This window comes from Hydrogenophaga sp. GW456-12-10-14-TSB4 (assembly GCF_059424305.1).
Genome location: NZ_JBWKZH010000001.1, coordinates 168,233 through 279,947, shown reverse-complemented (window position 1 = coordinate 279,947; position 111,715 = coordinate 168,233). Strand labels below are relative to the sequence as shown.

The following is a 111,715-nucleotide window of genomic DNA, read 5'->3' as shown; positions in this document are numbered from 1 at the left end:
GGTAGGGGCTTTTTTGCGAAAGAACGAGAACATTTTTCCAACTCTAGAATCCATTGCATTCTATGAAACGCCTTATGCGACCGACCCGCCTGCGCTGTTTTGCACTTCTGACGGCTCTGGCGATGGCGGGTGGCACCGCGCAGGCCCAGTCGCCCTCCACCCCGCCCAGCGCCGCCCAGGCCCCGGTGGCGCAGCAGTTCACGCTGGCCAATGGCCTGACGCTGATCGTGCGGCCCGACCGCCGCGCGCCCACCGTGGTGCAGATGCTGTGGGTGCGCGTGGGCGCGATGGACGAGGTGGACGGCACCACCGGTGTGGCGCATGCGCTGGAGCACATGATGTTCAAGGGCACGCCCGACATCAAGGCGGGCGAGTTTTCGCGCCGCGTGGCGGCCATGGGGGGCATGGACAACGCGTTCACCACCCGCGATGCCACGGCTTACCACATGCAGATCCCGGCCCGCCGCCTGGAGACGGCCATGCAGCTGGAGGCCGACCGTTTTGCGCGCAACCAGTGGGACGACGACGAGTTCAAACGCGAGATCGAAGTCATCAAGGAAGAGCGGCGCCAGCGCACCGAAGAGTCACCGCGCGCCCGCATGTTCGAGGCGCTCAGCGCCATGGTCTACCAGGCCAGCCCGTACCGCCGCCCGGTGATCGGCTGGATGAGCGACATCGACGCGATGACGCCCGACGACGCGAGGGCGTTCTACCGGCGCTGGTATGTGCCGGCCAACGCGGCCCTGGTGATCGCGGGCGACGTGGACGTGGCGCAGGTGCGCGCGCTGGCCGAGAAGCATTTCGGGGCGATTCCCGCTGCGACCGTGCCCGCGCGCAAGCCACGCGAGGAGCCCGCGCAGGCGGGGCCGCGCCGGCTGGAGTACCGCGCCGTGGCCGATCAGGCCCTGGTGGCGCTGGCGTACAAGGTGCCCCAATGGCGCGGCGCCGAGACGGACAACGAGACCGACCGCGATGCCCTCGCGCTCACCGTGCTCTCGGCCGTGCTCGACGGCTACGACGGCGCACGCCTGGACCGCGCGCTGGTGCAGGGCGTGGGCACGGGGGGCAAGCGGCTGGCCGACAGCGCGGGCTCGTCCTACGGCCTCATGGGCCGGGGCCCGCAGCTCTTCATGCTGACGGCGGTGCCGTCCAAGGGCGTGACGACCGAGATGGCCGCGGCCGCCCTCAAGGCCGAGGTGGCCCGCATCGCCCGCGAGGGCATTCAGGAGACCGAGCTGCAGCGCGTGAAGACGCAGTGGACCGCCGGCGAGATCTACAAGCTGGATTCCGTGGCGAACCAGGCGCGCGAGCTGGGCGGCTACTGGATCAACGGCATGGGCCTGGACGCCGGTGAGCGCCTCATGGCTCGCCTGCGCGGTGTCACGGCGGCCCAGGTGCAGTCGGTGGCCCAGCGCTACTTCTCCGACGAACAGCTCACCACCGGCGTGCTGGTGCCCGATCCTTCGCGCCGTGAAGCGGCGCCGTCGGCCCCGACCGGTCCGCGCCCTGCGCTGACGCGCCACTGAAGCGAGCCGCGAGACGCCATGACCCTGTTCACCCTGATCCGTCGCACCCTGCTGGCCTTGCCGCTGCTGAGCGCCCTGGGCACCGCCCAGGCCACGATTCCCATCGAACAATGGGCCCATGCCAGCGGCGCGCGCGTGCACCTGATCGCCAGCCCCACGATCCCCATGCTGGACGTGCAGATCGATTTCGACGGCGGCCGGCGCCGCGATCCTGCGGCCCAGGCGGGTCTGGCGAGCGCGACCGCCGGGCTGCTGTCGGGCGGCGTGGCCGCGCAAGCCGGCCTGCCGGCGCTCGACGAGAACCAGCTCAGCGAAGCCTGGGCGGACCTCGGGGCCCAGTTCGGTGCGCAGATCACCCTGGACCGCTTCAGCGTGTCGCTGCGCACCCTGACCGAACCCGATCTGCTCGACCGCGCCGTGGCGCTCGCCGCGCGCCAGCTGGCTGCGCCGGCCTGGCCCGAGCGTGTCTGGCAGCGCGACCGCGAGCGCATGCTCGCTGCCCTGGTGGAAGCGGAGAACCGCCCGGCCACGCAGGCGGGCCGCGCGTTCGGCCGCGCCGTGTATGGCGGGCATCCTTATGGTTATCGCGCCGAGGCCGATACCCTGAAGGCGATCCGGGTGGCCGACATGCGCGCGTTCTACCGCCGCCATGTGGCCAGTTGCCGCGCCCAGGTGTCGATGGTGGGCGCGGTCGACCGCGCCACCGCCGACCGCATCGTGGACCGCCTCATGGCGGCGGTGCAGCCGCACGGCTGCACGGCGCTGCCCGAGCTGCCGCCGGTGCAGCCGCTGGCGAAGGCCGTGGACGAGCGCCTGCCCTTTGCCGCCGCGCAGGCGCAGGTGATCATCGGCCAGCCCGGCGTGGCCCGGGCCGACCCGGATTTCTTCGCGCTCTACGTGGGCAACTACGTGCTGGGCGGTGGCGGCTTCGTCTCGCGCCTGATGACCGAGGTTCGCGAGAAGCGCGGGCTGACCTACGGCGTGTCCAGCTACTTCCTGACCGCGCGCCAGGCCGGGGCCTTCCAGATCGCCCTGACCACGCGGCCCGACCAGGCGGCGCAGGCCGTGGACGTGGTGCGCGAGGTGGTGCGCGAGTTCGTCGCCAAGGGCCCGACCGAGGCCGAGCTGCAGGCGGCCAAGGACTACCTGATCAACGGCGAAGCCCTGCGGCTCGACAGCAACCGCAAGCTGCTGGACAACGTGGCCAACATCGCCTGGAACGACCTGCCGCTGGACTACCTGGAGACCTGGACCGGGCAGATCGAGCGCCTGAGCGTGGCCGACATCCAGCGCGCCTTTTCCCGCGTGCTGCAACCCGAGCGCATGGTCACCGTGGTGGTGGGTGCGCGGCCCTGAGGTCGCGTAAGCTCGCTGCCATGAAAAAGCCTGCATCCAGCGCTGCGCGCGCTGCCGCCAGCGCACCCCACGAGGTGCGCATCATCGGCGGCCAGTGGAAACGCACCAAACTGCCCGTGGCCGACCGACCGGGGTTGCGGCCCACACCCTCGCGCGTGAGGGAAACCCTCTTCAACTGGCTCGGGCAAGACCTGAGCGGCTGGCGCTGCATCGACGCCTTCGCCGGCACCGGTGCCCTGGGCCTGGAGGCCGCTTCGCGCGGCGCGGTGGAGGTGGTGCTGGTGGAGCAGGACAGCGCCTTGCTCGCCAACCTGGGCCGCATCACCACCCAGCTCAAGGCCACCGGAGTGCGCGTGGAGCGGGGCGACGGCGTGGCCGCGCTGCGCCAGCGCGCCGGGCAGGGGCTGGATGCGGTATTTCTCGATCCGCCCTTCGGCGATGGCCAGAACGAGGCCTTGTACGCCGCCGCGCTGGCCGCGGCGCGCCAGGCGGTGCGCGGGGACGGGCTGATCTACCTGGAGGCGCCACGGGTGTGGAGCGAGGACGAACTGGCGCAGATCGGCCTGCAGGTGCACCGCCAGGGCAAGGCCGGTGCGGTGGCCTTTCACCTGTTGCGGCCATTGCCGGCCCAGTGAGGCGCGGCGCGGAGGCCCTCGCGCATAATCTTCGGCATGAGTTCAGCCCTTGCATCAACCGGCGGCAGTGGCCGCGTGGCGGTCTACAGCGGTACCTTCGACCCCATCACCCTGGGCCATGAGGACGTGGCGCGCCGTGCCGCGCTGCTGTTCGACGACGTCATCATTGCGGTCGCCATTGCGCACCACAAGAAGACCCGCTTCACGCTGCAGGAGCGGCTGGACATGGCGGCCGAAGTCGCCTCGCGCATGCCCGGGCGGGTGCGCGTGCTGCCGTTCGAGGGCCTGATCATGGACTTCTGCCGGCAGCATGGCGCGACCGCCGTGGTGCGCGGCATCCGCAACCTCACCGACTTCGACTACGAAGCCCAGATGGCGGCGATGAACCGCAAGCTGCATGCGGCGGTGGAGACGGTGTTCCTGCTGCCGCAGGCCGAGTTGCAGTGCATTTCGAGCACGCTGGTGCGCGAGATCTCGCAGCTGGGCGGCGATGTGTCGCAGATGGTGAGCGGGGCGGTGGCCGCGCGGCTCGCGCCCAAGCCGCTGCAGGCTTAGGAGCCACCGCCATGGCCTTGCTGATCACCGACGAATGCATCAACTGCGATGTGTGCGAGCCCGAGTGCCCGAACCAGGCCATTTCGATGGGCGAGGACTTCTACGAAATCGACCCGGCGCGCTGCACCGAGTGCGTGGGGCATTTCGACGAGCCGCAGTGCGTGCAGGTCTGCCCGGTGAACTGCATTCCGGTCAACCCGGACCACGTCGAGTCGCGCGAGACGCTGTGGGAGAAGTACCAGCGCCTGCAGAAAGCCGGTCAGCCTTTGTCGGCTGCCGGTGACGAAGCGCCGCCGCCGGCCTCGTCCTGAGGTGGCGGTGCGGCCGGCCGGGGTGGCTTGGGCCTTGGTGGCTTGCTGGTGTGGATCAAGGCCGTGGCCTTGTCCATTTCGCCCGCGATCAACTGAGGCAGGGCCTTGAGTGAGCGGTCCAGCGCTTGCGCGATCGCGATGCGGTCGTCCGGCGAGGGCTTCTTCAAGACCCAGTTCGCCACCTCGTTCTTGTTGCCCGGGTGGCCGATGCCCACGCGCAGGCGCCAGTAGTCGGCGCTGCCGAGCTGTGCATGGATGTCGCGCAGGCCGTTGTGGCCCGCATGCCCGCCACCCTTCTTGAGTTTGACCTCGCCGGGGGCGAGGTCCAGTTCGTCGTGGACCACCAGCACTTCCTCCGGGGCGATCTTGAAGAAGCGCGCAACCGAAGCCACCGACTTGCCCGAGAGGTTCATGAAGGTCTGCGGCTCCACCAGCCAGACGCTTTGCCCGCCCACATTGGCCCGCGCCACCAGGCCGAAATGCCCGCGCTCCATCTGCAGGGACACCTTGAGCAGGCGCGCGGCCTCGTCCACCCACCAGAAGCCGGCGTTGTGGCGCGTGTGTTCGTATTCCGGTCCCGGGTTGCCCAGGCCGGCAATGAGTTTGATCATGGGACCGGATTATCGAGGTGGAAAACAAAAAGGCCCGCCGAGGCGGGCCTTTCTGACAGCAGGGGCTGGAATTACTTCTTGCCCTTGCCCTTGGCGGCCTTCTTGTCGTCGGCGGCAGCGGCCACGGGGGCGGCGACCACTTCTTCCACCGGCTCGACCACGGTGGCCACGGTGATGTTCTTGCGACCGTGGGTCACGAGCTTGATGCCCTTGGCCAGCTTGATGTCGCCGGTGTGCACGGTGGCGCCCTTGGTGACTTCACCCAGGTCCACTTCGATGAACTCGGGCAGCTGGGTGGCCAGGCACTCGATTTCGATGTCGTTCAGCACGTGGCTGATCACGCACTTGTCGGTCTTGACGGCCGGCGAGTTGTCGGCGTTCACGAAGTGCAGCGGCACCTTCTTGCGCAGGCGGGTCTTGTCGTCCACGCGCTGGAAGTCCACGTGCAGCACTTGCGGCTTGTACGGGTGGTATTGCACGTCGCGCAGCAGAACCTTGTGGACCGTACCGGCGAGTTCCATGTCGAGGATGGACGAGTGGAACGCTTCCTTCTTCAGGGCGTGCCACAGGGCGTTGTGATCGAGTTCGATCGTGGCGGCCGGCGTGTCACCGCCGAAAACGATACCGGGCGCGCGACCGGTGTTGCGCAGACGGCGGCTCGCACCCGTACCCTGCTTGGCGCGCTCAAAAGCGACGAATTGCATGACTGACTCCTGTGGAGGGGTTCCGCGACCAGAACGCCTCTGTTTCAAAAGAGCCGCCCCCACCATGGAGACGACCCGCTTTTTGCTGCCTTCAGCCTCTTAGAAGAGGTTGTCCTGATCGGCAAACAAACTCATGACCGACTCACCCGAGGCGATGCGCGCGATGGTCTCGGCCATCAGCGGCGCCACGGAGAGCTGGCGAATCTTGGAGCAGGCCTGCGCGGCCTGCGAGAGAGGAATGGTGTTCGTCACCACCACCTCGTCCAGGGCATTGCCCTTGGCGATGCGTTCGATGGCCGGGCCCGAGAAGATCGGGTGCGTGCAGTACGCGTACACGTTCTTGGCGCCGCGCTCCTTGAGCACCTCGGCGGCTTTGACCAGCGTGCCGGCGGTGTCGATCATGTCGTCCATGATCACGCAGTTGCGGCCTTCGATGTCACCGATCACGTGCATCACTTCCGACACGTTGGCCTTGGGGCGGCGCTTGTCGATGATGGCCATGTCGCAGTTGAGCTGCTTGGCCAGCGCGCGGGCGCGCACCACACCGCCCACGTCGGGCGAGACGATCAGCACGTCGGGGTAGTTCTTCTGGCGCAGGTCGCCCAGCAGTACGGGCGAGGCGTAGATGTTGTCGACCGGAATGTCGAAGAAGCCCTGGATCTGGTCGGCGTGCAGGTCCATGGTCAGCACGCGGCTCACGCCCACGGTCTGCAACAGGTTGGCCACGACCTTGGCCGAGATCGGCACGCGGGCCGAACGCGGGCGGCGGTCCTGGCGGGCATAGCCGAAGTAGGGGATGACGGCGGAGATGCGCTCGGCCGAGGCGCGCTTGAGCGCGTCGACCATGATGAGCAGCTCCATCAGGTTCTCGTTGGTCGGCGCACAGGTGGACTGGATCACGAACACGTGGCGTGCACGCACGTTTTGCGTGATCTCGACCGTGACTTCACCGTCGGAGAAGCGACCCACATTGGCCGCGCCGAGCTGCGTGCCCAGGTGTTGGGCAATCTCGGAGGCCAGCACCGGGTTGGCGTTGCCGGTGAAGATCATGAAATCCGGGGGTTGAACTTGCATGGTGTTCCCAGCTGTCTGAACGACGGACCCAGAAGATCGCCGTCAAAAAAGGCCACCCGGGGGTGGCCGTTCCGGTGCTTGATGTGTTGAAACAGGGTGGCAGGGGAGGAAGGACTCGAACCCTCGCATGCTGGAATCAAAATCCAGTGCCTTTACCAACTTGGCGACTCCCCTACGCAGGTCGATGGTTCGGCGCGATGCCGGACAACCAACCAAAAACGTCGCAGGTTGCGCAACCACTGCCTGGGCTGTGCGCTGCCGATTCTAATCGGTGCACCAGTCGAGCAATGGATGTGCATCCATGTTGCTGCATTCTCGAACCGTCCAGTCGCCAGGGGCGCCCGCCAGGTTCGTCGTCTGCGGCAGATGTGCAAACACCGCGGTTCCCGATCCGGTCATGCGCCCTTGCAAACCGTGGCTGTGAAGCCACTGGATGCAATGCCCGATATCGGGGCAGAGCGCTTGCGCCACGGGTTGAAGATCGTTGTGTCCGACGGCCAGAACCTTCTGGATGTCGATCACGCTGCCTTCACACGAGTCGTTTGCAGCAAAGCCTTGGATTGTAGCAGTTTTTGTGTCCCGTTTGAGATCTGGCGAGCCAAAGATGCGTTGGGTGGAGGCCCCCGTGGGCGGCTTGACCACGGCGAAGCGCGCCGAAGGCAGGGACACGGGGGTGAGTCGCTCGCCCACGCCTTCCACCCAGGCGCTGCGTCCACCGATGAAAAAAGGCACGTCCGCGCCCAGTTGCAGGCCGATGGCCGCGAGTTGAGGGCGCTTGAGCCCCAGGCCCCAGAGGCGGTTCAGGGCCAGCAGGGTCGTGGCCGCATCCGAGGAGCCGCCGCCCATGCCGGCCTCGGCAGGCAGGCGTTTTTCCAGCCCGATGTGCACGCCATGAGGGCAGCCGGTGGCCTGCTGCAAGGCGCGCGCGGCCCGCACTGACAGGTCTTCGGCTGGCAACGCCCCCGGCGTGAGGTCTTCGCGGCTGATCGCACCATCGTCACGGCGCTCGAAATGCAGGTGGTCGCACCAGTCGACCAGCATGAAGAGGGACTGCAGCAGGTGGTAGCCGTCGGCCCGTCGGCCGGTGATGTGCAGAAAGAGGTTCAGTTTCGCGGGCGCGGGCACGTCCAGCAGGCGCCGCAAGGGGGCTTGGAGGCTCATGGCTGGAAGACGACGCGCAATTCGGCGGTGGGCAGAGGCTCGGAGCGGCGCGCCGTGATGCGGCCCTCGGCCTGGCGCGACAGGTCGGCCTGCCACCCGGGCACCTGGCCCTGTTCACCCCGCAGCCAGCCGAACAGCGCGGCGACGGGCATCGCCGTGCCGCTGAGCTCGGTCGTGAGTTCGTCCAGGTTGCCGCGCCGGGTGACCTGGCCGCCCTGGCGCAACTCGGCATGCTGGGGTGTCCACATCACGGTGGCCAGGGTGGTGCCCAGGGGCGACGTGAGTTGCAGTTCGCCCTCGCCGGGTGTGCCGCGCAGGTCGAACGCGGCGGAAAACGACTGGGGTGGCGCGCTCTCCACCTGCAGGGACAGGCGGCCGCTCCACACCGCTTCGCCGGGCTGTGCCGGCCGGGGCGGGGTGGCGCAGGCCGACAGCAAGGCGGCCAGGGCCAGCACGGCCACGCGGGCCTGCTGCCGAGGCCGGAAAGCCGTTCGCACGCTCATGGCTTGACTTGCAGGCGCTTGAGGGTGGACTGCAGGGTTTCGTTGTCGGCCGCGAGCAGCAGGCCTTCGCGCCAGATCTTCAGCGCCTGATCGCGCTGGCCTTGCGCCCAGAGCACCTCGCCCAGGTGCGCCGCGATTTCGGGGTCGGGCCGCTTGCCGTAGGCCGCTTGCAGGATGGCCAGGGCGCGTGCGGTGTTGCCCAGGCGGAACTCGACCCAGCCCAGGCTGTCCTGGATGTAGGCGTCCCCCGGCGCGAGGGAGACGGCTTTCTCGATCAGCTGCTTGGCCTCCGGCAGGCGCAGATTGCGTTCGGCCAGCGAGTAGCCCAGGGCGTTGTAGGCGTGGTGGTAGTCGGGCTTGGCGGCGATGAGCTTGCGCAGCAGGCGCTCCATGTCGGCCAGCTTCCCGGCCTTCTCGGCCATCATGGCCTGCTCGTACAGCAGGTCGGTGTCCTCGGGGAAGCGGGTGGATGCCTCGCCGTAGACCTCATAGGACTGCTGGTAGGCCTTGAAGTCGCGCAGCAGCTGGGCTTCGGCGACCAGCTTGAGGCGCGCATCTTCGGGGCGGCGCTCGGGCTGGCCGCGCAGCAGCGCGCGGGCCTGGGGCATCTGCCCCTGGCGGGCCAGCAGGGAGGCGCGCCGCATCTGGGCCGCCATGATGTCGTCGGCATTCTCGATGCGATCCAGCCAGGCGTTGGCGGCGGGAAAGTCGTTTTGTTTCTCGGCGATCTGCGCCATCAGCAGGTAGGCCTGGGTGAGGCCGCGGGCGGTGCGCTCGTCACCCGACTGGCGGGCGAGCGCCATGTATTTCTGCAGCGACGCGGTGGCCGCGGGCAGGGCGTTGTCCTGCGCCTGCAACGACGCCAGCAGCAGCCAGGGTTCCGCCTGATCCGGTCGCTGCACGGTGAGCGCTTCGAGGTGGGCGCGTGCCTCGCCGTTGCGTTGCAGGTCCAGCAGGATGCGGGCGTAGGCCAGCGCCACGGCGGTGTCGCCCGGGGTCGTGGCATTGCCGGCTTTCAACTGTTGCCGCACCACGGCCTCGGCCTCGGACTGGCCGCGCTCCATCAACTCCAGCGCGAGCAGGGCCGGGTAGGGCGATGCCGGATCGATCGCGTGGCCTTCGCGCGCCGCCGCCAGGGCCTGCGGCAATTGATCCTGCGCCAGTTCCATGCGGCCCACGGTGGTCCAGGCCGCTGCGGCATGGAAGGGCTGCTTGAGCGAGGGCGCCAGGGCTTCGCGCACCACGCTGGCGGCCACGGCCTTGTCGGCAATGCGGCCGAAGGTCTGCGGAATGGCGTTGATGGTGTCGTTGCGCTCGGTCACCGGCGTGGCTTGCAGGATGGCTTGCAGGACCGGGCCGGTTTCCGCCACGCGGTTGAGCGCCAGCAGGATCTGCAGCACGAAGCGGTTGGCTTCCGAGCTGCCCGGGATTTCCTGGGCCCAGGCACGTGCGGCGGTCAGTGCCGCCTCGCCAGAGCGGGCCTGCAGGGCCACGTCCACCGCGCGCCGGTACAGCTCCGGGTCTTTCTGGCGGCGCGCCGCGTCCAGGATGAGCGAATAACCCGTGCCCGGTTCGCCCGCGCTCACATTGAGCTCACCCAGCAGCAGCTGGTAGAACAGGGGGGCGTTGAGGGCGGAGTTGACCACGGTCTGCTCGCTCGCCGGCGGGGAGACGGTGGCCCTGGGCGGCGTGGCCGGTGGGGCGGGCTGCGCGGCCACGCCAAAGGCCAGGCCCAGGAGAACCAGGGTCGCGGTGCGGTGCATGGTGTTCATCGGGTCATGATAATGGGAAGGGTTCGGGAGCACGGGGGTGTGACCCCAAGACCGCACCGGCGTTCCAACCACCGCAGAAAAACCGCCCAGCCATGCCCGAATTGCCCGAAGTCGAAGTCACGCGCCGCAGCTTTGCCGATCGCATCGCGGGCGCGCAGGTGCATGCGCTGTCTCTGGGCAAACCGCTGCGCTGGCCGCTGGGCTGCGAGCCCACCGCGCTGGTGGGGCGCCGGGTGCGGTCGGTGGCCCGGCGCGGCAAGTACCTGCTGGTGCACCTGGACGAGGGGGTGCTGCTGTTGCACCTGGGCATGTCGGGCAGCCTCCAGTTCGCCCACAACCTGCCGCCGCGCGGTGTGCACGACCACTTCGAGCTGTTGACCAGCCATGGGGTGCTTCGTTTGCACGACCCGCGGCGCTTTGGCGCGGTGGTCTATGCCCCGTCCCTGGACGACGCGCGGGTGCTCAAGCTGCTGGGGGGGCTGGGCGTGGAACCGTTGGAAGTCGGCTTCGACCCGGCGGGCTTCCACCGGGCCCTGAAACTGCGGCGGGCGGCCGTCAAGCAGGTGCTGCTGGCGGGCGACATCGTCGTGGGCGTCGGCAACATCTACGCCTCGGAAGCGCTGTTCATGTCGGGCATCCACCCCGCGCTGCGCGCCGATCGCCTGAGCAAACCCCGCGCGGCGCGGCTGCACGCGGCCATCGTGTCGGTGCTGCAGCGCGCCGTGGCCCTGGGGGGCAGCACCTTGCGCGATTTCTCCAGTGCCGAGGGGCAGAGCGGCTACTTCCAGCTCGACGCCATGGTCTACGGTCGCGAGGGCCAGCCGTGTCGGGTCTGTGGCACACCGGTCAAGGCCATGCGGCAAGGTCAGCGGTCCACTTTCTTCTGTCCCGTGTGTCAGAAGAAGTGATGCATCCCGGGGGCGGCTGCCCGGCTGTCGGGCTTTCCGACCGGTCAGATTTCCCCTCGGTGCCGATGCTATATTGACCCATTGACAAAGATCCAAGGCCCATGAGCTTCAACCAGGAATTCGACCAGCACGGTGTGTGGCGCAAGCAGTTTGCCTTGCGCCTGAAGCTACTGTCCGAATGGTTGACCGACCATGACCTGATGGAGTCCGGCGTGCGCGAGCGCCTTGACCAGCTGCATGCGCAGGTCAAGAACGACAAGATCATGGTGGCCTTCGTGGCCGAGTTCTCGCGCGGCAAGTCCGAGCTGATCAACGCGGTGTTCTTCGCTGGTTACGGCCGCCGGATCATGCCCGCCAGCGCCGGGCGCACGACCATGTGCCCCACCGAACTGGGGTACGACGCCGAAGTGGCGCCGTGCCTGCGCCTGCTGCCGATCGAAACGCGCCTGCAGCCGCAATCGCTGCTGGACTGGCGCAACGCGCTGGAGAAGTGGGAGCGGGTCGACCTGGACGTGAACGACCCCAAGCAGCTGGCGCGCGCCATCCAGAAGGTGGCCGAGGTGCGCCGCGTGACGCAGGCGGAAGCCGCCGCACTCGGCTTCTGGCACGACGAGGTGCCCGAAGACAACCCCTTGCCCGGCCCGGACGGCCTGATCGAGGTGCCGAAATGGCGGCATGCCCTGATCAACATGGCGCACCCCCTGCTCAAGCAAGGCCTGGTGATCCTCGACACCCCGGGCCTCAATGCCATCGGCGCCGAACCCGAACTCACGGTGAGCCTGCTGCCGCAGGCCCACGCGGTGGTGTTCATCCTCGCGGCCGACACCGGCGTGACCAAATCCGACCTGACCATCTGGCGCCAGCACCTTGCGGTGCTGGGCGAGGGGCGGGAATCCCGGCTGGTGGTGCTCAACAAGATCGACACCATGTGGGATGCGCTGAGCTCGCCCGAGCAGGTGCAGTTGCAGATCGCTTCGCAGCGCACCGACTCGGCCGAGATCCTCGGTCTGTCGCCGCGCCAGGTGCTGGCGGTGTCGGCCCAGAAGGGCCTGCTGGCCAAGGTGCACCGCGACAAGAAACTGCTGGCGGCCAGCAACCTGATGGAGCTGGAGACCGCCCTGGGCGTGGACCTGCTGGGCCAGCGCCGCAAGATCCTGGGTGCGGCGGTGGCCAATGGCATCCAGTCCCTGCGCGCGGAAACCGGCCGCATGGTGCACACCCGCGCGCGCGACCTGGTCGAGCAGATCCAGGAACTCGAAGGCTTGCGCGGCAAGAACACCGGCGTGATCAAGCAGATGCGGCTGCGCATCGAGCAGGAGCAAGCCGATTTCGATGCCAGCGGCGCCAAGATCCAGGCCGTGCGCTCGGTGCACCTGCGCCTGCTCAAGGACCTGTTCGCCATGCTCAGCTCCTCCCACCTCAAGGCCGAGGTGGCCACTTTGGGCAAAGCCCTGAAGCAACCGGGCATCAAGCTGGGCGTGCGCCGAGCCTATGACCAGACCTTCGACCGCCTGCGCGCCGACATGGCCAAGTCCGACCGCATGGCGGGCGAGATCCAGTCCATGCTGGAGGGCAGCTTCAAGAACCTCAACGCCGAGTACGGCTTCTCCTTGCAGGCACCCACGCCGCCGCGCCTGGGGCAGTACGTGAAGGACCTCGACCTGATCGAGAAGAGCCATCTTCAATACCTCAGCCTGGGCAATGCGCTGCGCCTGGCCCAGCCCGAGTTTGCCGAACGCCTGGCGCGCGCGCTCATGAGCCGGCTTCGCGTGGTCTACGACACCGCGGTCAACGAGGTGGAGCTGTGGAACAAGTCCGCCGCCGCCCAGCTGGACGCGCAACTGCGCGAGCGCCGCCGCAACTTCAGCCGCCGCATCGAGGCCGTGTCGCGCATCCAGCAGGCCGCGGGCGGCCTGGACGAGCGCATCCGGGAATTGCAGGCGCACCAGGCCGAACTCAACCAGCTCGACGTCAAACTGGCCGAGCTCACCGAGCACCTGCTGGCCGCCCCTGAAGAAGAACCGTCTTCCGAAGAAGCACTGGTGGCATGAGCGCCGAGGCCGTTTCGGTGCACCCCTTGGGGGAGGTTCTGCCCATCACGTTCGCGCCCCGGCTCATTGAATGGCAGCGCCATTCGGGCCGCAGCGGCCTGCCCTGGCAGAACACCCGCGATCCGTACCGGGTGTGGCTGTCGGAAGTGATGCTGCAGCAGACCCAGGTCAGCACCGTGCTGTCCTACTACCCCCGCTTCCTGGAACGCTTCCCCGATGTGCGCGCGCTGGCCGCTGCGCCTCCGGACGACGTGATGGCGCTGTGGAGCGGTCTGGGTTACTACAGCCGGGCGCGCAACCTGCACCGCTGCGCGCAAGCGGTGGTGAACGACCACGGTGGCGTGTTCCCGGGCACGGCCGAGCAACTCGAAACCCTGCCGGGCATCGGCGCATCCACCGCCGCAGCGATCGCGGCGTTCTGCCACGGTGAGCGCATCTCCATCCTGGATGGCAATGTGCGCCGCGTGTTGTCGCGCCTGCTGGCCTTCGAGGGCGATCTGGCGCAGGCCGGGCCGCAGCGCGAACTCTGGTCGCTGGCCCAGGCGCTGCTGCCGGACGCTCCCACGGGCGACGACATGACGGCCTACACGCAGGGCTTGATGGACCTCGGTGCGACGGTGTGCCAGCGCACCAAGCCGTTGTGTGGGCGCTGCCCGGTGCAGACGGTGTGCCGCGCTCACGGGACCGACCAGACGACCCGCTTCCCGGTCAAGACCCGCCGTGTGGCGCGCCGTTTCGAGAGCTGGTGGCTGTTGCTGGTGCGCGGCAGCGGTGCCGATGGGCAGCCTGGCTTCTGGCTGGAGCGCCGGCCGGCGCCCGGCATCTGGGCGGGGCTGTATTGCCCGCCCGTGTTCGCCGATGAAGCCGCTGTGCAGGCGGCACTGCCATCCGGGTTCGCCCAGCGGCTGCAGCCGCTCGAGCCGGTGTCGCACAGCCTCACCCACCGGGAGTTGCGTCTGCACCCCCTGCTGTTGGACCTGCCAGGTGACCAGACCATGGACAGCTTGCCGGGCCAGTGGGTGCCCGCCGCTGCCTTGATCGACCACGGCCTGCCGACACCGGTGCGCCAGCTGCTGTCCGCTCTGAGTTAGGTCAGTTCGGCCGCCTGGCTGGCTGGCCCCGGCCAGTTGTCGTCTTCGCGATGGCGCACGCGCGTGAACCAGTCGGGTGCGAAGGTGTCGGCCAGCCGCTCCACCAGGTAGACCGAACGGTGCTGGCCGCCGGTGCAGCCGATCGCCACGGTGACGTAGCTGCGGTGGTCGCGCAGCATCTGGGGCAGCCAGTGGCGCAGGAAGGCGGTGATCTGCTCTTCCATCTGCACCACTTCAGGCTGCGCCGCGAGGTAGGTCGCCACCGGGGCATCCAGCCCGCTCAGCGGCTTGAGTTCGGGTTCGTAGTGGGGGTTGGGCAGCATGCGCACGTCGAACACGAAGTCGGCGTCCATCGGAATGCCGCGCTTGAACGCGAAGGACTCGAACACCAGCGTCAACGGCGCCTGCGTGGTTCCGAGCAGGTCCTTGATCTGGCTGCGCAGGCGCGTGGGGCGGATCAGGCTGGTGTCGAGCACCAGCGCCTGCTCGCGCAACTCGGCCAGCAACTCGCGTTCGTGCTCGATCGCATCGGTCAAGGCCCGGTGCTGGTCTTGAGACCGCTTGAGCGAGAGCGGATGCAGGCGGCGCGTTTCGGAGAAGCGCCGCACCAGCGTGTCTGTGGTCGCGTCCAGGAACACGGTGGTGAGGTGCACCGGCCGGTGGGCACGCCGCTGCAACTGAGCCAGGCGCCTGGGCAGACCGGGCAGGGCGGCCGCGCTGCGCACGTCCATCGCGATCGCCACGCGGGCTGCGCGGTTGCTCTGCTCAAGATCGATGAAGGATTCGAGCAGCTCGGGCGGCAGGTTGTCCACGCAGTAGAAGCCCACGTCTTCCAGCGCCGTGAGCGCCACCGTCTTGCCCGAGCCGGACATGCCGGTGATCAGGACGAGGTGGATCGGGGTGTCATCAATCGGGTTCATGGCAACGGCCGCGGTTCACGCGGCCAGCATTTCGCGGGCATGCGCCAGCGAGATTTCGGACTGTTCGCCGCCGCCCAGCATGCGCGCGAGTTCGCGCACGCGCGCATCGGTGGCAATGGGCTCGACGGTGCTCTGGGTCTGACGGCCCACGGCCTGCTTGCTCACCAGCAGGTGGTGGTCGGCGCAGGCGGCCACTTGCGGCAGGTGGGTCACCGCGAGCACCTGGCGGTCCTTGCCGAGTTGGCGCAGCAGCTGGCCCACGGTGTGGGCCACGGCGCCACCGATGCCCGAGTCCACCTCGTCGAAGATCAGCGTGGGGGCCTGGCCCAGGCGGCTGGTGACCACCGAGATGGCCAACGCGATGCGAGACAGCTCGCCGCCCGAGGCCACTTTGCCGACCGGTTTGGGTGTGGCGCCCGCGTGGCCGGCGACGCGGAACTCGACCTGCTCCGCACCGTGGGCCTGGGGTTCTTCCAGCGGCAGCAAGGCCACCTCGAACACCCCGCCTTGCATGCCGAGGGTCTGCATGGTGGCGGTGACGGCCTTGGACAGCTTGGGCGCGGCCTTCTGCCGTTCCTTGCTGATGGCCTGCAAGGCGGTGGCAAAGGTCTTCCAGTCGGCGCGTTCCGCGCGTTGCAGCGCCTCAAGGTCCAGCGCCTGATCGATCTGGGCGAGTTCGGTCTTCCACTGCGCATGCACCTCGGCCAGCTCTTCCGGCGTGCGGCGGTAGCGCCGGGCCAGCGAAACCCAGAGGGACAGGCGCTGGTCCAGGGCTTCCAGACTGCCCGGGTCGCGCTCGGTGTGGCGGCTGTACTGGTGCAGGCTGTGCACCGTGTCCTGCACCTGGGCGAGCGCGGCCTCCAGTGCTTCGATGGCGCTGGCGAACTGCGGTTCGATGTGGGCCTGGGCTTGCAGGGCCGACAGCGCGCGGTGGATCAGGGCGGCGGCATTGGTGTCGTCTTCGTCCAGCGCGTTCGCAGCGATCTGGGCCGCGTCCAGCAGGCCCTGGGCGTTGGCCAGCCGGCTGTGCTGGGTGTTGAGCTCTTCCCACTCACCGGCCTGGGGGCTGAGTTTGTCGAGCTCCGCGATCTGCCAGGCGAGGCGTTCGCTCTCCTGCTGCAGGCTGTTCTGTTTTTCGGTGGCGCTGTCCAGCGCCTTGCGGCGTTGGCGCCATTGAGCCCAGGCCCGGGCCGCCGGCGCGGTGTCGATGCCGGCATAGGCGTCGAGCAGGTCGCGCACAGCCTCGGCGCGCGTGAGGCTTTGCCAGGCATGTTGGCCGTGGATGTCCACCAGCCCGTCGGCCAGGGCCTTGAGCTGGGTCACGGTGGCCGCGCTGCCGTTGATCCAGGCGCGGCTGCGGCCTTCGGTGTCCACGGTGCGGCGCAGCAGCAGGCCGTCTTCGACGGGAAATCCCTGTTCTTCCAGCCACGGAGTGAGCGAAGCGGGGGCATCGAACTCGGCCGCAATGTCGCAGCGCGCCGCGCCTTCGCGCACCACGCCGCTGTCCGAGCGCGAGCCCAGGGCCAGCTGCAGGGCGTCGATCAGGATGGACTTGCCGGCCCCCGTTTCCCCGGTGAGCACACCAAAGCCGGAGCCCAGCTCCAGTTCGAGGGACTGCACGATGACGAAGTCGCGCAAAACGATGCGTCTGAGGCTCATGGATGTGCGGGGCGCGGCGTTGAAGGGATGGACAGGCCGCTATTTTGACCGGGCTTTCAGGCCCCTTCGTTCCAGTGCAGCTTTTTGCGCAAGGTGTCGAAGTAGGTCCAGCCGACCGGGTGCAACAGGCGCAGCGCGTGCTCGGAGCGGCGGACCACGATGCGGTCGCCGTGCAGCAGGCTGGTGAGCGATTGCATGTCGAAGTTGGCGCTGGCGTCGCGGCCCGAGACGATCTCCACCGCGATCTCGCTGTGCGACGGAATCACCACCGGCCGGTTGGACAGGGTGTGGGGCGCGATGGGCACCATCACCCAGCCGCCGATGCCGGGGTGGAGCAGGGGGCCGCCGGCCGAGAGTGCGTAGGCGGTCGAGCCGGTGGGGGACGCGATGATGAGGCCGTCGGCGCGCTGGTTGGCCACGAAATGACCGTCCACTTCCACGCGCAGCTCGATCATGCTGGCCACGCCGCCCCGGTTGACCACCACGTCGTTGAGCGCCGTGGCCTCGAACACGCAACGGCCGTCGCGCCAGACCGTGGCCGCCATCAGTGCGCGCGCGTCTTCCTCGAACTCGCCGCGCAGGATGGGGCGCAGCTTTTCCTGGTAGCCGTCGAACGGGATGTCGGTGATGAAACCCAGGCGCCCCTGATTGATGCCCACCAGCGGCACGCCATAGCGCGCGAGCTGGCGCCCGATGCCGAGCATGGTGCCGTCGCCGCCGACCACCAGGGCCAGATCGCAGGCCTTGCCCATCGCGGGCACGTCCAGCGCCGGGTACTGCAGCAGACCCGTGTTGGAGGCGGTTTCCTTTTCCAGTGAGACGTCGCAACCTTCGTCGTGCAGGAAGTGCGCGATCTCGTCAACCGCGTTGCGCGCCCCGGGTGCGTGGTACTTGCCCACGATGACGACATGCGCGAAGCGCAAGGGCCGGTTCCATCGGACGGTCGTGGACCGGGTGTCGGTTGACATGCTCATAAGGAAATTACAACACAGCTTCTCTGTGGCGGAATGGCATAAAACCCTGTGTCCCGGCGGTACTGCCGGGGGCATCCGTCCTTAGAATGAAGCCATGTTGGATGACCGCGCCAAGTTGCTGCTCAAAGCCCTCGTCGAGCGTTACATCGCCGACGGCCAGCCCGTCGGTTCGCGCACGCTTGCCAGGGCCGCCGGCATGGAGCTGTCCCCGGCCACCATCCGCAACGTGATGAGCGACCTCGAGGAGCTCGGCCTGATCGCCAGCCCGCACACCTCGGCCGGGCGCATTCCCACGGCGCGTGGCTACCGCTTGTTCGTGGACACCATGCTCACGGTGCGCCGTGAAAGCCTGCCCGCGGTGAGCGACATGGCGTCACCCGGCCTTGAGGCAGGGCAGCCCCACCGCGTGATCAGCAACGCCGCCCAGATGCTGTCCAACCTGTCCCAGTTTGTGGGCGTGGTCATGGCGCCGCGGCGGGCCTCGGTGTTCCGCCACATTGAGTTCCTCAGCCTGTCCGAACGGCGCGTGCTCGTGATCATCGTGTCGCCCGAGGGCGACGTGCAGAACCGCATCATCCACACGCAGGTCAACTTCACCCAGCCCCAGCTGCTGGAAGCGGCCAACTTCCTCAACGCCCACTACTCGGGGCTCACCATGGAGGCGGTGCGCGAACGCCTCAAGACCGAGCTGGACGCCTTGCGCGGCGAAATCGCCGATCTCATGAAAGCCGCGGTGGACATCGGGGCCGAGGCCAGTGAGGCGCAGGACGAGGTGGTGGTGTCGGGTGAGCGCAACCTGCTGTCGGTCAGCGAGTTCTCCAGCGACATGGGCAACCTGCGCCGCATGTTCGATCTATTCGAGCAGAAGACCCAGCTGATCCGCCTGCTCGATGTGTCGGCCCAGGCCGACGGGGTGCGCATCTACATTGGCGGCGAGAGCCAGGTCGTGCCCTACGAGGATCTTTCCGTGGTCACCGCGCCGTATGAGGTGGACGGCCAGGTGGTGGGCACCTTGGGCGTGATCGGTCCTCAGCGCATGTCGTACGAGCGCATGATCCAGATTGTTGATGTCACGGCCAAGCTGGTTGGTAACGCGCTCAGCCACCACAAATAAGGGCCCCTACAATCCTCGTGGCGGGCCGTTAGCTCAGTTGGTTAGAGCAGAGGACTCATAATCCTTTGGTCGTTGGTTCAAGTCCAACACGGCCTACCAAAAAAATGCTGCTATAATTCGAGGCTTCGCGGCTGTAGCTCAGTTGGATAGAGTACTTGGCTACGAACCAAGGGGTCGTGGGTTCAATTCCTGCCAGCCGCACCAGAACATCGTTCTAGAACAACGGGTTAGCTCCAAAAGAGCTAGCCCGTTTTTCTTTGCTGCGGGACTTTTGCGGGACTCGGAATTGATCATCAGCATCCGAGGCTCAAGTCCGTGTGCCGGCTTTCCGCAGCGCATGCTCCGCTTTCAGCGTCTGGAGGCTCTTGTTCCAGCCGTTGGTCGGCTTTGTGATCTTCTCCAGAGCTTCGTGAATCTCTCGGATCTGGGCCATGGAGTAGTGGTCCGTGACGGAGCGATTGCTGTGCCACAGGACGTCCCGCCGGGTCGACTCAATGACGCCAGCCTCACGCAGTCGCATGCCAACCGTATGGCGAAGGTCGTGGACATGCAGATCGCCCAGACCCGCCCTTGAGCGCGCTGCTTGCCACGCGCTGTTGTTCATGGCCTTGATTGGTCCAAGTTCACGGTGGCGCCAAGACATCGCGAAAACGTGGGTCGGGTGGTGCCCCCGCGCTTCCTCAATCACGGCCTGGGAAATGCTGTTGCACACCACCAGCTTTGAAGTGCGGCGCCCCTTGACGTTTTCTGGCGGGGTCTCGAAAACGGAGATGTTGAGCTCCGGCACTGGGATCTCCCAAGCCCATTGGAGATTGCAAACCACATCATCTCGCACGCCACTGTGCAGAGTAAACAGCGCCATGTCGTGAAGATGCTTCGGCAACTCCTTCAGCAAAAGCGCTTGCTCGTCCCAAGTGATCGGCCGTGGAGGACGCTGATGACCTGTCAAAGGCAACATGGTGATCAGGGGGGCAGAGACCAGCCAAGGTTTGCCCGACTCGGGATCGCGCCAAGTTCCCGCTGCCAGATTGAGGACTCGACGCACCGCGCCCAGGCTCAAATTGATCGATTTGTGTGAGATCTTTGCCTCGCGTCGAGCATCAATGAAAGGCTGCAGTGTTCCTGAATGAACTTGCTCAAGCAGAAGGTCGCCAATGTAGGGCATCACGGCCTTCAGGTGATAGCCAGATGACTCCACTGACGCCATATGCGCATTCTCTTCAATGAAGCGCCCAGCAGCTTGGTCAAAGGTAATCTGGGGGGTGGCACCATGGACGCGCGTCTGCCGTAGTGCCTCTAGTTCCCGGGTGAGCCACGCTTCTGCGTCTTCATACGATCCAAAGCTTTGGTAAACCCGAACTCCTTCGACGAACTTATCGACGACCCAGCTGCCGTTTTGCCGTTTGTAGATACCGGTTGATTTTTTTCCCATGGTGTTGCACTCGTTTTTTCTGGTTTTGTCTGCATGTCGTCGGCGCGAGCGATCTCAGTGCCGGGTGCATTGAACATTTCGTATGCGATCGCCTTCACTTCTTCGCAAAGGAACAGGAGAGAAGTGCCTTGCTTTGTTGTTCTCAGGCGCGGCCTGATGTGCGTGTCGAAGTAGTTTGGCTTGACGCAAAGTGCTTGAATGGCGTGTTGGCGGTTCATGCAATACCTAGGGAGCTCATCGTCGAAGTCGGGCCGTGGTTTTTCTTTCATGTGTAGTTCTCTCTGATCAAGATTGCATAGGTCAGTCACTTGTCAAGAGCACGGCAGTACGCAAGCGCCCCAGTGAGGCAAAGCCGAGCCTGGGCACAGACAACTTGCCCAAATGATGAAAAGGAAAAAAATGAAGAGCCCGCTTTGCGAAGAGCGGAACGGAAAATGCCTGTGTGGCCTGCGCAGAAGGCGGCCGGTGCGAAGCTGGCGCGTGAATGGCTGCTAGCTCGCGGTGATTGAAGGATTTCGCCTTCACGCACTTGCGTGCGCCGACCCGGGTATCTAGGTCAGATCAGAATCAACCAGACGACCATGACCAGTCTTTTCATTCGAGACTTGTCACAACGCTGATCTGGGCGGAGTTCACTCATAAACATCAGTGAACTCAAGTTGAAGGAAGGCATGTGCCTTCACGTACTGTCGTACGGTGACTAGAAATGTATTGTGCTGACCGAACCTGGTCAATCGATCACGACCAGTCCTGCGCGCTGGCCCTTGTCAGTGCTCGCACGCCTGCCCCAACTGTCCATCGCGTTTCACGCTGGCCCGCGTCTCATGGTCTCGGCGACGACGCCATTGCGTGTGGCCCAGGCAAGCGACAGGACGTGTTTTGCCATGAAACGGCTGGCGTGAGTCATCCGAGGAGTGCCGTCCGCAATATTCAAAACGACGATCCGCGCTGGATGGGTTGCTGCCGCGCTTGCATGCCAGAGTTCCAGAAAGGGTTTCAAGTCATCTCGGGGCCAATGTTGATAAGAAACTTCAAGTTGTGCTGGTCGCTCGTGCTCATCAGCGCTGTTACCGGGAGCTGGAGCAGATGGGTCCATCGCGATCACCTCGACTTTGCAGGTTGGGCTCCGGAACTTGACTGTGTTTGCCAGCGTGCTCGGGAGCATGGCGATGCACTCCGAAGTAGCCGGTACCGGATGTCCCAAGGTCGCAGTCGCCATGTTCACGACCAATCCGATCCTGTGGCGCGTCACTGCCGTACGAAGTTCCTGTAGCACGACCTGCCGGTCTGTGAACTGATTCACTTCGAAGTCCCGCTGAGGTGTGAACACCAACAGGATCGGATCATGCTGCTGGTTGACCAGGGCGAGCTTGCCGAGCAGCGCCTCAAGCCGCAGGGATTTTTCACGCTGCACGTCGGGGCTATGCAGCACCCCATGAGATCGATTGGTCGAAACGACCGCGACAGGACCTAAATGGCTCGGCGCAGCCGTCTGGTCAAAGGTTCCGTCTAGAACTACAGTGGCGCAGATGGCCAATGCGAGCGATCGCCCAGATACCACGCTCATCGGTGCGCGTCGCTCGCGTTCTCTGCGAATAGCGGTGACCAGAAACGCGGTCAAAACACCGGTAATCACAAATGTCAGCGGGCCCATTCCGCCTTTGCCGATGAATAGCCAACCCAAGCTCGGATGTGCCAAACCCCATCCACCCATGGGTGTGACAAGTGTGACGACCCACACGCCCAGCATGGTGATGAACCGCCTAAATGCAGTTGGGTGGTGGCCACCAGTGAGCGCCCATGCCGATGCGGAGAAAGCCAAAACCAGGCAAGCGGTCATCAGCCTTTCCCATCCATCGGTGCCCTGTGTGACTAGGAGTTCACCGATAACGTACGGTCCGAGCGCGCCAAGGTAATGGCCAGCGGAGATTGCCAAAGCTCGCATACGCGTTGGCTGAAGTCCGCACATGAAAGGCAGCACGATGCTGAGGGCGCCTCCCCATGCGGTCCCCGGCCAGGCCACATAGCCAAGTGTCAGTCCACAGACGCCAAGCGCAAGCAGATACATCTCAAGACTGCGCTTCACTGCCGTACCCCTGGGTGGCGTGGGGCTAGTAGGCCCATGTGGGAGGCGATTCGTGACAGGCCCGTCGAACCAATCAGATGGGACCGGAGGGGGACGCGAAGCTGGGACGCTGGCTCGCCAGCTCGCGCGAGATGGATCCACCTGCGATCCGCATCGTATCGGTCGAGATGAAGATCCCAGGTGTCATGGCCTGAGAGCGCGATCTCCAGCGTCAACCAGTCGCAGATTCCCTGTGTCAGTGCTTCAGATGCGGGTAACACCGCACCCACTTTCGCGACACATGCCCCTTCGATTTCGAGCACAAATTTCAGGACAGCCATGAGACGCGCGCGCTCCTGCTCACGGCGGAGCCATCGCGTTGGCCAGCCTCGTTCACTGCATGCCACCAGCAGGATGAAGCCGAGGCTCGATGCTGGGCTGTGTGCGGGTTGATGGGCTGGTAGTGCCAGCTCATGCTGAAACGTCGCACCTCCAGGCAGCGCGTGTTCCAGCAAGAAGCGGGTGGTCTCAGGTTCCCAGTGCTCAAGCTCGGCTATCCACGGTAGCCGGCGCAGGACATTTGTGCGTAAGCCTTCGGGCGCCCAATTTTGCAGGGCATCCTGAACCATGTCCCAATGTGCTGAGCGCGGCCGCAGAGCTGGGCCGTTATTGACGTCCACATGGTCCATCTCGCAGAACAGCACGGGAATCGCCAGGAGTTCATTGAAAGTTACTTTTTGGCGGTGCCGGTAGGCCAGCCGGGTCGCCGTCACGGCCAGTTGGTCCAGATCCTCTGCGGTTTGTGCGCCAGGATCCATCGCGCTCTCGCCTGTTTGAGGGGAAATGCTCCCGGTAGCCCTGGTCTGCCTTCCCTGTTGTATCTCGCTCAAACACTCCACGAGCAGTGATTGCCGTTCTTCTTTCATGGCATCCCTCCGGTCTGGACGGAGGACTGTTTCGCAGGAACCAAGTTAGATGTCTCCTGGCTTATGCTGATGCGTGATGGTTTTGTCATGGCTGCATCAGTAGTCGCTGTCCTGCCAGAGGCGGTAAAGGTGGTCTTCCTCCATCTGATCTTGAATCTGCTTGTAGGGATCGTCATCGTCGTCATCGGAGTTTGATGATCGGCCTCTCGTGCTGCTGTTGCCTTGAAACGCGATTACGACAACAAAAATCATGAATCCGAGCACCAGCCAGGTTGTGGAGTTCATACCCGAGCTCCTGTGAGGAAGGAACCTCGGCCAAGCGAGCGCCGTGGTTCCCTCGCGATGATTCGTGCAAGGGCCCAACGCAGAAAGCAAATCTGCTCTTGCAGGTTGCTAGGTTCAGGCATCGTGCGCAGCCCAAGCTCGTCGACCATGGCCTCGAGCAGGGGATCCAAAGCACTACTGGTCGCCCAGAACGAGAATGCCAGGCCGGGCCGCAATTGACGCAGCTTCTGCACGAGCAGGTTGCGTCCGCACACTGACTTTAAGAGCCAGTGGGGCGCCCTGGTCATAGATCGATTCAGCGCGGCAACGTCGAAGTGCTGTCTCAGGCTGCGGCGCCACGCCGTGGCGCGAATCGCTTCTTGGTGAGTGGGAGTCATTCGTTCCTCTTGCGTGTGATTGGTTAGACCAAGTTCGCACAAGAGGACCTGATGTCAAGGCCGGGCGCTCATTTTTTGTCGACTGCAGCTCGCCTAGCAGGCCGCTGGCAAACTGAGTACATCCGATGAATGAAATTCCTTGTGAGTGCCCCTGTCAGTCCTCACCAAACCAAGTTGCGATGCCCTTCGCAGATGCACGCTTTTCCGCAGCGCTCAGCTTGCTTTCTGAGCATGGGCGCCTAGAATATTTTGGAATGATTGCGTTCAACGAGGAGTTCAAATGACGGCGCCAGACTTGCTCAAAATATTCATGGCTGTGGGAATCTTGGTGGCCATATGTGGAATCCGTTGGCTGAACGGAGCGAGCGCCGAGCTCAAAGAGGAAATGCGGCGTGAGCGAGAGCAGATGGCTCGTGATGAAGAGTCCCTCTGAAATGTTCACATCATCTAGAACTCTTGCTGATTGAGCTGGTGGGTGATCGCGTTGCCTCTTCTTCCCACTCATGGCCCTAGTCAGGCTACAGCCTTTCTATTCTTTGTGCGTTCGTACGCTGGCGCAAACATGGTCTTAAAACTTGCAGCAAAAGGGCTGGCAACTTGTGCACCTTCGTCCGAAGGCTCGGCAGCATTGACCTGGATGTTCTCTAGGGCGCCGAGGGGAATCGATGGAGCCCGAGGAGTCAATGGGACTTCCACTGCAGCTGGCGTGGGGTGTTGTCCGAAGAGTGGTAAGCCCCCACGGTTCATGACTATTCGGAACTGGTAGCCCAGATGAACCAACTGTAGGATCTCCATGTTGAGTCCTGCTGGGCTGATCCCCTTGAGATAGTCCAGGACCCCGACCCCATCGGGGGGAATGGTTAGCCGGACCCGCAGAACTTCGCCAGGATTTTTTGATCGTTTTCGCTGCGTCATTGTGTGCTCCGTTTGATCAACGGTTTGCGGAGGCTTCGTTCGCAGAGTAGTCGGCCACTACTTGGAAACCGCGCACGTTGGAGAAGGTTGAGCCACCATCCATCTTCAGGCGACGGCGCAGCTCAGGCGCATGTGCGCGGAGAAACTCAAAGAACACCGCGCCACCGCCGCCACAGACCAAAACGTTGTCGAAGTCGTTCAAGGCGCCTGCCGTGTTGAGCATCGCCTCATATCCACGTCGAAGGACCTCGTTGATGGCACCCTTGTAGCGGGCCATTTCGTAGTCCTCGCCACCAATGCGAACGGTTTCACGGTTGTCGCGGATGGCCATGTCAATCGCCTGAATGACACCGTACTGGTTCTTCAGGTCCGGATGGATCGCTTTGGCCACCTCGTACGCACACGCCAGCATCGACTCTGGATGAGCACCCGAGCGTTCGTAGTTGGGTACCTTGTCGTAGGCCGCCAGAAAGTCAATCGTTCCGCCGCCCACGTCGACCACGAGATTCCACCCGCTCATCTCGAAGTCCTTGTGTGTGAGGCCGTAGTAGTAGAGGGCTCCGAGGGGTTGCACCATGACGGAGGCGTTCAGCACCGTTACGTGCCTTGCACCCACTTCAATATCTGGGCTGGTCACGGCGTGCCGACCGATGACCAGCTCGCGCAGGTGGTTCTCGTATTCGTCAAAGGTGTTGAGGGGGAGTCCTACGGTCAGGTGCTGAATCGTCATCTCTTTCGGATTGCCTTCATCGACCAGCATGTAGTGCATAGCCCCCCGCATGAGCGCGAGGTAGGAGGGAGAGGTGCAGTAGTCCTTCATGACGTGGCGTGGCTGGAGCCCCTTGAGGTGCATCTCGACCCCACGACCGGCAAAGTGTGGCACCCCATCGATTTCGCTGATGCATCCGTCGGCCCCAAGGGTGCCGGGTGCATGTCGGAAAGTGGCGCCCGCCCGCAAGGTGGCGGTGATCGACGGAAACAGGTCCGCATGGATGATCGGGACACCTCGTGCCACCTTGTGGCCACAGGTGAACTTGGTATTGGCGTAGCCCACGTCGATGGCTCGTGCGGGAACAGTGATCAGATGTGCGTCGCGTTTCATAGGTCTCTCCAGGTTTCTTGCCTGCACAAAATTGTGCTGCTGGGAATTCTGTTGGGGCCTTCGCACCTCTGCAAGCGATGCGGACCAGTTGTTGGCCACGGGAGGCCAAGTCGGGCCAGTGCAGGCCACAAACTGCAACTCTTGCGAGGCGACCCTTATCCACGCTGTTGTATTGGCCAGGGTGGGCCACCCGAGGCCATTGGCGACCACAAAGTGTTCGCGTGGGAGGCGGGTCCCTACAACAAGTCACAGTAGGGGCCGCAGGAGGCCATGGCAGGCCAGTGGCGGCTTCGACGCACATTGCGCGCGCGGGGCTGAAGCTGGTTTCTTCGAAGGTGAGGCCACGGGTGGCCATGGACGGTCACAACGTGTGGGTCAGCCAAAGAATCGCACCTCACTGCGGCGTGAACCATCTTGTCGAAACGCGCAATCAGGTGGCTCCATTTATGTAGGGAGCTAGGAGCAGGGCTGCCATTTCTTGTTTCCTCAATCGACGGATCGTTTTGCGCGTTCAAGTGTCGTGTTGACGGCGAGATATCAACAGGGCACTTTCAAACAACCCACTTGGGGTGTCTGCAGGAGTGGTGGCAACCAGAGTGATATGAAGGCTTCTGATCTGAAAGGACTTTTTTGCCCGTTGGCATGAGTGACACGCTGCGGGAGAGTGTTTTGCCATCTGTGGACAAGGGCTCGGGCAGACTGCGTTGAGCGGTACCTATCCCCAACTGGTCCGCATCACAAGACAAGACTGCAAACAGCATCTACTATTCGCTCACCTGTACCTCTGGTACTTAGACATCCCAGTGATGTCCCACTCCCTACACAGGGAAAACCGCTAACCGACGCTTCACCATGAGTGTCCTAAGGCAACAAGCCGACTTCCCACGTTGGAAGTCGCAAACCAAGACGGTGCTCTGTATGGAGCGCCGCAAAACAGGTCGAATAACGACCAGCTGCTGAGCCCGCGACGCGGTTCAGAAGTGGCGACCCCGAATGGGGACTGCCCACAGCAAGCCAACCAGGCCTTCCTTCTTGGAAGCCGCCAGCCAACGCTCTGAGCTACGGAGCGGGTGCGGACGCGTAAGCGTATAGATCAACTCACGTTTTGACTTTGCACTGACGACTACCTGCGGGTGGTTCGTCACAAGTACCTCCCGCCTGGCGCGTTTGCCGGGAGCCCTCAGGGCCTAAAAAGGGGCAGGTTGGACAAGCTGCAAAGGACAACGCCGCCAAATCAGTCTGGCGGTGAAGTGAGTTCACCTGGGTAGTGAATAACTGCTCTGGTCTAGCCTACCCACAAGGCTCTGTCTGAACAAGACAGTACCCCCCCGACGATGTCCATGCGTCGGGGTGCCCATCAAAAAAGGATGGGGGTCACACGGGGATTCCACCTGTGCCGACAGGACAGCTTGCTAACGAAAAACGGAAACCACCGAAGACTGACGTGCCTTGCCCAGGGGCCTTGTACCGGGCGACCAGTAGCAAAAAGACAAACGAAAAGCCAGAGCGATCTGGCGGTTTGGGCCTGCCTGAAGGTTTAGACATGCGGGTGCGTAGGGCGCCCGCAGGTGTTAGCCCTCATCACGACGCAAGTCACAACAGGAGAAAGAGAAATGGCGAAAAAATCTGGCAATGGTCGCGGAAAACGTCGCGAATCCCGAGCGAAGTCGCGTGCCGAAACACTCACCACGGGAGGGCCGGGAAGCGAAAATCCACGCGCGCTAGAAGCGATCAAGGCACATCCCAACGACCCGTTGCGGCAGATGGTGTGTTTCCTGCGGAACCTGGCCCTCAAGTCTTCAACCGGCCGCAAGCGCAACGTCGGGGAGAAGACGCTAACAGCGTTCGGAAGCACCATGAAGAATCTGATCCAGGATTTGAGAACGCTGAACATGCCCATTCAGCGCATTGACGAAATCGGACAGCGTCACGCTGTGGCGCTCACTGCATACTGGGCCAACGAACTGGGTCATACGGCAAAAACGATCACCAACAAGCTGAGCGTGATTCGTAAGTTCTGTGAGCTCATCGGCAAGATTGGTGCAATTCCGAAGCGGGAAGAGCTTTACGAAGCACTTGCCGCGAAAGGCGTGGACAAGGCCGCCGTCACTTGTGCGCAGGTGACCCATGGCAGCAAGAGCTGGAAGGCTGCCGGGGTGGATGCCCAAGCGATCATCGAAGTTGTCGCGATCGAAAACCCTCAGGAGGCCATCCTGTTTGAGCTCGAACTGAACTTCGGCTTGCGTGTCAAAGAAGCGCTGAGCTTTCGCCCGCGTGAGGCCGAGCGCCGTGATGGCATTGCAATCAAACTTGGCACGAAGGGTGGCGCGGGCCGCTTTGTGCCCTTCATGAAGGATCCTGTGAAGCAAGCCAAACAGCGCGATGTTCTTGAGCGCGCGCGCGCCTGGGCTGATGAGCACAACAACAAAGGTGAGATGGGCTACGAGCGCATGACGATGGAAGAGGCGCGGACCAAGTACTACCACGTGCTGCGCAAGTACGGCATCAACCAGAAGGCTATGGGGGTCTCGAGTCACGGCCTGCGTCACCAGTTCGCAGCAGACATGTTCGAAGACATCACCGGCCACCGCCCGCCAGCTGAGGGTGAGGAGACGCCAGCGTGGTTCAAACAGAACCGTGAACTGGTTGACCACGCGTACAAGAAGGTGTCAGAGGCTCTGGGCCACTGGCGCAAGGACATCTCCACGGCCTATCTCAGCTCGGTCTCCATGATGAGCAAGCAGCAAAAGCTGCGCATCGAAAAGCGGATCGAGATGTTTCAGAACACGCCCGGCGTCGCCACGGGTTTGCTGATGCTTGGTGTGGAGCGTGCGTGGCTGACTGGGCGTGCCGCATTGGGTATCGACATGCCCCACAGCGAGCGCATCGTTCTCACCGTTAACCTTGACGAGGGCGTCAAGTTGGACGTGCTCAAAGATGTCCACGCGCTGCTTCAGAAGTTGCTTCCTGGCCGCGTTCTCGTAGCCCCGCTCTTGGGCGGCGGCGTTCAGCCTGAGAACGGTGTTGAGGTGTCTCTGCGCTGATGAAGAAGGTGGGCAGGTGCAATCCTGCCCACCGTATGGTGATGCACGATGCCTAGTTCTCAGAGCGCATTTATTCGACCTAAAGCGGGTTCTTTAGGCCGCGTGCTGTTCAATGAGCGACAAGACTTCACGCTTGCCCATTGCAATCTTCCCCAGAATTTCAGGAACACGTGCAGCTCTTGGCGCGGCGCCGCCTGACTCCCATTTCCAGATTGACAAGGCTGAGACTCCCAGCAGTTGCCCCATTTGTTCCTGGGTGAAGCCGAGTCGGGAGCGTTGGGCTTTCAGACGCTCCGCAGTGAACGTCACTTTACGGCCTGGTTTCCCCCGGGGTGTATCGGGAGATGGTTTGGTCGTCCGTGAAGGTTTGGCCAAGGAGGCTGAGGAGGAGGGCGCCACGCGCAACTTCTCCAGTTTTTTCAGACTCGACTGAAGCGACTTGACCTCTTTCTTCAAGGCCGAGAGGTCGGAACGCTGGGTCGTGCTGAGCTTACGCAGCGATGTGATCTCCTCGCGCAGTTCCTTGCGGGCCACGCGGGCGATCTCTTTTTTGAGGGTTTCGGCAAAGGTGGTCATGCCCGCATCGTACGACAGAGCCCGCGCTGCATCCCATACTTGTATGAAAGCCGGCGCATTTTTCTCGCCGGCTAGTCGGTATTGATAATGGGTGTTTTCAACACCAATTCGTTTGGGCGCCCTGAATCTGCACCTTGGTCGTATCTGCGTTGTGTGCCGCTATCGATCGACTCGACTTAGGTCCGAGCGGCAGCGTTGGCCCGAGCCTGCACCTGGGCGCAGGCCTGCATCAGTTGATCGAAGGGCAGGGCATCACCCACCATGACCTCGTCCTCCAGCATCTTGGCGTAGTCAGCGGCCAGCGCGTCTCGTGCGCCCCCCTCGGGCACGATCCGCAACGCGCCCAGGACGGCGAAGGTGTAGTTGATGGTCTTGTTGTCGGCGGCCTTCTCGCTGAAGAACCAGGACTTGTGTTCCGCTACCTCCCGAGCCACGGCGCGATCAGCAATCACAGCATCAAAGTGTTCACTGCGCATGATGGCCGCCAGGTCGTGCCAATGGCGCGCGTACCGCTCACCTCGGATTCGTCCCTGCGCGCAGTAGACGTGTGTCGCTGTCGCCTTCTCCCAAAAGGTCCGTGCCACACCCATCACCTGCGGCAGTGCCTGGGGGAACGACACGCCATCGACATGACCGGCCATGTCGCAGGTGATGGGGAGCACGCCATGCGGCTCCCCAGTGGCGCGGCCACCAAACTCCAGCGTGATGACGGGTGAAACATACCCAGTGCCCTGCTTGATTGCCGGGTAGTGCAGTTGGAGTGTGTCGTGCTCCGCGCCTGCGATTTCCAGCGTTGCCTCAAGTCGCTCGCGCTCAAGCGCTGCCTGCAGATGGGGCTGTACGGTCGATCCGATCCAGTCGGGGAGCCGATCCCTGACGGCCTTGCTCCATTTGCTGGCCTGGCTGCGGCTTGCCGGGAGAAAGTACCCGTCACCGGTGAGATCCGGGATCAGTTTGCGGATGTCCTAGGTGAGGTCGATGTCCTCGGAGAACCGCTCGATGATCTTGTACGCCTTGGACAGCGATGTGCCACCCTTGAAGGTGAGGTCGGCTGCAAACGGCGATTCAAACAAGACGCCGAGCGTCCAGACGACCCACAGGTCCTTCTCCAGCAGATGGGCAGGTCTGCCCGTCCTCGCCCGGGCCTGCTCCAGAACTTCGTTCTGGTCCTCCTTGTTCAAGTCGAAGTAGCGCTCAGCCACGCAGCGTCTCTTCGCCGATGGCCCTGGCCATCCAGGAGGGCAACGCCGCTCGGGCCGCAGTCAGTGCCTGCCACTCGGCGGGCGGCAGCGTGCGATGCAGGGTGCTCAGCGATTCGCTCACGTGGGAGGGCCCCATCCAGGCCAAAGCGCGCACGGCGGAGCCGGCTGGACCTGGGCCAAGCGCCAGCATCCAGCGAGGTGCGTGTTTCACCATGACCTCGGAGCGGCCGAGCTTGAGATGGTGGGTGCGTCCCGAGGTCAGGTACACCTCGCGAATCGGCACCTGTTGGGTCAGCCCCAGTGCATTGGCCGCATTGGCTCCGTGAGGCGACACGACCTCGCCATGTTGGGCGGCCAGGGCCTGGACCACTTTTTCTGGTGAGGGCGCACGCGTTCCGAACCGGCTGGACACAGGCATGACGTACGTGCCCCGCGCCACACGCAACAGCTTGCCCTCTTTGGTGAGGCGAGACAAAGCCTGGTCGACCGCATCGCGGCTTCCCATGTGCAGAAACTCCTTGGGCGACAACACGCCTCCCTCGGGCAGGGACTCTGCGTGAAGCAGGATGAACTCAGGGAGCGTGACCATAGTGAAACCAGTTTATCAGAAAGGAGTTTCAGTTTCTGACACCAAGAATATCGTTTCGTTGTCCTGAAAGCTGCTTGCGTTTCGGTGGGCCGTGCAGCGACGGGGGTGCTTTGGATGCTGGCCATCCCACGTTTGGCGGCTTTGATCGGGCTGCGCAGCCGCCCCAGTGCCAGCCCAGTCACTGCGGCAGAGACCTGCTCATCAAGCGCCTCCGACCATTTCCCTCGCCCACGATGGAGATGATGTGCACGACTTCGTTGCCTCAATGGCTGCAAGCAAGTGTCTGATCGGGCAATGGGATACTTTGGCAATATTCGCAGCCCAAGGTTGGACCCCATCGAAATTGCGACCATGACACCTGTTGAAGGATTGAGCCCGTGAGTGGACCGCTGTGAACCACGCCACCCTCGTCACGCTCCGGGACCGCCACCCCGCCTGGAGGTTGCTGGCCTCGCCGCATGCGCCGCTGGTTGCCAACTTCCTGCACCGGGTCTTCGTGGCGCCGAACGAGCGCGTCATCAGCGAGGCCGACCTGGCCGAGGCACTGGAGGACGAACTTTTTGTCTTGCGCGAGCAACTCGGATCCGAGACCTATCCCAAAGGTGCTTCGGAGTACCTCAACGACTGGGCTGCTGCCGACAAGGGCTGGCTGAGAAAGTTCTACAAGCCCGGTACCGACGAGGCGCAATTCGACCTGACACCGGCCACCGAGAAAGCCATTGCATGGTTGGGGTCGCTCACCGAACGGGCGTTTGTGGGAACCGAGTCACGCCTGCTGACGCTGTTTGCACTGCTGGAGCAGATCAGCGCTGGCACCGAGATTGATCCGATCAAACGCGTCGACGACCTGCGCAAGAAGCGGGATGAGCTCGATGTGGAAATCGCTCGCGTTCTGGCGGGCGATGCGCCCGTGCTGGACGACACTGCGGTCAAGGACCGCTTCCAGCAGTTTCAACAGATCGCCCGAGAACTGCTCTCCGATTTCCGCGAGGTGGAGCACAACTTTCGCCTGCTCGATCGCAAGGTGCGCGAGAAGATTGCTCTCTGGGAAGGCTCCAAAGGAGCGCTGCTCGACGAGATCATGGGCGAGCGCGATGCGATTGGCGACTCGGACCAAGGCCGCAGTTTCCGCGCTTTCTGGGACTTTCTCATGTCCAGCAGCCGTCAGGAGGAACTCTCAGCGCGGTTGGATCAGATACTGGCGCTACCCGTGGTGGCTGCGTTGAAACCCGAGCCGCGCACCCGCCGCGTGCACCACGACTGGCTTGAAGCCGGCGAACACACGCAGCGCACCGTGGCTCAGTTGTCGCAACAGCTGCGCCGTTTTCTGGACGACCGGGCCTTTCTGGAGAATCGGCGCATCCTCGACTTGCTGCACGGCATTGAGAGCAAGGTGCTGGCACTGCGGACTGCTCCCCCCACCGTTGGCTTGATGACGATCGATGCGATGGGGGCAGACGTTGAGCTGCCACTGGAACGACCCATGTTCACGCTGAGTGTGAAGCCGCGTCTCGCTGATCTCGCGCTGGAGGTGGACCCAGCAGAAGGCGACATCGACACCGCTCGATTGTTCGACCAGATCGTTGTGGACAAGGCGCGCCTGCGTGCAACGGTCCAGCAAGCGCTTCGAGTGCGGGCGCAGATCACGTTGCGTGAGTTGATCAACGACGAGCCACTACAACAAGGACTGGCCGAATTGGTTGCCTATCTGGAGTTGGCCCACGACGGTGACGTCGTTGGCGGTGGCGCAGCATCAGTGGATGGCTTGCGTGCTGTTGTTGACGACACTGTTGAAGAGCCCATCCGGTGGATGGCGAGCAATCCAATGGGTGAACCGGTGACGCGCGAGGCGCGTCTGCCCCGTGTGATCTTCACGCGATGACGTCCGTCGTCGTGGCTTGGAAGGGAGAGGAACATGACTGAATCGCTGCACGAGAGCCCGTCGGAGGGTGCTCCACTGGCCACTTTGCCGGCTGTGCCCGAGTTGACGCAACTGATGGTGCACCTGCTCAAGGGAGTGCTTTACCGTGAGGATGATGAGCGGTTGTGGGCGAGCTTCTTTCGTTTGCAGGCGCGGGTGCGAGAACAAGCAGCGGTGCTCCTGCTCGACCTGGTTCTTGATGAAGCCGAGGGTTACGCATTTCTCAAGAGCCGCCCCGACCCAGACGAGTCGGAGGGCGTACCTCGGTTGCCCCGGCTCGTCGCGCGGCGCCCCCTGTCCTACCCGGTGAGCTTGATGCTGGCGTTGCTGCGAAAGCGCATGGCAGAGTTCGACGCCGGAGGAGGCGACACCCGCCTGGTTCTATCGCGCGACGAGATGTCCGAGCTGATGCGGGTGTTCTTGCCTGATGGGACGAACGAAGCTCGGCTTATCGATCAAGTGGACGCAACCATCACGAAGGTGGTCGATCTGGGCTTTCTGCGTCGGCTCAAACCCGCAGCCGGCAGCGGGCTGGACAGGGGGAACTACGAAGTGCGGCGCATTCTGAAAGCCTTTGTCGACGCGCAGTGGCTGGCCGACTTCGACGCGCGGTTGGAGGTTTACCGCACGGCGCTGGCCGGCGCTGTCCCTGGCAAGCCCCAGACCGAAAGGGCGGCCGATGCTTGAGTCGCCTTCGCTGTCACTGGATTTTGTGGACGACAACACCCGGGTAGGATTTCGCTTGCATCAACTGGAGGTGCTCAACTGGGGCACCTTCGACAAGCGGGTCTGGCGATACAACCTCGAAGGTCGCAACGGCCTGCTCACTGGCGATATTGGTTCGGGCAAGTCCACATTGGTCGATGCCATCACCACGTTGCTGGTGCCTGCGCACCGCGTGGCTTACAACAAGGCTGCAGGAGCGGATGCTCGCGAGCGCAGCCTGCGCTCCTACGTGCTTGGTCACTACAAGAGCGAGCGCAACGAGGTCACCGGTAGCGCCCGACCCGTGGCGCTGCGCGATGCGTCAAGCTATTCGGTCATCCTGGGCGTCTTCCGCAACGAGGGTTATGACCAGGCGGTGACCCTGGCCCAAGTGTTCTGGTTGAAGGATCCTCAAGGCCAACCCGCTCGCTTGTTCGTGGCAACCGAGCGAGCGATGAACATCGCTGAGGACTTCGCCCACTTCGGCAGCGACATCTCCGCCTTGCGCAAAAAACTGCGCGCTTCGGGCTGTGAGTTGTTCGACAGTTTTCCGCCTTACTGCGCCTGGTTCCGTCGCCGTTTTGGTATTGAGCACGAGCAGGCATTGGAGTTGTTTCACCAGACAGTCTCGATGAAATCGGTGGGCAACCTCACCGACTTCGTGCGCAGCCACATGCTGGAGCCGTTTGATGTCGGCAGCCGCATCGAGGCCTTGATCCGCCACTTTGACGACCTGGACCGCGCCCATCAAGCGGTGCTCAAGACCAAACGACAGGTTGAGCTGCTGACACCCCTGGTCGAGGACGGGCGTCGCCACAGTGCCTTGGACTCGGAAATCCAGGGCTGGCGCGATGGGCGAGACGCCCTGCACCCGTATTTCGCAGGACTCAAGGTGGAGCTGTTGGATCGGCGGCTGGAGCTGCTTGAAGAGGACGCCTCCCGGTTTGATGTCCAGCTCGAACGTTTGGGCGCCCAGCGCGATACCGAGCGATCGGAAATCGCGAAGCTGGAGCGAGCCTTGCGTGAGAACGGTGGCAACCGCCTGGAGGAGCTGGCCGCCGACATTCGCCGCTTGGAGCAAGAAAAAGCTCAGCGCCAGCAGAAGGCCGATCGCCACATCACATTGCTGGCTCGCATTGACGAGATATCGCCAACCGACGAGGCAATGTTTCTCGATCAGCAACAAGCCATCGCTTCTCGCGCGGAAGGCTTGCGCGAACGCATCGCAGACTTGGACAACCGCGAGCGCGAGGAGGATTTTGCGTTTCGCAAGGGACGTGAAGAGCACACAGCCTTGTCCGAGGAGATCGACAGCCTTCAGCGGCGCAGGAGCAATATTGATGCTGCCCAGGTTCGCATCCGTGATGCGTTGTGCGCCGCACTCTCGATTGACGAAGGCGACCTGTCTTTCGCGGGTGAGCTGATCCAGGTGCGCGAGGACGAGCGCGAGTGGGAGGGTGCCGCGGAGCGGCTGTTGCGAGGCTTCGGCGTCGCGTTGCTGGTGCCGGACGCGCACTACAAGGCTGTTGCGGAATGGGTGGACAGGCAGCACCTGGGCGCGCGCCTGGTGTATTTCCATGTGCGACCGAAGAAGCCTGGACAGGGTGCCAGCCTTCATCCGCAGTCGCTGGTGAGAAAGCTCGTCGTTAAACCCGATTCGCCGCACTACGAGTGGCTGGAGCAGGAACTTCGCAATCGTTTTGATGTGGCCTGTTGCGATTCGGGGGAGCAGTTTCGCCGCGAGACACGCGCCATCACACGCTCGGGGCAGATCAAGGATCCGTCAGGCCGCCACGAGAAGGACGATCGCAGCCGCATCGACGACCGCAGCCGCTACGTGCTGGGCTGGAGCAACGCTGACAAGTTGCGGGCCTTGCGTGACCAGCGCGAGCGCCTGGAAGACAAGCTTGCCACACTGGGCCAGCGCATGGGTGAGATTGGCGATGCACGCTCGGAGCTGAATGGCCGACTGGAGACGCTGGCCCGCCTGGAGGAGTTCTCGCGATTCGCAGACATCGACTGGATGAGCCTGGCGCGACAGATCGCGACCCTCGCAGAGGAGCACGTGCGACTTGAAGCTGCGTCGGACACCCTGCAGGAGCTGGGCCGCCAGTTGAAAGAGGTTCAGGTCAGACTGAGCGAAACAGAGACCAAGCATGGCGATGCGTTGGGCAAGCGCGGCGAAGTAAGAGCCAAGCACACGGCGGCCGAAGATTTGCGGAATCTGGCCAGTGCTGTCTGTGATGCCGTGCCGCTCGATGGCTCCCGGGTTGATCGATTGAACGACTGGCGAGTTCAGGCACTCGGCGAGCATCAGCTCTCCGTGGAGTCCTGCGACAACCGCGAGCAGGACATGCGTCGATGGCTGCAGGAGCGCATCGACGCGGAGGACAAGCGCCTGGCACGTTTGACCGAGCGCATCGTGAACGCCATGCGTGGCTTCAAGGAGGAGTTCAAGGCAGAAACGGTCGAGATGGATGTGAGCCTGGCAGCGCTGCTCGAGTACGAACGGATGCTTGATGGTTTGAAGAGCGATGACCTGCCGCGGTTTGAAGCCCGCTTCAAGGAGCTCCTCAATGTCAACACCATCAATGAAATCGCCAACTTCAACGCTCAGCTTGCCCGCGAGCGGGAGACGATCAGGGAGCGCGTTGACCTGATCAATCGATCACTTCAGGTCATCGACTACAACCCCGGTCGCTTCATCGTACTGGTGGCGCAGCCCAGTCCTGATGCGGAGATCCGTGACTTCCAGCAGGATCTGCGTGCCTGTACCGAGGGTGCGCTCACGGGCTCATCTGATGAGCAGTATTCGGAGGCCAAGTTCTTGCAGGTCAAAGGGATCATTGACCGATTTCGTGGACGAGAGGGACTGTCGGATGCCGACCGGCGCTGGACCGCCAAGGTGACCGACGTGCGCAACGGATTCTTGTTTTCTGCAAGTGAGCGTTGGCGTGCTGACGGTGTGGAGCACGAACACTATTCCGACTCGGGTGGAAAGTCCGGTGGGCAGAAGGAGAAGCTCGCCTACACCGTGCTGGCCGCGAGCCTGGCCTACCAGTTCGGGCTGGAGTGGGGCGCCGTGCGTTCGCGGTCGTTTCGCTTCGTCGTCATTGACGAGGCGTTTGGGCGCGGCTCGGACGAGTCGGCGCAGTACGGACTTCGCTTGTTCCAGCAACTCAATCTGCAACTGCTGATCGTGACACCACTGCAAAAGATCCACATCATCGAACCTTTCGTGGCCAGCGTTGGCTTCGTCCACAACGAAGGAGGGCGGGATTCCAAGTTGCGCTGCCTGTCGATCGAAGAGTATCGCGCGCAGAAAGCGGAAATTCAGGGAGAAAGCCAGATAGCAGGAAGCGCCGAGATCAGAGCTGCTGGAGGCGCGGTGAAATGAACTGGACGAACACGGCAGACCTTCGCGCCCAGGTTCAGCGCTTGTGGGATCGAGGGGACTTGCTGCGATCTTCGGTTTCGAGTTCTGTGATCTGGCCCGTACGTCTGTCGCTGAAGGTGCCCAGCGCAGGCGATCTCTCTGATCGCTTCGAGGCCGTGCGGGACTGGTTGAGTGCCTTCGCCGCCACTCCTCATGTGCGGATTGAGTGGCGAGATTGGAACCATCGGGTACAGGGAAGCCAGCGTCTGCCGTCTGCCGTTTGGATCGACACACTTCAGTCGGCGTTGGCTTTGATCGGCAAAACCAGTCAGGCACAACGCTTCGAGGCGATGTGGCAACGGACCGCGATCGCGCAACCCCGGCTGCTGGATTGGATGTCCCGGCGTCCGCTGCAGGCTCTGGATCTGATCGATCGGTGGGATCGCCTCTTGGCGGTTGTTGATTGGCTGCAGGCCTATCCACGTCCCGGCGTCTACCTGCGGCAGGTGGACGCGCCCGGGGTGGACAGCAAATTCATCGAGGCCCACCGGGGGGTGTTGACCGAGCTGTTGGACTTGGCGCTGCCGCCCGAGGTGATCGACAACAGTGCGAGCGGGACATCGCAGTTCGCCCGCCGTTTTGGCTTCCTGGACAAGCCGGTGCGGATCCGGTTCCGATTGCTCGATCCAACCCTGCCCAGCTTGTCGGGTTGCCAGGGGTTGCCGGACATCACGCTGGACGCTTCGAGCTTCGCTGCGCTCGCGCTGCCTGTTGATCACGTATTCATCACGGAAAACGAGACCAATTTTCTCGCCTTCCCGCCGGTGGCGAGAGCCATCGTTGTGTTTGGTGCGGGCTACGGCTGGGAACCGTTGGCGCGCGCTGCATGGCTGCACCGAAGCCACTTGTACTACTGGGGTGACATCGATACCCATGGCTTTGCCATCCTTCATCAGCTGCGTGGCCACTTTCCCCACGCATTGTCTTTCCTCATGGACCGCGAGACGCTGCTCGCACATCCTTTGCAATGGGGCGAGGAGACTGAGCCTGCACGCCACGAGCTGTCGAGCCTGACGGTGGAGGAGGCTGCGGTTTATGACGAGCTGCGCTTCGATCGCATCCAACCCAGGTTGAGATTGGAGCAGGAGAGGATCGGATTTGGGTGGTTCTCAGTTCACCTCAACCGTATGTCCTCGGAGTTGCAGAGAACGACGTCACAGTTCTCGTGAGGTTGGTGCTGATCTCGATGACCCGGCCTTCTCAGCCGATTTGGGGTGGCAGGGTCTTGGCCTTGACGTCCATGGCCCACCGATGAAGCGAGTGGGTTGGCCAGCGATGACCGACAAGAAAATCTGTCCTGGGTCTCTTGACTCCGATGCTTTGTTTGAGATTCTGAAGAGAGGCAGCCGAGTGCGCCTCTGTTCATAAACCAACCAAAGCAATTGACCACCATGAGAATCATTTCCTCCTGCCGCTCGAGCCTGACCACATTGGGCGTCGCAGCTGTGCTGAGCGCATGTGGCGCTGGATCGAACGGTTACCCCTCCTCAGAAGACGTTAAGGCGTGGCACTCCAGGACGGCTAGCAATGGCTACGTCAAGCTGCGCACAGTTGAAATCACGGACCTCGACTGCACAACCCCATCCAGCAAGGAGATGGAGCAACTGACCCGTGCGGCTGCCTTCATGGGCTCAAAGGCTGAAGAGGCGATCAAAGGGGCCGTCAAATGCAGCTACACAGTCAACGCCTCGTTCAGCGGAGTTGACAAGCCGTTTCTCAAGACCGAAGGCTACGAGGTGAATGGTCTCAAGCTCAAGAACCAAGGGTTCATGCGTGTGCCCAAGGGCGACGGCCTCGAGTGGCAGGGCAGTACACGTCGGCTTCCAAAGACGGCGGGGTGACCGGGTGCTTTGATGCAAGAGTCGTCCTCGCTTTCCATCCGCAGCCTCGAAGAGCGGCCGGCATCATGGCCGTGCTACAGGTCAGTGATAGTCGTCTTCAAGTTGATCACACACTGCCGTGACGACCGCATCTGAAGCCGTCTCGCGCCAACTCACGCTCAGGTACGAAGTCGAAGAGACGCTCGAGATCTGCCTCAACCCCGCGAGTGAATCGAACCCGAAAGCTCACTCCTGGGTTTTCGCGGTGCGGTTGCGCGCTTCATCGAGCTTGCGCTGCAACTGCTCAATCACGGTATCGGCATTGACATACTCGCCGGTGCGGTGGGCTTCGTCTCGGGAACGCATGCCTCGCGCGATGAATTCCGCCTGGACACGACGGTGCTGGACACCCGCGCGCACCGATGCTTCCACGAGTTCTGACAGGGTTTCGCCCCGGCCGAGCACCGACTCCACCTCGGCGCGAAACTCAGGATCAACGCGAACAAACGGGATGGTTGCGGTCTTCATGATGGCAATGTATTGCAATTGCGCTTCAACTTGGTGGGTGTTCCGACGGCCAGCCTTGGAACAACCCTGCACCGCGCTAGCCACAACCAATGCCTGTTTGGGGTGCACTGGAGCGCGGTTTTATGTTCTTGAAACTGCAATTCGGCGACATGTCCTGGCGTTCATGTCGCCGAAAACGACATGAATCCGTACACGTGTCGCAAGTTTCAGAAAAGGAGAACATGTTTTGCTAAAACAACTTCATCAGGTGCCGGGTGGTGCGCGCCGGTTTTGTCGGCATTTTTTGATGACATGCTTCCCGATCTTTTTGTGTCGTCGGTTTGGGGTAACTGCTGTGCACTGGCGGGCTACTCGGTGCCTTGCAGCAGATTGCCTTGCCTGCTCAGCGGTGGCCAGGTCCTGGCCATCGCTCGGGTTTCGTACCAGCGGTGCATGGCCGCGTCTTCCACGGCGTATTCCCCTCGGGCCGATTTCCACACCAGCGCCGGCATGCGCTGGCGCAGGGACTCCAGCGCGTTTTGCGCCTGCTGCGGTGTCACCGCCTTGTCGCGCCCGGTCTTCTCGCGGTAGAAGCGCAGCGCTTCGGCGTCATACGGCCTGAACCGAGGGCCTTGCTCCAGCATGCGCCACAGCACCGCCTGCTCCAGCGGCTTCAGGCCCAGGTAATCTGATTCCATCTGGCCTTCATCGTCCTGCTGGCGCTGCGCAGCGGCCTGCAGCATGGCGGGCTCAAAGCGGCCCGTCAGCGCCGCCAGCGGGCTGAGCACCTGGCCCAGCGCTTCCATGAAGAACTGCGGCCTGCTGCCAAAGCCTTCAAATGCCGCCTGCAGCGTGGCCTGGTCCACCGGTGCCAACTCCGGGCGCTGCGCTTCGATCAGCTGCACGATGTGTGCAATGAAGTCTTGCCCCAGTGCCGGCATGGTCTTGATCTGCGAGCCATAGAACGGCGAGCCGTTGGTGTTCACCAGGCGCAGCAGCTTGTCGCGGTCCGAGCCCGACATCACCAGCATCAGGTTCACCACGCCTGGCCGGTTCAATTGGTCGCGGGCCGACTTCAGCGCTGTCATGGCCGCCTCGCCTGCCTCGCTGGTCAACGCGTGCTGGGCTTCGTCAATCACCAGCGCTACTTGTTTGTTTGCGGTTTCGTGCAAGGCGCGCAAGGCGTCCACCAACGTCAGTCCGTCCAGCTTGCCGATGCGGCTGGTGTCTACGTCTAGCCAGCCGGCCAGGCTCACTTTGTTCAGCCCGGCCTTCTTGGCGGTGCGTGCGACCATACCCAGATGGGGTTGCAGGGCGCGGCCAATGGCATCGGCAATCAACACCCCGGGGTCGCGCGTGGCATCGGCCCAGAGGTCCACGTACACCACCACCACGCCCGCTTTCTCGAGCGCCGGACACAGGTCTCCACGCAAGAAGGTGGTTTTTCCGGTGCGCCGGGGCGCGGCCAGAAACAGGCCGTTCTGGGCGTCGCCAAAGGCGGTCTTGCCCTGGAGTTGGTGCACCAGTTCGTCGGCCAGGGCGGTGCGGGGGTAAGCGATCATGTTTATCCCGTTTTATTTTGATTTGGATAATTTATCAAAATCAAAATAAAAGTCAATAAAAGAGTGACGCTACGTCGAACCAGCCAAGTACAGCCGGTCGGTGGGGTTTTCCTCGATGGCGCACGTCATGCTGTCATCAACTCTGACAGCGAGGGTGGTTGAAAATCCTGATGGAGCGTTCTCGAGAGTTGCTTGGCCAGCATCATGTGGCGTGGTTAGCCTAAAATCTGTCCTAAGGACAGATTTTAGGCTAACCACGTAAGCATCACAAACAAGCAATATTGCGATCGAAGCACAATGTATGTAAAATTAACGTCCTCAGGACGTTAATTTTACATACATTGACAGGTAACAAGAAAATTTCAAAAGCCGTCATCGCTCCTGCAGAGGGCATTGCAGACCGATTGGCGACGTGGGAGCGGCCGGTCGTCACCGACTATGAGCTGGGCGCTCTGCTGTGTGCAGCGCTGCCAGCTGCGGATGCAGCCATCGAGCCTGGCGTGTACAAGGCCATTGTTGACCGTTTGAGTTCCTTTCACCTGATCTCGCCGGCCAAGGAGTTCAAGCCTGGGGCGGTGTTCCAGTTGTTTGGCCGCCCCAAGCCCTCCGCCATGGAGGTCGCGTGTGCGGTGGATCCATTTGCCTGTGTAACCCACCTCAGTGCGATGGAGTTTCACGGTCTCACGGATCGCTTCTCCAAGATCCTTTACCTGACGACCCCCCCAGACAAGGAGTGGAGAGAGCAGGCTCAAGAGAGGATGGCCAGGGATCTCGGCCAACACATGGCGGTGCACCGCGCAGCCAGGCTGCCGATGTTGCGGTACTTGGGCTTCGAGCGTGTTGAGGGTGTGCGTGTCGAGTTGATGCGGCGCTCCAGCCGCGGGGCATTCAAGGCCATCAAGTCTCCGTCCATCCGAGTCGCCATGGTCGGCAGGGTGTTTCTGGACATGGTGCGTGAGCCCGACAACTGCGGGGGCATGCAGCACGTGGTGGATGCCTACCGCGAGTACGGCTCACAGTACCTGTCCCTCATCCTGGATGAGATCGATCGTCACGGCAAGCCCATCGAGAAGGTGCGAGCTGGCTACCTGCTGGAGGCGGTTTGCAGAATCCAACATCCGCGCATCGACGGCTGGAAGGACTTTGCACAGCGGGGCGGCTCGCGCATGCTGGATCCCCAGGGCGAATACGCCCCGACGTTTTCTGAGACTTGGAAACTGTCGATCAATGTGCCTTCGTTGTTGACTGATGGCCGCGACGGGGAAGGGCAGGCTGGAGAAGACCTGGCCGGGGAGGGCACTTGAGGCCGTTGAACGAGGTGGATATGGAAGCCTGGGTGCAGCAGGCCCCCGACAAACCCCAGAGAGGTTTTCGGGAGGCGGTGCACATCATCCTGGAGAGCATCGGGCGCTCCCAGCACCTGCACGCCAGGATGGTGATGAAAGGCGGACTGTTGATGGCCATCCGCTACGACAGTTCGCGCTACACCCGTGACATCGACTTCTCCACGACCGCGCCCTATGTCGCCCTGGAGGCGCAAGAGCTGATCGCCGACCTGGAGCAGCACCTGGCGGCGGCTGCAGACCGCTTGCCCTATGCGACAGCGTGTCGTGTGCAGTCCAACAAGATCGAGCCCAGGGGCGAGAACAAGACCCACCAGACACTGGCGCTGAAGATCGGCTACGCCGACATGGGCAGCGAGAGTGCGATGAAACGCCTTCTTGCTCGCAACTCCGCTCAGGTGGTGGAAATCGACTACAGCTACAACGAGGTTGTCTTCGGGGTGGAGGTGCTGCAGCTCGATGGCGGCACCACCATCCAGAGCTACAGCCTGCACAACATCGTCGCCGAGAAGCTGCGCTCCTTGCTGCAGCAGCCGGTTCGAAGGCGCAACCGTCGCCAGGATGTTTACGACGTGTGTCTGCTGTTGGACTCGCCCGACTTGGTCGATGCGTTGGGAGCGCCGGAGCTGGCAAGCATTCACCACATGCTGGTGGACTCGTGCCGATCCAAGGGAATCGAACCCGGTCCGCTGTCGATGGACGACGAGGCGGTCGTGCGCATGGCACGGCAAGGTTACGAGGGGCTCAAGGACGATGTCGCGGGCGATCTCCCGAACTTTGACGAAGCCATGGCCCGGGTGCAGGGACTGTACCGCTCACTGCCGTGGCAGTAGGAAATCCGGCGAACGTTTGCCTGTTGTTTGGTCGATGGTGTTGAAAACACCGATTATCGAAACTGGACCCCCCAAAACCTCCTAGAGCGGAAATCCTGCTTCTTTCGCAAAGAAGCGCGCCATTCCTGTGTACTGCCGATCAGATCGGCACATTCTTTCGACTTGGAGTTTGGCGATGTTCTTCGCTTCTCGTGTCCCCTGTTGCCACACGTACAGCGCGAACTGAAGCTCGTTGTAGACAACAAATCTGCTCCGAGTAAGTGTCTCGCGGTTCAGGCCGAGATACTCGACCGCAGCGTTGACCGCGCGCTTGGCACGGGGCTTGGCGTTGGTAGGGGCAACCAGATGTACTTCTTCGTTGACTTCTGACACTGCCCAAGCAAACAGCTTCTCCGGATCCTCCAAATACGGGTTGGGCAGGTCTGAGTCCTCAGTGAACCACTTCTTCAGTAGCTCGCTGTCGGTGACAGTAGCGGGATCAGGGCAGATGCGCGCAATCAACCTCTTGAGCGCAGCGTCTTTTGGAAGTGCCTTGGGAAGCTTGGGTGCCTTCAGCATCCTGGCGCTCACTGGAAACTTGTCGCTCTTGTAGGTCTGGTTGCACAGCTGACAAGAGAAGTTGTAGTTGTCGACACAGAGGGCCAGCCACCAGTAGATTGATTTCGGCCGGAAATGCTCTACATCGCCGTGTGCGACCTTCTCCGTGTCTGATTCGCAGTAGGCGCACTTGCCGAAACTTTCGGTTTTAAGAACTTTCTTGGTCTTGGACCAATCGCCAAGGGCCCCCTTGAATTCAAGGGAATCTCCGTCCCGGATGCGGGCCGCCACCAAGTTGACGAGTTTGGAGAAAAGTTTCTCTCCAGTGAAGTCCGGGTGAATCTGGTCCCTGGTACGGGTGAGCTTAATCATGAGATCTCACCTCATCTCAAGGCGCTGCGCGCTTGGTTGCAGACTTGACTGCAGCCTTTGTGGCCACAGATTTCTTGGTAGTTGACTCTGTCGATCGCGGCTTCGCTTTACTTGCTGGTGCAGGCGAGCGCATCGGTGTCGCGCGCAGCCTGGGTTGCGCCGCGTGGCTTGCAGGCAGGAGGCGACTGAGGGTTCTCTGCACCGCCATGGCAGAGGCAAGCGCCGGCACTTCTGCAGAGGGCAGGGGGGTCGTGCCTTTGAGCTCCTGTGCAATTTCGTCGAGACGTTTGATGACGGATGACGACCGCTTGCTTCGAGCGAGCTCAATGGTGCGCGCCTCTTGGCGCAAGGCCGCAACCTTTGGCGAGTCCAGCGTCTCCAGGCCGATCAGCGGCGAGAGGAAAAGTTCGGACAGTCGCAGTTTGCTCGGGTCACCTTTGAACTCGATGAGAGTGGGCGGACTTGCCCCTTCGCGCTTGATGACGAATAGCTCACCCTCTCCACATTGCTGGATCGACAAAGGTGAATGAGTGGTTGCGATTATCTGGAGATTCGGGAAAGCTCGGTTGAGGAAGTCGACGAAGCTTCTTTTCCAGACAGGGTGTAGATGCAAGTCCATCTCATCAATGATGAGCACACCGCGAGAGTGCAATGGCGATTTCCAGTCGCTGAAAGTCTCGGTCATTCGATACAAGATGTCGCCCGCCCAGGCCGCCATCGCTTGATAACCTTCAGAAAGATTGCGTAGCCTGACCTCTCCATCCTGCGTGTTCATCCAGATGGCGAACTCCTTCTTGTCGATGCGGCTGAAGGACATCCCGGGCAGTAGTGAGCCCAACGCTTCGGCAATTACCTTGCGGCCCTCTTTCCCCTCTCGGTAGTCGAGTTCGAACGCCCATTGTTCGACGCTCATCAGTTCGGAGGCAGCTGAGAAAAGGGTGCCAATGTTGTCGGCCCGACTGATGCGCGCACGGCGCCCGGATTTTGATGAATTTAGAGGGTCGGGTGGTCGCCTGAACGCCCCGTATCCAGCGACGAAATAGTTGCGGTCTGCCTTGTCGATTGCTGCATCCAGCAAAGCCAAACCCTTTTGATTGCGGCGTATGACGGAGTCGCGGCGGTCACCGCGATGTATCTCAAGCAGAAGTTTGCGTGTCTCTCCCTGGGCAGTCGTTATCTCCGCTCGCACTCGTGCGATCTTGGCGCCGTTGCGCACCCAAGCGTCCGGGTCCTCCAGTAGCTCTGCCAAAGCATCAGATCCGGCGAGTACCAGGCCGATAGCCTTGAGGACTGTGGACTTACCACAGCCGTTCTCCCCGAGTAGGACGGTCCAGCGGCGAGTTTGCGTTTTCGTGCCGAAGTCGAGCGTGAGCTCTCGAATGGCGCGCAGATTCTCAATTTCTATTCGTCTCAGGTACATGGCGGCTCCAAAATGGAAAGAGACCTTGAGGTTGAGCTACTGTGACTCGTGGTGGGCGCCCAAGCAGACTTGAACGGTAGTGGCGCCGTAAGTCGTCTTGTGCACGCGCAGGTCCTCGGCATCGGCTGGCTGTTTCATTTAGTCTTCAACGGAACCGAGAGATCCGGGCGCATCACCGAAAAGGCCCGGGCTCATAATGGACCGGAGAATGTCGCGGTGTGGAAAGAAGCCTGGCCGTCCCAACCCCGGCACGCCCGAAAACTCGATTGGCTTCAATATCTCGGCTGTTGCATCGGCCACCTCTTCGTTCTCCAAGACGATGATTTGGCCGTTGCCCGACCAGTTCGAAAGCCAGGCGTAGAACTTGTCGGTCACCCTCGCCAGAGGAACATCTGTGCTCTCTTGAAATCTTGGGTCCGCGTAGGCTTTTAGTGGCGAGTCAATAACGACCACTCCTAAGTGGGGATGGCCTTCCTGCAGTGCATGCTCCATCAGCGCGATGACAAGTGAGGACAAGTAGAGCGCTCTGCGGCCAGCGCCGTAGCTGAGGCGAGGGCGATCATTTATGACAAGGTCGCACTCCTCTGCGTCAAGCGCGATGTTCTCAATGTCCGCGAAGCCCCACGACTCAAGAAGTGCCTTGGAGCGATCTGCGACTGCACGTCCGTGCGTTCCACCGTCTCGGTTGACGACCAGCCTTTTTCGCACACTCGACGCCTTTAGCCTGGCGATTTCAGCGGTCACTCGCTCCACCTCATCGAAGATCGCCAATTGAGCTGTGAGATCGCTCCGACGGAAAGCCAGTGTCTTCGGGTCAGCATCGAATTCGATTCGCGAGCCTTCTATCGCGAGGGCCTCTTGTCTCTGAAGGCCGTTCAGGAGCTGGGCCACACGCTCTGCTTCAACCCTCAGAGTGTCATACCTTTGCGTTTCGCGAAGCAAGGCCGAAAGCAAGCCAGAGCGCAAGCTGCGAATCTTGTCGGCCTCTGCGGCTATTGCCACTCGGTATTTGGCCGGCGCGGCTGGCGTGAGATCTTGCGGGTCCACCTGCATTTCCGTCGGCGTTCCGCAAAGAGGACACGGCACGCTTGGCAACTCCTGGAAGAAAGCTACGCCCTCGTTCGTGGCCCCCAATCTCGCCAAGTCATTCGAGTACTTCTGCTCCAGCAGCTCAAAGCGAGCGACCATCGACTTGGCATGATTGCGTGCGTTGGCAATGCGCGTCAAGACGTCGGAGGTGTCCGCGATGTCTCGCCTCATCTGCTTTAGCAGCGTGGAGCGGGCCTCGTACTGAGTCGTCATTGCCGCCAGCGTTCGGTCTACCCGTTCAAGTGCATCCGTGACATCCTCGCGCTTTACGTCATCGGGCAAGCCCGCCTTTGTTCGCTCCAGCGCAGCTTCAGCGGAGGTCAATTGCCCCTTGATGCGGTCGACCTCAGCCTTGGTTTTATTGACTTGTATCGCGGCGTCGTCAGTGCCACTCAAAAAGAGATTGAACGATGAGATGCGCTTGGTGGTCGCGTATCCCTGTCCACTTGTTGGGTCCTCACCAGGAATTTCTGTTTGGGACCAAAGGGACCAATGACGCAGGTCGTCTCCAGTGACGGGACCGCGGTCACTTTGGTTGCGCAGAATCTGTTTTCCTGCGGCCTTGGAGAGCTTGACGAGAAGATCTCCGAGATCGTCTTCAAGCGGTTCGAAAGCGGATGCATCAGGATTGTTGAGGGGCCGGTGGTAGATGGCCTCGCCTCCTCCAGAGAGCCCTCTGCGAACCTCATACTGGTTTCCATCGGCAGCTAGTCGAAGTTGCAGCTGTTGATAGCCTTCCGCCAAGGGGATGCCTTTGGGTGGTTTCTCCCCGCCCAACATGTACCAGAGGCAGTCGCGGATATAGGACTTGCCCGTTTCGCTCGGGCCTCGGATGACCTGTCGCTTAGCGTCGAAAGGAATCTCGGCATCCTCGCGGTCGACGCCAACAGCTTTGAGAGTGGTCAGGATGATGGCCATGTTTCCTCAATCGCGAACGACGGCCTCTAGCTCGGCGCCCCAAAGATGGCCGCTCGCGGCAAACTCAGTGGTGAGTTCCTGAGACTCTGAATGTGAAAATCGCTCTGCCACCCAGAAGCAGCGGCTCTCGAGATCTCGCAAGTAGCGAGAGGTGAGCGTGGTCGTCAGGGTTCGCGCAACGTCACCAGCAAAATAGGTGATGCCTTGCTCGCTCCAGGTCGCTGTCACGAGCCCCCGCGTGCTCATCAGATAAAGGCCTTGTTCGATGAGCTCGCGTCGACTAAGCAGCTCTGCGCCTCGGAAGGGTACCGGAGTGTGCAAACTGCTTGGCCCATTGAGATCTGCCGAGTAAACCACTGCGTAGTCGAGCAGCACGAGTTTTTGAAGGTCCGCTCCGCGTGGAGATAGCGCTTGCAGCAGATAGACCATTCGTAGGCCGAGTTCGAATGGCGAGTTAAAGGCTGCAGGGGCCTTGCGCTTTACTTGACCCACGATAGCTGCCCTCTGTTAACAAGGTGATGGCACGTGCCTGGCAGATCGCCCGGCCTGAGTTTTGATGCGAGTACGCTGTCGTCAACTCTGAGCTTTGAGACTTCGCTGGTCCCCTTGTCTAGACGCTCCAGGCCAGTCCTCAGCGAGGGACTGTTCACCAGTGGCCTGATGCCTTTGCGCACCATCGCGAGCAGGTCATCAAACTCTTCCTCGCCATAGAGGTCGCGGCTGAAAATCTTCAGGCCCTCAGCGCAGTAGAAGAGAGTCCTTTGGTCTTGAAAATGTTCTTGGTACCTGCCAGGTGCCATCACATCGTCAGACGTCAATAGTTGCCCACATTGTTCGCCATAGGCCTTGAGCAGTTGCTCCACGTACACATGCTCGTCAGGACTGAGAGACGCAGGTGCGTCAGGGTCATTTTGGCGCTGTGCTTCCATACCGAACAACTTGTGATGCGCACTGCGGTCTAGCGCGTGCCATTCGATGAGGTCGCGCGTTTGACACTCTCGGATCTTTGCGAAATCGAACTCGTTAATCAATTTCGAAAGTGGTGCTGTCAGCTCAGCCGATCGGCCCTTGAATCCAGTCTTTCCTTGCCTCCAATCGCTCAAAAAGCGCCGCTTGAACTCGGAGGGGTTGTTGATCATGTTGCCAAGATCATTGCCGACACCTTTGGGCGCACAGAATAGGTAGTAGCGTGGGCGAGGGTACGTCTTGGCTTCCAGTTGCTGGAAGAACTTGGCTAACTCAGGGAAGGCGTTGGTTGGTGTCAACCCAGTCGCGTAATGCTTTGCTTGGTAGAGGTCCCATCGGTCTTGAGTGAGCGTGGTGTCAAGTCGCGCTTCAACATCTCGTCCACCATCACCCGCGCCCCCCAAGCGCTTGACAAAGGCATAGCGAACCAAGCCCTCCAGCGGGCGCAGTCGGCATGCCGCCTCAATAAACTCTTCCCACTGCGCAGGTGAAAAGTGAATAACCTGAGAAGACGGTGGAATCACCCCGCCTTTCACCCCAAATTGATTCTTGCGCGCGCGGCGACCTTCGGCTTTTGATGCCATTTCTGCAGGCGTCCTCGATGAAAGAGTGACTTCGCGCCCAGCCCTCCCCAGGCACAGCTAATGTGGCTAAGTGTAACAAAGCAGCGGAGGTTGGTGGCACCATTTGCGCAGCTGCTTGCAGCGTATCGCGGTTCGCGCAGACTCGCGCCAAGGTGGCAACAGGGCGCCGAACAATCTTTACGCCAGGCTTCCAAAGTTCGCTGAGCGCAGGCTGCACAGACAACCTAGCGGCTCCGCTCCGTGGGGCTAGCCGGTATCCTTGCGCGAGGAATGGAATATTCAGCTTGACCGAGCGCTATGAAGATGCGCGGCAAGCATTCAAAGATGGAGGGTAACTTGGCCACAACGCAGAGAATCCGAGTGATGTTGTCCAGCCGCTGCCTGGTGAACTTCTCTCCAGATCAGCAAGTGACCCTAACGGAGGTCCGCCGCGCTCTGAAAAAGGACATCGAAAGACAGAAGCTCTTCGGCTCCACCCCGTTTGAGGTCTGGATAAACGAGGATGCAGAAGCGCTTGATCACTCGGCAGACAGCTGGGACGCATGTCTGAAGCAAGTGCGAGATTGCGACATCCTCATCGTTTTGTACAACGGCGATGCTGGGTGGGCGAAGACGGGCGAGGACATCGGCATTTGCCATGCAGAGTACGCCGAGGGAGTCAAGTACTCTCCCGGCAAGGTCAGAGTGTTGGCTCTGCCCAAGAGCGCATCGACCGGAGACAAAGGCCAAGATGGCAGAAACGCGCGTTTTGCTGCGTTTGTTGAAGCGGCCTCCCCCTTTCGTGGCGGCGAAATTCACACGATTTCAGACCTCTCCGCTGCCGTTCAGAGGACGATCTTCGACGCCGTTCTCGCACAAACCAAGCGAGGCGCAGAGGGCTCCAAAGTCGGTCGCTTCGACCTCGGCGCGTCCCTTGAATGGAGTCGCATGGACTTTGCTGGGCGAAAGAATGTCATGGAGGCCGAGGTTCGTGCGTCCCTGACGGGGCGAGCAGGATACAAGCCCAAGAAGGGCGCGCTGTGCGTATCTATCGCTGGCACCCCAGTGCTGATCAAAGTCCATGCCGTACCGGCTGCGATGAATGTCGCGGCGGCAAGGGAGTTGGTGGGGCGTCCCCATTTGAACGACCATCGCTTGGCACCCGATCTGGGTTCGGGTGGGGGGCCGTTGCATGTCATTGCCTGTCACCGATCGGTGACCGAAACCCAGGCAACTAACCTACTCGGCTTCCCGGATGCGACGGTTGTGAGCAGCCCGTTTGGCATCTACTTGGCTGACAATGTACAGAAGATGCAGTTCGTCTTCCTGGCCAACTGCAGGGACTCAGTCCAGACGAGGATGGCTACCCAGCGATTTTTCGAATGGCTTGAGCAGGCCGGAGAGGCAGAACTACTGGCAGCGAGGGCCAAGGCGCGTGCGAGGATCGTAAGTGCGATTGCCAAAGAGCAGTATTCTTCCGTCTGAAAATTCAAACAAGCTGAGTAGGGGGGCACCATGACCAAGCTGTATCTAGGACCAGTGTTGTCCTTTCGCGGAACCAGTGCCGAGGGTGACTGGGCAGTGACCGCCCTCGTCGGCGTCGATAGCAAGGCAAAAACTCCCGTACTGACCCTCGACGGTATTCAAGTCAAGCCGCCCGTCGTGCTCCTTGAACATGCGGGAAAGAAGTACCTTCGATATGACTTGTCGTGCAAGCAGAAGAAGGAAGAGCGCCGAGTTGAGTACAAGGTCAAGGGCGCTGCCCAGGCATGGTCGTTCACGGTGCCCGGGAAAGGCTATGCGCCACGCATGGCCTACGTTTCGTGTAATGGTTACTCTGAGCCCAGTGCACTGCGCAAGCTCATCAAATCTGAGAATGCCGTCTGGGAGGACCTTCTGTGCAACCATGACAAAACTGTTCGTCCTGCCGGTTACATGCTCGACAAAGAGCAGCTTTGGCATGAAGCGCGCACCAACGACAAGGGTAATCAGCGATTCCACTTGTTGCTCATGGGAGGTGACCAGATCTACTTTGACTCTATCTGGGAAGACTTGAAGCAGCTCAAAGGTTGGATAGGTCTACATCGCGAGAAGCAACTGGACTACGCAGTGAGCGATGAACTAGATAAGGCCATTGAGGACTACTACATCAATCTGTACAGCGCTCGCTGGTTGCCTGTGGAGCGCCAAGCGTGGGGCGCCGACGAGAGGTCCCTGGACGCTGCGCTTGCTATGGCCAGCATGCCCACGGTCATGATGTGGGACGACCACGATATCTTTGATGGTTGGGGCTCGTACAGTCCCCAGATGCAACGCAGCCCGCTGTTCAAGCGACTGTTCTTTCATGCTCGTAGGGCGTTCTGGGTGTTCCAGATGCAGCACGCAATCGAAATGTTGCCTGAGCTCAAGCTGCGCACTGACGTGCAGGTCCGAACGGACGACCCTCTCTTCGAGCGCATTGATTGGGCGAAGGCGCTAAGGGCGGACAAGCTCAAGTTACCACTGCTTCAAAACCAGCCTGGGTTCAGCTTCACGCACGCATTGGGGCCGCTTTTTCTGGTGGTTGCTGATCTACGAACAGAGCGCTCTCATCATCAAGTCCTTGGGCCGCACACGTGGGAGGCCCTGCACGCTTGCTTGAAGGAAGTACTTCCGAATGACCGCAAGCATCCTGGATATGGGTGTCAACACCTCTTGTTTATGTCTTCGGTGCCCGTTGTACACCCCAAGCTGTCGTTGGCAGAAGCGTACATGGACAACTTCGGGTCAGAGCATGTGCTCGACAGCAGCGCAGACGACCTGAAGGATCACTGGACAAATGACGACCACGAGGGCGAACGCAGACGGTTAATCGAAACTCTGCTTGACACGGCCAGGAAGAAACAGCTGCGGGTTTCGATAGTTTCTGGCGATGTTCACGTCGCGGCCTGGGGCACTGCCTACAAGGCAGACGTTGGCCAGCGGGAGAACTGGGCGCACATTCAGCAGTTCACCTCGACTGCTATCGTGCACCCCTCACTGGTCTCTATGTCCGAGCGACTATTCTTCTATGTGTTGAATACGGTCGCACGGCTGAAGCAGTCGCTGGACATCAACTTGCATGCGGAGATGATGTTGTTCCCCGGGTCGAACAGGTACGTGCAAGCTTCCAGGAACTGGTTGGCCCTGGAGCTGGATCTCGGCAAGGGGAACCCAAGCGGAGCGAAGCTGTGGGCGACTTGGCGTTGCGAGACGAAGGATAGCTTCACGAACCACCTGCTGGCTACAGATCCCGTGCACGTAGAGGGTTAAACGAAATGGCGAGTCTCTACTGATCGCTTACGTATGGAAGAACTTAACCGCATCGCAAACGGCTACTTCAGCGCATTTGAAGGCCGCAGTCACTACCCGCCTTTGCTCTCTTGGTATTGGGTCATCTGGGCCGTTATCTTGGTTTTCTGGTTGGCATCCATGGCCCATGCGTTCGTGGCCATCCGTGCCCGGGAAGAGCACTATCCGTTCATGGTTTTCTCGCTTGAGATTTTGTTTCTTGCGAGCTCTCTAATTATTGAGAGCTACAAAAGACGCTCATTGATTTCCACGAATGGTCTTGGCGCGCGAACATCAAGAGAGGAGTTTGACGAGGCAAAAAGCCGCTATTTGAGTCGAGCTCTTCGAAAGAAGCCTAGCCAGTTCGTCGCCGTAGCTCGAGACGCCCAAGAGCTGTTGGCAATGCATGTAAAGCTCCGGTCGGGAAGAGGAACAGCGCCAGCCGAACTGTGGACCAGCGTGTATGACTCAGAACAGAATGCCCGACTCACAGGCATCTTCGTGGGAGCGCTTGCCATTCTCGTCTCGCTTCTTGTTGTCGGCCTGCCTCCCGATGCGCCAAGCATCTTGGAGGTTATGGCGTCCAATGACTTCCTTGCCTACATGAACTTCTGGCTTGGAATTAGCGTCGTAATTTTTGGGCTCGGGTGGATGATTCGATTGATCTGGTTCGAGTTCATGGACATGTCGTCCTTTTGGGGAGCGAGGCTGTCACCCAGGTCGGGATTCCCCCGTATGAAGGTGAACTACCTGCTACGTGATTTGGTGCGGCTACATGTCATCAGCGGGCGGGAGGAAGAGGGGGCCCTCGGACTGCCATACAGACAACATGAGAGGCGGCGTATGAGTCTGGCCGATAGACGATCTTTCATCAGGAGCCGAAAGCGTCGTTGAACCTTAAGCGCGCGGCCATCTTCCACGCATAGGTCCGCATGTGGGAAGGCCGCCACTGGTTGCGGTCCATTAACGGGTCCCGCCGACCGACCGGTCTGTCACTTGCCAGACGTAGATGGAGACGGAGCGTATCGTTTTCTCGGGAGAGAATGCCCCTGCTCGGACGCCCAAGCCATCGGATCGGACGTAGTGAACCGCCAGATCCGCGGGTTTTGAGAGAAAACCATCCCCAAAGTAGGGGAGCCCGGCAAGGCAAGGTAGTTTTGGATTGGTTTATGCACCTAACATGGACAACATCGTCGGCTGCTACGTCAATACTTTCTGAACTTTTATGGCACGTAAGACCTTTTTCAGTTTTCACTACATCCTTGACGTGCAGCGCGCACAGGTCGTGCGCAAGTCGCAGTTCTTTAAGGACCACGGCGAGGCTGGCTTTTACGACGCGTCCGCGTTCGAAAAAGCAAAGAATGAGGACCCTACGGCGCTCAAGCGCTTCCTGCGCAAGGAGATTCAGGGCACCAGCGTGATCTGCGTCCTTATCGGCGCAGAAACGGCCTCACGTCGGTGGGTGCGATTCGAGATCTTGCAGGCGCTTTTCGATGCCCGCGGCCTTATCGGGGTTAGGATCAATACTATCCCTGACTTCAACGGGAAAACGGCGTCGACTGGCGACAACCCCTTCGACCTTCTGGGTGTTTTCCGCAAGGATGGCGCGGTCCAGGTCATCGAGCGCAAGACGGTAAGCGACCCGTGGACCTATACCTCGGACTTTAGTAAGCAGGAACTCGAGACCTGGCCCTACACGCCCAAGCTCCCCCCGCCGGGAAACACAGCTCTCAGCCAGTTCTTCTCCGTCCATAGCTGGACGGGTACGCCGCACGAGAAGATTGAAGGGTGGATCGAAGCCGCCGCTACACAAGCAGGGTACTAGGTCCTTGGCATCCGACGCGGCGCAGACACGGCTCTTCGCTCCTCCGGCGCGAACAGTGGGATCCGTTGCACAAGGTAGGCGTGGAAGTTGATGAAGTGCTCGGGACCTTTTCTCATCATTGACCTGGGATCGGCCCATACCGGCAAACTACCGAAACTGAAGCGATGGAGATCATCTTGTCTGTGCCTGTAATCACCGCCGAGCGAGATCTGCGCAATGCGTCAACCACTAATTCTGAGAGATCTTGAACATGGCCCTCTATCAAGTCGGATTGCTAGGGTCGGTGGATGCAGCGCGTGTAGCGCAGATGAAGGTGACTCTGCAGGAGTTGGTGAGCCCACTGGGCCTGAAGAATGAAATTGAAGTCGTTGCACCAGCCGCCTACGACCCCAAGAACGACTACGCCTCCGTTGCGCTGTACTTTGGTGCCGAAGGTTTGGACCCGGACGAGGCAGCGCTAGTCAAACTGATGCGAGAGGGCACTCCAATAGTACCCATCGTTCCCGACCTCAAGAAGTTCAGCAAGATGATTCCCACGTGCTTGCGAGCAATCAATGGTCTGGAACTGCTGCCTAGTGACAAGGCGCTCATCCGTGCGGCGAACGTTGCGCTTGAGGTTTTGGGGCTGATGCCGCGGCAGCGCAGAATTTTTTTGAGCTACAAGCGTCTCGAATCAACAGAGGCCGCCCTGCAGCTTTTCGAGTATTTGTCGAGCCTGAAGTTCGACGTGTTCTTGGACACACATGGCGTGCCGCCCGGCGACGACTTTCAGGAAGTGCTTTGGCAACGGCTGAGCGACTCCGATGTGCTAGTGATGCTGGATACAGAGAGCTACTTCGACAGTCGTTGGACGAAGCTTGAGTTTGGACACGCACTGGCGAAGTCGCTTGTACCCCTCCGTTTAGGGTGGCCAGGCGTCAAACAGTCCCCACGAAGCCATGCTGCCGAATCCGTGCAGTTCAGCGCCGCTGACTTTGAAGCGGGCGGCAAACGACTAAAAGCAGCGACGCTCGAAACAGCCGGCTTGGCAATTGAGAAGGCGAGAAGTAGGGGCATCGCATTACGCAGTTCCGAGCTGAACAACGCGGTGATCGTTGCAGCACAGAAGATTGATGGACGGTTCTTTGCGCTTGGCCCGAAGCGCACGATCGTCGTAGAGCTCTACTCCAAACACAAGGTCCTGATTTATCCCTCGATCGGTGTTCCAACGGCGGAACATCTTCACGAGGCTTCTCTGCTTGACGCGGACGGGTCGCGCAGAGTGGTGTTCGATGATAGTGGGGTGAGCAGACGAACGCAGGGACACCTGGACTGGCTGGACGGCCAGGTGAAGTCGGCTCGACTGATGCGCAAGGGTCATGCGGCGTGGGAACTTGCCGCGTTGGAGCCCTGATATGAAGCAAGTCTTTCTGTCTGCGGGCATACCGGGCAAAACTGAACTGCCGTGGGGCGCCACGGCTGACCCGATGCTGATTCATTCGGCGGTGCGATCGTTGTGCACCCTTGTCTTCGGCCACAAGCGCATCGTGTGGGGCGGCCAACCGGCTATCACACCGATGATGTGGGCCGCGTGCGAGAACCTCGGCATCGACTACGCCAAGACGGTCCACTTGTACCAGTCGCGATTCTTCGCCGACGCGTTTCCGGAAGAGAACGCGTTGTTCAATAACGTGACGTTCGTTGACGCAGGTCCAGACCGCGCGTCAAGCCTCTTGTCGATGCGCAAGGAAATGTTCAAGAACGAATTCGAGGCCGGGGTGTTCATCGGCGGCAAGGACGGAATCCTCGACGAGTTCGACCTGTTTCGTGCCGCGAATCCGAAGGCTGGCGTCGTGGTGCTGACCTCCACTGGCGGCGCAGCCAAGGAGTTGGGCGAGAAATATCCAGAGTTGAGCGCGCCCGGCGGGGATTTCATCGACTACCTGACATACATGGCAGGGTTCATTGACGTAACTGGCCCAAAGCGAAAGCCGAAGCCCAAGCAAGCACCAAAAAGGGCGAGGAGATCCAAGTGACGAACGCAACCAAGCGTCGAGTGTTCTACAGCTTCCACTTCCTCAACGATGTCTGGCGCGCGGGCCAGGTGCGCAACATTGGTGCGGTCGAGGGAAATACCCCCGTCTCCCACAACGAGTGGGAGGACGTCAAAAAAGGTGGAAATGCAGCGATCGAGAAGTGGATTGATCAGCAGTTGGCGGGCAGAACTTGCACGATTGTTCTCGTTGGCGCCGAGACGGCGTCGCGCCCTTGGGTGCAGCACGAAATTGCGCGGTCTTGGAACAAAGGCATGGCGGTTATGGGGGTTCGCGTTAACAAGCTGCTGAACTCCCAAGGCCAAGCGAGTTACGCTGGGGACAATCCATTTGACAAGGTGACGCTAAAGAGCGGCGCTCGATTGAGCACCTTGGTCAAGTTGTACGACCCCGCCGGCGCAACTAGTCAAGCTGCCTATTCGACGATCGCCAATAACCTGACGGCATGGATCGAAGAGGCCATCAAGTCGCGCTGAGAGTCGAAATTGTCTGTTGGTCACGAGCAGCTCAAACCGGGAACGCCAGTCGGCCAGCTGTCGACCCGCTTGAACGATCGCTTTCCCCCGTTGCTCCGTTGTCTTCTAAGCATCTGGTCGTCAAGTAGGCGGCAGGTAGTTGCCATTGGACGCCTTGGATCGACCGGCCGCAATCGCTGCGGAGCTTCGGACACCAAACTGCTATCCGAAGAGGCTGCATCGACGGTCATCGGATAGCATGCTGTCACTCTAGCTACAAGATGACCCGAGACACATGAGCATATTGCAGTCGAAACCAGGTGAGGAGCACGGTGCCGCGCGTGAGCAAGTTGTGACTGTTCTGGAACTCATGGAAACTCGCATGCTGTGGTCGGCCGCTAAGGCGATCATCTCCGCGACAGGCATCCACGTGAGTCGAGGATGGCAAGAGACCCTCGCACATGCCCGCGAAGACTCATACAGCGACGCGATGTGGATGAATGCATACAAGTCGCTTTCCACGGCTGCCCGGTGGCACACCTACGTGGGCAACAAACACGTCAGCTTCTTCGACCTACGAGAGCAGAACGAGAACTCCAAGGCTCAAGTGCTGGATTGGGCCTTGAAGCGTGCCGTCGACGACCTCCGGCCGATGGTACGCCGTCGACCGTTCGATATCCTCGACGCGCCGATCCACAAAGCCGACCTTGAGCAGTACAAGACCTCGGAGCCGAAGTTGCTCGCGGCTGATTTGCACGACGGCAAGCTGTACCTGCAGTTCTTCAGCACACGCGCGTACTCGATGCGGGAACCGCTAGACATCACTAAGATGGGCGCTGCACAGATCAAGCTCTTCGAGGAATACGAAGAGGTGATCGGCGTCAAGACACGCCTTGTTCCGTGCTTCGACACCGTGGTTGTCGACACCACCAATGATCTTGTCGAATTCCGCATCGACTTCCAACCGGGCATGACCGAGGACAAGAACAGCACGGCCTTTGCGCGCGTGATGAACGAACTTAACCGCGCCACTACGAAGTTCATCGGACAGGGGGCCGTCGGCGTTGGCCTCATGAACCTGCATCCGGCCATCAACCCGATGTATCTGGACGCTGCTTGCGGTCGGGTGACGGCGCTTGGCTTCGTGGCGACGAGCAAGGCATCCTCATCGAACAATCACGGCCAGATTCATCGCACGCGGACCCAAGACTTTCGCAAGGACAGCTTCCATGTCGGCGGCAAGCAACATGTTGATAAAGTTGACCCCTACACGATCGGCATCACTTGGCCTGCCAAGCCGCCCAAGGGCGACCTGTACCTCGAATTGAAGGGTAGCGTCCGTGCGATCTACTCGGGCAAGCTGCGAGCGGTCACCACCGCCGAGTTCCTTGGTTGCCTAGACGGTGCAGACTACGACTTCATCGCCGACCAAGTTCTGCGCCGACTGCCTCGAAGGAAAAGGTGAACGTGATCGGGATCATTCAGGACGACTGGGCTCACGAGCCCCGCGTCAGGGACGCGTGCCTGCACATGTGGAGGGAGCTCGCCTCACGCGAAGTGCACCTCGACCACTACACCTTCGACGACCTTCGGCAGTTCGCTGAGCAGGCTGATCCAGCCGTGGTGTCGCAGGCTTTGCTGTATCTCTCAAATCCAAAGCTTAGGATTCTCAAGACCTGCCTGATGTACGAGTTCAACGGCGGGTTCTTCGAACTGCCGGATGACGAGGTGAACCACTACTCGCGGGGCGAGGAGGTCTTCCATCCGGAGTACGGCGAACCGATCGGTGAGGCGGAAATACTGGTCTGCTTCACCCCAGGCGCTTGCCTTCAAAAGAAGGCGGCTCGATGACATCGATATCGCTCCAAGACTTTGAACGCTACTCATCGAAACGCGCCGTCCAGGCATCTTTGCGCCGCGCAAAGATCAGTGAGGAAGGGTCTTACGAGGAGTTCGTTGACCAACTCTACGACGACATCGATCAGCTTATCTACTCAATGCAAGCAGGCCGTGAGGTCAGGCAGAAGGACAGCGAAGACCGCCTCAGCGCCGAGGTCCTCTTCGGGCTCCGCCTGCATGGATACGAAGCCATTGCCGATAGCAAGACCGGCGGGCACGTCGACCTGTCGGTGAAGATGGGTGAGTTTTCATGGATCGGTGAAGCCAAGAAGGACGGTAACTTCCATGAAGGCTTCCTTCAACTGACCACGCGGTACGTGCCCGCCTCGGGGAATTTCGCGCACAACCAGGGCGGGCTGATCTTCTACTTGATAGCTACGCCAGACGCTCGCGCAAAGCTTGACACCTGGCGCGACGATCTGACTTCCAAGAGCCATACCTGCCTCGATTGCAAGCGAAACCAGCTGGCCTTCTACTCGGACCACAAGCTCGAAAGTTCGGGAACGAACTTCAAGGTTCGGACGATGGGGGTCGCTCTGTATCACAAGCCGAAGGACAAGTCGGCGCGCACGTCCGCCGCAAATAAGACGGCCAAGCAGGCGACAGCAAGCAAGCCGAGCCGAGCGCTCAAGTAGGCAAAAAGAAGCAGGTGGTCTGCGCCTATCGCCGTGCTTGAGACCTGTACCTATTGGGCTCTCTGCGCTTGACGCACTTCTTCATCCATTGGTCTATGGCATGACTGCACGACCCGCACGTCAGCAAGCCGTAGCCGCGGTTAAGGGTGAAGCTGAATATCTAAGTTCCGTGTCTGCTACTGCCCTTGACGTATCGAAAACACATGTTATCGATACAGGGACCCCCAGATTTTTCTGCAGCGTGCAGGGAAGGGGAGACACCCACCGTCAATGCACTCTCACGAACACACCTCCGATTCCATTGCCTCTCACATCCACAGGCCCCCGTGCTGGCCCGAGCTTGCCGCAGGCGCCACACGCTTCGCACAACTGGGTCTCATGACCATCGAGACCCAGTGGCTGGCCAACTTCGCCAGCACCTGCACCCGGCGCGCTTACGCCGCCGACGTCCGGGACTTTGCGGCGTTCTCGGGGTTGCAAACCCCGTCCGAGTTGCTGCAGGTCGCGCGCTCCCATGTGCTGGCCTGGCGCCACCACCTGCAGGCCCAAGGCCTGTCGCCGAGCACGCAGCGGCGCAAGCTCGCGGCCCTGTCCTCGCTGCTGGAGCATCTGGTCGATGAGCAGCTCATCCCCACGAACCCGGCACGCGGCGTGCGCAGGCCACGCCTGGAGAGTCACGAGGGCAGGACCCCGGCGCTCTCACTGGAGCAAGCCCAGGCCCTGCTGGAGGCGCCCGATGCGAACACGCTCAAGGGCCTCAGAGACCGCGCTATCCTGGCCGTCATGCTGCTGGGCGGTCTGCGCCGCGCCGAGGTGGTGGCCCTCAGGGTGCGGGATTTTGATTGTCAGCGCGCGGGTGTGTCGCACCTGCGAGTGTTGGGTAAGGGTGGCAAGACGCGGTTCATTGCCGCTGCACCCCTCATGCGCGAGAGGGTGCAGCGCTACCTGGCGATGAGGGGCGCACAGCCTCAAAGCGATGAGCGCCTGTTCGTTCGGATGAAGGCTGTCCGCCGTCACTCCGGTGCCGGGTGCGATGTCAATCCTCAAGGTCGTCCTATCGAGGAAGACGGTGGACTATTGAATGACAGCGGCAGCACCGGGCGACGCACCAGCGCGCCCCTGGAAATTGGGCCGTACACCGCGTCGTTCGAGCGCAGGCCGAAGAGTCCTCAAAATCTACAGACCAACGCTTCTAATCAGTCGCGGCGTCAGGGGCAGCCCGACACACCACTCAAGTCTTCTGGACTCACTGCGGGCGCTGTGGCCCAGCGCATTGTGCAGCCCTACTTGGCGCAGATCGGAGTGGTGGGGGAGCGGTTTTCTGCGCATGCGCTGCGGGTCACAGCCGCCACGCTCGCTTTGCGTGAGCGCGCCGATCTCAACGAAGTGCGGCACTTCCTGGGGCACGCCTGCATCACGACAACCACCGCCTACGACCGGCGCTGGAGCGATGAGAACCAGCCAGTGAGCCTGGTCCTTCCGCTGGGCTGAGGTCCTCGGCGGCAGGGGGCCTGCGGCAGTGCAGTGTGAGTCGATGTCCATCTCATTTTGGTCATCGACATCTGAGCGAGAGGATCTGCAAAAAGAGGATCTTGTGGACTTGACGTGGAGAGATTTCGTGAGAGCTTGGATGAAAGGAGATCACGAAATGACAACCGTAGCGACCAAACCATCCCATTGCGTTGAACCAAAATTCACCACCGAATGCTCGCATAAACGCATATCCAAATGCACGCCCGAGGTCGGTCTCGTGCACCGTATCGACGTCGGTATCCACATGCTCGCCACCGAGCGTCTCATCATCGAATTGCGCAGCATGGACGCAGGCGAACTGACCACCCTCTATTCTTGGGTGGGTCGGGTTGTCGATCCGGCATGGGTGCGCACTCTCATTGCAAGTCCACAGGCGCTGGAGTGGCGCGATGTCCGGCGTAACCATCTTCGTGGTGGTGAGTCGTACGCCCGTCAGCACACACTGTACGTTCATATTTACGCACCTTTCGAACCTCGCGCGAACGACGCGAACACCCATGAGCGTGTTCAGCGTCGCTTCCTCGATTGGTACGCCTCAGGGGTTGCCAGTACTTCACGTCAATCTTGAGCGTGGTGTCCGCAAAAGATCGAGAGTGATCAATTCCCGCGATAGCCGACTGCGTTGTGTTAATGCTAGTTGGGCACCCGTGGCTCCTAAATTGCCATTTTATCCTGGGCCCGTGCCGCCCGTGCCGGATAGCCGAATCTGTAATCGCGAGCGTCTAGGAGTGGTTGGCACACCGTCGTCGAGCTGCACACATAGGCCGATGAGATTAACGAACTTTACGAACTTGACGTACAAATCGAAGTGATCGAGAATGCCTTTACGCGCTGCAACGAGGCAGCTCGTGAACCGGAGAGCACACATGCTGACTTGGGACGAACCCACGAAATCTGGCCACCCTGCGAGGTCCAGCGTCTTTGCCTGTTACCAAATCATTCGCCGCAATGGGGCCGTCGTATCGTTTGAGCCCTCAAAAATCGCCCTAGCCATCATGAAGGTGTTCCTGGCGGTGCGTGCCACCAGCGAGATTGCGCAGCGCACCTGTAGTAGGTGGCTTGACGATGTGTGGAACGCGCTCATTCCACCCAAGGGCAGTGCACCTGTGATTGCGAGAGCAACTGCGTGCGATCGGCCGCTCTCTCAGGCCTCGCATCAACGCCAGGTCAAGCAGCCTGGGTTCTTCGGCAGCAGCAAGCCCGATATGCGCAATGCACCCTGAACGGGTGTTCAAGACACGACCGCCATGAACACATTGACTTCTCCTTTTTCTGTTGCCCTTGACTCTCTCAACCCACATCGCTCCAGTACGGTCGACCCCTACGCCAGTGAGGCGCAGACGACTGTGTTGTTGCGCCGTGGTGCCGAGTACCGGCGCCAACGAATCATTGCCTCGGACATGATCACGACTGAAGAAGCGGCGGAGCTAAGCGGGACGACCCGCGTGACGATCAACGCTTGGATCAAGAGTGGCCGCTGCATCGGCGTGACGCATTTGCGTCGTGGCTTCAAGATTCCGAAATGGCAGTTTGAGCCCTACGTCTTCCCGGTGATTCAGGCGCTGTCTGAAGCCTTGGGCACCGCCGATGGTTGGCAAATGCTGTCGTTTTTGGAAACGCCGCACGACGCACTTGACGGACTGGCGCCACGCATCGCCCTGGAGCAGGGCGTGCCTGGCCGTCGCATCGTTGATCTGGCAACAGCAGAAGGGCATTGAGCTTGCCTGCACATGAAATTCAAAGACCTGAACCCACCCGTTGTAGAACTCCCATCCCCCTGCGTACTGCACCGCGTCCAGCTGATCCGGCCCCGAGCCAGTAGTCTGCGAATGAATGGTTTGTCCATGCCCCCCGTCGGCTTGATGCAAGGTCGATTTTGTTTGTCAAACGAGCCTGTTGCCTACTCGGCAGATAGCCCCGAGACAGCGCTTTACGAATCGTTGCTCAGGCGTGAAACTGTGAGCAGAGCCCTTTCTGATCTGCGCCGCAGATGCCTGGTTGAGTTCGTGACAACAGGCTCATTGCGTTTGGCCGACCTGCGCGGCCTTGCCGAGCCCTACCCCGTGCTGCAGTCGCTACGAATAACGCAAACACAGGAGCTGGCCGTCGAGTGCAGAGCGATGGCGCTGGATGGCGTGGTCTACGCGTCAGCGCAACATCCCCAGCACTTCTGTGTTGCGCTGTTCCATTCCGGCATCGGACTACTGAGCAAGCGAGGCTCGCAACGACTCGTTAAACCAAGGACCAATCGGCTGCTGCAGGTGTTGGAGATCGCATTATGGAATTCGGGTGTGCCGTTAGACGCGAGTTGATCATTGTTGGGCGGTTGTAGGCGGCTCCCCGCATGAGGCATGGCAGCAGTCGCGTTTGAACGCTTCCTCCTCACGTTCTGGCTTACGGCGCTATTCATAAGCTGTACAGCGTATTGAGCATTTTCAGCGTATCATATCTCTGAACGCATAAATACGCTGTACAGCACATCATCACGGAGGTCGCTCCATGCTTCAGGAACGCCACGCCACCGAAAAGCTCCTCGATCACTTCCGCACAGCACTCAGTGAACGATTCCCGGTTCAGAGCATGGAGGTCGAGCACGAACCCAGGCTGCGCGACGGGCGCCGCGGTGACCTTGGTCTGGCGATCACCATCGACGGCGAGCAGAACCATGTCCTGGTTGAATTCAAGCGACACGCCTTTCCGCGGGATATCGAGGTGGCGCGAAGGCAACTCGCTGACTTCGCTGGCGCTGACCCGCGCATCAACCAGGTCATGGTCTGGGCGGAATCGCTCAGCGAAGGGGCCCGAAAATCGCTGGAGTCCGCCGGTATCGGCTACTTCGACGGCAGCGGCAGCCTCTCCATTCGGTTGGGCGCGCGCCAACTGCTCATCGACCGCCCCCCCCTGAAGCCCAGTTGGCGGGACGTAGGCTCTCTTTTTACGCCCGAGCGCGAAAAAGTGCTGCACGCCCTGCTGCTGCACTGGGACGCCTGGCGCACAGGCTCCGACCTCGCGCAGGCGTCAGGTGCCAGCCCAAATACGGTCTCTGTGCTCATGCGCGAGTTGGAGAAGCGCGGCATGGTCCAGAGCGAAGGAAACGGGCGCAGTGTGCGCCGCCAGCTAACGGATCCAGAGGTCCTTCTGGACACATGGGCAAAGGACTGGGGGAGCAGAAAGGTCAGCAAGCCCCGCTGGTTCGCCTTCACCCAGAACCCGGCCTCCCTTGGGGAGATGCTGGCCAAACGTATGGGAGAAGGACATCACAATGACTGGGCCTTCACTGGACAGTACGCTGCGAACAGCATTGCGCAACTTCTCACCGCCGTCAGCGGCTATGACTTGATCGTGCCGCTAGGGGCGACCTCGGCTGTTGCCGAGCAGCTGGGACTCAAGCGCGCCGACAGAGGCTTTAACGTCACTCTCCACGAGTGCGAAGATTTCGCTCTGCAGCATCGCCTCCACCTGGCTGATCGACCGGGATGGTTTGCCAGCCCGGTTGTCCAATACTTGGAACTGGCAAACGCAGGCGGGCGCAGCGGGGAACTGGCAGGCCAAGTGAAGAAGCAACTTCTCGCTGGAGGTGCACGCGATGTCTGACTCCAAGCCAGAAAGCGCGTCGGGCTATTCACTTGAAGTCACCGAGGCTTGTGAACAGGCGCTGGTCACCGTACTCGGGTGCATGGGCAGCCTGAAGGACACGGTACGCTTGGTCGGTGGACTGGTGCCCAGGTATCTCACCCCGGAGAGCCCGCCCGAGGTGCCAGCGCACGCGGGCACCTCTGACCTTGATCTGGTGATCGACCTCGCCGTGATCGCCGCCGGCGAGGACTACACCCCCATCTCGACCCGCCTCAAAGAACGTGGGTTTTCGAAGATGAAAAGGGAGCAGGGCGGTGTGTCCTCATGGCAGTGGGAGGCCAAGACAGAGCGGGGCGTGCCGGTGCGCGTGGAGTTTCTGTGCGATGCGACTGGCGACGAACCCGCGCGGCTTCGCTCGCTGGGTGCGGAATCGATTTCGGCGATGGCCATCCCTCACATGTCGATTGCGCAAACCCTCTATGAAACGAAAGAGGTGAAAGCGCAACTGCTGGACGGCAAGGGCGTTGCCGTGGAGCGCATTCACTACGCCAACCAGCTGGCATTTGTTGTGCTCAAGGCCATCGCGTTCGACCAGCGCGGCGCGAACAAGGACGTGGGGGATCTCATCCACGTTTTGCAGTACGGCAGCGACTTGGAGGAGGGCGCTCGCGCGTTCGCGGCGCAGTTCAAACAGGGTGCCCACCGTGCTGCGCTGGAGAGCGCGTTGGACTGCCTTCGACGCAGCTTCTGCGCCCGCGGTGACACGGAGGGCCATTTCATGAAGGGTTCGGTCGCCTACGGCCGATTTCACAAGCCCGACAACGTCGACGAACGCCTGCAGTTGCAACTTCAGGCCAGTGCTCTGGTGGATATGTATGTACAGCTGGTCCAGGCGGAAATTGAAAAGGGCTGAGTCCGCGACGGCCCGCAAACGAAGCTTGGGACACGGCGAGGCTGGCCGCAGACTGCTCGAAAAGAGAAAGAGGGCACGATAGCCCCCTTTGCACGAGATCAGCGCCGATTACAGAGCGGCGTCCTTGACCTTCTTGAAGAAGCGAGCCTTGACCTTGACCGATGCGGGCTTGGCGGCAAACATGCGCTCGACCTTGGTGAATGGGTCAATTCCCTTGCGGGCCTTCTTGGCAGGCACTTGGGTGGCAGCGACTTTGAAGACGCCTGGCCAAGTGAACTCGCCCGCGCCCTTCTTGGACAAAGACGCGAGGATGGCCGCCTCCAGTGAGCCGAGCACGGCCTTGACCGTTTTGGGCTCGGCACCGGAGGCTTGCACCAGGTGGGCGACCAGCGTGGTCTTGTTGAAAGTTTCCTTGATCGGCTTGAGCACGCTCACCTGTTTGGTGACGGTCTTCTTCGCGGCTGCCTTGGGGGCTGCCTTCTTTGCAGTGGCCATTCTTTTGTGACTCCACGGTTGGGTAAATAGGACGCTGCGCCATTCGCGCAGTACGTGGAGTTTATGGCGGCAGGAGAGGCGCCTTTTTCTCGCATGGCATGAGTTGCTCAATCCATGTGCTGGTCTCGACACCGCAGCCGGTCTGTTGAGCGCCACAAGTGCGGCCTCTCAGTGGAACGTTGGTCGGCGGCTGTAGACGTTTTGCCGAACGATTGATAACATGTAGATGTTTTTCCAGTTTCAAAGATGTTCTGGCGATTGCAACGTCCTGCTGGTCGCTCCAACACACAAAACCCATGCCGCATCCCACTCCTCGCCTGTACTTGGGTTACGAGTCGTTAATCCGACGTTTCGGTTTGCGCGTGCCGCCTCTGCAGCGGATTTTTGTGGCGACCGAGCAGACGCTGGAAAGGCATACCTTCACCCCAGACGGCAGTGAGCGCATCGAGTTGCCTTTGAGGCGCCTGAGCGATCCCGAGGCATATACGGGCCAACTCACCTTTGCGCTCAAGCGAGAGCACTTGAACCTGACGGTGCTGGGGGCGCTCTTTGAACATCAAGAGGCTCGTGACGGCGTACAGGAATGGCTGCATGCCATGCCCAGCTCGCGTTACTCTCGAATGGCTGGCCACCTCGTGGAATGGCTCTCTGAGCACAAGTTGGACTACGACATGCCCGCCGGCAACCCGCGAATTTTCTTGCTCGACCCGGTGCACCATGTTTGCGGGCCCAAGGTGCTGGACGCCAAGTTCGGCATCATCAACAACGTGCTTGGTGGTCGCGCGTACAGCCCGCTCGTTCGTCGAACGCCTCGGCTTACAGCCTTGCTGGAGGAGGGACTTGCTGAGAAGGTGAAAACCGCCATGAGCAGCATCGAACCCGAGATGCTGGCCCGCGCGGTGGACTACCTCTACCTGTCCGAGACTCGCTCGACCTACAACATCGAAAACGAAATCCCCGACAGCCATCGCGCGGGCCGGTTTCGCAAGCTGCTGGAATCCGCCGGCGAACCCGGCCCACTCACGGAAGAGCAACTGTGTGCCTGGCAGAACCAGATCGTCAGCGACCACGCAGCGGAGTACCAGTACCGCCCCAAGCAGAACTGGTTGTCCCGTCCAGGGCGTATGCGCAACATCGCAGACTTCATTCCACCGCCCGTCGCACTGGTCGACCCCATGATGGATGACGTTGCCGCACTGGCAACAGCCGCGTCCAACGGCGAGCTCGATCCTGTTGTCGCGGCCACTTGCGCCTCGTTCGGTCTGGTGTTTGTGCACCCCTTCTTTGACGGCAACGGGCGACTGCACCGGTTCTTGCTCCACCACGTGCTTCGCCAGGCCGGTTTCACCCCCGGGGGCGTCGTGCTGCCTTTGTCGGCCCGCATGCTGAGCCAGCTTGAGCGCTACTCGAAGCTGTTGAAGAGCTATTCACGCCCACGCACGGATCTGCTGGAATACATGCTGGACGGCGATAGCGCAACGATCCTGGTCAAGTCACCACAGCCGCAGTGGCTGTACGCTTACTTCGACGCAACCGATCTGTGCGAATTCATCCTGGAATGCTGCAAGCTGTGCGTTGAAGAGGATCTGCTGTCCGAGGTGATCTACCTGCGCGCTCACGACAACACGGTCAAGGACTTGGAAGCCTGGCTGGACATGCGCCAGTCCCAGCTGAATACCCTCATCGATGTCATCGTTCAGGGCAACGGCACGCTGTCCAAACGCAAGCGCAAACTGGCGGAAGGCCTGACCGATGAGCAACTTGCCAGGGTGGAGTCCGTCGTAGGCGAGCACTTTGCGGCATACATCGACGCCCGCGTCTGAGTAGATGTTTTTCCGTGGATACGGGCGTTGGTAGACGAATTTCCGCAGTCAAAGACGTTTTTTCAAGTGGTTGGTTTTGGAATGAACGTTTCTGCCACCGCTCGTGCTTCCGGGCTTGGCCCGTCCGAACCAAGGAATTTGCCGTATGACCTCTTGGTCGGCACGGTAAGGTCACGGCCCTGGTGTGCGTTTTCTGGTTATCTACCCAGCATGCTGAGCCTATGCACGACCCTGCACCTCGGCCGACATGCCGCGCCAGGGAACGTCGCTTACTTTGGTAGAGGAGAGCAACACTAGACTAGCTTCTTCGGCGGCGTTCATATGGCGCGCGCCAGCGGGTACTCACTGCCGGCCTGGATAGCGGCGCTCCAGGACAGTAGACTATCTTCATGATCGGGCGCTGCCAGCGCCGTGACCAACGTCGACTTGCCTTCGGTGAACGTGCTCGCCTTGTCGATCGCGACGGTGTCGACACTGTGCGCGACCTCCAGAGTTTCGGCATCCTTGATCAGGATGCCTTGGCGAACGGCCACCCCGGTGCCGGCCATGCTGCCTGTGGACGTCGCAAGGTCCACGGCCCACGGCACGCGGACACGCGATCAACAGCACCACCGGAACAAGGACGGCACTCACGCGGTCAACGCTACGCTGTAGCGGCGCTTTCTCGGCCTGCGCCGACTCGACCATACGAACGATGCGCGAGAGCGTGGACTCCGCGCCCACCGCAGTGGTTTCCACCCGCAGCAGTACCCGGGCATTGACGGCGCCGCCGGTGACCTTGTCGCCCGCGTGCTTGGCCACCGGCAGACTCTCGCCTGTGATCAGCGATTCGTCCACCCGGCTGGAGCCGATGGTGACTACACCGTCGACCGGAATACGCTCTCCCGGGCGCACCACCACGATGCCCCCGATCTTTACCTGCGAAATCGCAATATCCACGTTGCCATAAGGCATACGTGCGCGTGCCACCTTGGGCTTGAGGGTGTTGAGCGCCGCGATGACGGCGGTGGTATGGCGCTTGGCGCGCGACTTGAGCCATTTGCCCAGCAGAACCAGTGTGACGATCACCGCTGCGGCTTCGAAGTACGGGTGCGGCGTGCCGTGCTCCGCGTGCTTGAACAGCAGATAGACGCTCAGGCCGTATCCGGCGCTGGTACCCTGGGCCACCAACAGGTCCATGTTGCCGGCACCTGCTCGCACGGCATTCCAGCCCGCGCGGTAGAGGCGCGCGTCCAGCCAGTACTGCACCGGTGTGGCCAGTGCCAGCCTTCCAGTCTGTTCGGTGGCGAACCGACCATCGTGCTGCGCCGCCGCACACTTTATTGGTCGGGGACCGTCTTCCGGCCAGCTTTCTTGATTTGCATCAAGACGGCTTGAGCCCACATGTTTAGCCTTGAATTGTTTCCACAGTTCGTCTGACCAAGATGCACATTCACCGCCGCTCGCTGCGCCATGCCACCAGGATCATCCTGGCGGTGTGGCTGTTTGCATTGGGCGCCGGGGTGGCCAATGCCTGCCTCTTGAGCGAGCCTGACCACGGCGGTCACGATTCTTCAACGGTGTCACCACACCATGAATCGGTTGCACAAGGCCATCACCGCGCACAAAGCGACCCTGTTGATGCGGGATGCTTGAGGTTCTGTGATGAAGCACCGCTGGCCATCACCAAGGTCGATCAGCCCCTCGCCGACGGCAGTTCGGGTTGGGTGGGCGTGCTTTCGCGGACTGGGGCGCCAACCATGGCCACACCCACCGCAGTTCAGCTGCGGGTACACGCCACCAGACCCCCGCACATGGCTTCGCCCATCGCTGCGCGACCCCATCGTTTGACCTTGTAGACCGCTTCGCAGCCCATTGCGAAGAGCGCTCTTGCTGTCTGGGTCACCCAGATGGCGTCCCATCTCCTGTCTGGCATCCCCTTTGTTGCCGCCTGCGGCGGCTCCCCCATTCCTTCAAGAACACCATCATGAAAACCATCCACACCCTCCTCACGCTTTCGACCGCCGTCTTGCTGACCGCTTGCGCGAACCCCAACGCCCCGGCAGCGGGTCCCATGTCGGCGGCCAATGCAGATCAACACGCTGCGCATCTAGCAGCTGTGGCACCGTCTGGGGCGCCGTCAGCCATGCACGACCACATGAAAGACATGCAGGCCATGCGCGACAAGATGATGAATGCCAAGACGCCAGCAGAGCGCCAGGCCTTGATGGCCGAGCACATGAAAACCATGCACGAAGGCATGGCCATGATGAAAGGCATGAAGGGGATGGGCAGCATGCACGGCAAGGCGGGCATGCCGGGAATGGCGGGCATGAAGGACATGCCCATGGACATGTCCAAGCACCATCAGATGATGGAGATGCGCATGGACCTGATGCAGACCATGATGGAAATGATGATGCAGCGCATGCCGGATGGAACCATGCCGCCCGCCGGCAAGTGAAGGAGATCACGATGAACATCATCGATCTCGATGTGCAGGGCATGACCTGCGGTGCCTGCGTCCAGCGCGTCACGACGGCCCTGGCTCCAATCGACGGTGTGCAAGACGTCGCAGTGGATCTGCGAGCTGGCCGTGTGAGGGTCACAGCTGAGGCGAACGTGGCGCCATCGCAGCTGATTTCTGCATTGGCGGCAAGGCGCTACGAAAGCGAGGTGGTCACAAATGGCGCCCCGTCGGGTCAGGCAACCGACAGTCCGCCACCGCCAGCTGCGCCCAAGGGCGGTTGCTGCTGCAGTTGACCCCACCACGGGCTTGGCAAAGCCAGCCTGAAGATTGGAGCCATGCCATGGAGTCACATCGTCATCACGAACACCGTCACGCTGGAGGCCCGGGTGCGCCGGCCTCTCTACCTGTGACATCTCCGCTGGAAGGCACGGGCTACACCTGTCCGATGCATCCGGAGATCCGACAGGACCAGCCGGGCAACTGTCCCAAGTGCGGCATGTCGCTGGAGCCGGTCATGCCGGCGCTGGACGAGGCCGAGAACCCCGAGTTGCTCGATTTCCAGCGCCGCTTCTGGTGGACCCTGCCGCTCACGGTGGTGGTGGCCGTGTTGGCGATGTTCGGCCACAGCTTCGGCTGGTTCGAGATGGCGACCCAGAGCTGGATCGAACTCGTGCTCACCGTGCCCATCGTGCTGTGGGCCGGCTGGCCGTTTTTTGTGCGGGGCGCACAGTCGGTGCTGAACCGCAGCCCCAACATGTGGATCCTCATCAGCCTGGGCACGGGTTCGGCGTTTGTCTACAGCGTGGTGGCCACGGTGGCGCCCCAGGTGTTTCCCGATTCGTTCGTTTCGATGGGGCGCGTGTCGGTGTACTTCGAGGCGGCGGCGGTGATCATCTCGCTCACCTTGCTGGGCCAGCTGCTGGAACTCAAGGCGCGTGCGCAAACCTCGGCGGCCATTCGCTCGCTGCTGGGGCTGGCGCCCAAGACCGCGCGGCGCATCCAGCCCGACGGGCAGGAGGAAGACGTGCCGTTGGCCCATGTGCATGTAGGCGATAAATCTCGACCTCTTCATTGCTTCTCCTTGCGCCCCTTCGGGCTTGCCGGAAAGCAACCGTGCCTCTAGTTTTGAAAAGTCCGGAATTCGGGGGAGACGTCAGAATTAAAGGAAGAGGGCGAGTAGCCCAATAAAAGCGCACGAACTGGACCAAAGCTACTGACAACGGGCGTTCAGCAGTCGGGTTGCGACGTCAAACGCAACAAGGTCCTCTTCAGTACGCGCTGCGAGATGGGCACCTTCCAGCATGGCCAGGGTCGCGGGCGCCTCGTATGCCGGATCAAGGATTGCCGATATGGACCCGTCCCTTTGGCCGAGTTCGAACGTCGCAGTGATCCATTGCAGGATCATTGCGCGGACGGCGCTGACTTTGGCGATGACCACTTCAGACAAGCTTTCCCGGCTGGTTGAAAAGGCAACGCACAGACAAACGGTGCGGCCATCATCCAGGGCTGCTCGGTACAGGGCAATCAGGGCCTTGAGGCGTGCACCGGCGGTGGCGTGGGTTGCTTCGATCTCGGCCAGGCGATGCTGCAGGTTGGTCTGATATCGCTCGATCAATGCTTCGGAAAGATTGGCCTTGGTCGGAAAATGGTGGTGGATCGACGCTTTTCGAATGCCGATCGCCTCTGCCATATCGCCATAGCTGAAGCCGTCGAAACCCCGTGACCGGGCTGCGTGTTCAGCAAAATCCATCAGGGCGACTCTGGTGTCTCTGTTCGTTGTCATTTCACCTTTCTATGTGTCCTAGGTTTGCCAGCGCCAGCTCCGATGCTTCCAGCGCCCCCTCAAGGTATCCTCCGAATTTAGGCGCCACCTCGGTCCCGGCAAGGATCAAATCGCCATCCCAAAGTCCATTGAGAACGCGGGGCAAACCGTATTGCGAGTTGACATGTGGCGCCTGTCCGTCCAGTTCGGTCGCTGTCAAGCGGTCATAAGCCCAGTCCTTGAGACACAGAATACTTGGTGTGGCGGCTTCTGGTCCGAACAGACGGATCAACTGGGCCTGTATCTGTCGGCGCAGGGCCTGTTGGTCGGATCGCGCCCTGGGCGGCACGCCGATGAACCCGAAAAGGGCATAAGGCCCGCCTGAGGCCGGGCTGGCATCATGGATTTCGACCACCGGACCATGACGACTCATGGCATCACCGGAAAGGCCAGCCTCAAGCCAAAAAGGCCGATCATAGACAGCCACGGCCTTGGCATGGCCTGCCATCCAGGTTGCGATTCCCTCCAGCTCTGTCAACGCAGCGATTGGCAGCGTCGGCGTAAAGGACATTCTTACGGCCATGCGCGGGGGCAGGGCCAGAACCACCCGCCGTGCCTGGATGCTCACGCCATCCTCAGACGTTGCGATGATCCCCGGTGCTGCCCGGGTTAGCATACGGATCGTTGTCGAAACACGGCGTCGTTGCGCCGGAACCTCATTCTCAAGGGCCGCGATCAAGGCGCCCAACCCCCCCTCCAGCCGCCAGGCCCCCTGCGTTGAGGCATACCCTCGTCCACGATGAACACGGCCCTGCTCATTCTCGAAGATCACATCGCCCTGACAGAACTGATCGAACCGGGACAGCCCTAAGCGTTCGGTGAGCGCTGCGATCCTGGGTTGTCCTGGCCAAAACCACGTGGGACCCAGATCAAAATGAGCGGCACCCTCGCGCACGGTCAGGATGCGACCGCCCAAGCGGTCACGCGCCTCGACCAAAAGGAAATCGCGGCCTTGTGCAGCAAGCTTTGCAGCCAAGGCCAGCCCGGACAGGCCACCACCGATGATCAGGGTATCGGTCAGCATCGCTCAAGACACCTCGCCAGCGAAGGACAACCGATTCGTCTTTGTTGGCCACACAGTCGTCACGATAGACACCCGCGGGTCGGTAGCGGTGGTGCTGTAAGCTCTGCCGGGGAATCTGCCGTAGCCATGGCTAAGCAGCGGGTGCTTTGGCAAATGGCAGGTGTCCTGTCTTCATCCAGATTTTCGCGCCATCGCCCGTCGCCATCGCGGACAAGCTTTGGCCTTCGGGCAGGCGCAGCCAAGTGTGCTTTCCCAGTATCTCGCCTTCCACGGTGAGAGCGCCGTTTATCACCAGCAGCTCTATCCCGCCGGACACCTCAGACTTCAGAGTTGCGCCCGCCTCAAGCCTGCTGTAACTGACGGTCTCACGATGGTCCTCATATAGCATTGCGCTGGCAATGCCATCCACCGGGGTGCCCAGTTCGGCTTCCATGTCCTTGCGAAACTGTGTGCGATCCGCCATGTCGAATTGCCATAATTTCACAAAGATCGTGCATCCCTCGTCAGAGCCTGGCGTATGGGACGTCGTTGGGGGGTTGCGCACATAGGTGCCGACAGGAAAATCACCGTGCTCGTCTTGAAACACTCCATCGAGCACGATGAACTCCTCGCCCCCCGTATGGGTATGTGCCGAGAACTTGCTGTCCGGCGCATACCGCACGATGGTCGTGGCGCGGGCAACTTCGCCCCCAATTCGGTCCAGCATGCGCCGCTCTACCCCCTTCATGGGCGAGGGTCGCCATTCCAACTCGCGCGAATGCACCACAACACGCTTGGAAAAATCTGCGTTGATCTCCATGAAACCCACTCCTTTGACCCCTACAACCCGGAGATCGCGCATTAACCGGCAATCGAAGGACGGGCTGCAACCTTTGCACGCCAAGCATGGAGATTGACCAGGGACTCGGGGATTTCAACCTTGGCGAAATCCGCAAACGCCAGACCCGCAAAGGCAGTGATGTCAGCGATAGAGAAGTTGTCGCCTGCGAGAAACTCATTTTCCGACAGAACGCTATCCAGATAGGCCATGGTAGCGCTAGCAACTTCCCTCTGCTTGTTGCCCCATTCGGCGCATTGCCAGGTCTCCAGATCCGGACCAAGGCCGGGAGTAGCGTGATGGAAATAGGCGCCGACCGCGTTCATCAAACCGTTTTCTGCCCGCAGATTCATCATCGTGATGCGGGCACGCTCCTTTGGGGTTGCGCCGGTTAGGGAAGGACCATCGAAAACGCCATCGATATATTCAGTGATGGCGTTGCACTGGGCGATACAGGTGCCGTCGTCAAGCTCCAGCAGGGGCACGGTAGCATCCGGATTTTTCGCTTTGAAAGCATCGCAGCGGTGCTCGCCGCTCATCACATCCACTGGGACGAATTCAACCTTGTCCGTTGCATCCTTTTCTGCCAGAGCGATGCGGACTCGCAGTGGGTTTGGAAAGCCTTTGATGTCGTAGATTTTCATTGAGTGTTCTATTGACGATTTTTGTAACGCGCCATTGTACTACCTATCAGTAGGTTGTCAATTCTTATGTGCGGCTTTACAAACAGGCCCCAGGACCAAGCGAAATTCGCTGCTTCAGCTGAGCTGAACCGTTCGCGACATTCACATGATCGGCAGGATCAGCGCGACCCAGCGACGTCAAGTGGAACACCTTCTGCGCTGTTCGGCTCTACGACTGTGACTCGCTTTCAGGTAGTGTCATGGCGCGATCTTCTTGTCTCCACCTTGTTGTGGTGGTTGCGGCCGACAGTCATGCCGTATCTCCGCCATGGAGAAGAACGCCGGGCGCCAATGAAGACTACCGCTGATTGGAGTAGTTCGCGTAGGACGTAGTCGTGGCTGGCCAGTCCGAGAAAACGCCAATCACACCCGCCTCGCGGACGAGCACGTCGAGCACACGCATCATGTCGCCTTAGGTCTTGATGGCCGAATCGAACGTCTGGTAATACAGGCCGTTGTCGCCATCGGCCAGCAGACCCGAGCGCTCCAGGGTCCAGGCAATGATGTCCAGACCGGCCGAGCGGGCGTTTCGCGCGTACTGCGAGGGCGCGATCCACTCTGAAGTGTCGGTGCTCAGCAGGGCGAAGACCGGCGGCGCCATGATGTTGATGCCCTGGCTCTTGTACTTCACGAGTTCGGCCTGGCTGGGCAGATCGGCCACGGTGTTGGCGTCGTCCGGATACACCGCCTGACGCCCAAAGGCGCGTTCAACATCAAGTCCGGCTTTGCCGGGGGGACGTGTATGCACAGGGCCACCACTGCGTCGGTCAGGTCATCAATCGAGATTCCCATTTCAGACTTGAACCACTGCGCTGACCCGTTCAGCACACCAAAGATCAAATGGCGCGCAACCGGAACCTCGACCTGCAAGCAGCCAGTCAGCGAGAGCTCTTGGAGCACGGACGTCCATGTCGCTTCGTATTCACCTTGCAGCTTCGCGATGACTTTGTGTTGCATAGCATTGAGGTAGCGCGACTCGTAGAGCACCACATGCATGAAGTCGCTGTTTGGTCCCAGAATCGTTTCGAAATGCGATCGGATCAATTGCCGCAGCGTGGTCACAGCGTCATGCTCGGCAAGTAGCACGATCATCTGGCGCGCCATCGCGCTGCGCATGCCTTCCTGAATCACTTCATGCAATAGCGCATCCTTGCTTTTGAAGTGACAAAACAGTGATCCGGAATGCATGCCGACGGCGCAGGCGATGTCGCGCGTGCTCGTGCCGTTGAAGCCGTAGCGTCGAAACAGTTTGGCCGCGGCCTTGACGACATCTTGGCGGCGATTGCCTTCATTTCGCTCCTGCGGCGTCTTGCGTGGGCGGCCTCGCGGCCGCTTGGCTGCTTCGAAAGTGGGGAGGGAGCGCACGGCACACATCATCCGAAAACGAGTAGCGAGGCCTGCCAATGATGTCGGGTCGAAAGCTCAGGCGACCCCGAAAACGGCGGACGGAGGCCTCGACCGTATTGCGAACATCGGTCTCGGTCTGGGTGGTCGGTACCGGGGATGACGGCCATCGGCTCAGTATGACTTAGGCAAGCCCAATACATGTTCGCCGATGTAGTTGAGCAGCATCTCGTTGTTGATGGGCGCGATTTCCAGCAGGCGCACCATGGGCCACAACGTGATGATGTCGTAGTCGCGGTCGAATCCGTAGCCGCCGTGGGTTTGCAGCGCGGCCTCTACGGCGGCCACCGCCGCTTGCGAGCCCAGCAGCTTGGCCATGTTGGCGTGGGCACCAGCATCCTCGCCGGCGTCGAAGCGCTCGGCGGCGTTGTAGGTCATCAGCCGCGCTGCCTCGATCTGCGCCTTGGCCTGCGCCATACGGTGCTGCAGTGCCTGGTAGGAGCCAATTGGCTTGCCGAAGGGCTTACGCTCCTTCGAATAGGCTACCGCCTTGGCCAGCGCATAGTCGCCCAAGCCGATTGCGGCTCCAGCGGCCAGCAGGCGCTCCGAGTTCAGGCCTTCGAACATCAGCTTGGCGCCCTTGCCGGCTTCGCCGATCAGTGCGTCGGCGGGCAGCTTGACGTTGTCAAAGAACACCATGTACTGGCGCTCGGCGGTTTCGACCTGGATGTTGAGTTGCGTCAGCTGGATTCCGGGCGTTTTCATGTCAAGCACGAACAGCGAGATGCCGTCGGTGCGATGCTTCACCTCGCCTGCCTTGGTGGTGCGAGCGATCACCAGCATGTAGTCGGCATCGCGCGCGCCAGAAATGAAGACCTTCTGGCCATTGAGCACCCAGCCATCGCCGTCCGGTGTGGCCAGTGTGGTCATGGCAAAGCTGTTGGTGCCGGCATTGGGCTCGGTGATGGCAAAACACAACTTCTTCTCGCCGGTGCAAGTCGGCGTGACGTATTTCCTGATCTGCTCGGGTGTGCCGTGGCGCATGATCGGTACCCGGCCCAGCCCTGTGACGACCAGGAACAGCGTGGGCACGCCGGCCAAAGCCAGCGCTTCATTGAGCGCGGTGATCTCCAGTACGCCGCCTCCGGAGCCGCCATACTCTTCCGGGACGGACAGGCCGAGCAGGCCGAACTCGCCGAGCTTTTGCCACAGCTCGTCGGGGAAGCGATCTTCCTTGATGCACTGGAGGATGTAGCTGCGCGGGTACAGGGTGGTGACGCCGCGGGTGGCTTCCTGCACGTCGCGGATACGCGCGCTCAAGGCGGTGGAAGCCGTGTTGGCTATCGCGGTAGTGGCCGAGGTGTTCATGGTGTATTTCTCTGTCTTGGATTGGGGGCAGGGGCGAAAGTTGTCAAAGTGCCAAGTCGGCTGGGATCGGGACTGGAAAATCGAGCAGCATCTGCGCAAAGGCTTTGCCCTGCGAGTCCATGCGAACCGAAGCGATGCCGCCGCCGCCCAGGGCTTCGTGCATCAGAAAGTTCAGCGCGTGCGTGCCGGGCAGGTCAAAGCGCTGCACGCTGCCCTTGACGAGGTGGGCGAACCAGGCCGCCACGGCCTGCTCGGTCAGGGCGGCGCGGATGAAAGGCAGGTAGCCGGGTTGACGCGCCAGGACGCCGATGTTGGCGGCGTCGCCCTTGTCGCCGCTGCGGCCCCAGGCCAGCTTCACCAGCGGCACTATGCGCGTGCCGCGCGCATAGGCGTCGGCGGCAGGCAGCGGGCCGCCGACCTGGGGCAGGGTCGCCGGATCAAACGCCTGGCCGTGCCATGGCGGTGCCGCCACGGTCTTGTCGCCCATGTCGATGCTCGCGGCCAGCTGGGTCTTGGGGATCAGGCAGGAAAACAGCCGAACCACCGGTTGCACCTTGGGTCGACCACCGGTGAAGCCCGTGATGGCCGGGGCCGACATCAGGGCCATCGGCGCCACTTCGCGCGAAAACAGTTCGAGTGCGTCCTTGACCGGGTGGCGCACGCCGACCTTGAGCATCACTTCGCGCGCATCGGGCCGAGCGTGGGGGCCGTAGGTGTCTTCAGCGCCGATGGCCTCGACACAAGTTTCGGTGAAGTCGGGCCAACCGCGCTGTGCATAGTGTCGCCGCATGCGCGCCAGCATTGCGGCGCCGACGCGCTGCCCCTTGGCGCCGGCATTGATGCCGCCGATCATGAACAAGCTCATGGCCCGAAAGCCGTCGGCGTAGGTGACGCTGACTTTGGCCTGATCGGTCGGCGGGAGGCCGCGCGCGCCCTTGACCTCGACGCGGTCGGGGCCGATCTGCGTCAGCGTGACGCTGGTGAAGTCGCACACCACATCGGGCAGGATGTAGGCGCGCGGGTCGCCGATTTCATAGAGCATCTGCTCGCCCACCGTGGAGTGGCAGACCAGCCCGCCAGTGCCTTCGGGCTTGGTGATGACGAAGCTGCCGTCGGCGCGGCACTCGGCGATGGGAAAGCCCATGTCGTCCCAGCCCGGCACCGAATCCCAGTCAGTGTAGTTGCCGCCGGTGGCCTGCGTGCCGCACTCGATCAGGTGACCAGCCAGGCTGCCCTGCGCGAGCAGATCGTGGTCGGCGGCGGTCCAGCCAAAGGCATGGATAAGCGGCGCCAGTGTGACCGCGCTGTCGACGCAGCGGCCAGTGACCACGACGTCGGCGCCGGCATCGAGCGCCGCGGCGATCGGGAAGGCGCCCAGATAGGCGTTGGCGCTCATGACTTTTTGTGGAAAGGGGCTGCCCGCGAACATCTCTTGGGTGTTGGCCGAGCGCAGGGCCTCAACCTGGGGCATCAGGTCGTCGCCCAGCACGGCGGCGATGTTCAGATCGACACCTTCGGCCTGGGCTGCTGCCACCAGCGCGGCGCGACAGGCGGACGGGTTGACACCGCCCGCGTTGGCAATGACCTTGATGCCGCGCGACTTCAGTTCCTTCATCAGGGGCTGGAGGGTGGTCACGAAATCCGGTGCATAGCCCTGTGCCGGGTCTTTGGCCTTGGCGCGGCTGAGCAGCGACATGGTGATTTCGGCCAAGTAGTCGAACACCAGGACGTCGATGTTGCCGCGCTGCACCAGTTGGGCGGCGGCGAACTCGGAGTCGCCCCAGAAGCCCGAGGCGCTGCCAATACGAAGGGTTATTTTTTTCATGGATGTCTCCGGGTTATTCGGGGGAGCGGGGTCAGCGCGGGGTGGATGCAATACTGCGCGGCCAGAACACGCGCCAGATACCCTTGGCGGTGGCGCAAACTGTGCCATTGGCATCCAGGAACTCCCCTTCGGCAAATGCCGTCGTGCGGCTGATGCGCACCACCTTGCCGCGTGCTTCGAAGCTATCGCCCACGGCGGCATTGAGGAAGGTGATGTCGAGGTTGATCGTGAACTGGCGAAGCTCGAAGGGATCAATGTCGGACGCCTCGGGCATGGCCAGCAGCGAGGAGATGATGGCCCAGCCAAGCGCACCGTCGAACATATAGGAGATGACGCCGCCATTGAGCACGGTGTCCGAACCGCCGCCGCCGCGTTGGGTGGGAAGGGCCTTAGGAAGTCGTACAACAGCTCGGCCTACAGCTGTTTCTTCAACTTCAAGCCCTTGCGCCTTCAGAAAAGGGCTGTCGTTCCAGCCTTGCTTGCAAGCTGCGATGCGGTCAAGGTTGGGGGCGTTGGTATTCATATTGAGCTCCTGTGGGCTGTCTAAAAAGCGTATGGGGTTCAAAGCATCGCCAGTTGCTCGATGCGTTGCACATGGGCCGCCAACGAACGGCGCGCCAGTGGCCAGAGCGCTGCGGGGGTGTCGTCATAGGCCAGAGTTAGCCAGTCGTCCAAGCCGCCTTGCGGGACGGCGCGCATGGCCGCTAGCACCCTGGCCTCGCGCCGCAGGCGGTGCGCCTTTAGCTGCGCAATGGACTGCGCCGCCCAGCCAATGACGTGACCGTGCGCCGGCAGGATGAACTCGATACCGTCCTTCTCGCAGATCTGCGCCAGGCGGTCCAGCGAATCGAGATAGGCGCTCATGTCGCCATCGGGCGGGTCGATGATGGTGGTACTTCCGCTGAGGATGTGGTCGCCCGAAAACAGCAGACCGTCTTCTTCGAGGATGAGGCAGAGGTGGTTGGCTGCGTGCCCTGGTGTATGGACCACGCGCAGGGTGCTTTTGTGCTCGCCATCGTGCAGCATCAGGCGCTCGCCGTCGGCCAGAGCTCGGTCGGGGGCGAAGACAGCCGTGGAGCGGGCAGTGGCGGCGCAAGCCAGGCCCAGCACCGGCGGAGTATGGCCTGCCAGGCGGGCGCAGGCCTGGGCCAGCGGCTGCGCGGCGGGGGAGTGGTCCGGGTGCGAGTGGGTGCAGACGATGGCCGTGATCTGGCCTGCCGTGAAAGCGAGCAGGCGCTCGATATGGTCGTTCAGCAAGGGGCCCGGATCAATGACGATGTAGCCGCTGGACGCGTCTCCAAGGATGTAGCTGTTGGTGCCGGGGCCGGTCATGATGCTGGCGTTGGGGGCGGTGAGACGATGCAGGTGCCGCAACAAGGGCACCGGCCGCTCGTGTTGCCAGTCCAGCGGGTGCTCGAGCTGGCCGTCCGGGCAGACCAGCGCGAGTTCGCCGTACGGCGCTTCATGCTCCATGAAACGCTGAAGTTGACCGCTGACCAGACCACCCCGAGGGCAGGAGTTCCACAGTGGCACGTCTTCGGTACAGGCCGCCAGGGCCTGCTCGGCTTGCTCGAAATCCGCCAACCAGTGCAGGGTGCGGATGGTTGGAAAGATCATGAAAAAGTTGCCGGCTTGGTGTTTCGTCAGCGCATCCTCGGGCCTGACCCAGACGGGCTCGAACTGTTCCATTTCGTCGGCCACCGGCTCCTGCTGGTCGGGCATCAGCGCAACGAAGAAGGCGGTGTTGAAACGCTTGGGCACGCTGCGATCGGTGGTCCAGCAGGCCAGCATGCGCGCCCGATCGAGCGTTAGTGACCAGCCCTGGCTTTGCAGTTGCGGGTACAGCGCTTCACTGCGGTCCAGCGCTTGAAGGTGGGTGCGGGTGATGGGCTTGTCATCGGCCTGCACCGCCAGCAGGATGCCCAATTCCTCGAAGGTTTCCCTCAGTGCAGCCAGTGCTGCCGTGCGGTAGCGTCCGCCCGCGTTGGGGGCGCGTGCCAGTGTATGCGCCTGGTGGTCGTCAGCGTCCACTCGCCCGCCGGGGAAAACATAGGCGCCAGGCAAGAAGCTGGCTTTTGGCGAGCGCCGGGTCATCAACACTTCGACGCCAAGCGCACCATCACGCAGCAGCAGCAGGGTGGCGGCCGGGTGCGCGGTGACCGGCTCTCTGTGGGGGTGGAGCTGCAATGTGGAGCGGACCATGGGCAGTGTCTGTTGAGCGAGGATGTGGGTTTGGGCTTCACGCGCTGGCAGAGTGGGTGCGCAGCAAGGCGTCGAGCGTGCTTTCCAGGTGTGCGAGGGAATTGCATTCGCGCGCGATGTGGCAATAAGGGGCGTAGCGCTTCATCTCCGAATCGCCCAGGCCCCAGAACGACACCGGCTCGGGGTTGAGCCAGATGACCCGGCGCGCGCGCTGGTAGAGCAGTTGCATGACTTGAGCCTGGGCTTGACCGCGGTTGTTGCGCGCGTCGCCGAGAATCAGCACGGTGGTGCGGCGATCGATGTCCTCGAGCAACTGCGCCTCGATGTCGAGCAGCGTCTGCCCATAGTCGGTGCCACTGCCGCCCACCGCCTGCATCACTTTGTCGACCGCCTGTTCGACCGGCAGCGACTCAAAGGTGTCGCTCACCTCGACCAGGTGGTTGGTGAAAGCGAAGCTGCGCAGGTCGCTCACCTGCTCACCCAGACTGTGCAGGAACAGCAACAAAAAACGCGCGTACTGGCGCACCGAGCCGCTGACGTCGCAGATCGCCACCACGCGTGGCCGGTCCACCACTTTGGAGCGCCAGAAGGTCTCGAACATTACGCCATCGTAGGCAGCGTTTTTGCGCAGGGTCTTGCGAAAGTCGAGCTGGCCGCGCACCCGCTTCTTCTTGCGCCGCGAGTGGCGATCGGCCAGTCGCTTGGCGATTTTGCTGACGATGACGTGCATGCGCGCGAAATCACGCTTTTCGATGTTGGAGAGCTTTTGCGATTGCAGGAAGTCGTCGTGCAACTGGCGCGTCGGTGCCGTGCCGTAGAGCGCGAGTTTGCGTTCGACAAAATTGCGCACCTCCTCGAACAATTTCTTGCGCATCCGTTCGAGGTCTTTGGCACGCTCGGGCGCCAGCGTCTGGCGTTTGGCGTCAGAGATTTCGCGGTCCAGCAGCTCCAGCCCCATGGCCTGCTGGATCTTTTGGGTGTAGTAGCCTTTTTGGGTGAAAAACCAGATGTCGGTCAGGCCCACCTCGCGCGCGGCTTCCTGCATGCGCTTTGCCAGTGCCGCAGAGTCACCCGACAGCAACAACTGCGACAAGGCCTGGCCACCGCTGCCCTGACAGCCGCCCGGCCCACCGGAACCGGTTGCGGTCTGTTTGTTTTGGGCTGGGTCCGGCAGGTCTTGCGCGGCCATGGCGTCTGAAGCGGGGTTGGCGTTGGGGTCGGTGTCGGGCCTGAAGGAGGGCTTGGCCGGACTGCCTTGCGCGGCCATGTTTTCGAAGGAATTGAAACGGAAGAAGCGGTCAAAGGCCTCGTCGTACAGGGCGCGATCCGGGGTGGTTTTCGCCAGTGTCGTGCCCAGTGCGCTTTTCAGGAGGGTGCGGTCGCTCCAGCCGACCAGCGCCACGGCGCGCGCCGCATCGACCTGGGCGTTGAGGCTGATCTCGAGGTCGCTGCCGCGCAGCGCCTTGAAGAAATCCTCAAGCGTGGCTTGCACGGGGAATCTCCGCATCCTTGCGCGCTTGTTGCAGCAGGGCCGGCAGTTGCTCGCTGGCCGAGGCGATGTCCTGCTCGAACTTGAGGAAGACACTGAGCGTGCCCTTCACCATGTCCAGGCTCAAGTGTTCGGCGTGCAGCAGCAGCAGCGTTTTGGCCCAGTCGATGGTCTCGCTGACCGAGGGCTGCTTTTTCAGGTCCATCTGCCGCACCGCCTGAATGAAAGCGACCAGTTCGCGGTTCAGTGTTTCCGACAGGCCTGGCACGCGGCGCTCCAGAATGCGCCGCTCCAGCTTCGCCTCGGGGAATGGAATGTGCAAGTGCAGGCAGCGGCGCTTGAGCGCGTCGCTCATCTCGCGCGTGTTGTTGCTGGTGAGAAAAACGATGGGCTTTACCTTGGCCTTGATGGTGCCGAGTTCGGGCACCGAGACCTGAAAGTCGGACAGCACTTCGAGCAGGAAAGCCTCGAACTCGGGGTCGGACTTGTCAACCTCGTCCACCAACAGCACGCAGCCGCGCTCCTGGTGCAAGGCCTGATAGAGCGGGCGCGGCTCAAGAAAGTGCTCGGAAAAGAACAGATCGTCGTGCGCATGCAGCCGCTCGATGGAGGCCGCGAGTCCCACCGCGCCTTGCATCATCTCCCCCAGTTTGTCCTTGAGGAGTTGCGTATAGAGCAATTGCTTGCCGTATTTCCACTCGTACAAGGCCTTGGATTCGTCCAGGCCTTCGTAACACTGCATGCGGATCAGGGGCACGTCGAGAATCTCGGCCATGCCCTTGGCCAGTTCGGTCTTGCCGACGCCGGCCGGGCCTTCGACAAGGATCGGCTTTTCCAGATTGAAGCCCAGATAGACCGAGGTGGCGATTTCGCGGCTGGCAATGTAGTCGACCGCAGCCAGCCGCTGCGCCAGGCCATCGATGGAGTCAAAGTGGGGTTGGTGTAGTGTTTTCACGGGGTTCCTTGGAGAGCAGCATTTTTTCGCCGGTTTGAAGTTGTCGGGATTCGGCGATGCCGCGGGCTATGCCCTGCACCAGGCGCAGATCGCGCGCCAGGTTGAGCAGGGTCGGTTCACGGTCGTCCAGGGCCGCGGCAAAGGATTCACAGGTGCCTTGCCAGCGATCAAGCAGGCGGCGCGCGCCCAGATTGAATGCCGCCAACGCCTCGTTGGGTCCGTGCTGGTCCAGGTGCTGGGCGGCATGACGTGCAACGGGCGAGAGGGCATCGAGTTCGAGTTGCAAGCCACCCAGGTCCCGGGTCAATCCAGGGGGCCGGGCGGCGCTTTGGAACCAGCGCGCCAAGGTATCCAGCTCGGCTTGCATGGCGCCGAGCATGGGGCCCAGCAGCAGGGCGTCTTCGATCGCGCGCAGCGGCCGAGCGATGGTGTCGAAAGCCTGTCCAGGCTCGCCCAGGCGCTGGCTTTCCGGCACCCGGCAGCCGGAAAGTTGCATGCCGCAATGGCCGAGCGGCGCCAGTCCGCGCACTTTGTCGTCCACTTGGCGGGTCAGGCCCGGTGTGTTGACCTCAACGACGAAAGCATCGAAGCGCTTGCGCCCCTCGTGTTCGCCGCTGACGGCCAGCACGATGACGGCATCGGCGGCCGGGCCGTTGCTGACAAAGGCCTTGTGGCCGTCAAGGAGCCAGTCGCTGCCGTCCTGAACCGCCCGGCAGCTCAGGTGTTTGGGGTGTGCGCCGGTGCCGGGCTCGGAGATCGCGAGTGCCAGTAATGTGTCGCCAAGCGCCATGGATTGCAGCAGCGCACGATGCCGGTCGCTGCGCAGATTCGGCGCCAGCACGAAGCGTCCCAGCATCTGCTGCATCATCCACGCCATGCCCAGACCCAGGCTGGCGGATTCCCGGGCGACGATGCCGGCCACAGCGCTGACCTGCACGGCGTCCGTGACGGGCGCCCCGCCGTCGCTGTCGAAGCCCACACCGAGCAGGCCGCTGGCGCCGAGATGACGCCACCAGGCACGGGGGAAGCCGTGCGCGCAGTCAGGCGCTGGCGCGCCCGACAAGGCCAGGCGCATGGCCTCGGGCAGCGCCGAAGGCGGCATTTGCTGTGTGGGTGAGGCGGCGGACTTCATCCAGGGCTTCCGGCGTAAAACCCGAGCTGGCGCGCCGCCAGGTCGCGCATCACCTCTTCGGCGCCGCCACCGATGGCGTTGACCTTGACTTCGCGGTAAATGCGCTCCACCTTGACGCCGCGCATGAAACCGGCGCCGCCGTGCAGTTGCACCGCCTCGCTGGCGCAATAGGCCATGGTCTGGGTGGCCTGGTTCTTCAGCAGGCAGATTTCGCCCACCGGCGTATCGCCCTGTTCGACGCGCCAGGCGAGCAATTCCAGCATGGCCTGGGTCGCCTCGACGCGCATGGCCATGTCGGCGAGTTTGTGGCGGGTGACCTGCTGGTCGATCAGGCGGCCGCCGAACATCTCGCGCTCACGCGACCAGGCCAGCGCCTCGTCCAGGCAGACGCGGGCAAAGCCGTTGGCGCCGGCGGCGAGAAAGATGCGCTCGCGGTTGAAATTCTTCATGATGGCCTTGAAGCCCTGGTTTTCCACCCCCACCAGGTTCTCCACTGGCACGCGGCAATGGTCGAAATACAGGGCGGCGGTGTCGGAGCACCACCAGCCCATTTTTCTCAAAGGCGTTTGCGTAAAGCCGGGCGTGCCTTTCTCGATCAGCAGCAGCGACACGCCGCCTGGCCCCGGCCCGCCAGTGCGCACCGCCACGGTGTAGAAGTCGGCGCGCATGCCGGAGGTGATGAACGTTTTCGAGCCGTTGACGACATAGTGATCACCATCCCTGCGCGCCGTGGTCTTGAGGTTGGCCACGTCCGAGCCGCCGGAGGGTTCGGTGATGCCGAGTGCGCTGATCTTCTCGCCCCGCAGCACCGGCGGCAAGACGCGCTGCTTCAGCGCCTCGCTGCCCACGTTGACGATGGGCGGGCAGCCGATGGTGTGCGACAGCAGACTCGCCAGGACACCACCAGCACCGCAACGCGCCAGTTCCTGCGCGGCGATGATGGTCATGAACAGGTCGCCGTCGTTGCCGCCGAAGGCTTCAGGAAAACCCAGACCCAGCAGGCCGATTTCGGCCGCCTTGCGGTACAACGCGACAGGAAAGGACTCGGCTTCGTCCCAGGCATCCACGTGCGGACTGATTTCTCTGGCGACGAAGCGGCGCATCGCGTCGCGGAACGCCAGATGCTCGGGCGTATAGAAGGGACTCTTGGCAGGCAGGGTTTCGGCAGGCATGCGTTTTACTCTCCGTGGATGTGGCGTGTGTCGCGCGTGCCGAGCGGTGCGCGCCTCAATCAGGCTGCTCGACCAGTGACACCAACAATGCGCGCGTGGCAACCTGGTCGCCAGCGCGCACAGCTACCTGGTCCACCACGCCATCGCGACGGGCCAGCAGTTGATGCTCCATCTTCATGGCTTCGAGCACCGCCAGGCGTTGCCCCTTGGTGACCGTGTCGCCATGTTGGACGTCAACGGCCAGCACCCGTCCATTCATGGGTGCGAGCACGCGTGACTCCGTACTGCCTGCCGCCGCGGCCGGGGGGTCATAGGTCAGGTCTTCAAAGCTGGCACTCAGGTCACCCAGCTCCAAGTGCAACACGCCGCCGGCAAACACCGCAGCCGCGTGCTGCTGCACGCCATCGGCGATCAGGTGCAGGCACTCGCCTTCGCGCCCGCTGAGGGTGATGTGGTGCAGCGCCGCGCCCACTTCGAGCGTGTAGCTGTGGGTGCCAGTGACCGTGATGTGCACGGCATGGCGGTGTTCGCCCTCGCCGATCAGCATCGGCCAGCGTGCCGGTCCGCTGGAGCGCCAGGGCGCGGCTGCGACCGGCGTGGCGCTGGCTTCAAACCACAGCGTGCCGGCCAGCGCCAGCGCCAGCGAGTCGGGCTGGGGCCGCACCAGCGCCGCAGCGCCGAAGTGCTGGGCGATAAAGGCAGTGGTCGTTTCGCCAGCGGCGAAGGCCGGGTGGCTGGCCACGGCTTCGAGGAAGGCACGGTTGTGGGGCAGGCCGAGCAGGCGGGTGCGTTGCAGCGCACCGATCAGGCGCCGTCGGGCTTCGTCGCGGGTCGCGCCATGCACAATGATTTTGGCGATCATGGGGTCGTAGTGCGGGCTGACGGTCTGGCCTGATGCCAAGCCGTGGTCAACGCGCACGCCTTCGCCCGTGGGCGGGCACCAGAGCGCAACATCGCCACTTTGCGGCAGGAAGCCGTTGTACGGATCTTCGGCGTACAGGCGCACTTCGATGGCGTGCCCGTTCAAGTGCACTTGCTCCTGCGTCAGCGGCAAGTGCTCGCCACGGGCCACGGCGATCTGCCAGGCCACCAGGTCCAGCCCGGTGATGCACTCGGTCACCGGGTGTTCGACCTGCAGCCGCGTGTTCATCTCCAGAAAGTAGAAGCGCCCTTCGCTGTCGAGCAGAAACTCCACCGTGCCGGCGCCGACGTAGTTCACGGTGCGCGCAGCCGCCACCGCCGCCGCGCCCATTTGCTCGCGCAGCTGGGGCGTGACCGCCGGGGAGGGCGCTTCCTCGAACACCTTCTGGTGCCGGCGCTGGATCGAGCAGTCGCGTTCGCCCAGGTGGATGATGTGGCCGTGCTGGTCGCCGAAGACCTGGATTTCGACATGGCGCGGCTCAATCACCGCGCGCTCCAGGATGAGCTCTTCGCTGCCGAAGGCGTTGCCTGCTTCCGAGCGGGCGCTGGCCAGGGCGACCGCGAGGTCTTGCGGGTGTTCGACCAGTCGCATGCCTCGCCCGCCACCGCCCGCCGCCGCCTTGACCATGATCGGGAAACCGATCTCGGCAGCCTTCGTGAGCAGCGTGGCATCGGACTGGTCGGTGCCCTGATAGCCCGGCACGCAGGGCACGCCCGCCGCCAGCATCAGGCGTTTGGCGCCGGCCTTGTTGCCCATTTTCAGGATGGCCTGCGGGTCCGGGCCGATGAACACCAGCCCGGCGTCCAGGCAAGCTTGCGCAAAGCCGTCGTTCTCGGACAGGAAGCCGTAGCCGGGGTGTACCGCGTCGGCACCGGTGCTGCGCGCCGCCGCCAGCAGCGCCGCAACGTTGAGGTAGCTCTCCCGTACCGGCGCCGGGCCGATGCACACTGCCTCGTCGGCCAGGGCAACATGCAGCGCTTGGGCATCTGCTTCGCTGTAAACGGCCACCGTGCGGTAGCCCAGCGCCTGGGCAGTGCGGATGATCCGGCAGGCGATCTCGCCGCGGTTGGCAATCAGGATTTTGGTGAAGTTCATCAGGGTTCTCACATCCGTGCCACGCCAAAGGTGTTCGAAAGCAAGGGCCGCAACCCGGCTTCCCGACACACCGCCAGGGTGGTGGCGAGCGCGCGGCGGGTGTCGCGCGGGTCGATGATGCCGTCGTCCCACAGGCGCGCGGTGGCAAACAGCGAATGCGATTCGAGGTCAAAACGTGCCAGGATCTCGCTTTTCATGGTGGCCATGGTTTCGGCGGGTGGCTCCTTGCCGGTGCGGGCAAATTTTTCTTCGGTGACGATGCGCATCACGGTGGCGGCCTGCTCGCCGCCCATCACAGCCACCCGCGCGTTGGGCCAGGCGAACACGAAGCGCGGATCGTAGGCGCGGCCACACATGCCGTAGTTGCCGGCACCGAAGGAGGCACCTGTCATCACGGTGATTTGCGGCACGGTGGCATTGGCCACGGCCTGGATCATCTTGGCGCCATGCTTGATCATGCCGACCTGCTCCACATCCTTGCCGACCATGAAGCCGGTGGTGTTCTGCAGATAGACGATCGGGGTGCCCGACTGGCAGCACAACTGGATGAACTGGGTCGCCTTGGTGGCGCCTTGCGGATCAATGGGCCCGTTGTTGCCGATGAAGCCGCAAGGGTATCCCTCGATGGCACCATGGCCGCACACGGTACTGGAGCCGTACAACGATTTGAATTCGAGGAAGTCGGAGTCGTCGATCACCCGCGCCAGCACTTCGCGCATGTCGTAGGGCTGGCGAAAGTCAACCGGCACCACGCCCGCCAGTTGCTCGAACGGATAACGCGGCTCTTTCCAGGTCTTCACCGCGCGCATCGGCAAGCGGTCGTTCCACTGCAGCCGCGCCAAGATGTCGCGTGCGATGCGGATGCCGTCCGCATCGTCCTCGGCCAGGTACTCGGCCACGCCCGACATCGAACAGTGCATCTCGGCGCCGCCCAGCTCTTCGTCGGTGGCGATCTCGCCGGTGGCGGCTTTTAGCAAGGGTGGGCCGGCCAGGAAAGCCTTTGCACGGCCGCGCACCATGATCACATAGTCGGACATGCCCGGAAGGTAGGCGCCGCCGGCAGTTGAGTGGCCGTGCATCACGCAGACCTGTGGAATGCCCCTGGCCGATAGCCGCGCCTGGTTGGCGAAGCCGCGGCCGCCTTCAATGAACACCTCGCCCACATGCATCAGGTTGGCGCCGCCGGACTCGACCAGTCGCACCACTGGCAGTTTGTTCTCCAGTGCGATGGCTTCGGCGCGAAGGCTCTTCTTCATGCCCATCGGTGTGATGGTGCCGCCCTTGATCGCGCTGTCGGATGCGATCACCACGCAACGGATGCCCGACACCACCCCGATGCCGCAGATGATCCCGCCCCCCAGCACGTTCTTCTCGCCGTCGTCGTCGTGCATCCTGAAGCCGGCCAGGGTCGAAAACTCCAGCCACGACGAGCCGCGGTCGAGCAGCAGCGCGATGCGCTCACGCGGCAGCAGCTGTTTGCGGGCGCGGAACTTGGCTTCTTGGCTGTTCGACGTGTTGCGCACACGGTCTTCGAGCGTGCGGAAACTGTCGATCAGCGCGAGCATCTGTGCGCGCTCGCGCTGGAAGCTCTCTGACTGCGGGTCGACTTGACTTTGAATGGCGGGCATGGGCGGTTCTCGCTGAAAGGTCGCAGTGAACGAATGGGGTCACAGGCCTGCTTACAGGTCGTAAAAACGCTCACCCTGGGCGGCCATGCGGCGCAGCAACTGCGGCGGCGCGAAGCGCGCACCGTGCCGCTCTGCCAGGCTCTCGCAGACTTTGACAAAGGCGGACGCCCCCTGGCTGTGGATCTGGCCGATCGGGCCACCCAGGTAGGCTGGGAAGCCCCAGCCCAGGATCGCGCCGACATCGGCATCGATTGGTGCCAGCAGAACTTTTTCTTCGAGGCAGCGTGCCGTTTCGACGGACTGGATGAACATCAGGCGCTGCTTGACCTCTTCGACCGTGGGTTGCGTGGCCGCCAGCGGGAACGCCTGCGCCAGGCCTGCCCACAGTTGTTTCTGGCCATCTTGTGGGTAGTCGTAGAAACCTTTGCCGGTTTTTTTACCCAGTCGTCCCAGCTGGTCCACCATGCGGTCGCAGACGTCGTCGATGGCGCTGCGCTGGTAGGCCTTGCCGAGGTCGGTGGCGGTCTGTTTCCGGATGCGCGCCATCAATTCGAGCGAGACTTCGTCGGCCAGCGCCAGCGGCCCCACCGGCATGCCGGCCATGCGCCCGGCGTTGTCGATCAGCGCCGGCTTCACGCCTTCGGCCAGCAGCGCCAGGCCTTCGCCGACGTAGGTCGAGAACACCCGGCTGGTGTAGAAGCCGCGGCTGTCATTGACGACGATGGGCGTCTTGCGGATCGCCTTGACGAAGTCCATGGCACGGGCCAGGCATTCGTCACTGGTGGCCTGGCCGCGAATGATCTCCACCAGCGGCATCTTGTCGACTGGCGAGAAAAAATGCAGGCCGATGAAGTTGGCCGGACGTGCGGACGCCTCGGCCAGCCCGCTGATGGGCAGGGTGCTGGTGTTGGAGGCGAAGAGGGCGCCGGGGGCGATCACCGCCTCGGCCTTGCGCGTCACGTCGGCCTTGATGGCGCGGTCTTCAAACACCGCTTCGACCACAATGTCACAGCCTGTCAGGTCGGCGAAGTCGGTGGTCGGCTTGATCAGGGTGAGCTTGTCAGTGCACTCGGCCTCGGTCATGCGCTTGGCGGCCACGCGCTTGTTCCACAGGTTCTCGCTGTAGGCCTTGCCCTTGGCCGCGCTGTCGGTGCTGCTGTCGAGCAGCACCACTTCCATGCCGACCTCGGCGGCGGCGAAGGCAATGCCCGCGCCCATCATGCCAGCCCCCAGAATGCCGACCTTGCGGTAGCTGGCCTGAGGCACGCCCTTGGGCCGGGAGGCCAGCTTGCTGGCGGCGGGGATGCCAAAGAACAGCGAGCGGATCATGTTCTTGGCCTCTTTGCCGGTCGTCAGCTTGACGAACTCGCGCATCTCGACCTTGCAGCCGGTGTCGATGTCGATCTGGCAGCCGTTGTAGACGCAGTTCAAGATCGCCTCAGGTGCGGGATAGTTGCCAAAGGTCTTGGCGCGCAGCATGGCGTTGCCAGCGGTCAAAGTGTCGTAGCCCATGGGGCTTTGCACGGCGCCGCCCGGCAGCTTGAAACCCTTGCGGTCCCAGGGCTGAACAGCGGCAGCGGCACCGTCAGTCAGCAGCCACTGCCTGGCGCGGGCCAGCAGTTGGTCGGCCGGCACGACTTCATCGACCAGACCCGCTTCCAGGGCTTTTTGCGGGGCGAGCTTTTTGCCTTCGAGCAGGAAGGGCAGCGCGTTGCGCACACCGATCATGCGCGGCAGACGCTGCGTGCCGCCGCCGCCGGGCAGCAGGCCAAGGCCCACCTCGGGCAGGCCGATCTGGGCCTTGGGGTTGTCGGCGGCGATGCGTCGGTGGCAGGCCAGCGCGACCTCGTAGCCGCCGCCCAGCGTGGTGCCGTTGAGGGCCGCGACGAAGGGCTTGCCGCTTTTCTCAATGCCGCGCATCAGGGCGTGCAACTGGGTGACGAAGTCCATCATTTCGGCAACGTCCGTGATGGCGAGCATCATGTTGAGGTCGGCACCGGCGATGAACTCGGGCTTGGAAGAGGTGACGATCACGCCCTTGACGGCAGCGTCCGCGACGGCCCTGCGCACGGCGTCGGAGAAGGCAGGAATGGATTGCTCGTTGAGGACGTTCATGGGCACGTCCTGCATGGCCCAGGTGATGGTGGCGATGCCATCGGCATCAAGCTTGTAGTCAATCGTCATGTTGGTGATCCAGGTCTGTGATGAGGTTCACGTCGTGCCGAGGCTTCAGACGCGCTCGATGATGGTGGCTGTGCCCATGCCGGCGCCCACGCACAGCGTGACCAGGCCGGTCGACAGGTTGCGCCGCTCGAGTTCGTCGAGCAGGGTGCCCAGAATCATCGCGCCAGTCGCGCCCAGGGGGTGCCCCATCGCAATCGCCCCGCCGTTGACGTTCATCTTGTCGTGCGTGACTTTCATCACTTCCATGAAACGCAGCACGACTGAGGCGAAGGCTTCGTTCAGTTCATAGAGGTCGATGTCGCTGGCCTTCATGCCAGCGAGCTTGAGCGCCTTTTCCGCCGAATAGGAGGGGCCGGTCAGCATGATGGTGGGCTCGCTGCCGATGGAGGCGAACGAGCGGATGCGGGCACGGGCTTTCAGGCCCAGCCGTTTGCCGACTTCGGCGTTGCCGACCAGCACCGCAGCCGCGCCGTCAACAATGCCCGATGAGTTGCCGGCATGGTGCACGTGCACCAAGCGCTCGATCTCGGGATAACGCTGAATGGCCACCGCGTCGAAGCCGTATTTCTCGCCCTGCACCTTGAAAGCAGGCTCCAGCTTGGCCAGCGACTCCAGCGTGGTTTCGGCGCGCATGTGTTCGTCGCGCTCAAGCACGATGCAACCGTTCACATCCTTCACGGGAACGATCGAATTGGCGAAGCGGCTCTCGGCCCAGGCGAGTGCGGCGCGGCGCTGGCTTTCGACCGCGTAGCTGTCGACGTCGCTGCGGCTGTGGCCGTAAAGCGTGGCAATCAGATCGGCCGAAATGCCCTGCGGCACGAAATAGGTCGGAATCGCCACCGCTGGGTCAATCGCCCAGGCACCGCCGCTGGTGCCCATGGGCACACGGCTCATGCTCTCCACGCCGCCGCCGATGACCAGTGGCGACTGACCCGACATCACCTTGGCGGCGGCCATGTTGCAGGCCTCCAGGCCCGAGGCGCAAAAGCGATTGACCTGCACGCCGGCAGCGCTTTCGTGGTACCCGGCGGCAATGGCCGCAACGCGCGCGATGTTGGCGCCTTGCTCACCGGCGGGTTCGACGCAGCCGAGGATGATGTCGTCCACGAAGGCGGTGTCCAGGGTGTTGCGGTCGCGTAGTGCCTGCAGCGCGGTAATGGCCAAACTGATGGGCGTGGTGCCGTGCAGCGCACCCGCGCTGCGGCCCTTGCCGCGCGGCGTGCGCACGGCGTCGAAAATGAATGCTTCGGTCATGTTGGGTTTCCTTCTTTCTGAATCTGGGGATGCGATAGGCAAGAGGGCGGAAGAGCGGCAGGCGGCTGGCAGCAGTTGCTACAGCGTGCGGCTGATGATTTCCTTCATGATTTCGTTGGCGCCACCGTAGATGCGCGCGACGCGCGCATCCGCATAGGCGCGGGCAATCGGGTACTCCCACATGTAGCCGAAGCCGCCGAACATCTGCAGGCATTGGTCGATCACCTTGCAGTGCAGGTCGGTGGTCCAGTACTTGGCCATCGCGGCGGTGGCGTCATCAAGTTGACCGTCCATCAGCAGGCCGAGCAGACGGTCGACAAAGACCTGTGCGATCTGCACCTCGGTTTTCATTTCGGCGAGCTTGAAGCGGTTGTGCTGGAAATCGATCACGCGCTGGCCGAAGGCCTTGCGATCCTTGGTGTAGGCCAGGGTCCATTCGAGCGCGGCCTCGGCGCCCGCCACCGCGCCGATGGCGATCTGCATGCGCTCCCAGGCCAGTTCCTGCATCAGCAGGAAAAAGCCCTTGCCATCGCCGCCGAGGATGTTGCTGGCCGGCACGCGCACGTCTTCGAAGAAGAGTTCCGAGGTGTCCTGCGCCTTCATGCCGATTTTTTCGAGATTGCGCCCGCGCGTGAAGCCGGGGCGATTGGTCTCGACCAGCACCAGCGAGGTTCCCTTGGCGCCTTGCGTCGGGTCGGTCTTGGCGACAACGATCACCACGTCGGCGTTCTGGCCGTTGGTGATAAAGGTCTTTTGACCATTGATCACAAGTTCGTCGCCGTCACGGACCGCACTGGTGCGCACGCTTTGCAGGTCGCTGCCCGCGCCCGGCTCAGTCATGGCGATGGCGCCAATCACTTCGCCGGTGGCCATCTTCGGCAGCCAGTTGCGCTTTTGCGCCTCGGTGCCGTAGGCCAGGATGTAGGGTGCCACGATGTCGGAGTGCAGGCCGAAGCCAATGCCGCTGGTGCCGGCGCGCGAGACTTCTTCAATGAGCACAGCACTGTGCAGGCGCGTACCGCCACCGCCGCCGTATTGCTCGGGTATGGCGGGGCACAGCAGGCCGGCGGCGCCGGCCTTGCGCCAGACGGCGCGCGGCACGATGCCATCGTTTTCCCAGCCGGCGTGATGAGGTATGACTTCTTCTTCCAGAAAGCGACGTGCCTGGTCCCGGAAGAGTTCGTGTTCTTCACCGAAGAGGGTGCGGTTGAGCATGGGTCTGTCCATGAAGTTCGATTGGCATTGGCACTGGCATGGCCGACGGTCTCGAAGAGTTGCTCGTCCACGTGGGAAAGCGCCGGAAGCACCCAACGCACGATAGACAAACCAATCGACCAAACGCTTGTTAGATGATATAGTATACGGCATGGCAAAGGAGCAAGACAACCCACTCTCGCGCAGAGATGCGATCCTGGCGGCCGCGGCGAGCCGGTTCCGGCGCCAGGGTTTTGAGCGCACTTCGGTGCGCGAGATTGCCCAAGCCATGGGCATGACTTCAGGCTCGCTCTTCTACCATTTCGCGACCAAGGAGGATCTGCTGGTGGCGATCATGGAGGAGGGTGTTCGCGACATCATGCGGTCGGTGCGCGACGGGCTGGCTGGCGAAGTTCGCTTGCCCGAGCGGCTGCTGTCGATGGTGCGCAGCCACCTGAAGGCTTTGCTGGGTACGAGGCTCGACGCCATGACCGTGCTGCTCTATGAGTGGCGCAGCCTTTCGCCGGCCGCCCAGACCCGGGTGATGGCATCGCGCGACGCCTACGAGACCTTGTGGATGACGCCGATCAGCGAGGCTGCGGCGCTGGGCCTGGTCGATACAGATGTCGTGTTGGTGCGCCAGACAGTTCTCGGTGCCCTCAACTGGACGGCGCAGTGGTACCGGCCTGGCGGGCGTCTGGACATCGATGCGTTGGCGCAGCGCATGTACGCGATGCTGTTTCCTCGTGTGGCCGCATCGGGAGTGAGCAGTGATTGAACGGGCCGGATTCGGCTTCCATCTTACCGTTTTCAATTGTTTATTTTAGTCACATGGAGATAAAGTGAAGATATTGGTCGCCGTCAAGCGGGTGCTGGACTACAACGTCAAGGCCCGCGTCAAGTCCGACGGTTCGGGAGTCGATCTCGCGAACCAGAAGTTGTCCATGAACCCTTTCGACGAGATCGCATGCGAAGAGGCGGTGCGCCTCAGGGAGGCCGGTGTCGCTTCTGAAGTGATCGTTGTTTCCTGTGGCCCGGCGGCTTGCCAGGAAACGCTGCGCAGCGCCATGGCCATCGGCGCTGATCGCGCCGTGCTGGTTGAAACTGACGCCGCGCTCGAACCGCTCGCGGTGGCTAAGCTGATGCAGCATGTGGCCCAAAAAGAAGGTGTGCAGTTCGCCATCTTCGGCAAGCAGGCGATTGATGACGACGCTGGCCAGACTGGCCAGATGTTTGGCGCGCTGATGGGCTGGGCCCAGGCCAGCTTCGCCTCCAAGGTGCAGATCAGCGGCGACACGGCCACCATCACTCGCGAGATCGACGGTGGCCTGGAAACCCTGGCCATGAAGCTGCCGGCCGTGATCACGACCGACCTGCGCCTGAACGAGCCGCGCTTCATCACGCTGCCCAACATCATGAAGGCCAAGAAAAAGCCGATGGAGGTGATCAAGGCGGCCGAGCTCGGCATCGACATTGCGCCACGCACCGTGACCCTGAACGTCAGCGAGCCGCCGACCCGCAAGGCCGGCATCAAGGTGGCCGACCCGGCCGAACTCGTCAAACGACTCAAAGAAGAAGCGAAGGTGATCTGATGACAACCCTGATCATTGCGGAACACGACAACGCCGTACTCAAAGCGGCCACGCTGAACACGATTGCCGCCGCCACGCGCATCGGCGGCGACATTCATGTGCTGGTGGCGGGCCGCAACTGCGCTGCCGTGGCCCAGACTGCGGCGGCGGTTGGGGGCGTGAGCAAGGTGCTGCACGTTGACGCGGCGCACCTAGAGGCCCACCTGGCCGAGAACCTGGCCGAGCTGGTGCGCTCACGCGTGCGCGCCGATGTCGGCTACACCCATGTGCTGGCGCCAGCCACCGCCTTTGGCAAGAACGTGCTGCCGCGCGTGGCGGCCTTGCTGGACGCCTCCCAGGTGTCGGACGTGATCGCGATCGAGTCGCCCGACACCTTCCTGCGCCCGTTCTATGCCGGCAACGCGCTGGCCCGCGTGCAATCGAAGGATGCCATCAAGGTGCTGAGCATCCGCACCACCGCCTTCGACCCGGTCGGTGCGGGCGGCACGGCAGCGGTCGAGACGCTGGACGCGGCTGGCGATCTCGGCTTGACCACCCTGGTCGGGCGTGAGGTGGTGAAGCTGGAGCGCCCGGAACTCGCCGCTGCATCGGTCATCGTATCGGGCGGACGCGGACTGGGCGCGGCCGACAAGTTTCACGCCGTGCTGGAGCCGCTGGCCGACAAGCTTGGCGCGGCGATCGGCGCCTCGCGCGCCGCCGTCGACGCCGGCTACGCGCCCAACGACTACCAGGTCGGCCAGACCGGCAAGATCGTGGCACCCCAGTTGTACGTGGCGGTTGGCATCTCGGGCGCCATCCAGCACCTGGCCGGCATGAAGGACAGCAAGGTGATCGTTGCGATCAACAAGGACGCCGAAGCGCCGATCTTCCAGGTGGCCGACTATGGGCTGGTGGCGGATCTGTTCACAGCGGTGCCCGAATTGGTGACTGCGTTATAGGTTGCAGCGGATGCCGAGGTAAAGCAGAGGCCAGGCCTGTTCCTGGCAGTATGGTCGGCGGCACCGGCCAAACAATTCAAAAAGTAGGAGACATCGATCATGAGCCCATCAACCTCCGTCATCGCTGATGTGCCATCCCCTGGCGCAATTGCCCGCGTGGCCATCGGCGACTTCCTGCGCCGCTCGGCAGCGCGAGACCGCGCCAAGACGGCGTTCGTGCTCGGCGATCAGAGCATGAGCTACGGTGAGCTCGATGAGCGCGTGACCCGCTGCGCCAATGCCTTGCTGGCCGCTGGCTTGGTGCGAGGTGACCGCGTGACCACGCTATGCAATAACTCGCTTGAGTTCCTGGTGGCCATGTTCGGCATCCATCGCGCCGGCCTAATCTGGGTGCCGATCAACACCGGCCTGGGGCTGGATGACGTTCGCTACATCATCGACCACTCTGAGGCGCGCTTCCTGCTGGTGGATGCCGCTCTGCTGGTGCGCCCGGAGTTGCGTGCAGCCATCGAGGCGCAGCCCGGTCGCGGATGGGTGCTGGAAGGCGAGGGGGCTGGGGCTTTCTGCAGCTTCGCTGCAGCGATTGCTGCGCAGTCTGCCACTGAGTCCGAGGTCGAAATTCATGACCGCGACGTAGCCCAGATCATGTACACCAGCGGAACCACCGGCCGCCCTAAAGGGGTGATGCAAAGCCATTTGTCGGTGGTGATGGCAGCGATGAACAACGCGCTTGAGTTGGGGGTGTGGCGCGATGCCGTGAACATTGCCGTGCTGCCCCTCTTTCATTGCGCCCAGCACACGCTGATGTGCGGCGTGCTGGCGGGCGGCGGCACGGTGATTGTGATGCGCGCTTTCGAACCCGCCGCCATGCTCGACGCCATCGAGCGTGAACGGGTGACCTTGCTGGTGGGCTTGCCGCTGATGCACCAGGCCATGCTCGATCATCCCTCGCGCCCGGGGCGCGACCTGTCGAGCCTGCGCATGTGCGTGTACGCCATGGCGCCCATGGCCGAGACCCTGCTGCGCCGCCTGATCGCCGAGTTCTGCCCGAATTACTCATTGGCCACCGGCCAGACCGAGATGTACCCGCTCACCATGGCCTTCCGGCCCGAAGAGCAGCTTAAACGCTTTGGTTCCTACTGGGGCGTCAGTGCATTGATCAACGACACGGCGGTGATGGACGACGCGGGCCAGCTGCTCGGCCCCGGCGAGGTCGGCGAGATCGTGCACCGCGGTCCGAACGTGATGGAGGGCTACTACAAAAATCCCGAAGCCACCGCCGAGGCACGCGCTTTCGGCTGGCACCACACCGGTGACCTCGGCATGTGGGTCGATGGCCAGATGATGTTCAGGGACCGCAAGAAGGACATGATCAAGACCGGCGGCGAAAACGTGCCGTCCATCAAGGTCGAGGCCACGTTGCTGCGCCACCCGGCGGTGGCCAATGTGGCGGCGGTAGGTTTGCCGCACCCGCGCTGGGTCGAGGCGGTCACCGCCTTCGTGGTGCTCAAGCCAGGGGCGCAGGCCGACGAGGCCGAGTTGATCAACCACTGCAAGGAGCATCTCGGTGGCTTTGAGGTGCCCAAGGCGATCCGCATCGTCGATGCCTTGCCGATGACCTCCACCGGCAAGATTCAAAAGCATCCGCTGCGTGACAGCTATCGCGCCCTGTACGAGGACATTGAACGATAGGTGTCGGGAAGGTCATGGGGTGTGCAACACACGCCCGCGCCTGTGACCAGGCTGCTTGCAAGGCGTGCTTCGGCTTGAGGTTCTAACTAACCACCGTTCTGTCAATATGTTCGCATGACCTTTATCGAAACCAGGCGGTTTCCGGCAGGCGCGGACAGTCGCCCTTGATCCTTGATCCTTGTTCATCCCACCGTCAGAAAGGTTTTCCATGTCCGTCGTTCCTGCCATCTTGCTTGCGGTTGATGCCGACGGCATTGCGACCCTGACCCTCAACCGGCCCGATCAGCTCAATGCCTTCGATCTTGAGATGGTGGATGCTTGGCGCGCAGCACTTGAGCAGGCCGAAGCTGATGAGCGAGTCAAGGTCATCGTCGTCACCGGTGCCGGTCGTGCTTTTTGTGCCGGCGGCGATTTCGAGGAGATGGCCAAATTCAGCGAAATGGACAGCATGGGACGCAAGGATTTTCTGTACCGCCACGTGCATCGCATTGCGCTCACGCTGGAGCGGATGGAAAAACCGGTCATTGCCGCTGTCAACGGCGCTGCGCGAGGCGCTGGCTGCGACATGGCTTTGATGTGCGATATCCGTTTGATGGCCAGCTCAGCCACGCTTGCCGAGAGTTATATCAACATCGGACTGATGGCTGGTGATGCCGGTGCCTGGTACTTGCCGCGCCTGATTGGCACCGCGCGCGCGCTTGAGTTGTTCTGGACCGGTCGCGTGGTGGGGGCGGAAGAGGCCGAACGCATTGGCATGGTCAATCGCGTGGTGCCCGATGCCGAACTGATGACCGCCACCTACGATATGGCGCGCACCATTGCCGCCAAGCCGCAGCAGGCGGTACGCTTTTTTCGCCGCGCCGTCTACCAAAGCCAGACCATGGCGCTCGCCACGCACTTGGACATGGTGTCCTCGCACATGGCGGTGCTCGAAGACACGCCTGAGCATCGCGCCGGCATTGCGGCTTTCCGCACCCGCTCGCGCGCCAGCAAGTAAAAAAGGGCGGCGCCGTGCAAGGCATTCTGAGTGGCATCACCGTCATCGATCTGTCCCGCTTGATTGCCGGGCCTTACGCGGCCATGGTGCTGGCCGATCTGGGCGCGCGCGTCATCAAGGTCGAGGCGATCACCGGCGAGGAGGGGCGGCATTTTGGCCCGCCGTTTTATGGCGACTCCAGCGTCGCTTTCATGACCTGCAACCGGGGCAAGGAGTCGATCGCGCTGGACATACGCACCCCTGCTGGGCGCTCGGTGCTGGAGCGGCTGATTTCAAAAGCCCAGGTTCTGGTGCACAACTTTCGCCCCGACTTTGCCGAGACACATGCGCTGACCTACGACGCGGTGCGGCGCATCAACCCGACGCTGGTGTACTACATGGTCAGCGCCTTCGGTGAGCAGGGCGACTACCGGCTCAGGCCCTCGGTCGACAGCGTGGTGCAGGGCATGACGGGGGCCTTCTACGCAAGCGGGGAAGAGGGCAATCCACCGGTTCGTATCGGCTTGCCGATCATCGATGTGGCGTCCGGCATGTGCGGCGCGTTGGGCGTGCTGGCCGCGGTGATGCATTGGCAGCAGACCGGCCAGGGGCAGCGCGTGGAGTTGTCCCTGGTGGACACCATGTTCAATTTTCTTGCCAGCAAGGTGGGTGAATATGCGGTTGAGCAGCGCGAGCCGGTTCGTGCGGTGAACCTGCCGATTGCTGTGCCGAGCCGTCACTTTCGAGGCTCCGACGGTGCCTGGTTCAGCGTGTCGGTGGTGAATGAAGGTGCGTTCAAGCGGTTTTGCGCCGTCATCGAGCGGCTGGAGTGGCTCAACGATCCGCGTTACCAGCGCAATGCGGTGCGCATTGCCAACCGGCCGGCGCTGCTGGCTGAACTGGAGGCGATTTTCATCACCCGTTCGGCGGCTACCTGGGTGGCAGCCTTCGAGGCCGCCGATATTCCCTGTGGTCCGGTGAACACGGTGTCCGAGGCCATGGCCGACCCGGTGCTGGTCGCCCGCTTCGTGGAGCATCCTGAGATGCCGGGGCTGCCGCTAATCCCTTTTCCGGCGCAGCTTGCCGCGGGCATGCGCAAGATCGGTGACATGCTGGCACCTCCCGCGCTGGGGCAGCATACCGGGCCGGTGTTGGGCGAACTGGGCTATGGTGGGCCGGAGATTGCCCAACTGGTGCGCGACGGGGTCGTGCGCCTGCACGAAACTGCCATGGCAACCGCAGCAGTAGGGAAACCATGAGCAAAACTTCGCCCGACATTCTGTGGATCCCCAGCGCGGATCGCATCGCGGGTGCCGAGTTGACCTGTTTCCAACAATGGCTGGAACGCGAAAAAGGCGTGCGCTTTGCCGGCTACGAGGCCTTGTGGCAATGGTCCGTGGATGACTTGGAGGGTTTCTGGGGCGCCATCGTCGGCTATTTTGAGCTTCCGCTCGACGACTGGAATGGCCCGGTTCTGAGCGATCGGCAGATGCCGGGCGCGCAATGGTTTGTGGGCGCGCGCACCAACTATGCGCGGCAGGTGTTCCGGCACGCTACGGATGCCAGACCGGCCATCGTTTTTCGCAATGAAGCGGGCGATCGGGCGGACATGTCTTGGCGCACGCTGCAGGACCAAGTGGCGGCGCTGGCGCAGTGGCTGCGCGCAGCGGGCGTGGGGCCGGGCGACCGCGTGGTGGCCTACCTGCCCAATATTCCGCAATCCATCGTGGCTTTTCTGGCCACGGTTTCCGTGGGGGCGATCTGGTCGGTGTGCTCGCCCGACATGGGGGCGCCCACGGTGCTGGACCGTTTCCGGCAAATCGATCCGAAGGTGTTGATCGCGGTCGATGGCTACCGCTGGGGTGGCAAGCGCTTCGACCGGCGCGACACCGTGGCCATGCTGCTCGACGGGCTGCCCAGCGTCGAGCGCTGCGTGCTCCTGCCCTACCTGGAGCGCAGCGCCAGCGTGGGCGCGCTGCGCGGTGGCGTGCTCTGGAGCGAGGTGGTCAGCGGCCCAGCTGAACTGCGCATTGAGTCAATGCCTTTCGACCACCCGCTGTGGGTGGTGTATTCATCGGGCACCACCGGCTTGCCCAAACCCATCGTGCACGGCCATGGCGGCATCGTGCTGGAGCAGGTCAAGCTGATGCGCCTGCACAACGACCTCGGTCCCGAAGACCGCTTCCACTGGTTTTCCACCACGGGCTGGATCATGTGGAACTGCCAGGTGGGTGGCTTGCTGGTGGGGGCGACGGTCTGCCTGTACGACGGCGCCCCGGCCTGGCCCGACTACACCACGCTGTGGCGCTTCGCGGGGGAAGTCGGCGTGACGTTTCTGGGTGCCGGTGCGGCGTTTTATGCGGCCTGCCAGAAAACAGGCGTAGAGCCGCGCGAGGTGGGCGCGCTGGGGCCGCTGCGCACCGTGGGTTCGACCGGCTCGCCACTGTCCCTGGAAAGCTACCAGTGGATTGCCAAGCATGTCGGGCGCGATGTCTGGATCAACCCGATCTCCGGCGGCACCGACTTCGCAGGGGCCTTCGTCGGCGGCGTGCCGACCCTGCCCGTTGTCGTGGGAGAAATGCAAGGGCGCTGCCTCGGGGCGCGCGTCGAGGCCTTCAACGAGCAGGGCCAGCCGGTCGTGGACGAGGTGGGTGAGTTGGTCTGCACCGCGCCCATGCCGTCCATGCCCCTCTACTTCTGGAACGACCCCGGCAACCGGCGCTATCTGGACAGTTATTTCGACATGTACCCCGGCGTCTGGCGGCATGGCGACTGGCTTCGCATCACACCGCGCGGCGGCGCAATCATCTACGGCCGCAGCGACACCACCATCAACCGCCACGGCGTGCGCATGGGCACGAGCGATATCTACAGCGTGGTCGAGGCGCTGCCCGAAGTGCTCGACAGTTTGGTGGTCGATCTTGAGTTTCTGGGGCGCGAAAGCTATATGCCGATGTTCGTCGTGCTGCGCCAGGGCGTGGCGCTGGACGCGCCGCTGATCGGGCGCATCAAGAGCGCCATCCGCGCGGCCGCGTCGCCGCGCCATGTGCCGGACGAGGTGTTTCCCGTGGCCGAGGTGCCGCGCACGCTCACCGGCAAGAAGCTCGAACTGCCGATCAAGAAGCTGCTGCTCGGCCAGCCCATCGACAAAGTGGTCAACCGCGATGCGCTGGCCAACCCCGCCAGGCTTGACTGGTTTCTTGAGTTTGCGCGCGTGCGTGCCACGCAGACCCGATAGTTTCTCCCAACCAATATCACGAAGAAACACCATGAGCGATCAGGAAGTCATTTACGACGTCAAAAATTACGTTGCCACCATCACCATCAATCGGCCCAAGACGCTCAACGCTTTCACTGGTGACACCATCAAGGACATGGAGCGACTGCTGGCCCAGGCCGGCGACGATCCGAAGGTCGGCGTGATCGTGCTGACCGGTGCTGGCGAGCGCGCCTTTTGTGTCGGCGGTGATGTCAACTGGGAAAAGGGCGAAGGTGGCAAGAGCAGCCTGCAGGACCTGGAATTCAACTTCAACCGCCAGATCGCCGAATGTCCCAAGCCGGTGATCGCGCGCGTCAACGGCTATGCCATTGGTGCCGGTCACCACATTGCCTACTTTTGTGACTTCACGATTGCCGCCGAGCATGCGATCTTTGGTCAGAACGGGCCACGCGTCGGCTCACCGGCCGGTGGTTACATCGTCTCGCACGCGGCCAATGTGCTTGGCCACAAGCGGGCGCGCGAACTGTGGATGCTGTGCCGCCGCTACAGCGCGAAGCAGGCGTTCGACTGGGGTCTGGCCAACTCGGTGGTGCCCATGGCCCAACTCGACGAAGAGGTGCAGAAGTACTGCGACGAATTGCTGTCGCTGTCGCCGACCTGCCTGAAGATTGTCAAGCGTTCGTTCTACCACCACATGGCTCCGATCATGGGCAAGGACATGAACGACCTGATCCAGGAAGTGGCACCTAACTATTTCAGTACCGGCGAGCAGCAGGAAGGGGCCAGCGCCTTTCTTGAGAAACGCAAGCCCGACTTCAGCAAATTCCGCTAACCGGTAACCTTTATCCTGCGCGGCTCGGCGGGGAACTTTTAGAGACTGAAAATGATGAACCAAGAACGTTACCCCGAGTTGCGTGCCGCGCTGCGCGATCTTTTCAAACGCTTCCCTGACGAGTACTTTCGCAAGATTGACGATGCCCGTGCTTACCCCGAGGCGTGTGTGGACGCGCTGACCAGGGCCGGCTGGCTGGCGGTGATGATTCCGCAGGAGTACGGCGGAGCTGGCTTGGGTCTGGCCGAAGCCTCGGTGGTGATGGAAGAGGTCAACCGCTGCGGCGGCAATGCCGGCGCCTGTCACGGCCAGATGTACAACATGGGCACCTTGCTGCGCCATGGCTCGGACGAGCAAAAGCGCCGCTACCTGCCAAAAATCGCGAGCGGCGATCTGCGCCTGCAGTCCATGGGCGTGACCGAGCCAACCACAGGCACCGACACCACCAAGATCAAGACCACCGCAGTCAAGCAGGGCGACCGCTATGTGGTCAATGGCCAGAAGGTCTGGATCTCGCGGATTCAGCACTCCGATCTGATGATTTTGCTGGCACGCACCACCCCGCTCAAGGATGTGAAGCGCAAGTCAGAGGGCATGTCGATCTTTATCGTTGACCTGCACCAGGCCATTGGCCAGGGCATGACTGTGAACCCGATCCGCAACATGGTCAACCACGAGACCAATGAGCTGTTCTTCGACAACCTCGAAATCCCGGCCGAGAACCTGATCGGCGAGGAGGGCAAAGGTTTCAAGTACATCCTGGACGGCCTGAACGCCGAGCGCACGCTGATTGCCGCCGAGTGCATTGGCGACGCCCGCTGGTTCGTCGAGCGCAGCGCCCGCTATGCCCGCGAGCGCCGCGTGTTTGACCGCCCGATTGGGCAGAACCAGGGCGTGCAGTTTCCCTTGGCCGAGGCCCACATCGAGACCGAAGCCGCTGACCTGATGCGCTGGCGTGCCTGCGAGCTGTTTGACGCCCACCAACCGTGTGGCGCAGAGGCCAATATGGCCAAGTACCTGGCCGCCAAAGCCTCCTGGGAGGCGGCCAACACCGCCATTCAGACCCATGGCGGCTTTGGCTTTGCCTGCGAATACGACATCGAGCGCAAGTTCCGCGAAACCCGGCTGTACCAAGTGGCGCCGATCTCCACCAACCTGATTCTGAGTTACGTGGCCGAGCATGTGCTCGAGTTGCCGCGCTCATTCTGAAAGAAATTGCCATGCGTCCATTGGAAGGAATGCTGATTGTCACGCTGGAGCACGCGATTGCCGCGCCGTTCTGCACCCGCCAGTTGGCCGATCTCGGCGCGCGCGTCATCAAGGTCGAGCGTCCGGGCGAGGGCGACTTCGCCCGCGCCTACGACAGCCGGGCCCACGGCTCGGCTTCCCACTTCGTCTGGTGCAACCGCTCCAAGGAAAGCCTGACGCTCGACCTCAAACACCCGGCCGCACGCGCCGTACTGCAAAAGCTGGTGGAGCGCGCCGACGTGCTGGTGCAGAATCTGGCGCCCGGTGCTGCCGCGCGCATGGGACTGGACCATGCCAGCCTGGCGCCGGTCAACCCGCGCATCGTGGTGTGCGACATCTCGGGCTACGGCGACGGCGGCCCCTACACCGCGAAAAAAGCCTATGACCTGCTGATCCAGAGCGAAGCCGGTTTTGTGTCGGTGACCGGCACGCCGGAGACGCCATCCAAGGCCGGGCTGTCGATTGCCGACATCGCCGCTGGCATGTACGCCTACAGCAGCGTGCTGGCCGCTTTGCTGGAGCGCGGGCGCACGGGGCGTGGCCAGCGGCTCGAAATCTCCATGCTCGAAGCCATGTCCGAATGGATGGGCTTCCCGCTCTACTACACGCTGGATGGCCAGCCGCCGCCGCTGCGTGCCGGCGCCTCGCACGCCGCCATATACCCCTACGGCCCTTTTACCTGCGGCGACGGCAAGCAGGTGGTGCTGGCGGTGCAGCACGACCGCGAATGGGCCACCTTCTGCAACCAGGTGTTGCAATTGCCCGAGCTGACCGCACAGTACCTGGGCAACGCCAACCGGCTGGCCCAGCGCGAGAAACTGCGCGGCATCATCGAAGGTGTCTGCGCCACTCTGACCGCGGCGCAACTGGTGGCGCGGCTGGATGCGGCGCAAATCGCCAACGGCCAGCTCAACGAGATGGCCGACCTGTGGAAGCACCCGCAACTCGCGGCGCGTGGGCGCTGGACCGAGATCGGTTCGCCAGGCGGCACGCTGCCGGCGCTGTACCCGCCGCACCACGTCCAGGGCAGCGAGCCGCCGCCGCCCATGGGGCCGGTGCCTGCGCTGGGTCAGCACACCGAAGCCATCCTGACCGAGCTCGGCTACGGCGAGACTGACATCGCCCGGCTGCGTGCAGACCAAGCCATCTGACTGCGAGATCGATGCCATGACCCCAGATACGAACCCGAGCGCGACGCTGGCTGCCTTTGCCGCCGATCTGTCATTCGACACCATTCCGGCGCCGGTGCTGCGCCGAACCGAAGACCTGTTCCTCGACTGGTACGCCTCCGCGTTGGCGGGCAAGGGCGCCCGGCCGGTCGAGGCCATCGAAGCCTATGCCCGCACCATGGGGCCGGCCTCCGGCCGCGCCGAGGTGCTGATCTCGCGCCGCACCACCTCGCCCCATTTCGCTGCGATGGTCAACGCGGCCGCCTCGCATTTCGCCGAGCAGGATGACGTCCACAACGGCTCGGTGTTTCATCCCGCAGCCGTCGTGTTCCCGGCGGCGCTGGCCATCGCGCAGGACATCGGTGCCAGCGGCCGCGAGTTCCTGGCCGCCGTAGTGGCGGGCTATGAAGTCGGCATTCGGGTGGGCGAGTTCCTGGGCCGCTCGCACTACCGCATCTTTCACACCACGGCCACCGCCGGCACGCTGGCCGCCGCTGCGGCGGCCGGACGGCTGCTCAAGCTCGATGCGACCACCATGCTGCATGCCTTCGGCAGCGCCGGCACACAAGCCGCCGGGCTGTGGGAGTTTTTGCGCGACGCCGCCGACTCCAAGCAACTGCACACCGCGCATGCGGCGTCCAGCGGCTTGGCTTGCGCCTACTTGGCGCGCGAGGGGCTGACCGGCGCGCGCCAGATTCTGGAAGGCGCGCAAGGCATGGCTGCGGGCATGTCGAACGACGCCGATCCGGCGCGCCTGACCGACCGCCTGGGCCAGCGCTGGGCCACGGCGGAAACCTCGTTCAAATACCACGCCTCGTGCCGCCACACCCACCCCAGCGCCGACGCGCTGCTGGCGCTGATGCAGACGCATGGGCTCAAGGCCGACGATATTGCCGCGGTGACCACCCATGTGCACCAGGGCGCCATCGACGTGCTGGGCCGCGTCACCGTGCCCGCCACCGTGCACCAGGCCAAATTCTCAATGGGCACGGTGCTGGCGCTGGCCGCCGAATACGGCTTTGCCGGGCTGAATGAATTTGAAGCGCATTACCTCGCGCCGCGCGTGGCCGCCTTGCGCGACCGCGTGACGATGCAGCTCGACGCCGAGGTCGATAAGGCCTACCCGCAGCGCTGGATCGGCAAGGTAACGGTGAGCACGCGCGATGGCCACACCTTTGGCGCGCGGGTCGATGAGCCCAAAGGCGACCCTGGCAACACCCTGACACGTGCCGAGCTGGAAGACAAGGCGCAGCGCCTGGCGGCCTACGGCAAGGGGGCCACGCCTGCAGAGGTGGAGGCACTGATCGCGCGCGTCTGGGCGGTCGCCGAGGCGCCGCACATCGAGCGCTGGTTGGCGGCATGAGCATGGCGACCAGCACCCCCGGCCTCCATGTCCTGCCGCGTGCCTATCTTTTTGTGCCCGCAGACAGGCCTGAGCGTTTTGCCAAGGCGCGCGCCAGCGGCGCCGACGCGGTGATTGTTGATCTGGAAGACGCGGTTGCCCCCGAGGCGAAGGCGAGCGCACGCGACGCGTTGGCGGCGGCGCTTGATGCGTCGGCACCGCTGGTTGTGCGCATCAATGCCGCTGGCACGCCCTGGTTTGAAGACGATCTCGAACTGTGTCGCCATCCTGGTGTGGCGGCGGTGATGCTGCCCAAGGCCGAGGGTATCGATGCCGTGTGCACCGTGGTCGAGATCACCTATAAGGACGTGTTGCCGATCATCGAGTCGGCGCGCGGACTTAGGGAAATCCACAGCATTGCGAGCGTGCCGGGCGTGATCCGCCTGGCTTTTGGCAGCGTCGATCTGGCGCTCGATCTGGGCATTGACTGTGCGCCCGATGGCGCGGAGTCAGAGCTGCTGGCTTTCCGCTCACAAGTGGTGCTGGCCTCGCGGCTGGCCGGGCTGGCCGCGCCAGTTGATGGTGTCAGCACCGCGATCGAGGACCTGCAACGCTTGCAGGCGGACACTGAACGCTCACGTCGACTCGGCTTTGGTGCCAAGCTGTGCATCCACCCGAAGCAGCTTGCCATCGTCCAGGCGGTGTTCACGCCGACCCCCGAACGGCTTGACTGGGCGCGCCGCGTCTGCAAAGCATTTGAAACGGCGGGTGGTTCCGCTGTGGCGGTTGACAGCCAGATGGTCGATCTGCCGGTGTACCAGCGTGCACAAGCCGTGCTGCGCGACGCGGGTCTGAGCGCCTGATTTTTTAAGCCCACCCCAAACCGACTGGAATTTCTCATGACCCGCAAGAACAAACCCATCCGCTCCGACATTGCGTGGAGTACCCCCGACCGCATCGAGGTGCACGGCAAAAGCCTGCCCGACGAAATTCTTGGCCATCTCAACCTGGGTGATATGGCCTTCCTGCAGATCGTCGGGCGCATGCCGACGCCGCAGGAGTCCAACGTATTCAACGCGATCGCGGTGACGCTGGTCGAACACGGCATCACGCCGAGTGCGCTGGTCGCGCGACTGACTTACGCCGGTGCGCCCGAATCGCTGCAGGCGGCGGTGGCGGCCGGATTGTGCGGCCTGGGCAGCGTGTTCGTCGGCAGCACCGAAGGCACCGCCAAAATGCTGTACGAGGCGCTGCCGCCGGGCACACGCGACGCCGATCTGGAGCGCATTGCGCGCGAAACCGTGGCGGCCTACCGAGAGCGTGGCCAGATCATTCCGGGGCTCGGCCATCCGCTGCACAAGCCGGTCGATCCGCGTGCCCCGCGCCTGTTCCAGATCGCCAAAGACAACGGCTTTTCCGGCGACTACATCCGCCTGGAACAACTGATCTGCGACGAGGCCGAACGCGCCGCTGGCAAGTCGCTTCCCGTCAACGCGACCGGCGCCATCGGCGCCATCAGCTGCGAACTCGGGCTGCCATGGAAAATCGTGCGCGGCATCGGCGTCCTGGCGCGTGCCATCGGGCTGGTGGGGCACATCCTGGAAGAGAGCAAGAACCCGATGGCGGTCGAGATCTGGCAGCGGGTCGAAGACGAGGCCACCCAGCACATCAGGCCGCAAGGCGCCTGAAGCGCTGTGGCTGGCCTTGCAGGCACGATGCGCCCGCGTCGATCTATCGATTGAATTTTGCTGGACACCACTGGAGTATTGCGCGATGAATGACACGATCCTGAGAGAAGAACCCATTCACTGGGTGCAATCACCTTCGCAGACTGCCGAGGCATCGAGCGTGGGAGCCTGGTCGACCGAAGCCGTAGTGGCGCTGTTCGATCAGCCGTTTACCGAGCTTCTGTTTCGCGCGCAGACCGTTCACCGCGAGCACTTCGACCCGACCGAGGTCGAGCTTGCCACGCTGCTGTCGATCAAGACCGGTGGCTGCCCGGAAGACTGTGGCTACTGCCCGCAGTCGGTGCACTACGACACCGGCGTAGCGGCCAGCAAGCTCATGGCGGTGGAAGAGGTGCGCGACGCGGCCGTGCGCGCCAAGGCGGCCGGCGCCACACGCTTCTGCATGGGCGCGGCCTGGCGCGCGCCCAAGGACCGCGACGTGCAAGCCGTGGCCGAGCTGGTGCGCGCGGTCAAGGACGTGGGCCTGGAGGCCTGCGCCACCCTGGGCATGCTCAACGAGGGCCACGCCGAAACCCTGCGCGACGCCGGGCTCGACTACTACAACCACAACCTGGACAGCGCCCCCGACTTTTACGGCGACATCATCACCACGCGCGATTACCAGGACCGGCTCGACACCCTGCAACGCGTGCGCGGGGCGGGCGTCCGGGTCTGCAGTGGCGGGATCGTGGGCATGGGCGAGACGCGGGTGCAGCGTGCGGCGCTGATCGCCCAGCTGGCCAACCTGGCGCCCGATTACCCCGAATCGGTGCCGATCAACAACCTGGTCAAGGTCGAAGGCACGCCGCTGGCCGATCAGGCCGAACTGGACCCGCTGGAGTTCGTGCGCATGATCGCGGTCGCCCGCATCACCATGCCGCGGGCCCGGGTGCGCCTGTCGGCCGGGCGCCAGCAGATGAGCGATGCGGTGCAGGCCCTGTGTTTTGCGGCCGGCGCCAACTCCATCTTTTATGGCGAGAAGCTGCTGACCACCGGCAACCCCGACATCGAACGCGACCGGGCGCTGATGCAGCGCCTGGGCCTGCATGCGCGCCACACTATGGGCGCCTGAGGACCACGACCATGTTTCGCACCCTGCTGAAATCCAAAATCCACCGCGCCACCGTCACCCACTGCGAGCTGCACTACGAAGGGTCCTGCGGCATCGACGAAGACCTGCTTGAGGCGAGCAACATCCGCCCCAACGAACAGGTGCACATCTGGAACGTCAACAACGGCGAACGTTTCATCACCTACGCCATCAAGTCGCCGCGCGGCAGCGGCATCATTTCGCTCAACGGCTCGGCCGCCCGGCGCGCCAGTGTGGGCGACCTGGTGATCATCGCGGCCTTTGGCATGGTTCACGAGGACAAGCTCGACGAGGCCGTGCCGAAGCTGGTGTTCCCCGACGCCGCCAACCGCATCGTCGAGACCCGCAGCGAGCCCGCCGGTCCGCAGTCCGGCGATCCGGTCATCCTGCCCCTAGGCGCCGAGCTTTGATGCTACCTGTGTCGGCCAACGACGCCTGGCGCTAGCGCAGCCCGGCTGGGGTTTGGCACCCCTGCACCCAGATGAAGCTGCACGCGTCCGAGGGTGCTGCGCTGCCGCTGATTCCCGTGGCGCGGGCCCAGGCGTGTGGCTGCGCGACCACGGAGGCTGGTGCCATCTGAATGCGATCAGCTCCTGGTGGGTCAACCTGTTCGGGCACAACCACCCCGCCATCCGCACCGCGCTGATCGATCAGTTGCACACGCTCGACCACGTGATGCTGGCTGGTTTCACCCACGGGCCGGCGGTTGAACTGTCCGAGCGCCTGGCTGCGCTCACTGGCCTGGGCCACGCCTTCACCGGGAGCGACGGCGCCAGCGCCACCGAGAGCGTCAAAGTGATCCGCGCGGAACTGGCTTTCGGCGACGCAAAAGAACAGTGTCACCGTTTTGAGGAGGGTTCTCTTCCAACATCTGCCGGAAACGCTGTGCAGCGCTACCGTCGGCGCTCGGCTGCATTGCCACGCCGAGCGCTACCGCGAGCGATGCTTCTGACGACACATCGCGAAACTCCACTCGCCTGGTGGAACCTGTGCTGCATGCTGCAGGGACCAATGCCACCCCGATGCCGCTTTCCACAAGACTGACCAACGTCTGAACCTGCACGGCTTCCTGCGTGACCCGGGGAGTAAAGCCAGCGGTCTGGCAGACCAGCATCACCTGTGCTCTAAGGTTTACCGCGCTCGACGCTGAGTACATGATGAAAGCTTCATTGGCCAAGTCCGATAGCGCCACGCGTTTGCGCCGGGTCAGCGGATGGTGCATCGGCAAGGCGACCACCAGCCTGTCCCATTCCACCGGTCTGATTTCGATCGGTGTGGCTTCTGCCACGGGGTATCGAACGAGCCCTAGGTCCAGCGCACCAGCCTCCAGGTCGCGAAGTATCTGTGTGGTCGTGCCTTCGCGCAAGTCGAGCACCACATTCGGGTAGCGCTCGCGAAAAAGCG

The 111,715-nt window shown here is 62.4% G+C and carries 99 protein-coding genes, 3 tRNA genes and 3 pseudogenes (1 of these 105 only partly in view); 57 read left to right on the top strand and 48 right to left on the bottom strand.

The genetic code is table 11. The features are described from left to right. Positions 1–74 precede the first annotated feature (74 nt). Genes AC07ZS_RS01355 through AC07ZS_RS01335 form a run of 5 tightly spaced genes read left to right on the top strand, consistent with a single transcriptional unit; the run spans position 75 to position 4,383 of the window. Positions 75–1,526, top strand: a complete 1,452-nt coding sequence (locus AC07ZS_RS01355; protein ID WP_494796831.1) for a M16 family metallopeptidase — start codon at positions 75–77, stop codon at positions 1,524–1,526. Between the two features lie 18 nt (positions 1,527–1,544). Continuing rightward, positions 1,545–2,882, top strand: a complete 1,338-nt coding sequence (locus tag AC07ZS_RS01350) for a M16 family metallopeptidase (RefSeq protein ID WP_494796830.1) — start codon at positions 1,545–1,547, stop codon at positions 2,880–2,882. A 20-nt stretch (positions 2,883–2,902) separates the two neighbouring features. Beyond that, positions 2,903–3,517, top strand: coding sequence for a 16S rRNA (guanine(966)-N(2))-methyltransferase RsmD (rsmD, locus tag AC07ZS_RS01345; protein ID WP_494796829.1), 615 nt, complete (start codon positions 2,903–2,905; stop codon positions 3,515–3,517). A 36-nt stretch (positions 3,518–3,553) separates the two neighbouring features. Further along, positions 3,554–4,072 (top strand): pantetheine-phosphate adenylyltransferase, encoded by a 519-nt coding sequence (gene coaD / locus AC07ZS_RS01340; RefSeq protein ID WP_494796828.1) that lies wholly within the window; start codon positions 3,554–3,556, stop codon positions 4,070–4,072. Between the two features lie 11 nt (positions 4,073–4,083). Beyond that, positions 4,084–4,383: a YfhL family 4Fe-4S dicluster ferredoxin gene (locus tag AC07ZS_RS01335; protein WP_494796827.1), complete on the top strand. Its 300-nt coding sequence runs from the start codon at positions 4,084–4,086 to the stop codon at positions 4,381–4,383. Here AC07ZS_RS01335 and pth read toward each other — a convergent pair. The 7 genes from pth to AC07ZS_RS01300 all read right to left on the bottom strand — a co-directional run bounded on the left by pth (position 4,332) and on the right by AC07ZS_RS01300 (position 10,208). Further along, positions 4,332–4,994 (bottom strand): aminoacyl-tRNA hydrolase, encoded by a 663-nt coding sequence (gene pth / locus AC07ZS_RS01330; RefSeq protein ID WP_494796826.1) that lies wholly within the window; start codon positions 4,992–4,994, stop codon positions 4,332–4,334. The genes AC07ZS_RS01335 and pth overlap by 52 nt on opposite strands. A 71-nt stretch (positions 4,995–5,065) precedes the next feature. Beyond that, the gene (locus AC07ZS_RS01325) at positions 5,066–5,698 is read right to left on the bottom strand and encodes a 50S ribosomal protein L25/general stress protein Ctc (RefSeq protein WP_494796825.1); all 633 of its coding nucleotides are present in this window, start codon (positions 5,696–5,698) and stop codon (positions 5,066–5,068) included. 99 nt (positions 5,699–5,797) lie between these two features. After that, positions 5,798–6,772 carry a ribose-phosphate pyrophosphokinase gene (locus AC07ZS_RS01320; RefSeq protein ID WP_494796824.1) on the bottom strand — a complete coding sequence of 325 codons (975 nt, stop codon included), beginning with the start codon at positions 6,770–6,772 and terminating at the stop codon, positions 5,798–5,800. 97 nt (positions 6,773–6,869) lie between these two features. Further along, positions 6,870–6,946, bottom strand: a tRNA-Gln gene (locus AC07ZS_RS01315). A gap of 90 nt (positions 6,947–7,036) precedes the next feature. Next, positions 7,037–7,915, bottom strand: coding sequence for a 4-(cytidine 5'-diphospho)-2-C-methyl-D-erythritol kinase (ispE, locus tag AC07ZS_RS01310; protein WP_494796833.1), 879 nt, complete (start codon positions 7,913–7,915; stop codon positions 7,037–7,039). 14 nt (positions 7,916–7,929) lie between these two features. After that, positions 7,930–8,436 (bottom strand): lipoprotein insertase outer membrane protein LolB, encoded by a 507-nt coding sequence (locus AC07ZS_RS01305; protein ID WP_494796823.1) that lies wholly within the window; start codon positions 8,434–8,436, stop codon positions 7,930–7,932. Further along, on the bottom strand, positions 8,433–10,208 hold the full coding sequence (locus AC07ZS_RS01300; RefSeq protein WP_494796822.1) for a tetratricopeptide repeat protein: 1,776 nt from the start codon (positions 10,206–10,208) through the stop codon (positions 8,433–8,435). The genes AC07ZS_RS01305 and AC07ZS_RS01300 overlap by 4 nt, the downstream gene beginning before the upstream one ends. Positions 10,209–10,300: 92 nt before the next feature. Between AC07ZS_RS01300 and mutM the strand changes: the two genes are divergently transcribed. The 3 genes from mutM to mutY all read left to right on the top strand — a co-directional run bounded on the left by mutM (position 10,301) and on the right by mutY (position 14,258). After that, positions 10,301–11,116: a bifunctional DNA-formamidopyrimidine glycosylase/DNA-(apurinic or apyrimidinic site) lyase gene (gene mutM / locus AC07ZS_RS01295; protein WP_494796821.1), complete on the top strand. Its 816-nt coding sequence runs from the start codon at positions 10,301–10,303 to the stop codon at positions 11,114–11,116. 101 nt (positions 11,117–11,217) lie between these two features. Next, positions 11,218–13,167, top strand: coding sequence for a dynamin family protein (locus tag AC07ZS_RS01290; RefSeq protein WP_494796820.1), 1,950 nt, complete (start codon positions 11,218–11,220; stop codon positions 13,165–13,167). Continuing rightward, positions 13,164–14,258 (top strand): A/G-specific adenine glycosylase, encoded by a 1,095-nt coding sequence (gene mutY, locus AC07ZS_RS01285; RefSeq protein WP_494796819.1) that lies wholly within the window; start codon positions 13,164–13,166, stop codon positions 14,256–14,258. Before AC07ZS_RS01290 ends, mutY begins: the two co-directional genes overlap by 4 nt. On the opposite strand, the gene rapZ is transcribed toward mutY, so the two are convergent. Genes rapZ through AC07ZS_RS01270 form a run of 3 tightly spaced genes read right to left on the bottom strand, consistent with a single transcriptional unit; the run spans position 14,255 to position 17,811 of the window. Continuing rightward, positions 14,255–15,178, bottom strand: a complete 924-nt coding sequence (gene rapZ / locus AC07ZS_RS01280; RefSeq protein WP_494796818.1) for an RNase adapter RapZ — start codon at positions 15,176–15,178, stop codon at positions 14,255–14,257. The two genes, mutY and rapZ, sit on opposite strands and share 4 nt — an antisense overlap. A 15-nt stretch (positions 15,179–15,193) precedes the next feature. Continuing rightward, the gene (gene recN, locus AC07ZS_RS01275) at positions 15,194–16,837 is read right to left on the bottom strand and encodes a DNA repair protein RecN (RefSeq protein WP_494796817.1); all 1,644 of its coding nucleotides are present in this window, start codon (positions 16,835–16,837) and stop codon (positions 15,194–15,196) included. Between the two features lie 56 nt (positions 16,838–16,893). Further along, a complete protein-coding gene (locus AC07ZS_RS01270; RefSeq protein WP_494796816.1) occupies positions 16,894–17,811 on the bottom strand; it encodes an NAD kinase in 918 nt (305 codons plus the stop codon). A 94-nt stretch (positions 17,812–17,905) separates the two neighbouring features. Here AC07ZS_RS01270 and hrcA point away from each other — a divergent pair, with 94 nt between their 5' ends. The 3 genes from hrcA (at position 17,906) to AC07ZS_RS01255 (ending at position 19,129) form a co-directional block, all read left to right on the top strand. Then, entirely contained in the window at positions 17,906–18,925 is a 1,020-nt protein-coding gene (gene hrcA, locus AC07ZS_RS01265) for a heat-inducible transcriptional repressor HrcA (RefSeq protein WP_494796815.1), read from the top strand. Positions 18,926–18,947: 22 nt separating this feature from the next. Next, positions 18,948–19,024 (top strand) — tRNA-Ile (locus AC07ZS_RS01260). Positions 19,025–19,052: 28 nt separating this feature from the next. Continuing rightward, positions 19,053–19,129: transfer RNA gene (locus AC07ZS_RS01255), tRNA-Arg, on the top strand. Positions 19,130–19,232: 103 nt separating this feature from the next. On the opposite strand, the gene AC07ZS_RS01250 is transcribed toward AC07ZS_RS01255, so the two are convergent. The 4 genes from AC07ZS_RS01250 to AC07ZS_RS01235 form a co-directional block, all read right to left on the bottom strand. After that, on the bottom strand, positions 19,233–20,357 hold the full coding sequence (locus tag AC07ZS_RS01250; protein WP_492440146.1) for a tyrosine-type recombinase/integrase: 1,125 nt from the start codon (positions 20,355–20,357) through the stop codon (positions 19,233–19,235). Positions 20,358–21,162: 805 nt separating this feature from the next. Further along, positions 21,163–22,197, bottom strand: coding sequence for a hypothetical protein (locus AC07ZS_RS01245; RefSeq protein ID WP_492440148.1), 1,035 nt, complete (start codon positions 22,195–22,197; stop codon positions 21,163–21,165). Positions 22,198–22,439: 242 nt separating this feature from the next. Then, positions 22,440–23,348: a hypothetical protein gene (locus AC07ZS_RS01240; RefSeq protein ID WP_492440150.1), complete on the bottom strand. Its 909-nt coding sequence runs from the start codon at positions 23,346–23,348 to the stop codon at positions 22,440–22,442. 96 nt (positions 23,349–23,444) lie between these two features. Beyond that, positions 23,445–23,633: a hypothetical protein gene (locus AC07ZS_RS01235; protein WP_492440152.1), complete on the bottom strand. Its 189-nt coding sequence runs from the start codon at positions 23,631–23,633 to the stop codon at positions 23,445–23,447. A gap of 502 nt (positions 23,634–24,135) precedes the next feature. Between AC07ZS_RS01235 and AC07ZS_RS01230 the strand changes: the two genes are divergently transcribed. Next, complete coding sequence (locus AC07ZS_RS01230) at positions 24,136–24,294, top strand: hypothetical protein (RefSeq protein WP_494796814.1); 159 nt, start codon at positions 24,136–24,138, stop codon at positions 24,292–24,294. A 229-nt stretch (positions 24,295–24,523) separates the two neighbouring features. On the opposite strand, the gene AC07ZS_RS01225 is transcribed toward AC07ZS_RS01230, so the two are convergent. Continuing rightward, entirely contained in the window at positions 24,524–24,925 is a 402-nt protein-coding gene (locus tag AC07ZS_RS01225; RefSeq protein ID WP_494796813.1) for a hypothetical protein, read from the bottom strand. Between the two features lie 16 nt (positions 24,926–24,941). Further along, complete coding sequence (locus AC07ZS_RS01220; protein ID WP_492440154.1) at positions 24,942–26,027, bottom strand: ParM/StbA family protein; 1,086 nt, start codon at positions 26,025–26,027, stop codon at positions 24,942–24,944. Between the two features lie 1,613 nt (positions 26,028–27,640). Between AC07ZS_RS01220 and AC07ZS_RS01215 the strand changes: the two genes are divergently transcribed. After that, positions 27,641–29,071: a tyrosine-type recombinase/integrase gene (locus AC07ZS_RS01215; RefSeq protein WP_492440156.1), complete on the top strand. Its 1,431-nt coding sequence runs from the start codon at positions 27,641–27,643 to the stop codon at positions 29,069–29,071. Positions 29,072–29,164: 93 nt separating this feature from the next. Here the strand turns inward: AC07ZS_RS01215 and AC07ZS_RS01210 are convergent, their stop codons facing one another. The 3 genes and pseudogenes from AC07ZS_RS01210 to AC07ZS_RS01200 form a co-directional block, all read right to left on the bottom strand. Continuing rightward, positions 29,165–29,647 (bottom strand): helix-turn-helix domain-containing protein, encoded by a 483-nt coding sequence (locus AC07ZS_RS01210; protein WP_492440158.1) that lies wholly within the window; start codon positions 29,645–29,647, stop codon positions 29,165–29,167. Positions 29,648–29,823: 176 nt separating this feature from the next. Then, positions 29,824–30,849, bottom strand: a pseudogene (locus AC07ZS_RS01205) (nucleotidyl transferase AbiEii/AbiGii toxin family protein). Beyond that, positions 30,842–31,438: a DUF6088 family protein gene (locus AC07ZS_RS01200; RefSeq protein WP_492440160.1), complete on the bottom strand. Its 597-nt coding sequence runs from the start codon at positions 31,436–31,438 to the stop codon at positions 30,842–30,844. Before AC07ZS_RS01200 ends, AC07ZS_RS01205 begins: the two are co-directional and overlap by 8 nt. Before the next feature lie 391 nt (positions 31,439–31,829). Between AC07ZS_RS01200 and AC07ZS_RS01195 the strand changes: the two genes are divergently transcribed. From AC07ZS_RS01195 to AC07ZS_RS01175, 5 genes are all read left to right on the top strand, one after another. After that, a complete protein-coding gene (locus tag AC07ZS_RS01195) occupies positions 31,830–33,320 on the top strand; it encodes a DUF3375 domain-containing protein (protein ID WP_492440162.1) in 1,491 nt (496 codons plus the stop codon). A 33-nt stretch (positions 33,321–33,353) separates the two neighbouring features. Then, positions 33,354–34,046, top strand: a complete 693-nt coding sequence (locus AC07ZS_RS01190) for a DUF4194 domain-containing protein (protein ID WP_492440164.1) — start codon at positions 33,354–33,356, stop codon at positions 34,044–34,046. After that, complete coding sequence (locus AC07ZS_RS01185; RefSeq protein ID WP_492440166.1) at positions 34,039–37,461, top strand: ATP-binding protein; 3,423 nt, start codon at positions 34,039–34,041, stop codon at positions 37,459–37,461. Before AC07ZS_RS01190 ends, AC07ZS_RS01185 begins: the two co-directional genes overlap by 8 nt. Then, positions 37,458–38,669: a DUF3322 domain-containing protein gene (locus AC07ZS_RS01180; protein ID WP_492440168.1), complete on the top strand. Its 1,212-nt coding sequence runs from the start codon at positions 37,458–37,460 to the stop codon at positions 38,667–38,669. The genes AC07ZS_RS01185 and AC07ZS_RS01180 overlap by 4 nt, the downstream gene beginning before the upstream one ends. A gap of 222 nt (positions 38,670–38,891) precedes the next feature. Beyond that, entirely contained in the window at positions 38,892–39,341 is a 450-nt protein-coding gene (locus AC07ZS_RS01175; protein ID WP_492440170.1) for a hypothetical protein, read from the top strand. A gap of 225 nt (positions 39,342–39,566) precedes the next feature. Here the strand turns inward: AC07ZS_RS01175 and AC07ZS_RS01170 are convergent, their stop codons facing one another. Together AC07ZS_RS01170 and AC07ZS_RS01165 are read right to left on the bottom strand one after the other, a co-directional pair. Then, the gene (locus AC07ZS_RS01170; protein WP_494796812.1) at positions 39,567–39,848 is read right to left on the bottom strand and encodes a YlcI/YnfO family protein; all 282 of its coding nucleotides are present in this window, start codon (positions 39,846–39,848) and stop codon (positions 39,567–39,569) included. A 347-nt stretch (positions 39,849–40,195) separates the two neighbouring features. Beyond that, positions 40,196–41,389, bottom strand: coding sequence for an ATP-binding protein (locus AC07ZS_RS01165; RefSeq protein ID WP_492440174.1), 1,194 nt, complete (start codon positions 41,387–41,389; stop codon positions 40,196–40,198). A 281-nt stretch (positions 41,390–41,670) separates the two neighbouring features. Between AC07ZS_RS01165 and AC07ZS_RS01160 the strand changes: the two genes are divergently transcribed. After that, positions 41,671–42,693, top strand: coding sequence for a type IV toxin-antitoxin system AbiEi family antitoxin domain-containing protein (locus AC07ZS_RS01160; RefSeq protein ID WP_492440176.1), 1,023 nt, complete (start codon positions 41,671–41,673; stop codon positions 42,691–42,693). Between the two features lie 20 nt (positions 42,694–42,713). Further along, positions 42,714–43,565, top strand: coding sequence for a nucleotidyl transferase AbiEii/AbiGii toxin family protein (locus AC07ZS_RS01155; RefSeq protein ID WP_492440178.1), 852 nt, complete (start codon positions 42,714–42,716; stop codon positions 43,563–43,565). 81 nt (positions 43,566–43,646) lie between these two features. On the opposite strand, the gene AC07ZS_RS01150 is transcribed toward AC07ZS_RS01155, so the two are convergent. The 5 genes from AC07ZS_RS01150 to AC07ZS_RS01130 form a co-directional block, all read right to left on the bottom strand. Next, entirely contained in the window at positions 43,647–44,474 is an 828-nt protein-coding gene (locus tag AC07ZS_RS01150) for an HNH endonuclease family protein (protein WP_492440180.1), read from the bottom strand. Between the two features lie 16 nt (positions 44,475–44,490). Then, positions 44,491–45,894 carry an AAA family ATPase gene (locus AC07ZS_RS01145; RefSeq protein WP_439606906.1) on the bottom strand — a complete coding sequence of 468 codons (1,404 nt, stop codon included), beginning with the start codon at positions 45,892–45,894 and terminating at the stop codon, positions 44,491–44,493. A gap of 138 nt (positions 45,895–46,032) precedes the next feature. Continuing rightward, a complete protein-coding gene (locus tag AC07ZS_RS01140; RefSeq protein WP_492440183.1) occupies positions 46,033–47,901 on the bottom strand; it encodes a P-loop NTPase family protein in 1,869 nt (622 codons plus the stop codon). Positions 47,902–47,907: 6 nt separating this feature from the next. After that, a complete protein-coding gene (locus AC07ZS_RS01135; protein ID WP_439606908.1) occupies positions 47,908–48,393 on the bottom strand; it encodes an ABC-three component system middle component 2 in 486 nt (161 codons plus the stop codon). Then, positions 48,381–49,451: an ABC-three component system protein gene (locus tag AC07ZS_RS01130; protein ID WP_492440185.1), complete on the bottom strand. Its 1,071-nt coding sequence runs from the start codon at positions 49,449–49,451 to the stop codon at positions 48,381–48,383. Before AC07ZS_RS01130 ends, AC07ZS_RS01135 begins: the two co-directional genes overlap by 13 nt. A 363-nt stretch (positions 49,452–49,814) precedes the next feature. On the opposite strand from AC07ZS_RS01130, the gene AC07ZS_RS01125 reads away from it, so the two are divergent. From AC07ZS_RS01125 to AC07ZS_RS01045, 17 genes are all read left to right on the top strand, one after another. Next, positions 49,815–50,915, top strand: coding sequence for a DUF4062 domain-containing protein (locus AC07ZS_RS01125; RefSeq protein ID WP_494796811.1), 1,101 nt, complete (start codon positions 49,815–49,817; stop codon positions 50,913–50,915). Between the two features lie 30 nt (positions 50,916–50,945). Further along, the gene (locus tag AC07ZS_RS01120; protein ID WP_492439382.1) at positions 50,946–52,721 is read left to right on the top strand and encodes an alkaline phosphatase D family protein; all 1,776 of its coding nucleotides are present in this window, start codon (positions 50,946–50,948) and stop codon (positions 52,719–52,721) included. 33 nt (positions 52,722–52,754) lie between these two features. Continuing rightward, positions 52,755–53,633: a hypothetical protein gene (locus tag AC07ZS_RS01115; protein WP_492439380.1), complete on the top strand. Its 879-nt coding sequence runs from the start codon at positions 52,755–52,757 to the stop codon at positions 53,631–53,633. Positions 53,634–53,964: 331 nt separating this feature from the next. Next, entirely contained in the window at positions 53,965–54,564 is a 600-nt protein-coding gene (locus AC07ZS_RS01110) for a TIR domain-containing protein (protein WP_492439378.1), read from the top strand. 250 nt (positions 54,565–54,814) lie between these two features. Then, complete coding sequence (thcB4, locus tag AC07ZS_RS01105) at positions 54,815–55,957, top strand: Thoeris type III anti-phage system protein ThcB4 (RefSeq protein WP_492439389.1); 1,143 nt, start codon at positions 54,815–54,817, stop codon at positions 55,955–55,957. A 1-nt stretch (position 55,958) separates the two neighbouring features. Further along, entirely contained in the window at positions 55,959–56,579 is a 621-nt protein-coding gene (gene thcA / locus AC07ZS_RS01100; RefSeq protein WP_492439376.1) for a Thoeris type III anti-phage system protein ThcA, read from the top strand. Then, positions 56,576–57,073 carry a TIR domain-containing protein gene (locus AC07ZS_RS01095; RefSeq protein WP_492439374.1) on the top strand — a complete coding sequence of 166 codons (498 nt, stop codon included), beginning with the start codon at positions 56,576–56,578 and terminating at the stop codon, positions 57,071–57,073. Before thcA ends, AC07ZS_RS01095 begins: the two co-directional genes overlap by 4 nt. Positions 57,074–57,347: 274 nt before the next feature. After that, entirely contained in the window at positions 57,348–58,517 is a 1,170-nt protein-coding gene (locus tag AC07ZS_RS01090) for a hypothetical protein (RefSeq protein WP_492439372.1), read from the top strand. Positions 58,518–58,519: 2 nt separating this feature from the next. Then, positions 58,520–58,903 carry a hypothetical protein gene (locus tag AC07ZS_RS01085; protein ID WP_492439370.1) on the top strand — a complete coding sequence of 128 codons (384 nt, stop codon included), beginning with the start codon at positions 58,520–58,522 and terminating at the stop codon, positions 58,901–58,903. Then, entirely contained in the window at positions 58,900–59,586 is a 687-nt protein-coding gene (locus AC07ZS_RS01080; protein WP_492439368.1) for a hypothetical protein, read from the top strand. The genes AC07ZS_RS01085 and AC07ZS_RS01080 overlap by 4 nt, the downstream gene beginning before the upstream one ends. Positions 59,587–59,964: 378 nt before the next feature. Continuing rightward, positions 59,965–61,077, top strand: a complete 1,113-nt coding sequence (locus tag AC07ZS_RS01075; protein ID WP_291087662.1) for a tyrosine-type recombinase/integrase — start codon at positions 59,965–59,967, stop codon at positions 61,075–61,077. A 157-nt stretch (positions 61,078–61,234) separates the two neighbouring features. Next, positions 61,235–61,687: a hypothetical protein gene (locus AC07ZS_RS01070; RefSeq protein WP_291087659.1), complete on the top strand. Its 453-nt coding sequence runs from the start codon at positions 61,235–61,237 to the stop codon at positions 61,685–61,687. A 298-nt stretch (positions 61,688–61,985) separates the two neighbouring features. Next, positions 61,986–62,342 (top strand): hypothetical protein, encoded by a 357-nt coding sequence (locus AC07ZS_RS01065; RefSeq protein ID WP_291087714.1) that lies wholly within the window; start codon positions 61,986–61,988, stop codon positions 62,340–62,342. A 24-nt stretch (positions 62,343–62,366) separates the two neighbouring features. Then, the gene (locus AC07ZS_RS01060) at positions 62,367–62,837 is read left to right on the top strand and encodes a MerR family transcriptional regulator (RefSeq protein WP_291087657.1); all 471 of its coding nucleotides are present in this window, start codon (positions 62,367–62,369) and stop codon (positions 62,835–62,837) included. Between the two features lie 12 nt (positions 62,838–62,849). Continuing rightward, positions 62,850–63,431 carry an RES family NAD+ phosphorylase gene (locus AC07ZS_RS01055; RefSeq protein WP_291087654.1) on the top strand — a complete coding sequence of 194 codons (582 nt, stop codon included), beginning with the start codon at positions 62,850–62,852 and terminating at the stop codon, positions 63,429–63,431. Positions 63,432–63,618: 187 nt separating this feature from the next. Continuing rightward, the gene (locus tag AC07ZS_RS01050) at positions 63,619–64,713 is read left to right on the top strand and encodes a helix-turn-helix domain-containing protein (protein ID WP_291087652.1); all 1,095 of its coding nucleotides are present in this window, start codon (positions 63,619–63,621) and stop codon (positions 64,711–64,713) included. After that, positions 64,706–65,608 carry a hypothetical protein gene (locus tag AC07ZS_RS01045; RefSeq protein WP_069047377.1) on the top strand — a complete coding sequence of 301 codons (903 nt, stop codon included), beginning with the start codon at positions 64,706–64,708 and terminating at the stop codon, positions 65,606–65,608. Before AC07ZS_RS01050 ends, AC07ZS_RS01045 begins: the two co-directional genes overlap by 8 nt. A 108-nt stretch (positions 65,609–65,716) precedes the next feature. On the opposite strand, the gene AC07ZS_RS01040 is transcribed toward AC07ZS_RS01045, so the two are convergent. Next, positions 65,717–66,214, bottom strand: coding sequence for an HU family DNA-binding protein (locus tag AC07ZS_RS01040; protein ID WP_494796810.1), 498 nt, complete (start codon positions 66,212–66,214; stop codon positions 65,717–65,719). Between the two features lie 185 nt (positions 66,215–66,399). Here AC07ZS_RS01040 and AC07ZS_RS01035 point away from each other — a divergent pair, with 185 nt between their 5' ends. Further along, on the top strand, positions 66,400–67,926 hold the full coding sequence (locus AC07ZS_RS01035; RefSeq protein ID WP_291087647.1) for a Fic family protein: 1,527 nt from the start codon (positions 66,400–66,402) through the stop codon (positions 67,924–67,926). A gap of 387 nt (positions 67,927–68,313) precedes the next feature. Here AC07ZS_RS01035 and AC07ZS_RS01030 read toward each other — a convergent pair whose 3' ends face one another. Then, positions 68,314–69,174 (bottom strand): P-type ATPase actuator domain-containing protein, encoded by an 861-nt coding sequence (locus AC07ZS_RS01030; protein ID WP_492439364.1) that lies wholly within the window; start codon positions 69,172–69,174, stop codon positions 68,314–68,316. 718 nt (positions 69,175–69,892) lie between these two features. Between AC07ZS_RS01030 and AC07ZS_RS01025 the strand changes: the two genes are divergently transcribed. The 3 genes and pseudogenes from AC07ZS_RS01025 to AC07ZS_RS01015 all read left to right on the top strand — a co-directional run. Then, positions 69,893–70,369: a hypothetical protein gene (locus tag AC07ZS_RS01025; RefSeq protein WP_056278503.1), complete on the top strand. Its 477-nt coding sequence runs from the start codon at positions 69,893–69,895 to the stop codon at positions 70,367–70,369. 11 nt (positions 70,370–70,380) lie between these two features. Next, positions 70,381–70,668, top strand: coding sequence for a heavy-metal-associated domain-containing protein (locus tag AC07ZS_RS01020; protein WP_056278500.1), 288 nt, complete (start codon positions 70,381–70,383; stop codon positions 70,666–70,668). A 47-nt stretch (positions 70,669–70,715) separates the two neighbouring features. After that, positions 70,716–71,438, top strand: a pseudogene (locus tag AC07ZS_RS01015) (heavy metal-binding domain-containing protein); the annotation flags it as partial. A 147-nt stretch (positions 71,439–71,585) separates the two neighbouring features. Here the strand turns inward: AC07ZS_RS01015 and AC07ZS_RS01010 are convergent. The 19 genes from AC07ZS_RS01010 to AC07ZS_RS00920 all read right to left on the bottom strand — a co-directional run bounded on the left by AC07ZS_RS01010 (position 71,586) and on the right by AC07ZS_RS00920 (position 94,506). After that, positions 71,586–72,125 (bottom strand): TetR/AcrR family transcriptional regulator, encoded by a 540-nt coding sequence (locus AC07ZS_RS01010; RefSeq protein WP_200959415.1) that lies wholly within the window; start codon positions 72,123–72,125, stop codon positions 71,586–71,588. 34 nt (positions 72,126–72,159) lie between these two features. Further along, the gene (locus AC07ZS_RS01005) at positions 72,160–73,221 is read right to left on the bottom strand and encodes a flavin monoamine oxidase family protein (protein WP_492439361.1); all 1,062 of its coding nucleotides are present in this window, start codon (positions 73,219–73,221) and stop codon (positions 72,160–72,162) included. Positions 73,222–73,351: 130 nt separating this feature from the next. After that, positions 73,352–74,020: a cupin domain-containing protein gene (locus AC07ZS_RS01000; protein ID WP_056278601.1), complete on the bottom strand. Its 669-nt coding sequence runs from the start codon at positions 74,018–74,020 to the stop codon at positions 73,352–73,354. 41 nt (positions 74,021–74,061) lie between these two features. Next, complete coding sequence (locus tag AC07ZS_RS00995; protein ID WP_056278490.1) at positions 74,062–74,682, bottom strand: glutathione S-transferase family protein; 621 nt, start codon at positions 74,680–74,682, stop codon at positions 74,062–74,064. Positions 74,683–75,133: 451 nt separating this feature from the next. Then, the gene (locus AC07ZS_RS00990) at positions 75,134–75,382 is read right to left on the bottom strand and encodes a hypothetical protein (RefSeq protein WP_492439358.1); all 249 of its coding nucleotides are present in this window, start codon (positions 75,380–75,382) and stop codon (positions 75,134–75,136) included. Continuing rightward, positions 75,349–76,095, bottom strand: a complete 747-nt coding sequence (locus AC07ZS_RS00985) for a TetR/AcrR family transcriptional regulator (RefSeq protein ID WP_235501463.1) — start codon at positions 76,093–76,095, stop codon at positions 75,349–75,351. Before AC07ZS_RS00985 ends, AC07ZS_RS00990 begins: the two co-directional genes overlap by 34 nt. Before the next feature lie 144 nt (positions 76,096–76,239). Next, complete coding sequence (locus AC07ZS_RS00980) at positions 76,240–77,433, bottom strand: acyl-CoA dehydrogenase family protein (RefSeq protein ID WP_056278480.1); 1,194 nt, start codon at positions 77,431–77,433, stop codon at positions 76,240–76,242. A gap of 43 nt (positions 77,434–77,476) precedes the next feature. Then, positions 77,477–79,258 (bottom strand): acyclic terpene utilization AtuA family protein, encoded by a 1,782-nt coding sequence (locus AC07ZS_RS00975; protein ID WP_322315495.1) that lies wholly within the window; start codon positions 79,256–79,258, stop codon positions 77,477–77,479. A gap of 31 nt (positions 79,259–79,289) precedes the next feature. Continuing rightward, positions 79,290–79,781: a PaaI family thioesterase gene (locus AC07ZS_RS00970; RefSeq protein ID WP_082586013.1), complete on the bottom strand. Its 492-nt coding sequence runs from the start codon at positions 79,779–79,781 to the stop codon at positions 79,290–79,292. A gap of 38 nt (positions 79,782–79,819) precedes the next feature. Next, entirely contained in the window at positions 79,820–81,460 is a 1,641-nt protein-coding gene (locus AC07ZS_RS00965) for an MBL fold metallo-hydrolase (protein WP_492439355.1), read from the bottom strand. A gap of 37 nt (positions 81,461–81,497) precedes the next feature. Beyond that, positions 81,498–82,967 (bottom strand): vWA domain-containing protein, encoded by a 1,470-nt coding sequence (locus tag AC07ZS_RS00960; RefSeq protein ID WP_086124728.1) that lies wholly within the window; start codon positions 82,965–82,967, stop codon positions 81,498–81,500. Further along, positions 82,936–83,904, bottom strand: coding sequence for an AAA family ATPase (locus AC07ZS_RS00955; protein ID WP_069047335.1), 969 nt, complete (start codon positions 83,902–83,904; stop codon positions 82,936–82,938). The genes AC07ZS_RS00960 and AC07ZS_RS00955 overlap by 32 nt, the downstream gene beginning before the upstream one ends. After that, on the bottom strand, positions 83,876–85,036 hold the full coding sequence (locus tag AC07ZS_RS00950) for an acyl-CoA dehydrogenase family protein (protein WP_492439352.1): 1,161 nt from the start codon (positions 85,034–85,036) through the stop codon (positions 83,876–83,878). The genes AC07ZS_RS00955 and AC07ZS_RS00950 overlap by 29 nt, the downstream gene beginning before the upstream one ends. After that, positions 85,033–86,208 carry an acyl-CoA dehydrogenase family protein gene (locus AC07ZS_RS00945; RefSeq protein WP_056278460.1) on the bottom strand — a complete coding sequence of 392 codons (1,176 nt, stop codon included), beginning with the start codon at positions 86,206–86,208 and terminating at the stop codon, positions 85,033–85,035. Before AC07ZS_RS00945 ends, AC07ZS_RS00950 begins: the two co-directional genes overlap by 4 nt. A gap of 55 nt (positions 86,209–86,263) precedes the next feature. Beyond that, a complete protein-coding gene (locus AC07ZS_RS00940; RefSeq protein WP_056278457.1) occupies positions 86,264–88,225 on the bottom strand; it encodes an acetyl-CoA carboxylase biotin carboxylase subunit in 1,962 nt (653 codons plus the stop codon). An 8-nt stretch (positions 88,226–88,233) separates the two neighbouring features. Beyond that, positions 88,234–89,853 carry an acyl-CoA carboxylase subunit beta gene (locus AC07ZS_RS00935; protein WP_492439350.1) on the bottom strand — a complete coding sequence of 540 codons (1,620 nt, stop codon included), beginning with the start codon at positions 89,851–89,853 and terminating at the stop codon, positions 88,234–88,236. Positions 89,854–89,904: 51 nt separating this feature from the next. Then, the gene (locus AC07ZS_RS00930; RefSeq protein ID WP_492439348.1) at positions 89,905–92,037 is read right to left on the bottom strand and encodes a 3-hydroxyacyl-CoA dehydrogenase NAD-binding domain-containing protein; all 2,133 of its coding nucleotides are present in this window, start codon (positions 92,035–92,037) and stop codon (positions 89,905–89,907) included. A gap of 45 nt (positions 92,038–92,082) precedes the next feature. Beyond that, on the bottom strand, positions 92,083–93,291 hold the full coding sequence (locus tag AC07ZS_RS00925) for an acetyl-CoA C-acetyltransferase (RefSeq protein WP_492439346.1): 1,209 nt from the start codon (positions 93,289–93,291) through the stop codon (positions 92,083–92,085). Between the two features lie 78 nt (positions 93,292–93,369). Further along, positions 93,370–94,506 carry an acyl-CoA dehydrogenase family protein gene (locus tag AC07ZS_RS00920; RefSeq protein ID WP_297393952.1) on the bottom strand — a complete coding sequence of 379 codons (1,137 nt, stop codon included), beginning with the start codon at positions 94,504–94,506 and terminating at the stop codon, positions 93,370–93,372. 151 nt (positions 94,507–94,657) lie between these two features. Here AC07ZS_RS00920 and AC07ZS_RS00915 point away from each other — a divergent pair, with 151 nt between their 5' ends. The 16 genes and pseudogenes from AC07ZS_RS00915 to AC07ZS_RS00840 form a co-directional block, all read left to right on the top strand. Further along, entirely contained in the window at positions 94,658–95,263 is a 606-nt protein-coding gene (locus AC07ZS_RS00915) for a TetR/AcrR family transcriptional regulator (protein WP_291086741.1), read from the top strand. A 64-nt stretch (positions 95,264–95,327) separates the two neighbouring features. Further along, positions 95,328–96,077 carry an electron transfer flavoprotein subunit beta/FixA family protein gene (locus AC07ZS_RS00910; protein WP_291086739.1) on the top strand — a complete coding sequence of 250 codons (750 nt, stop codon included), beginning with the start codon at positions 95,328–95,330 and terminating at the stop codon, positions 96,075–96,077. After that, complete coding sequence (locus AC07ZS_RS00905; RefSeq protein ID WP_492439343.1) at positions 96,077–97,015, top strand: electron transfer flavoprotein subunit alpha/FixB family protein; 939 nt, start codon at positions 96,077–96,079, stop codon at positions 97,013–97,015. The genes AC07ZS_RS00910 and AC07ZS_RS00905 overlap by 1 nt, the downstream gene beginning before the upstream one ends. Positions 97,016–97,114: 99 nt before the next feature. Continuing rightward, complete coding sequence (locus tag AC07ZS_RS00900; RefSeq protein ID WP_291086736.1) at positions 97,115–98,707, top strand: AMP-binding protein; 1,593 nt, start codon at positions 97,115–97,117, stop codon at positions 98,705–98,707. A 208-nt stretch (positions 98,708–98,915) separates the two neighbouring features. Further along, positions 98,916–99,704: an enoyl-CoA hydratase/isomerase family protein gene (locus AC07ZS_RS00895; protein WP_056278432.1), complete on the top strand. Its 789-nt coding sequence runs from the start codon at positions 98,916–98,918 to the stop codon at positions 99,702–99,704. 14 nt (positions 99,705–99,718) lie between these two features. Continuing rightward, entirely contained in the window at positions 99,719–100,942 is a 1,224-nt protein-coding gene (locus AC07ZS_RS00890; RefSeq protein WP_056278429.1) for a CaiB/BaiF CoA transferase family protein, read from the top strand. Continuing rightward, the gene (locus AC07ZS_RS00885; protein WP_492439340.1) at positions 100,939–102,921 is read left to right on the top strand and encodes an acetoacetate--CoA ligase; all 1,983 of its coding nucleotides are present in this window, start codon (positions 100,939–100,941) and stop codon (positions 102,919–102,921) included. Before AC07ZS_RS00890 ends, AC07ZS_RS00885 begins: the two co-directional genes overlap by 4 nt. A 31-nt stretch (positions 102,922–102,952) precedes the next feature. Continuing rightward, positions 102,953–103,735 carry an enoyl-CoA hydratase-related protein gene (locus tag AC07ZS_RS00880; protein ID WP_492439338.1) on the top strand — a complete coding sequence of 261 codons (783 nt, stop codon included), beginning with the start codon at positions 102,953–102,955 and terminating at the stop codon, positions 103,733–103,735. A 51-nt stretch (positions 103,736–103,786) separates the two neighbouring features. Continuing rightward, positions 103,787–104,944 (top strand): acyl-CoA dehydrogenase family protein, encoded by a 1,158-nt coding sequence (locus tag AC07ZS_RS00875; protein ID WP_056278421.1) that lies wholly within the window; start codon positions 103,787–103,789, stop codon positions 104,942–104,944. Between the two features lie 11 nt (positions 104,945–104,955). Continuing rightward, entirely contained in the window at positions 104,956–106,134 is a 1,179-nt protein-coding gene (locus AC07ZS_RS00870; RefSeq protein ID WP_069047327.1) for a CaiB/BaiF CoA transferase family protein, read from the top strand. 16 nt (positions 106,135–106,150) lie between these two features. Beyond that, positions 106,151–107,515, top strand: coding sequence for an MmgE/PrpD family protein (locus AC07ZS_RS00865; RefSeq protein WP_056278598.1), 1,365 nt, complete (start codon positions 106,151–106,153; stop codon positions 107,513–107,515). Next, the gene (locus tag AC07ZS_RS00860) at positions 107,512–108,357 is read left to right on the top strand and encodes an HpcH/HpaI aldolase/citrate lyase family protein (RefSeq protein ID WP_236944073.1); all 846 of its coding nucleotides are present in this window, start codon (positions 107,512–107,514) and stop codon (positions 108,355–108,357) included. Before AC07ZS_RS00865 ends, AC07ZS_RS00860 begins: the two co-directional genes overlap by 4 nt. Positions 108,358–108,393: 36 nt before the next feature. After that, positions 108,394–109,182, top strand: a complete 789-nt coding sequence (locus AC07ZS_RS00855; RefSeq protein WP_056278412.1) for a citryl-CoA lyase — start codon at positions 108,394–108,396, stop codon at positions 109,180–109,182. A gap of 85 nt (positions 109,183–109,267) precedes the next feature. After that, on the top strand, positions 109,268–110,293 hold the full coding sequence (bioB, locus tag AC07ZS_RS00850) for a biotin synthase BioB (RefSeq protein ID WP_291086725.1): 1,026 nt from the start codon (positions 109,268–109,270) through the stop codon (positions 110,291–110,293). An 11-nt stretch (positions 110,294–110,304) separates the two neighbouring features. After that, positions 110,305–110,721 carry an aspartate 1-decarboxylase gene (gene panD / locus AC07ZS_RS00845; protein ID WP_056278406.1) on the top strand — a complete coding sequence of 139 codons (417 nt, stop codon included), beginning with the start codon at positions 110,305–110,307 and terminating at the stop codon, positions 110,719–110,721. Positions 110,722–110,792: 71 nt separating this feature from the next. Beyond that, a pseudogene (locus tag AC07ZS_RS00840) lies at positions 110,793–111,097 on the top strand (aminotransferase class III-fold pyridoxal phosphate-dependent enzyme); the annotation flags it as partial. Positions 111,098–111,101: 4 nt separating this feature from the next. On the opposite strand, the gene AC07ZS_RS00835 reads toward AC07ZS_RS00840, so the two are convergent. Then, positions 111,102–111,715, bottom strand: partial view of a LysR family substrate-binding domain-containing protein gene (locus AC07ZS_RS00835; protein ID WP_297393939.1) — the 3' portion only. 55 nt of this gene lie beyond the right edge of the window; only the last 614 of its 669 coding nucleotides appear in the window; its start codon lies off the right edge, out of view — the gene reads right to left on this strand; the stop codon is at positions 111,102–111,104.

Coding starts and splice junctions, on each gene's coding strand:
- AC07ZS_RS01355 (WP_494796831.1), top strand. CDS start 75: ATGCGACCGACCCGCCTGCGCTGTTTTGCACTTCTGACGGCTCTGGCG.
- AC07ZS_RS01350 (WP_494796830.1), top strand. CDS start 1,545: ATGACCCTGTTCACCCTGATCCGTCGCACCCTGCTGGCCTTGCCGCTG.
- rsmD (WP_494796829.1), top strand. CDS start 2,903: ATGAAAAAGCCTGCATCCAGCGCTGCGCGCGCTGCCGCCAGCGCACCC.
- coaD (WP_494796828.1), top strand. CDS start 3,554: ATGAGTTCAGCCCTTGCATCAACCGGCGGCAGTGGCCGCGTGGCGGTC.
- AC07ZS_RS01335 (WP_494796827.1), top strand. CDS start 4,084: ATGGCCTTGCTGATCACCGACGAATGCATCAACTGCGATGTGTGCGAG.
- pth (WP_494796826.1), bottom strand. CDS start 4,994: ATGATCAAACTCATTGCCGGCCTGGGCAACCCGGGACCGGAATACGAA.
- AC07ZS_RS01325 (WP_494796825.1), bottom strand. CDS start 5,698: ATGCAATTCGTCGCTTTTGAGCGCGCCAAGCAGGGTACGGGTGCGAGC.
- AC07ZS_RS01320 (WP_494796824.1), bottom strand. CDS start 6,772: ATGCAAGTTCAACCCCCGGATTTCATGATCTTCACCGGCAACGCCAAC.
- AC07ZS_RS01305 (WP_494796823.1), bottom strand. CDS start 8,436: ATGAGCGTGCGAACGGCTTTCCGGCCTCGGCAGCAGGCCCGCGTGGCC.
- AC07ZS_RS01300 (WP_494796822.1), bottom strand. CDS start 10,208: ATGAACACCATGCACCGCACCGCGACCCTGGTTCTCCTGGGCCTGGCC.
- mutM (WP_494796821.1), top strand. CDS start 10,301: ATGCCCGAATTGCCCGAAGTCGAAGTCACGCGCCGCAGCTTTGCCGAT.
- AC07ZS_RS01290 (WP_494796820.1), top strand. CDS start 11,218: ATGAGCTTCAACCAGGAATTCGACCAGCACGGTGTGTGGCGCAAGCAG.
- mutY (WP_494796819.1), top strand. CDS start 13,164: ATGAGCGCCGAGGCCGTTTCGGTGCACCCCTTGGGGGAGGTTCTGCCC.
- rapZ (WP_494796818.1), bottom strand. CDS start 15,178: ATGAACCCGATTGATGACACCCCGATCCACCTCGTCCTGATCACCGGC.
- recN (WP_494796817.1), bottom strand. CDS start 16,837: ATGAGCCTCAGACGCATCGTTTTGCGCGACTTCGTCATCGTGCAGTCC.
- AC07ZS_RS01270 (WP_494796816.1), bottom strand. CDS start 17,811: ATGAGCATGTCAACCGACACCCGGTCCACGACCGTCCGATGGAACCGG.
- hrcA (WP_494796815.1), top strand. CDS start 17,906: ATGTTGGATGACCGCGCCAAGTTGCTGCTCAAAGCCCTCGTCGAGCGT.
- AC07ZS_RS01250 (WP_492440146.1), bottom strand. CDS start 20,357: ATGGGAAAAAAATCAACCGGTATCTACAAACGGCAAAACGGCAGCTGG.
- AC07ZS_RS01245 (WP_492440148.1), bottom strand. CDS start 22,197: ATGACCGCTTGCCTGGTTTTGGCTTTCTCCGCATCGGCATGGGCGCTC.
- AC07ZS_RS01240 (WP_492440150.1), bottom strand. CDS start 23,348: ATGAAAGAAGAACGGCAATCACTGCTCGTGGAGTGTTTGAGCGAGATA.
- AC07ZS_RS01235 (WP_492440152.1), bottom strand. CDS start 23,633: ATGAACTCCACAACCTGGCTGGTGCTCGGATTCATGATTTTTGTTGTC.
- AC07ZS_RS01230 (WP_494796814.1), top strand. CDS start 24,136: ATGAATGAAATTCCTTGTGAGTGCCCCTGTCAGTCCTCACCAAACCAA.
- AC07ZS_RS01225 (WP_494796813.1), bottom strand. CDS start 24,925: ATGACGCAGCGAAAACGATCAAAAAATCCTGGCGAAGTTCTGCGGGTC.
- AC07ZS_RS01220 (WP_492440154.1), bottom strand. CDS start 26,027: ATGAAACGCGACGCACATCTGATCACTGTTCCCGCACGAGCCATCGAC.
- AC07ZS_RS01215 (WP_492440156.1), top strand. CDS start 27,641: ATGGCGAAAAAATCTGGCAATGGTCGCGGAAAACGTCGCGAATCCCGA.
- AC07ZS_RS01210 (WP_492440158.1), bottom strand. CDS start 29,647: ATGACCACCTTTGCCGAAACCCTCAAAAAAGAGATCGCCCGCGTGGCC.
- AC07ZS_RS01200 (WP_492440160.1), bottom strand. CDS start 31,438: ATGGTCACGCTCCCTGAGTTCATCCTGCTTCACGCAGAGTCCCTGCCC.
- AC07ZS_RS01190 (WP_492440164.1), top strand. CDS start 33,354: ATGACTGAATCGCTGCACGAGAGCCCGTCGGAGGGTGCTCCACTGGCC.
- AC07ZS_RS01185 (WP_492440166.1), top strand. CDS start 34,039: ATGCTTGAGTCGCCTTCGCTGTCACTGGATTTTGTGGACGACAACACC.
- AC07ZS_RS01180 (WP_492440168.1), top strand. CDS start 37,458: ATGAACTGGACGAACACGGCAGACCTTCGCGCCCAGGTTCAGCGCTTG.
- AC07ZS_RS01175 (WP_492440170.1), top strand. CDS start 38,892: ATGAGAATCATTTCCTCCTGCCGCTCGAGCCTGACCACATTGGGCGTC.
- AC07ZS_RS01170 (WP_494796812.1), bottom strand. CDS start 39,848: ATGAAGACCGCAACCATCCCGTTTGTTCGCGTTGATCCTGAGTTTCGC.
- AC07ZS_RS01165 (WP_492440174.1), bottom strand. CDS start 41,389: ATGATCGCTTACCCCCGCACCGCCCTGGCCGACGAACTGGTGCACCAA.
- AC07ZS_RS01155 (WP_492440178.1), top strand. CDS start 42,714: ATGGAAGCCTGGGTGCAGCAGGCCCCCGACAAACCCCAGAGAGGTTTT.
- AC07ZS_RS01150 (WP_492440180.1), bottom strand. CDS start 44,474: ATGATTAAGCTCACCCGTACCAGGGACCAGATTCACCCGGACTTCACT.
- AC07ZS_RS01145 (WP_439606906.1), bottom strand. CDS start 45,894: ATGTACCTGAGACGAATAGAAATTGAGAATCTGCGCGCCATTCGAGAG.
- AC07ZS_RS01140 (WP_492440183.1), bottom strand. CDS start 47,901: ATGGCCATCATCCTGACCACTCTCAAAGCTGTTGGCGTCGACCGCGAG.
- AC07ZS_RS01130 (WP_492440185.1), bottom strand. CDS start 49,451: ATGGCATCAAAAGCCGAAGGTCGCCGCGCGCGCAAGAATCAATTTGGG.
- AC07ZS_RS01125 (WP_494796811.1), top strand. CDS start 49,815: ATGTTGTCCAGCCGCTGCCTGGTGAACTTCTCTCCAGATCAGCAAGTG.
- AC07ZS_RS01120 (WP_492439382.1), top strand. CDS start 50,946: ATGACCAAGCTGTATCTAGGACCAGTGTTGTCCTTTCGCGGAACCAGT.
- AC07ZS_RS01115 (WP_492439380.1), top strand. CDS start 52,755: ATGGAAGAACTTAACCGCATCGCAAACGGCTACTTCAGCGCATTTGAA.
- AC07ZS_RS01110 (WP_492439378.1), top strand. CDS start 53,965: ATGGCACGTAAGACCTTTTTCAGTTTTCACTACATCCTTGACGTGCAG.
- thcB4 (WP_492439389.1), top strand. CDS start 54,815: ATGGCCCTCTATCAAGTCGGATTGCTAGGGTCGGTGGATGCAGCGCGT.
- thcA (WP_492439376.1), top strand. CDS start 55,959: ATGAAGCAAGTCTTTCTGTCTGCGGGCATACCGGGCAAAACTGAACTG.
- AC07ZS_RS01090 (WP_492439372.1), top strand. CDS start 57,348: ATGAGCATATTGCAGTCGAAACCAGGTGAGGAGCACGGTGCCGCGCGT.
- AC07ZS_RS01080 (WP_492439368.1), top strand. CDS start 58,900: ATGACATCGATATCGCTCCAAGACTTTGAACGCTACTCATCGAAACGC.
- AC07ZS_RS01075 (WP_291087662.1), top strand. CDS start 59,965: ATGACCATCGAGACCCAGTGGCTGGCCAACTTCGCCAGCACCTGCACC.
- AC07ZS_RS01070 (WP_291087659.1), top strand. CDS start 61,235: ATGACAACCGTAGCGACCAAACCATCCCATTGCGTTGAACCAAAATTC.
- AC07ZS_RS01065 (WP_291087714.1), top strand. CDS start 61,986: ATGCTGACTTGGGACGAACCCACGAAATCTGGCCACCCTGCGAGGTCC.
- AC07ZS_RS01060 (WP_291087657.1), top strand. CDS start 62,367: ATGAACACATTGACTTCTCCTTTTTCTGTTGCCCTTGACTCTCTCAAC.
- AC07ZS_RS01055 (WP_291087654.1), top strand. CDS start 62,850: ATGAAATTCAAAGACCTGAACCCACCCGTTGTAGAACTCCCATCCCCC.
- AC07ZS_RS01050 (WP_291087652.1), top strand. CDS start 63,619: ATGCTTCAGGAACGCCACGCCACCGAAAAGCTCCTCGATCACTTCCGC.
- AC07ZS_RS01045 (WP_069047377.1), top strand. CDS start 64,706: ATGTCTGACTCCAAGCCAGAAAGCGCGTCGGGCTATTCACTTGAAGTC.
- AC07ZS_RS01035 (WP_291087647.1), top strand. CDS start 66,400: ATGCCGCATCCCACTCCTCGCCTGTACTTGGGTTACGAGTCGTTAATC.
- AC07ZS_RS01025 (WP_056278503.1), top strand. CDS start 69,893: ATGAAAACCATCCACACCCTCCTCACGCTTTCGACCGCCGTCTTGCTG.
- AC07ZS_RS01020 (WP_056278500.1), top strand. CDS start 70,381: ATGAACATCATCGATCTCGATGTGCAGGGCATGACCTGCGGTGCCTGC.
- AC07ZS_RS01010 (WP_200959415.1), bottom strand. CDS start 72,125: ATGGATTTTGCTGAACACGCAGCCCGGTCACGGGGTTTCGACGGCTTC.
- AC07ZS_RS01005 (WP_492439361.1), bottom strand. CDS start 73,221: ATGCTGACCGATACCCTGATCATCGGTGGTGGCCTGTCCGGGCTGGCC.
- AC07ZS_RS01000 (WP_056278601.1), bottom strand. CDS start 74,020: ATGGAGATCAACGCAGATTTTTCCAAGCGTGTTGTGGTGCATTCGCGC.
- AC07ZS_RS00995 (WP_056278490.1), bottom strand. CDS start 74,682: ATGAAAATCTACGACATCAAAGGCTTTCCAAACCCACTGCGAGTCCGC.
- AC07ZS_RS00985 (WP_235501463.1), bottom strand. CDS start 76,095: ATGTGTGCCGTGCGCTCCCTCCCCACTTTCGAAGCAGCCAAGCGGCCG.
- AC07ZS_RS00980 (WP_056278480.1), bottom strand. CDS start 77,433: ATGAACACCTCGGCCACTACCGCGATAGCCAACACGGCTTCCACCGCC.
- AC07ZS_RS00975 (WP_322315495.1), bottom strand. CDS start 79,258: ATGAAAAAAATAACCCTTCGTATTGGCAGCGCCTCGGGCTTCTGGGGC.
- AC07ZS_RS00970 (WP_082586013.1), bottom strand. CDS start 79,781: ATGAATACCAACGCCCCCAACCTTGACCGCATCGCAGCTTGCAAGCAA.
- AC07ZS_RS00965 (WP_492439355.1), bottom strand. CDS start 81,460: ATGGTCCGCTCCACATTGCAGCTCCACCCCCACAGAGAGCCGGTCACC.
- AC07ZS_RS00960 (WP_086124728.1), bottom strand. CDS start 82,967: ATGCGGAGATTCCCCGTGCAAGCCACGCTTGAGGATTTCTTCAAGGCG.
- AC07ZS_RS00950 (WP_492439352.1), bottom strand. CDS start 85,036: ATGAAGTCCGCCGCCTCACCCACACAGCAAATGCCGCCTTCGGCGCTG.
- AC07ZS_RS00945 (WP_056278460.1), bottom strand. CDS start 86,208: ATGCCTGCCGAAACCCTGCCTGCCAAGAGTCCCTTCTATACGCCCGAG.
- AC07ZS_RS00940 (WP_056278457.1), bottom strand. CDS start 88,225: ATGAACTTCACCAAAATCCTGATTGCCAACCGCGGCGAGATCGCCTGC.
- AC07ZS_RS00935 (WP_492439350.1), bottom strand. CDS start 89,853: ATGCCCGCCATTCAAAGTCAAGTCGACCCGCAGTCAGAGAGCTTCCAG.
- AC07ZS_RS00930 (WP_492439348.1), bottom strand. CDS start 92,037: ATGACGATTGACTACAAGCTTGATGCCGATGGCATCGCCACCATCACC.
- AC07ZS_RS00925 (WP_492439346.1), bottom strand. CDS start 93,291: ATGACCGAAGCATTCATTTTCGACGCCGTGCGCACGCCGCGCGGCAAG.
- AC07ZS_RS00920 (WP_297393952.1), bottom strand. CDS start 94,506: ATGCTCAACCGCACCCTCTTCGGTGAAGAACACGAACTCTTCCGGGAC.
- AC07ZS_RS00915 (WP_291086741.1), top strand. CDS start 94,658: ATGGCAAAGGAGCAAGACAACCCACTCTCGCGCAGAGATGCGATCCTG.
- AC07ZS_RS00905 (WP_492439343.1), top strand. CDS start 96,077: ATGACAACCCTGATCATTGCGGAACACGACAACGCCGTACTCAAAGCG.
- AC07ZS_RS00900 (WP_291086736.1), top strand. CDS start 97,115: ATGAGCCCATCAACCTCCGTCATCGCTGATGTGCCATCCCCTGGCGCA.
- AC07ZS_RS00895 (WP_056278432.1), top strand. CDS start 98,916: ATGTCCGTCGTTCCTGCCATCTTGCTTGCGGTTGATGCCGACGGCATT.
- AC07ZS_RS00885 (WP_492439340.1), top strand. CDS start 100,939: ATGAGCAAAACTTCGCCCGACATTCTGTGGATCCCCAGCGCGGATCGC.
- AC07ZS_RS00880 (WP_492439338.1), top strand. CDS start 102,953: ATGAGCGATCAGGAAGTCATTTACGACGTCAAAAATTACGTTGCCACC.
- AC07ZS_RS00875 (WP_056278421.1), top strand. CDS start 103,787: ATGATGAACCAAGAACGTTACCCCGAGTTGCGTGCCGCGCTGCGCGAT.
- AC07ZS_RS00870 (WP_069047327.1), top strand. CDS start 104,956: ATGCGTCCATTGGAAGGAATGCTGATTGTCACGCTGGAGCACGCGATT.
- AC07ZS_RS00865 (WP_056278598.1), top strand. CDS start 106,151: ATGACCCCAGATACGAACCCGAGCGCGACGCTGGCTGCCTTTGCCGCC.
- AC07ZS_RS00860 (WP_236944073.1), top strand. CDS start 107,512: ATGAGCATGGCGACCAGCACCCCCGGCCTCCATGTCCTGCCGCGTGCC.
- AC07ZS_RS00855 (WP_056278412.1), top strand. CDS start 108,394: ATGACCCGCAAGAACAAACCCATCCGCTCCGACATTGCGTGGAGTACC.
- bioB (WP_291086725.1), top strand. CDS start 109,268: ATGAATGACACGATCCTGAGAGAAGAACCCATTCACTGGGTGCAATCA.
- panD (WP_056278406.1), top strand. CDS start 110,305: ATGTTTCGCACCCTGCTGAAATCCAAAATCCACCGCGCCACCGTCACC.